The 115,343-nt window shown below is 42.6% G+C and carries 95 protein-coding genes, 5 tRNA genes and 1 pseudogene (1 of these 101 running past the window's edge); 56 read left to right on the forward strand and 45 right to left on the reverse strand.

From position 1 onward, the window contains the following. The 12 genes and pseudogenes from FTV41_RS06745 to FTV41_RS06800 form a co-directional block, all read left to right on the forward strand. Nucleotides 1–155: pseudogene (locus FTV41_RS06745) on the forward strand (elongation factor Tu); the annotation flags it as partial. Nucleotides 156–206: 51 nt separating this feature from the next. Then, nucleotides 207–282, forward strand: a tRNA-Trp gene (locus FTV41_RS06750). A 73-nt stretch (nt 283–355) separates the two neighbouring features. Next, nucleotides 356–796, forward strand: a complete 441-nt coding sequence (gene secE / locus FTV41_RS06755) for a preprotein translocase subunit SecE (RefSeq protein WP_179996315.1) — start codon at nt 356–358, stop codon at nt 794–796. A 7-nt stretch (nt 797–803) separates the two neighbouring features. After that, complete coding sequence (nusG, locus tag FTV41_RS06760) at nt 804–1,337, forward strand: transcription termination/antitermination protein NusG (protein WP_004975770.1); 534 nt, start codon at nt 804–806, stop codon at nt 1,335–1,337. Between the two features lie 116 nt (nt 1,338–1,453). After that, nucleotides 1,454–1,882 (forward strand): 50S ribosomal protein L11, encoded by a 429-nt coding sequence (gene rplK / locus FTV41_RS06765; RefSeq protein ID WP_004975771.1) that lies wholly within the window; start codon nt 1,454–1,456, stop codon nt 1,880–1,882. Between the two features lie 3 nt (nt 1,883–1,885). Then, nucleotides 1,886–2,581 carry a 50S ribosomal protein L1 gene (gene rplA, locus FTV41_RS06770; protein ID WP_004975774.1) on the forward strand — a complete coding sequence of 232 codons (696 nt, stop codon included), beginning with the start codon at nt 1,886–1,888 and terminating at the stop codon, nt 2,579–2,581. Between the two features lie 321 nt (nt 2,582–2,902). Beyond that, nucleotides 2,903–3,409: a 50S ribosomal protein L10 gene (gene rplJ, locus FTV41_RS06775; protein WP_004975777.1), complete on the forward strand. Its 507-nt coding sequence runs from the start codon at nt 2,903–2,905 to the stop codon at nt 3,407–3,409. Between the two features lie 48 nt (nt 3,410–3,457). Continuing rightward, nucleotides 3,458–3,829 carry a 50S ribosomal protein L7/L12 gene (gene rplL, locus FTV41_RS06780; protein WP_004975779.1) on the forward strand — a complete coding sequence of 124 codons (372 nt, stop codon included), beginning with the start codon at nt 3,458–3,460 and terminating at the stop codon, nt 3,827–3,829. Nucleotides 3,830–4,136: 307 nt separating this feature from the next. Continuing rightward, nucleotides 4,137–8,225 (forward strand): DNA-directed RNA polymerase subunit beta, encoded by a 4,089-nt coding sequence (gene rpoB, locus FTV41_RS06785; RefSeq protein WP_131260966.1) that lies wholly within the window; start codon nt 4,137–4,139, stop codon nt 8,223–8,225. A gap of 157 nt (nt 8,226–8,382) precedes the next feature. Continuing rightward, on the forward strand, nt 8,383–12,582 hold the full coding sequence (gene rpoC, locus FTV41_RS06790; protein WP_096902331.1) for a DNA-directed RNA polymerase subunit beta': 4,200 nt from the start codon (nt 8,383–8,385) through the stop codon (nt 12,580–12,582). 151 nt (nt 12,583–12,733) lie between these two features. After that, nucleotides 12,734–13,294: a hypothetical protein gene (locus tag FTV41_RS06795; protein ID WP_179996316.1), complete on the forward strand. Its 561-nt coding sequence runs from the start codon at nt 12,734–12,736 to the stop codon at nt 13,292–13,294. A 111-nt stretch (nt 13,295–13,405) separates the two neighbouring features. After that, entirely contained in the window at nt 13,406–13,762 is a 357-nt protein-coding gene (locus tag FTV41_RS06800; protein ID WP_167845717.1) for a DNA transfer protein p32, read from the forward strand. Nucleotides 13,763–13,864: 102 nt separating this feature from the next. On the opposite strand, the gene FTV41_RS06805 is transcribed toward FTV41_RS06800, so the two are convergent. Together FTV41_RS06805 and FTV41_RS06810 are read right to left on the reverse strand one after the other, a co-directional pair. Next, nucleotides 13,865–14,716, reverse strand: coding sequence for an alpha/beta hydrolase (locus FTV41_RS06805; protein ID WP_096902328.1), 852 nt, complete (start codon nt 14,714–14,716; stop codon nt 13,865–13,867). A 208-nt stretch (nt 14,717–14,924) separates the two neighbouring features. Then, the gene (locus tag FTV41_RS06810; protein ID WP_131260963.1) at nt 14,925–15,410 is read right to left on the reverse strand and encodes a DUF4442 domain-containing protein; all 486 of its coding nucleotides are present in this window, start codon (nt 15,408–15,410) and stop codon (nt 14,925–14,927) included. Nucleotides 15,411–15,530: 120 nt separating this feature from the next. Between FTV41_RS06810 and FTV41_RS06815 the strand changes: the two genes are divergently transcribed. From FTV41_RS06815 to htpG, 5 genes are all read left to right on the forward strand, one after another. Further along, nucleotides 15,531–16,421 (forward strand): alpha/beta fold hydrolase, encoded by an 891-nt coding sequence (locus FTV41_RS06815; RefSeq protein ID WP_154321287.1) that lies wholly within the window; start codon nt 15,531–15,533, stop codon nt 16,419–16,421. A 91-nt stretch (nt 16,422–16,512) separates the two neighbouring features. Beyond that, on the forward strand, nt 16,513–17,889 hold the full coding sequence (locus tag FTV41_RS06820) for a Na+/H+ antiporter family protein (protein ID WP_179996317.1): 1,377 nt from the start codon (nt 16,513–16,515) through the stop codon (nt 17,887–17,889). 572 nt (nt 17,890–18,461) lie between these two features. Continuing rightward, a complete protein-coding gene (locus FTV41_RS06825) occupies nt 18,462–19,073 on the forward strand; it encodes an OmpW family protein (RefSeq protein WP_179996318.1) in 612 nt (203 codons plus the stop codon). A 167-nt stretch (nt 19,074–19,240) separates the two neighbouring features. After that, on the forward strand, nt 19,241–19,585 hold the full coding sequence (locus tag FTV41_RS06830) for a lysozyme inhibitor LprI family protein (RefSeq protein WP_168541299.1): 345 nt from the start codon (nt 19,241–19,243) through the stop codon (nt 19,583–19,585). Between the two features lie 94 nt (nt 19,586–19,679). Further along, the gene (htpG, locus tag FTV41_RS06835; protein WP_179996319.1) at nt 19,680–21,596 is read left to right on the forward strand and encodes a molecular chaperone HtpG; all 1,917 of its coding nucleotides are present in this window, start codon (nt 19,680–19,682) and stop codon (nt 21,594–21,596) included. Nucleotides 21,597–21,723: 127 nt separating this feature from the next. On the opposite strand, the gene FTV41_RS06840 is transcribed toward htpG, so the two are convergent. From FTV41_RS06840 to FTV41_RS06855, 4 genes are all read right to left on the reverse strand, one after another. Continuing rightward, nucleotides 21,724–22,869 carry a hypothetical protein gene (locus FTV41_RS06840; RefSeq protein ID WP_104852938.1) on the reverse strand — a complete coding sequence of 382 codons (1,146 nt, stop codon included), beginning with the start codon at nt 22,867–22,869 and terminating at the stop codon, nt 21,724–21,726. A 94-nt stretch (nt 22,870–22,963) separates the two neighbouring features. Next, complete coding sequence (locus FTV41_RS06845; RefSeq protein WP_179996320.1) at nt 22,964–24,484, reverse strand: hypothetical protein; 1,521 nt, start codon at nt 24,482–24,484, stop codon at nt 22,964–22,966. Nucleotides 24,485–24,494: 10 nt separating this feature from the next. Continuing rightward, complete coding sequence (locus FTV41_RS06850) at nt 24,495–24,674, reverse strand: hypothetical protein (protein ID WP_104852940.1); 180 nt, start codon at nt 24,672–24,674, stop codon at nt 24,495–24,497. Between the two features lie 327 nt (nt 24,675–25,001). After that, nucleotides 25,002–25,166: a hypothetical protein gene (locus FTV41_RS06855; protein ID WP_019836107.1), complete on the reverse strand. Its 165-nt coding sequence runs from the start codon at nt 25,164–25,166 to the stop codon at nt 25,002–25,004. Nucleotides 25,167–25,540: 374 nt separating this feature from the next. Between FTV41_RS06855 and FTV41_RS06860 the strand changes: the two genes are divergently transcribed. Then, nucleotides 25,541–25,741 carry a dodecin family protein gene (locus FTV41_RS06860; protein WP_004975809.1) on the forward strand — a complete coding sequence of 67 codons (201 nt, stop codon included), beginning with the start codon at nt 25,541–25,543 and terminating at the stop codon, nt 25,739–25,741. A gap of 172 nt (nt 25,742–25,913) precedes the next feature. Here FTV41_RS06860 and FTV41_RS06865 read toward each other — a convergent pair whose 3' ends face one another. Continuing rightward, nucleotides 25,914–26,642, reverse strand: a complete 729-nt coding sequence (locus FTV41_RS06865; protein ID WP_179993494.1) for a DsbA family protein — start codon at nt 26,640–26,642, stop codon at nt 25,914–25,916. Between the two features lie 253 nt (nt 26,643–26,895). On the opposite strand from FTV41_RS06865, the gene FTV41_RS06870 reads away from it, so the two are divergent. Next, on the forward strand, nt 26,896–27,645 hold the full coding sequence (locus FTV41_RS06870) for a hypothetical protein (protein ID WP_179996321.1): 750 nt from the start codon (nt 26,896–26,898) through the stop codon (nt 27,643–27,645). Nucleotides 27,646–27,753: 108 nt separating this feature from the next. Continuing rightward, nucleotides 27,754–28,026 (forward strand): hypothetical protein, encoded by a 273-nt coding sequence (locus FTV41_RS06875; RefSeq protein WP_004975814.1) that lies wholly within the window; start codon nt 27,754–27,756, stop codon nt 28,024–28,026. Between the two features lie 145 nt (nt 28,027–28,171). Here FTV41_RS06875 and fadA read toward each other — a convergent pair whose 3' ends face one another. Both fadA and fadB read right to left on the reverse strand, forming a co-directional pair. Beyond that, nucleotides 28,172–29,344 (reverse strand): acetyl-CoA C-acyltransferase FadA, encoded by a 1,173-nt coding sequence (fadA, locus tag FTV41_RS06880; protein ID WP_004975824.1) that lies wholly within the window; start codon nt 29,342–29,344, stop codon nt 28,172–28,174. A 12-nt stretch (nt 29,345–29,356) separates the two neighbouring features. Next, nucleotides 29,357–31,510, reverse strand: a complete 2,154-nt coding sequence (gene fadB, locus FTV41_RS06885) for a fatty acid oxidation complex subunit alpha FadB (protein WP_179993495.1) — start codon at nt 31,508–31,510, stop codon at nt 29,357–29,359. 484 nt (nt 31,511–31,994) lie between these two features. On the opposite strand from fadB, the gene lpxO reads away from it, so the two are divergent. Then, nucleotides 31,995–32,909, forward strand: a complete 915-nt coding sequence (gene lpxO, locus FTV41_RS06890) for a lipid A hydroxylase LpxO (RefSeq protein ID WP_179996322.1) — start codon at nt 31,995–31,997, stop codon at nt 32,907–32,909. Nucleotides 32,910–33,023: 114 nt separating this feature from the next. Beyond that, complete coding sequence (locus tag FTV41_RS06895; RefSeq protein ID WP_004975829.1) at nt 33,024–33,440, forward strand: PH domain-containing protein; 417 nt, start codon at nt 33,024–33,026, stop codon at nt 33,438–33,440. Between the two features lie 90 nt (nt 33,441–33,530). Here the strand turns inward: FTV41_RS06895 and FTV41_RS06900 are convergent, their stop codons facing one another. Continuing rightward, entirely contained in the window at nt 33,531–34,595 is a 1,065-nt protein-coding gene (locus tag FTV41_RS06900) for an AAA family ATPase (protein ID WP_167845727.1), read from the reverse strand. Between the two features lie 185 nt (nt 34,596–34,780). Here FTV41_RS06900 and uvrC point away from each other — a divergent pair, with 185 nt between their 5' ends. The 3 genes from uvrC (at nt 34,781) to pgsA (ending at nt 38,292) form a co-directional block, all read left to right on the forward strand. Beyond that, on the forward strand, nt 34,781–36,580 hold the full coding sequence (gene uvrC / locus FTV41_RS06905) for an excinuclease ABC subunit UvrC (protein WP_179989517.1): 1,800 nt from the start codon (nt 34,781–34,783) through the stop codon (nt 36,578–36,580). Between the two features lie 224 nt (nt 36,581–36,804). Next, entirely contained in the window at nt 36,805–37,599 is a 795-nt protein-coding gene (locus tag FTV41_RS06910) for a thioesterase family protein (RefSeq protein ID WP_179996323.1), read from the forward strand. 105 nt (nt 37,600–37,704) lie between these two features. Beyond that, nucleotides 37,705–38,292, forward strand: a complete 588-nt coding sequence (gene pgsA / locus FTV41_RS06915) for a CDP-diacylglycerol--glycerol-3-phosphate 3-phosphatidyltransferase (RefSeq protein WP_179996324.1) — start codon at nt 37,705–37,707, stop codon at nt 38,290–38,292. Between the two features lie 49 nt (nt 38,293–38,341). Here the strand turns inward: pgsA and FTV41_RS06920 are convergent, their stop codons facing one another. Then, nucleotides 38,342–40,144: an ABC transporter ATP-binding protein gene (locus tag FTV41_RS06920; protein ID WP_154321120.1), complete on the reverse strand. Its 1,803-nt coding sequence runs from the start codon at nt 40,142–40,144 to the stop codon at nt 38,342–38,344. Nucleotides 40,145–40,286: 142 nt separating this feature from the next. On the opposite strand from FTV41_RS06920, the gene FTV41_RS06925 reads away from it, so the two are divergent. Further along, nucleotides 40,287–40,904, forward strand: a complete 618-nt coding sequence (locus FTV41_RS06925; RefSeq protein ID WP_179996325.1) for an alpha-ketoglutarate-dependent dioxygenase AlkB — start codon at nt 40,287–40,289, stop codon at nt 40,902–40,904. Nucleotides 40,905–40,993: 89 nt separating this feature from the next. Here FTV41_RS06925 and FTV41_RS06930 read toward each other — a convergent pair whose 3' ends face one another. From FTV41_RS06930 to recN, 4 genes are all read right to left on the reverse strand, one after another. Then, nucleotides 40,994–41,776, reverse strand: coding sequence for an IclR family transcriptional regulator (locus tag FTV41_RS06930; protein WP_167845729.1), 783 nt, complete (start codon nt 41,774–41,776; stop codon nt 40,994–40,996). A gap of 150 nt (nt 41,777–41,926) precedes the next feature. Next, nucleotides 41,927–42,370, reverse strand: coding sequence for a Holliday junction resolvase RuvX (gene ruvX, locus FTV41_RS06935; protein ID WP_104852952.1), 444 nt, complete (start codon nt 42,368–42,370; stop codon nt 41,927–41,929). Further along, the gene (locus FTV41_RS06940) at nt 42,363–42,917 is read right to left on the reverse strand and encodes a YqgE/AlgH family protein (protein ID WP_004975844.1); all 555 of its coding nucleotides are present in this window, start codon (nt 42,915–42,917) and stop codon (nt 42,363–42,365) included. The genes ruvX and FTV41_RS06940 overlap by 8 nt, the downstream gene beginning before the upstream one ends. A gap of 111 nt (nt 42,918–43,028) precedes the next feature. Beyond that, a complete protein-coding gene (gene recN / locus FTV41_RS06945; protein WP_004975853.1) occupies nt 43,029–44,690 on the reverse strand; it encodes a DNA repair protein RecN in 1,662 nt (553 codons plus the stop codon). Nucleotides 44,691–45,182: 492 nt separating this feature from the next. On the opposite strand from recN, the gene FTV41_RS06950 reads away from it, so the two are divergent. The 3 genes from FTV41_RS06950 (at nt 45,183) to FTV41_RS06960 (ending at nt 47,417) form a co-directional block, all read left to right on the forward strand. After that, nucleotides 45,183–45,506 (forward strand): pyrimidine/purine nucleoside phosphorylase, encoded by a 324-nt coding sequence (locus FTV41_RS06950; RefSeq protein WP_004975854.1) that lies wholly within the window; start codon nt 45,183–45,185, stop codon nt 45,504–45,506. A gap of 188 nt (nt 45,507–45,694) precedes the next feature. Further along, nucleotides 45,695–46,444, forward strand: a complete 750-nt coding sequence (gene rlmB, locus FTV41_RS06955; protein WP_004975856.1) for a 23S rRNA (guanosine(2251)-2'-O)-methyltransferase RlmB — start codon at nt 45,695–45,697, stop codon at nt 46,442–46,444. 43 nt (nt 46,445–46,487) lie between these two features. Further along, the gene (locus FTV41_RS06960; protein ID WP_004975858.1) at nt 46,488–47,417 is read left to right on the forward strand and encodes a DMT family transporter; all 930 of its coding nucleotides are present in this window, start codon (nt 46,488–46,490) and stop codon (nt 47,415–47,417) included. A gap of 5 nt (nt 47,418–47,422) precedes the next feature. Here the strand turns inward: FTV41_RS06960 and coaE are convergent, their stop codons facing one another. Genes coaE through pilB form a run of 4 tightly spaced genes read right to left on the reverse strand, consistent with a single transcriptional unit; the run spans nt 47,423 to nt 51,861 of the window. Continuing rightward, nucleotides 47,423–48,022, reverse strand: a complete 600-nt coding sequence (gene coaE / locus FTV41_RS06965; RefSeq protein ID WP_004975860.1) for a dephospho-CoA kinase — start codon at nt 48,020–48,022, stop codon at nt 47,423–47,425. Nucleotides 48,023–48,031: 9 nt separating this feature from the next. Continuing rightward, nucleotides 48,032–48,892 carry an A24 family peptidase gene (locus tag FTV41_RS06970; RefSeq protein WP_096901344.1) on the reverse strand — a complete coding sequence of 287 codons (861 nt, stop codon included), beginning with the start codon at nt 48,890–48,892 and terminating at the stop codon, nt 48,032–48,034. Then, a complete protein-coding gene (locus FTV41_RS06975) occupies nt 48,892–50,118 on the reverse strand; it encodes a type II secretion system F family protein (RefSeq protein WP_004975864.1) in 1,227 nt (408 codons plus the stop codon). Before FTV41_RS06975 ends, FTV41_RS06970 begins: the two co-directional genes overlap by 1 nt. Nucleotides 50,119–50,148: 30 nt before the next feature. Next, entirely contained in the window at nt 50,149–51,861 is a 1,713-nt protein-coding gene (gene pilB / locus FTV41_RS06980; RefSeq protein ID WP_179996326.1) for a type IV-A pilus assembly ATPase PilB, read from the reverse strand. A gap of 277 nt (nt 51,862–52,138) precedes the next feature. Here pilB and tpiA point away from each other — a divergent pair, with 277 nt between their 5' ends. From tpiA to FTV41_RS07030, 10 genes are all read left to right on the forward strand, one after another. Then, nucleotides 52,139–52,930 (forward strand): triose-phosphate isomerase, encoded by a 792-nt coding sequence (tpiA, locus tag FTV41_RS06985; protein ID WP_019836081.1) that lies wholly within the window; start codon nt 52,139–52,141, stop codon nt 52,928–52,930. Between the two features lie 13 nt (nt 52,931–52,943). Next, nucleotides 52,944–53,273: a preprotein translocase subunit SecG gene (gene secG / locus FTV41_RS06990; RefSeq protein WP_004975868.1), complete on the forward strand. Its 330-nt coding sequence runs from the start codon at nt 52,944–52,946 to the stop codon at nt 53,271–53,273. A 53-nt stretch (nt 53,274–53,326) separates the two neighbouring features. Further along, nucleotides 53,327–53,411: transfer RNA gene (locus tag FTV41_RS06995), tRNA-Leu, on the forward strand. A 49-nt stretch (nt 53,412–53,460) separates the two neighbouring features. Next, nucleotides 53,461–53,537: transfer RNA gene (locus tag FTV41_RS07000), tRNA-Met, on the forward strand. Between the two features lie 77 nt (nt 53,538–53,614). After that, nucleotides 53,615–53,691: transfer RNA gene (locus FTV41_RS07005), tRNA-Met, on the forward strand. 134 nt (nt 53,692–53,825) lie between these two features. Next, nucleotides 53,826–53,902 (forward strand) — tRNA-Met (locus FTV41_RS07010). A 322-nt stretch (nt 53,903–54,224) separates the two neighbouring features. Continuing rightward, nucleotides 54,225–54,749: a ribosome maturation factor RimP gene (rimP, locus tag FTV41_RS07015; protein ID WP_004975871.1), complete on the forward strand. Its 525-nt coding sequence runs from the start codon at nt 54,225–54,227 to the stop codon at nt 54,747–54,749. A gap of 35 nt (nt 54,750–54,784) precedes the next feature. Then, entirely contained in the window at nt 54,785–56,269 is a 1,485-nt protein-coding gene (gene nusA / locus FTV41_RS07020; RefSeq protein ID WP_179996327.1) for a transcription termination factor NusA, read from the forward strand. A 10-nt stretch (nt 56,270–56,279) separates the two neighbouring features. After that, complete coding sequence (gene infB / locus FTV41_RS07025; RefSeq protein ID WP_178866000.1) at nt 56,280–59,006, forward strand: translation initiation factor IF-2; 2,727 nt, start codon at nt 56,280–56,282, stop codon at nt 59,004–59,006. Continuing rightward, entirely contained in the window at nt 59,006–59,410 is a 405-nt protein-coding gene (locus tag FTV41_RS07030; RefSeq protein WP_004975876.1) for a ribosome-binding factor A, read from the forward strand. Before infB ends, FTV41_RS07030 begins: the two co-directional genes overlap by 1 nt. 121 nt (nt 59,411–59,531) lie before the next feature. Here the strand turns inward: FTV41_RS07030 and FTV41_RS07035 are convergent, their stop codons facing one another. The 14 genes from FTV41_RS07035 to FTV41_RS07100 form a co-directional block, all read right to left on the reverse strand. Then, nucleotides 59,532–59,930 carry a Na+/H+ antiporter subunit G gene (locus FTV41_RS07035; protein WP_004975877.1) on the reverse strand — a complete coding sequence of 133 codons (399 nt, stop codon included), beginning with the start codon at nt 59,928–59,930 and terminating at the stop codon, nt 59,532–59,534. Nucleotides 59,931–59,941: 11 nt separating this feature from the next. Further along, on the reverse strand, nt 59,942–60,217 hold the full coding sequence (locus tag FTV41_RS07040; RefSeq protein WP_004975880.1) for a monovalent cation/H+ antiporter subunit F: 276 nt from the start codon (nt 60,215–60,217) through the stop codon (nt 59,942–59,944). Continuing rightward, the gene (locus tag FTV41_RS07045; protein WP_004975882.1) at nt 60,214–60,747 is read right to left on the reverse strand and encodes a Na+/H+ antiporter subunit E; all 534 of its coding nucleotides are present in this window, start codon (nt 60,745–60,747) and stop codon (nt 60,214–60,216) included. The genes FTV41_RS07040 and FTV41_RS07045 overlap by 4 nt, the downstream gene beginning before the upstream one ends. A gap of 2 nt (nt 60,748–60,749) precedes the next feature. Further along, entirely contained in the window at nt 60,750–62,558 is a 1,809-nt protein-coding gene (locus FTV41_RS07050) for a monovalent cation/H+ antiporter subunit D (RefSeq protein WP_179989699.1), read from the reverse strand. Further along, nucleotides 62,558–62,923: a Na+/H+ antiporter subunit C gene (locus tag FTV41_RS07055; protein ID WP_004975886.1), complete on the reverse strand. Its 366-nt coding sequence runs from the start codon at nt 62,921–62,923 to the stop codon at nt 62,558–62,560. The genes FTV41_RS07050 and FTV41_RS07055 overlap by 1 nt, the downstream gene beginning before the upstream one ends. A gap of 4 nt (nt 62,924–62,927) precedes the next feature. Then, nucleotides 62,928–65,765 carry a monovalent cation/H+ antiporter subunit A gene (locus tag FTV41_RS07060; RefSeq protein ID WP_179996328.1) on the reverse strand — a complete coding sequence of 946 codons (2,838 nt, stop codon included), beginning with the start codon at nt 65,763–65,765 and terminating at the stop codon, nt 62,928–62,930. A gap of 607 nt (nt 65,766–66,372) precedes the next feature. Next, on the reverse strand, nt 66,373–67,746 hold the full coding sequence (locus tag FTV41_RS07065) for an AAA family ATPase (RefSeq protein ID WP_154321107.1): 1,374 nt from the start codon (nt 67,744–67,746) through the stop codon (nt 66,373–66,375). Between the two features lie 16 nt (nt 67,747–67,762). After that, complete coding sequence (locus tag FTV41_RS07070; protein ID WP_004975892.1) at nt 67,763–69,265, reverse strand: UvrD-helicase domain-containing protein; 1,503 nt, start codon at nt 69,263–69,265, stop codon at nt 67,763–67,765. A gap of 22 nt (nt 69,266–69,287) precedes the next feature. Next, nucleotides 69,288–70,070: a bifunctional phosphoribosyl-AMP cyclohydrolase/phosphoribosyl-ATP diphosphatase HisIE gene (hisIE, locus tag FTV41_RS07075; RefSeq protein ID WP_004975893.1), complete on the reverse strand. Its 783-nt coding sequence runs from the start codon at nt 70,068–70,070 to the stop codon at nt 69,288–69,290. 126 nt (nt 70,071–70,196) lie between these two features. Continuing rightward, nucleotides 70,197–71,276 carry a patatin-like phospholipase family protein gene (locus tag FTV41_RS07080; RefSeq protein ID WP_179996329.1) on the reverse strand — a complete coding sequence of 360 codons (1,080 nt, stop codon included), beginning with the start codon at nt 71,274–71,276 and terminating at the stop codon, nt 70,197–70,199. 207 nt (nt 71,277–71,483) lie between these two features. After that, a complete protein-coding gene (locus FTV41_RS07085; protein WP_179988492.1) occupies nt 71,484–73,103 on the reverse strand; it encodes an AarF/ABC1/UbiB kinase family protein in 1,620 nt (539 codons plus the stop codon). A gap of 13 nt (nt 73,104–73,116) precedes the next feature. After that, nucleotides 73,117–73,812, reverse strand: coding sequence for an SCP2 domain-containing protein (locus FTV41_RS07090; RefSeq protein WP_004975904.1), 696 nt, complete (start codon nt 73,810–73,812; stop codon nt 73,117–73,119). An 11-nt stretch (nt 73,813–73,823) separates the two neighbouring features. Next, complete coding sequence (ubiE, locus tag FTV41_RS07095) at nt 73,824–74,768, reverse strand: bifunctional demethylmenaquinone methyltransferase/2-methoxy-6-polyprenyl-1,4-benzoquinol methylase UbiE (RefSeq protein WP_004975907.1); 945 nt, start codon at nt 74,766–74,768, stop codon at nt 73,824–73,826. A 168-nt stretch (nt 74,769–74,936) separates the two neighbouring features. Continuing rightward, nucleotides 74,937–75,641: a hypothetical protein gene (locus FTV41_RS07100; protein ID WP_004975910.1), complete on the reverse strand. Its 705-nt coding sequence runs from the start codon at nt 75,639–75,641 to the stop codon at nt 74,937–74,939. Between the two features lie 246 nt (nt 75,642–75,887). Between FTV41_RS07100 and FTV41_RS07105 the strand changes: the two genes are divergently transcribed. After that, nucleotides 75,888–77,306 (forward strand): phosphate--AMP phosphotransferase, encoded by a 1,419-nt coding sequence (locus tag FTV41_RS07105; RefSeq protein ID WP_179996330.1) that lies wholly within the window; start codon nt 75,888–75,890, stop codon nt 77,304–77,306. Nucleotides 77,307–77,371: 65 nt separating this feature from the next. Here FTV41_RS07105 and FTV41_RS07110 read toward each other — a convergent pair whose 3' ends face one another. Further along, nucleotides 77,372–77,881, reverse strand: a complete 510-nt coding sequence (locus FTV41_RS07110; RefSeq protein WP_004975913.1) for a hypothetical protein — start codon at nt 77,879–77,881, stop codon at nt 77,372–77,374. A 236-nt stretch (nt 77,882–78,117) separates the two neighbouring features. Between FTV41_RS07110 and FTV41_RS07115 the strand changes: the two genes are divergently transcribed. From FTV41_RS07115 to FTV41_RS07140, 6 genes are all read left to right on the forward strand, one after another. After that, the gene (locus FTV41_RS07115) at nt 78,118–81,858 is read left to right on the forward strand and encodes an exodeoxyribonuclease V subunit gamma (RefSeq protein ID WP_179996331.1); all 3,741 of its coding nucleotides are present in this window, start codon (nt 78,118–78,120) and stop codon (nt 81,856–81,858) included. A 44-nt stretch (nt 81,859–81,902) separates the two neighbouring features. Continuing rightward, complete coding sequence (locus FTV41_RS07120) at nt 81,903–85,622, forward strand: UvrD-helicase domain-containing protein (protein WP_179996356.1); 3,720 nt, start codon at nt 81,903–81,905, stop codon at nt 85,620–85,622. Nucleotides 85,623–85,731: 109 nt separating this feature from the next. Next, complete coding sequence (gene recD / locus FTV41_RS07125) at nt 85,732–87,474, forward strand: exodeoxyribonuclease V subunit alpha (protein WP_218945162.1); 1,743 nt, start codon at nt 85,732–85,734, stop codon at nt 87,472–87,474. Nucleotides 87,475–88,295: 821 nt separating this feature from the next. Continuing rightward, the gene (rpsO, locus tag FTV41_RS07130) at nt 88,296–88,565 is read left to right on the forward strand and encodes a 30S ribosomal protein S15 (RefSeq protein ID WP_004975922.1); all 270 of its coding nucleotides are present in this window, start codon (nt 88,296–88,298) and stop codon (nt 88,563–88,565) included. 261 nt (nt 88,566–88,826) lie between these two features. After that, nucleotides 88,827–90,914 (forward strand): polyribonucleotide nucleotidyltransferase, encoded by a 2,088-nt coding sequence (gene pnp / locus FTV41_RS07135; protein ID WP_171257431.1) that lies wholly within the window; start codon nt 88,827–88,829, stop codon nt 90,912–90,914. 223 nt (nt 90,915–91,137) lie between these two features. Continuing rightward, nucleotides 91,138–92,376, forward strand: a complete 1,239-nt coding sequence (locus tag FTV41_RS07140; RefSeq protein ID WP_179996333.1) for a magnesium transporter CorA family protein — start codon at nt 91,138–91,140, stop codon at nt 92,374–92,376. Nucleotides 92,377–92,662: 286 nt separating this feature from the next. Here the strand turns inward: FTV41_RS07140 and FTV41_RS07145 are convergent, their stop codons facing one another. The 7 genes from FTV41_RS07145 to FTV41_RS07175 form a co-directional block, all read right to left on the reverse strand. Further along, nucleotides 92,663–92,926, reverse strand: a complete 264-nt coding sequence (locus tag FTV41_RS07145) for a YdcH family protein (protein ID WP_179996334.1) — start codon at nt 92,924–92,926, stop codon at nt 92,663–92,665. Between the two features lie 90 nt (nt 92,927–93,016). Then, a complete protein-coding gene (locus FTV41_RS07150) occupies nt 93,017–93,352 on the reverse strand; it encodes a chaperone modulator CbpM (RefSeq protein WP_096901332.1) in 336 nt (111 codons plus the stop codon). 382 nt (nt 93,353–93,734) lie between these two features. Next, nucleotides 93,735–94,196, reverse strand: a complete 462-nt coding sequence (locus FTV41_RS07155; protein ID WP_004975935.1) for a DUF2147 domain-containing protein — start codon at nt 94,194–94,196, stop codon at nt 93,735–93,737. Between the two features lie 209 nt (nt 94,197–94,405). After that, complete coding sequence (locus FTV41_RS07160) at nt 94,406–94,870, reverse strand: DUF2147 domain-containing protein (protein ID WP_179996335.1); 465 nt, start codon at nt 94,868–94,870, stop codon at nt 94,406–94,408. Nucleotides 94,871–95,128: 258 nt separating this feature from the next. Continuing rightward, nucleotides 95,129–96,004 carry an Hsp33 family molecular chaperone HslO gene (hslO, locus tag FTV41_RS07165; protein WP_004975941.1) on the reverse strand — a complete coding sequence of 292 codons (876 nt, stop codon included), beginning with the start codon at nt 96,002–96,004 and terminating at the stop codon, nt 95,129–95,131. Nucleotides 96,005–96,054: 50 nt separating this feature from the next. Further along, nucleotides 96,055–97,896, reverse strand: coding sequence for a monovalent cation:proton antiporter-2 (CPA2) family protein (locus FTV41_RS07170; RefSeq protein WP_154321101.1), 1,842 nt, complete (start codon nt 97,894–97,896; stop codon nt 96,055–96,057). A gap of 72 nt (nt 97,897–97,968) precedes the next feature. Further along, nucleotides 97,969–100,191: a primosomal protein N' gene (locus FTV41_RS07175; RefSeq protein ID WP_179996336.1), complete on the reverse strand. Its 2,223-nt coding sequence runs from the start codon at nt 100,189–100,191 to the stop codon at nt 97,969–97,971. Between the two features lie 152 nt (nt 100,192–100,343). On the opposite strand from FTV41_RS07175, the gene gspF reads away from it, so the two are divergent. After that, nucleotides 100,344–101,549 carry a type II secretion system inner membrane protein GspF gene (gene gspF, locus FTV41_RS07180; protein ID WP_004975948.1) on the forward strand — a complete coding sequence of 402 codons (1,206 nt, stop codon included), beginning with the start codon at nt 100,344–100,346 and terminating at the stop codon, nt 101,547–101,549. 76 nt (nt 101,550–101,625) lie between these two features. Then, nucleotides 101,626–102,060, forward strand: coding sequence for a type II secretion system major pseudopilin GspG (gspG, locus tag FTV41_RS07185; RefSeq protein ID WP_179996337.1), 435 nt, complete (start codon nt 101,626–101,628; stop codon nt 102,058–102,060). 111 nt (nt 102,061–102,171) lie between these two features. Here gspG and lnt read toward each other — a convergent pair whose 3' ends face one another. Both lnt and FTV41_RS07195 read right to left on the reverse strand, forming a co-directional pair. Then, nucleotides 102,172–103,728: an apolipoprotein N-acyltransferase gene (gene lnt, locus FTV41_RS07190; RefSeq protein WP_179996338.1), complete on the reverse strand. Its 1,557-nt coding sequence runs from the start codon at nt 103,726–103,728 to the stop codon at nt 102,172–102,174. Then, nucleotides 103,725–104,564: a CBS domain-containing protein gene (locus tag FTV41_RS07195; RefSeq protein ID WP_154321100.1), complete on the reverse strand. Its 840-nt coding sequence runs from the start codon at nt 104,562–104,564 to the stop codon at nt 103,725–103,727. Before FTV41_RS07195 ends, lnt begins: the two co-directional genes overlap by 4 nt. 197 nt (nt 104,565–104,761) lie before the next feature. Here FTV41_RS07195 and tusA point away from each other — a divergent pair, with 197 nt between their 5' ends. The 3 genes from tusA (at nt 104,762) to FTV41_RS07210 (ending at nt 107,883) form a co-directional block, all read left to right on the forward strand. Beyond that, nucleotides 104,762–105,019, forward strand: a complete 258-nt coding sequence (gene tusA, locus FTV41_RS07200; protein ID WP_004975955.1) for a sulfurtransferase TusA — start codon at nt 104,762–104,764, stop codon at nt 105,017–105,019. Nucleotides 105,020–105,745: 726 nt separating this feature from the next. Next, nucleotides 105,746–106,402 (forward strand): hypothetical protein, encoded by a 657-nt coding sequence (locus FTV41_RS07205; protein WP_154321099.1) that lies wholly within the window; start codon nt 105,746–105,748, stop codon nt 106,400–106,402. 20 nt (nt 106,403–106,422) lie between these two features. Further along, nucleotides 106,423–107,883: an autotransporter outer membrane beta-barrel domain-containing protein gene (locus FTV41_RS07210; RefSeq protein WP_131261087.1), complete on the forward strand. Its 1,461-nt coding sequence runs from the start codon at nt 106,423–106,425 to the stop codon at nt 107,881–107,883. Nucleotides 107,884–108,020: 137 nt separating this feature from the next. Here the strand turns inward: FTV41_RS07210 and FTV41_RS07215 are convergent, their stop codons facing one another. Both FTV41_RS07215 and FTV41_RS07220 read right to left on the reverse strand, forming a co-directional pair. Beyond that, nucleotides 108,021–109,154 carry a hypothetical protein gene (locus FTV41_RS07215; protein WP_179996339.1) on the reverse strand — a complete coding sequence of 378 codons (1,134 nt, stop codon included), beginning with the start codon at nt 109,152–109,154 and terminating at the stop codon, nt 108,021–108,023. Nucleotides 109,155–109,563: 409 nt separating this feature from the next. Further along, nucleotides 109,564–111,276: an electron transfer flavoprotein-ubiquinone oxidoreductase gene (locus FTV41_RS07220; RefSeq protein WP_004975965.1), complete on the reverse strand. Its 1,713-nt coding sequence runs from the start codon at nt 111,274–111,276 to the stop codon at nt 109,564–109,566. Between the two features lie 195 nt (nt 111,277–111,471). Between FTV41_RS07220 and FTV41_RS07225 the strand changes: the two genes are divergently transcribed. From FTV41_RS07225 to FTV41_RS07245, 5 genes are all read left to right on the forward strand, one after another. Continuing rightward, complete coding sequence (locus tag FTV41_RS07225) at nt 111,472–112,083, forward strand: DUF1285 domain-containing protein (protein ID WP_179996340.1); 612 nt, start codon at nt 111,472–111,474, stop codon at nt 112,081–112,083. A gap of 46 nt (nt 112,084–112,129) precedes the next feature. Beyond that, entirely contained in the window at nt 112,130–113,005 is an 876-nt protein-coding gene (gene murI, locus FTV41_RS07230) for a glutamate racemase (RefSeq protein ID WP_004975969.1), read from the forward strand. A gap of 85 nt (nt 113,006–113,090) precedes the next feature. Continuing rightward, on the forward strand, nt 113,091–114,119 hold the full coding sequence (locus FTV41_RS07235; RefSeq protein WP_096901324.1) for a DUF4062 domain-containing protein: 1,029 nt from the start codon (nt 113,091–113,093) through the stop codon (nt 114,117–114,119). Nucleotides 114,120–114,184: 65 nt separating this feature from the next. Then, nucleotides 114,185–115,198 (forward strand): ferrochelatase, encoded by a 1,014-nt coding sequence (gene hemH, locus FTV41_RS07240; RefSeq protein WP_104852985.1) that lies wholly within the window; start codon nt 114,185–114,187, stop codon nt 115,196–115,198. 18 nt (nt 115,199–115,216) lie between these two features. Next, nucleotides 115,217–115,343 carry the 5' end (the start) of an MBL fold metallo-hydrolase gene (locus FTV41_RS07245; RefSeq protein ID WP_131261085.1) on the forward strand. 518 nt of this gene lie beyond the right edge of the window, so only the first 127 of its 645 coding nucleotides appear in the window; the start codon lies at nt 115,217–115,219; its stop codon lies beyond the right edge, outside the window.

Here is a 115,343-nt window from a genome sequence, read left to right on the forward strand (position 1 = left end):
TGAAAGAAGGCGTTGAAATGGTAATGCCAGGTGACAACGTTGAAATGTCAGTAGAATTAATCCACCCAATCGCAATGGACCCAGGTCTACGTTTTGCGATCCGTGAAGGTGGTCGTACTGTAGGTGCGGGTGTTGTTGCTAAAGTAACAGCATAATTATAGAATGTGTTAAACAGGTCGAGAGCTTTGGCTCTCGTTCTGTTTTGTAGGTCAGTAGTTCAATTGGTAGAGCGTCGGTCTCCAAAACCGAATGTTGGGGGTTCGAGTCCCTCCTGGCCTGCCACTTTTTTTAAAAAAGCTTGATGTCGGCTAATCTAGTCATATAATAAGTCGCGAATTCTACGACGAGTACAAAAATGTCGAATGATAAATCGCGTGACGCATTAAGCGACGCGCCAATCCCTCAAAGAAATAATTCTGCTGAAGTTGTTCAATCGAGTTCTCCATTAGACTACGTGTTGTGGGGTATCGCTTTGATTTTATTCATCTCTTCGATGATGGTGAATCAGCATCTTCCTGCGTATTGGGCACCAGCCAATGATATTTGGGTGCGTGTTGGGGTAATTTTGGCTTGTATCGTTGTGGCTTTAGGTTTATTATACGCCACCCATCAAGGCAAAGGCTTTGTTCGTTTGCTTAAAGATTCACGTATTGAGTTACGTCGAGTCACTTGGCCTACTAAACAGGAAACTGTAACAACGTCATGGCATGTATTGATTGTTGTTGTAGTCACTTCAATTGTATTGTGGTGTTTTGACTATTTGTTAGGCTGGGCAATCAAGTTAATTATCGGGTAAAAGAGCTATGAAACGTTGGTACATTATTCATGCCTACTCAGGTTATGAAAAACAAGTGATGCGTTCGCTTAATGATCGAATCCAGCGTAGCGCTGTTGCCGATAGCTTTGGTGAAGTCCTTGTTCCTACCGAAGAAGTGGTAGAAATGAAGGATGGTAAGAAACGTAAGTCAGAGCGTAAGTTCTTTCCAGGCTATGTATTGGTTGAAATGGAAATGAACGATGAAACTTGGCACATTGTTAAAGAGTGTCCAAAAGTTTTAGGTTTTATTGGTGGTACAGCAGAAAAGCCTGCCCCAATTACGCAAAAAGAAGCTGACGCGATTCTTGCACGTGTACGCAATACTGGTGAAGCACCTCGTCCGAAGACGATGTTTGAACCAGGCGAAGAATTACTTGTGATTGATGGTCCATTCACCGACTTTAAAGGCGTGGTGGAAGAAGTTCAATACGAGAAGTCACGTTTAACGTTGACAATTAATGTATTTAATCGACCTACTCAGGTTGAGCTGGAATTTCGTCAAGTCGAAAAATCCGTTTAAGTTTGAGTGGTTGGAAAACGCCCGATTTATGATGAATCGGGCATTGTTGTTGTAACGGTATCGTTACTTAAAATATTGGGGAGCCTAGCGGCGTTTGTACCCAGAGGTAATTTGAAATGGCTAAGAAGATTGACGGCTATATCAAGCTGCAAGTTCCAGCTGGTAAAGCGAATCCATCTCCACCAATTGGTCCTGCATTAGGTCAACGTGGTGTTAACATCATGGCATTCTGTAAAGAATTCAATGCTGCTACACAAAAAGTTGAACCAGGTTTGCCAATTCCTGTAGTGATCACTGTGTACAACGACAAGTCGTTCACATTCATCATGAAAACTCCTCCTGCTGCAATTCTTCTTAAGAAAGCTGCAGGCATTCAAAAGGGTTCAGCTGTACCTAACAAAAACAAAGTTGGTAAGTTGACTCGTGCTCAATTAGAAGAAATCGCGACTACTAAAGAACCAGATTTAACTGGTGCTGATTTAGAAGCACGTGTGCGTACCATTGCTGGTTCTGCACGTTCTATGGGCTTGGATGTGGAGCTATAAGACATGGCAAAGTTAACTAAACGTCAAAAAGCCATTGCTGCTGCTGTAGAAGCAAACAAAGTTTACACTTTGGAAGAAGCAGTTGAAGTTCTAAACAACCTTCCTGCTGCTAAATTCAAAGAATCTTTGGATGTTGCGGTAAACCTAGGTGTTGACCCACGTAAATCTGATCAGGTTGTTCGTGGTGCGACTACACTTCCTGCAGGTACTGGTAAAACTGTACGTGTAGCTGTTTTCGCTCAAGGTGCTGCTGCAGAAGCTGCTAAAGCTGAAGGCGCAGACGTAGTTGGTTTCGACGACTTAGCTGAAAGCATTCAAGCGGGTAACCTTGACTTTGACGTTGTGATTGCAGCTCCGGATGCAATGCGCGTAGTAGGTAAGTTGGGTACGATTCTTGGTCCACGTGGCTTAATGCCAAACCCTAAAGTGGGTACTGTAACTCCTGACGTTGCGACTGCAGTTAAAAATGCAAAAGCAGGTCAAGCGCGTTACCGTGTAGACAAAGCGGGTATTATCCACGCTGCGATTGGTCAAGTTGGCTTTACTGCTGAAGCAGTTCGTTCAAACGTTGAAACCTTAGTTGCTGACTTGAAAAAGTTAAAGCCTGCAACTTCTAAAGGCGTATACATCAAAAAGATCACTTTGAGCTCTACTATGGGTCCTGGTCTTGTTATTGATGTACAGAACGTTTCTAACTAAGTCTGACTTAGAAAGAATTTTAAAGTCCTGAAAAGTCTCCTTCTCACTCTGGGAGAAGGTCGGGATGAGGGTTAAACCTCTCCCTAACCCTCTCCTAGCAGGAGAGGGGGACATTCAGGCGGACTTTGAATTGGTAAATGAGAATTTATCAGCGTCAAAGACCTCAGGCGAGAGTAGTTTTATGCTGCTTTCTTAATCTTCCAGCCTGGGTAGACGCGGTGGTGTGATTTATTCCTCCTCCGCGTGTAAGTTCAGCAATGAATTTACGAATTGGGAGTGTGCTTCACGTAAGCACATAAATCACCGTTAGGAGGTTTTACAATGGCTCTTCTTATCGAAGACAAAAAACAGATCGTAGCAGAAGTTAACGAAGTTGCTTCTAAAGCGTTCTCTGCTGTTGTTGCTGACTATCAAGGTATGAGCGTTGAGCAATTAACGGCTCTACGTGTTGAAGCGCGTAAATTAGGTGTTACTACACGTGTTGTACGTAATACTTTGGCTAAACGTGCTTTTCAAGATACGCAATTCACGATCTTGAACGACAACCTTGTTGGCCCAACAATTTTAGCTTTCTCAACTTCTGAAGACGACATGGGTGCAGCTGCACGCTTGTTCGAAGAATTCGCTAAAACGAATAAAGCATTTGAACTTAAAGCTGCTGCATTTGACGGCAAACTTTATAAAGGTGCTGAAGTTAGCGTAATTGCGAATCTTCCGAACCAAGAAAAAGCGCTTACTATGCTTGCAAACGTTCTTCAAGCTCCTATTTCGAAATTGGGTCGCCTTATTACTGCGCTCAAAGAGAAAAACGAGTCAGAAGCTGCATAAGCTTAAATTTATTTCCACACCATTCAATTTCCATTTGGAGTTATTCTCATGGCTTTAACTAACGAAGAAATCTTAAACGCAGTTGCTGAAAAAACTGTTCTTGAACTTGTTGAACTTATCTCTGCTTTTGAAGAGAAATTCAATGTATCAGCTGCTGCTGTTGCTGTTGCTGCTGCTCCAGGCGCTGGCGCTGCTGCTGCAGAAGAGCAATCTGAATTCAACGTTGAGTTGACTTCTTTCGGTGCGAACAAAGTTGCTGTAATTAAAGCAGTTCGTGAAGCTACTGGCCTTGGTCTTAAAGAAGCTAAAGACATCGTTGAAGGCGCTCCTTCAGTGATCAAAGAAGCTGTTTCTAAAGAAGAAGGTGAAGAGCTTAAGAAGAAACTTGAAGAAGCTGGTGCTACAGTTACACTTAAGTAATCTTAAGGGGAGTCGATTTTTTTATAATCGACTCCAAAAAATGGCTGATGGCTCTTGGGTCATCAGCCTTTTTGCGTTACAATTATCGGCTCGATTTTTGTTTGAATGATGGGAAAACCATCGAAAACAATATAAATCAATAAAATCAAACGCTTACCAATATTTTTCCACATTTAAAAATATTGTTAAGCGTTTTAATACCACTAAAAATTGCAGCATTTGTAAAGAGTGGTGGCCATATCGGCCTGCGTAATTCCTTCTAAACCCGTTCTGCAGGCGGGTTTAGTTTACTTTCCGAGGACTCCAGATGGCATACTCATATACCGAAAAGAAACGGATCCGTAAGAATTTTGGTAAATTGCCCCAAGTAATGGATGCACCGTACTTGCTTTCGATTCAAGTCGACTCGTACCGTACTTTCCTTCAAGATGGCAAAACTCCAAAAAGCCGCGAAGATATCGGTCTCCAAGCCGCATTTCGTTCAGTTTTTCCTATAGAAAGTTATTCTGGCAATGCTGCTTTAGAATTTGTTGAGTATAGTCTTGGTAAGCCTGAGTTTGATGTACGTGAGTGTATTCTTCGCGGCTCAACTTATGCGGCACCAATGCGCGTAAAAATTCGTTTGATCATTAAAGATCGTGAAACGAAATCAATCAAAGATGTGCGTGAGCAAGAAGTCTACATGGGCGAAATGCCATTGATGACGGATAACGGTACCTTTGTGATTAACGGTACTGAGCGTGTAATTGTTTCTCAATTACACCGTTCACCAGGCGTGTTCTTTGACCACGATAAAGGTAAGACCCACTCGAGCGGTAAAGTGTTGTATTCAGCACGCATTATTCCTTACCGTGGCTCATGGTTAGACTTTGAATTCGATGCCAAAGACCTCGTTTATGTGCGTATTGACCGTCGTCGTAAATTGCTTGCGACTGTAGTGTTGCGTGCATTGGGCTATAGCAATGAACAAATCCTAGACTTGTTCTTTGAGAAAGTACCTGTCTATTTAGACATGGGTAGCTACCAAATTGACCTTGTCCCAGAACGCTTACGTGGCGAAATGGCACAATTTGACATCACTGATACTGACGGCAAAGTGATTGTTGAGCAAGGTAAACGCATTAATGCGCGTCACGTACGTCAAATGGAAGCAGCTGGTCTTGAGAAGCTTTCAGTTCCTGATGAGTACTTGTACGAACGTATTACTGCAGAAGACATCCAGCTAAAAGATGGCGATGTGATTGCTGCAAACACCTTGTTAAGCCATGAAATCATGGTGAAACTTGCAGAAGGTGGTGTTAAACAATTTAACATCCTATTCACCAATGACATCGACCGTGGTTCGTTCATTGCGGACACCTTACGTGCAGATACAACTGTTGGTCGTGAAGATGCTTTGGTAGAAATCTACAAAGTGATGCGTCCAGGTGAGCCACCGACGAAAGAAGCCGCTGAAAATCTGTTCAATAACTTGTTCTTCTCTTCTGAGCGTTATGATTTATCGCCAGTAGGTCGTATGAAGTTCAACCGTCGTTTGGGTCGTCCTTACGAAGTGGGTACAGATCAGAAATCACGTGAAGTTGAAGGTATTTTGTCTAACGAAGACATTACCGATGTACTTAAAACATTGATCGAAATCCGTAACGGTAAAGGTGAAGTCGACGATATCGACCACTTGGGTAACCGTCGCGTACGTTCAGTGGGCGAGATGACTGAAAACCAATTCCGTGTTGGTTTGGTACGTGTTGAGCGTGCTGTAAAAGAGCGTTTGTCACAAGCTGAAACAGACAACCTGTCTCCGCAAGATTTAATCAATGCGAAGCCAGTGGCTGCTGCAATCAAAGAATTCTTTGGTTCAAGCCAATTGTCTCAGTTCATGGACCAAAACAACCCGTTGTCTGAAATTACCCACAAGCGTCGCGTATCTGCACTTGGTCCAGGTGGTTTGACACGTGAACGTGCAGGCTTTGAGGTACGTGACGTACACCAAACTCACTATGGTCGTGTGTGTCCAATTGAAACGCCTGAAGGTCCAAACATTGGTTTGATCAACTCGCTTTCTGTTTATGCAAAATGTAATAATTTTGGCTTCTTGGAAACGCCATACCGTAAAGTGGTTGATGGTCGTGTAACCGATGAGGTTGAGTATTTATCTGCAATTGAAGAAGTGGGCACGATCATTGCGCAAGCGGATTCAAGCGTAGACCAAGATGGCAATTTAACAGAAGAATTCGTATCTGTACGTCACCAAGGTGACTTCGTGCGTATGCCGCCAGAGCGCGTGACGCACATGGACGTTTCTGCACAGCAGGTTGTATCTGTAGCAGCATCACTGATTCCATTCCTTGAGCACGATGACGCCAACCGTGCCTTGATGGGATCGAACATGCAACGTCAGGCTGTTCCGACGCTTATCGCTGATAAACCACTTGTGGGTACAGGGATGGAAGCGAACGTAGCACATGACTCAGGTGTGTGTGTAATTGCAAACCGTGGTGGTCGAATTGAATATGTCGATGCTTCACGTGTAGTCATTCGTGTGAACGAAGAAGAAATGATCGCGGGTGAAGCAGGTGTAGATATCTACAACCTGATCAAATACACACGTTCAAACCAAAACACTTGTATTAACCAAAAAGTTTTGGTGAAGATGGGTGATAAAGTAGGTCGTGGTGATGTATTAGCTGACGGTCCATCTACAGATGGTGGTGAGCTTGCACTCGGTCAGAACATGCGCGTCGCGTTCATGACTTGGAATGGTTATAACTACGAAGACTCTATCTTGCTTTCTGAGCGTGTACTTCAAGAAGATCGCTTAACTTCGATTCACATTCAAGAGTTGTCATGTGTTGCACGTGATACCAAATTGGGTGCGGAAGAAATCACGGCTGATATTCCAAACGTGGGCGAAGCTGCACTGTCTAAACTAGACGAGTCTGGTATCGTTTACATTGGTGCTGAAGTTACTGCAGGCGACATCCTTGTTGGTAAAGTAACGCCTAAGGGTGAAACTCAGTTAACCCCTGAAGAAAAATTGCTTCGCGCAATCTTCGGTGAAAAAGCCGCAGATGTGAAAGATTCATCATTGCGCGTTCCATCGGGTACTAAAGGTACTGTGATTGACGTTCAAGTCTTTACTCGTGATGGTTTAGAAAAAGACGAACGTGCGCAAGCGATTGAAAAAGCACAACTTGATGCATACCGCAAAGACTTGAAAGAAGAATACAAAATCTTTGAAGAAGCAGCGCGTGAACGTATTATCCGCTTATTGAAAGGTCAAGAATCTAACGGTGGCGGTACAACTAAACGTGGTGACAAACTTTCTGAAGATGTGTTGTCTGGTTTAGAGTTAGTTGATCTACTTGAAATTCAACCAAGTGATGAAGCAATCGCTGAGCGTTTAACTCAAATTCAAACTTTCTTGAAAGAAAAGAGCTTTGAAATTGATGAGAAATTCGCTGAGAAGAAACGTAAGCTTTCTACAGGCGATGAACTCACTACGGGCGTATTGAAAGTTGTTAAAGTTTACCTTGCTGTTAAACGTCGCATCCAACCGGGTGACAAGATGGCGGGTCGTCACGGTAACAAAGGTGTTGTATCAAACATCTTGCCTGTAGAAGACATGCCACACGATGCTAACGGTGTACCAGTAGATATCGTATTGAACCCACTAGGCGTACCATCGCGTATGAACGTGGGTCAGATTCTTGAAACACACTTGGGTATGGCAGCCAAAGGTTTGGGTGAGCAAATTGATAAAATGCTCAAACAACAACGTGAAATTGCTGAACTACGTGAGTTCCTAGACAAGATTTATAACAAAGTTGGTGGCGAGCAAGAAGATCTTGACAGCTTAACTGATGATGAAATCTTGGTATTGGCTGGCAACTTACGTGCAGGTGTTCCGTTGGCTACTCCTGTATTTGATGGTGCAGAAGAAGGTCAAATTAAAGAATTACTTGAACTGGCTGAATTACCACGTTCTGGTCAAACCGTGTTGTACGATGGTCGTACAGGCGAGAAATTTGACCGTCCAGTGACTGTAGGTTATATGTACATGCTCAAACTCAACCACTTGGTGGATGACAAGATGCACGCACGTTCTACAGGTTCTTACTCACTTGTAACGCAACAGCCGTTGGGTGGTAAGGCACAATTCGGTGGTCAGCGTTTCGGTGAGATGGAAGTCTGGGCACTTGAAGCATACGGTGCTGCATACACACTTCAAGAAATGCTCACTGTGAAGTCGGATGACGTTGAAGGTCGTACCCGTATCTATAAGAACATTGTAGATGGTAACCATTATATGGACCCAGGTATGCCTGAATCGTTTAACGTATTGACCAAAGAGATCCGTTCTTTAGGTATCAACATTGAACTGAAAAATGGTGACTAAGCATCTCCATTAAATCTCCCTAAATCCCTCTTTATAAAAGAGGGACTTTTCCCCCTTTGAAAAAGGGGGATTAAGGGGGATTAAAACTCAGTTAAAAAACAATATTTGTGACCCAGTTGGGATGTGAAAACAGCCTCCCAGCACACGGAGAAAAAAATTGAAAGACTTGCTCGATATCATGCGCAAAAAGACGGATTCAGACGGTCATGCTCCAGTAGAGTTTGACCGCATCCGTATTGGTCTTGCGTCACCAGAAATGATTAAGTCATGGTCTCACGGTGAAGTTAAAAAGCCAGAAACCATTAACTATCGTACGTTTAAGCCTGAACGTGATGGTTTATTCTGTGCCAAAATTTTTGGTCCAGTAAAAGATTACGAATGCTTGTGTGGTAAATACAAGCGTATGAAATACAAAGGCGTCATTTGTGAAAAATGTGGCGTTGAAGTAACGACTGCAAAAGTTCGTCGTGAGCGTATGGGTCACATCGAACTTGCTTCTCCAGTTGCACACATTTGGTTCTTGAAATCATTACCAAGCCGTATTGGTTTATTACTTGATATGACTTTACGTGATATCGAGCGCGTATTGTATTTCGAATCTTATGTGGTTACTGACCCAGGTATGACGCCATTTGAGAAATATCAACTTCTCAATGACGAAGAATACTTCAATGCTCTAGAAGAGCATGGTGATGAATTCACTGCGAAAATGGGTGCTGAAGCAGTTCAAGACTTGTTAAAAGACATCGATCTTGAAGCTGAAATTGCTCGTTTACGTGAAGAAATTCCACAAACAACTTCAGAAACTAAGCTGAAAAAAGCCTCTAAGCGTTTGAAGTTGATGGAAGCGTTCAAAGAGTCGAACAACAAGCCTGAATGGATGGTGATGAATGTACTGCCTGTACTTCCACCAGATCTTCGTCCGTTGGTTCCACTTGAAGGTGGTCGTTTTGCGACTTCTGACTTGAACGATCTTTATCGTCGTGTGATTAACCGTAACAACCGTTTGAAGCGTCTTCTTGACCTTGCAGCGCCAGACATCATCGTACGTAACGAAAAACGTATGTTACAAGAGTCTGTTGATGCCTTGTTAGATAACGGTCGTCGTGGTCGTGCAATCACAGGTTCAAACAAGCGTCCGCTTAAATCTTTGGCAGATATGATCAAAGGTAAGCAAGGTCGTTTCCGTCAAAACTTACTTGGTAAGCGTGTTGACTATTCAGGTCGTTCGGTGATTACCGTTGGTCCAAACCTACGTTTACACCAGTGTGGTCTTCCGAAGAAAATGGCACTTGAACTGTTCAAGCCATTCATCTTTGCAAAATTACAAGCTTCAGGTCAAGCAACCACCATTAAAGCTGCGAAGAAAATGGTTGAGCGCGAAACCCCAGAAGTTTGGGATGTACTTGCCTCTGTGATTCGTCAACACCCAGTGATGTTGAACCGTGCGCCTACACTTCACCGTTTAGGTCTTCAAGCATTTGAACCGATCCTGATTGAAGGTAAAGCCATCCGTTTACACCCACTCGTTTGTGCTGCGTTCAACGCTGACTTCGACGGTGACCAAATGGCGGTACACGTACCATTAACACTTGAAGCGCAATTAGAAGCGCGTGCGTTAATGATGTCGACCAACAACATCTTGTCTCCTGCGAACGGTGAGCCAATCATCGTACCATCTCAGGACGTTGTCTTGGGCTTGTATTACATCACGCGTGATGCAATCAATGCCAAAGGTGAAGGCATGGTGTTTGCAGATACGCACGAAGTAAACCGTGCACTTGCAACGGGTCAAGTTGACTTACACGCTCGCGTAAAAGCACGTGTACACCAAACCGTAATCAATGAAAATGGTGAGCGTGAGCAACAAACTATTGTTGTAGATACGACACCAGGTCGCTGCTTGCTTTGGGAAGTTGTGCCTGAAGGTTTAAGCTTCGAGCAAATTAACCTAGAGATGAACAAAAAGAACATCTCAAAATTAATCAACTCTTGCTACCGTAAATTAGGTCTAAAAGACACGGTTATTTTTGCAGACCAATTGATGTACTTGGGCTTCCGTCAAGCGACACGTTCAGGTGTTTCTGTGGGTATGGAAGACATGGTTATTCCACCACAAAAACAAGCAATTATTGAAAAAGCAGAAACTGAAGTTCGTGAAATTGAACAACAGTTCGAGCAAGGCTTCGTAACTGCGGGTGAGCGTTATAACAAAGTGGTCGATATTTGGGCACGTACCAACGACCAAGTTGCTAAAGCGATGATGGACAACTTGTCATTCACAACTGTGAAAAACAAACAGGGTGAAGACGAGAAGCAAAAATCATTCAACTCGATCTACATGATGTCGGATTCAGGTGCGCGTGGTAGTGCGGCACAGATTCGTCAGTTGGCGGGTATGCGTGGTTTGATGGCGAAACCAGATGGTTCGATCATTGAAACGCCAATTAAAGCGAACTTCCGTGAAGGTTTGACGGTACTTCAGTACTTCATTTCAACTCACGGTGCGCGTAAAGGTTTGGCCGATACCGCATTGAAAACAGCGAACTCAGGTTACTTGACACGTCGTTTGGTTGACGTTGCACAAGACTTGGTAATTACTGAGCCAGATTGCGGTACTTATGGCGGTTTAGTGATGACACCATTCATTCAAGGTGGTGATGTCATTGAAAACCTTGGTACGCGTGTATTAGGTCGTGTAACTGCAGAAGATGTGAAGAAAGCGGGTTCAGACGAAGTTATTCTGCCACGTAACACACTCATTGATGAAAAACTTGCTAACTTCTTAGAAGAGCAAGGTGTCGATGAAGTAAAAGTACGTTCAGTGGTATCTTGTGAATCGACCTTTGGTGTATGTGCGAAGTGTTATGGTCGTGACCTAGCACGTGGTCACTTGGTGAATCCAGGTGAATCTGTGGGTGTAATGGCTGCTCAATCGATTGGTGAGCCAGGTACACAGTTAACCATGCGTACATTCCACGTGGGTGGTGCGGCAAGCCGAACTTCTGCAGCCAATAGCGTACAAGTGCGTAACAAAGGTTCAGTACGTTTCCATAACGTGAAAACTGTACAACACGCTAAAGGTCACTTGGTATCTGTTTCACGTTCAGGTGAAATTGGTATTGCCGATGAGTTAGGTCGTGAGCGTGAGCGTTATAAACTGCCATACGGTGCGTCAATCTTGCTCAAAGATGGCGAAGCGGTAGAAGCTGGCGGTATTGTGGCGACTTGGGATCCACACACGCATCCACTTGTGACCGAAGTTGCGGGTAAAATCCGTTTCAGCCAAATTGCTGATGGCGTGACTGCAACCTCGAAAACTGATGATGCAACAGGTATGACCACAGTTGAAATCTTGCCAGTGACTTCACGTCCTGCGTCAGGTAAAGACTTACGTCCTGCTGTGGTATTAGACACTGTGGATGGTGGCGAACAGTTCTACTTCTTGCCACAGAACACGATTCTTTCTGTCCGTGATGGCGAAAATATCGGTGTGGGTGACGTTATTGGTCGTGTACCACAAGAATCTTCACGTACTCGTGATATTACCGGTGGTTTACCACGCGTTGCAGACTTATTTGAAGCACGTAAACCAAAAGAGCATGCGATTCTTGCAGAAGTGTCAGGTATCGTGAGCTTTGGTAAAGAAACCAAAGGTAAGAACCGTTTAGTGATTACACCAGATGATGGCTCTGAGATTTACGAAGAGTTGATTCCAAAATGGCGTAACATCAACGTGTTTGAAGGTGAGCATGTGAACCGTGGTGAAACCATTTCTGATGGTCCACAAAACCCACATGACATCTTACGCTTGAAAGGTGAAGTGGCATTAACCAACTACATCGTGAACGAAGTTCAAGACGTTTACCGCTTACAAGGTGTAAAAATTAACGATAAGCACATTGAAGTCATCGTGCGTCAAATGTTGCGTAAAGTTGAAATCACCGATGGTGGCGATACGAGCTTCATCAAAGGCGAACAAGTGGATTACATTCGCGTGGTACAAGAAAACCAAGCTGTACTTGCACAAAACAAGTTCCCAGCGAAGTTTGAACGTCAATTGATGGGTATCACCAAAGCATCGCTTTCAACAGACTCGTTCATTTCTGCTGCATCGTTCCAGGAAACTACACGTGTGTTAACTGAAGCGGCTGTAACAGGTAAAGAAGATGATTTACGTGGCTTGAAAGAGAACGTTGTTGTGGGGCGTTTGATCCCAGCAGGTACGGGTCTTGCTTACCACTTAGAGCGTCGTCGTCAAGAAGCTGAAGCTGCTGAATTGGCATTAGTGAATGATTTCTCTGATGTAGATCAAGCATTAAGCCAAGCATTTAGCGATGAATTTAACGATCTCTAATTCGTTTTAAAGCATCATTTAAAGACGCCTTTCGAGGCGTCTTTTTTTTGCCAACGTTTTAGTTGCATATTTTGCTTTAATAAAGCCGCAATATTGCATATAGTGAATTAAGAACAATTTAAAAATATCAAGAAAACTAAGGGGATAGCTTATGCAATTTAGAGGACTGACACTGTGTTTATCGGCAATGCTACTGAGTGTGTCTGTTTCGGCTGCACCAATGCCAAACAGCATTGTGGTGAAAGACAAAGCCATTGTGCCTATTCTAAAAACTGAAGTGATTCGTACAGTGACAGGTGAAAAGCCTATACGCCATGTAGAAGCCACGATTTTTGAAGTGAGCAATCAGGGTAAAGATATTGTGGCAAAGGAAGTTGTTTTTGATGATGATCAAGCACAGTTTTCAGAGAAACAATTGGGTATTCCTGTGATTCAAAAAGGTGGGGTGATTGTACCAACCTCAAAAATTGAGTTGAATAAAACCCTAAAGCAGGATGGTAAAGTCATTTCTGAAGTGAAAACGATTGATGCAGAAGGCATGGAATATAAGCAGGGGCAGGCGCCAATTCATCGCACATTAAAACTGGATCGGGTCAAAACGCCTGAAAGCAATGAAACAGTTTCTCATGCTGTGTTTACTGAAGATGGACAAACCACAAGAGATGTCGTGCTTTTGGAAGAAGATGTTGCTGAATCATCTATTCAGCCTTAAGTCTTTTACAGAAATACCTTCATCTTGCTGTGCTTGGTAACAGTTTTTTCAAAGTTGTTACCGCAATATGCACTAAGCTGAGAGCGAATAGACCGAGGGGGAGTGATTACCATGAAAAAAGTATTGAGTGTATTGGCAGTTGCAACTGTATCGACCATGTTAATGGCGGGTTGTGAGAGCATGAGTTCAAATGACCAACGTATTGGTGCAGCAGCATTAGGCGGTGCCGTTGGTGGCGCAGCGGGTAACAGCGTAGGTGGTAGTGTTGGTGCAGCAGCAGGCGCAGGTGCAGGTGCAGCAGTTGGAAGTAAAACCCAAGATGGTTCTAACCGTAACGCAACCTATAGTGGAATTGGCGGTGCGATTGGTTCAATTTTAGGTAAAGAAGTGATAGGTGGTAATGCAGGCGCTGCAATCGGTGGTGCTGTTGGTGGTGGTGCTGGTGCAGCCATCGAGCAAAAGCGTTAATCTGAATACGAACAGCCATGCCATCCTACTGAAGTATTTATATTTCAGTACATCCAACGCAGAGTCTTATGATTCTGCGTTTTTTATGCGCTAGCTGAAAAATTAATGCGTTTGGATAAATTGATTGACTGCTTGAGTATAAGCATTATTTTGTCCCAATGACTTGTTGATTTCAGCATGTGAAAGTCGGACAGGCAATAACTGGGTTTGAGTTCCGAATTTCTGTGCTTGTTGAATAAATTGTCGAGCTTGAGTACAGGGTTGATCTGCACGGATGGTTGAGCACACCGCGAGAAATGCAGGTAAAGCTTGATGTAGCTGAGCTATCGGAGAAAGGGCTTTCCAGTTGGAAGGTTGATCACCAAAGGCTTGATCATAAAAACGTGCATGACGTGTTTGCATTATCTTTTCTATATCATAAGCCGCGCTATCTAAAGCAACTGTAGCACGCCAAGGCTGTGGCTGGGGTGCCAGCCAATGGGGGCGAACGGTTAATAGACTGACCAGGTGTGCGCCCGCAGAATGTCCCATCAGCACCAAGCGTTTTGAGTCAGCATGCCAATGCGGTGCCTGATTTTGGATATAAATAAGCGCTTGGGCGATATCCTGAGTTTGCTGCTGTACGGTCACATCTGGAACTAATCTATAGTTGATAGACACAAAAATCCAGTTTTGCTTGGTCCAGTAACTCAGCTTATTTTTGACCACAGCAGCATGATTTTTATCACCCATTTTCCAAGCACCGCCATGGACCATCATCATGAGCGGGGCTGGTGTTTGATCTGTGAGTACTTTGGCAGGGAAATAGACATCCATCACTTGTTGAGGATGAGATCCATAAGCCACATTTTTCAAAGTCTGGACTTTGGTAAATGTATTCGGCACCAAAGCATGGAGGGATGTCGATGAATAGAAACAAAGTAGGGAAAAGATTGGCACAAGATTTTTTTTCATTTTAATGATCCTTTAATTTTAAATACTATCAATGTTTATAATTTTTATGATCCACTGATGTATCAACAGTAATACGTTAATTAATTCATACCTGCTCAAAAAGAGTAGAGAAGTTTGTCGGTGACATTGATCTTTTTGTCTTTTGATTAAAATAATATTACCAACAACGCAGAATCATTAGATTCTGCGTTTTTATGTGAGCTAAAAATTACGTTGCTACGGCTTTGGGCTTTTTACGTCGGATATATAACGTTTTATGCACTTCTGCAATTCGTACACCTGATTCATCGATAATATTGAGCGTATATTGACGTGTCAGAGGAGCATAGTCTTCTGCGATCTGTTTGATTTCCTCGACTTCAGCGGCACTCAGGCGAATATCGGCATACACCGTACTGCGTCCTGGGGCGAGGAAATGAATCGTTGCCGCTTTATCCCAAACAATATATGTTGAACCCAAGTGATGCATCAGAATTAACATATAAAATGGATCTACCATGGAATAGAGGCTGCCGCCAAAATGTACGCCGACAATATTTTGATTTTTGCGAGTGAGTGGCATTTTGACACGGACATGGTGGTTGGCTAAATCGATTTGATCAATTTCAATACCTGCACCCCGATAGGGTGGGTACCGATTTAAAAAGTATTTAGAAACGATAGGAAGTTGCTGCAATTTTTTGATGAGGTTCATGGGAAATTTTATAGAGCCTTAAGTAGATTTTTCTTATATTAGTATGAAATTTGAGCAAGCCAATGGCATATTTTGTTATTCTCAAGAGCAATCATGTCAACAATAAACAACAGGATGTTTATGCAAGCACAAACGCAATGGATTGAAACCTCAGATTATCAACAGCTCTATGTCAAAACTTGGGGCGAAAAAAAAGCACCTGCACTGATTTTGGTGCATGGCTATCCAGATAACCAAGAAGTCTGGGAACGGGTGATTGCCGTGTTGGTGCAAGATTTTTATGTGGTGAGTTATGATGTGCGCGGTGCGGGACAATCCTCCATTCCTAAATCCATTCGTGCCTATAGCTTGGCTCAATTGGCTGCAGATTTAATGGCTGTTGCTAATGCCGTTTTGGGGCAGCGTGCATTTCACTTGGCAGCTCATGACTGGGGTTCAATTCAGTCTTGGGAAGCAGTGACGGATCCAGAATTAAAGGGACGAATTTTATCGTACAGCAGTATTTCAGGCCCATGTTTGGATCATGCAGCGTTCTGGATGCGTAAGCAGTTTTCTGAAAATAAAATTAAATTTTTCAAACAAATGCGTAAATCTTGGTATATTGCTGCCTTTCAACTTCCTGCACTTGCGCCTACAGTTTGGCAGTTCTTTCAACCTGAACAATGGCGTCAGGTAGTGATGCGCTTAGAACGCGATCAAGATATTGCGATCAATCCTAATATCCGCAAAGATGGGCGCTATGGCGTCAATTTATATCGTGCCAATTTTATCCCACGTTTATTAAAGCCGCGTCAACGTTATGCAATTTGTCCTGTGCAAGCTATTGTCTTGAAATATGATCAATTTGTGGGTGCTGAATTGATTGATGAAATGTCGCTTTGGGTAGATGATTTTCAACGTGTGGAATTGGCAGCTAATCACTGGGCGATTCTTAGTCAGCCGCAAGCAGTTGCTACTGCCATCCGTGATTTTGCTTTAGGTCATGCAAATTCACATGCTGCAGCAATTTAAATCAGAAACGCTTGTCGGAGTTGAATGTTTGGTCAACTCCAATCTGCATAATCTCTGATAAAATAGCTTCTTTTTTGAATTTTCATCTCTTATGTTCGCAATTCTTGCTGCCATTGCAATCATGTTCGGATTGTCGTTGGCTCGTGTGCCTGTGGTTTTTGCCTTGGTTATTGGTGCAGTCTCAGGTGGTTTACTGGCTGGTTTAGGCTTACAAGGCACTTTAGATGCGTTTAATAATGGTTTAGGTGGTGGCGCTAAAATTGCTCTTGCTTACGGTATTTTAGGTGCATTTGCTTTGGCTTTGGCACGTTCAGGTTTGCCAGACTTATTGGCGTATAAGCTGATTCGCACTTTAACAGGTGGCAGTAATACTAAGGTACAGAACCGCGTTAAATATCTGATTTATTTTACTGTGGCTTTGGCAGCGGTATTTTCACAAAACTTAATCCCTGTACATATTGCATTTATTCCTGTATTGATTCCACCTTTATTAAGTGTTTTCAATCATTTAAACCTAGACCGTCGTGCAGTGGTTTGTTTGCTGACTTTTGGTTTGGTTGCCACCTATATGTTTGTTCCTGTGGGTTTCGGTGCAATCTTTCTGAATGATATTTTGGCGCACAATATCAACACCTTTGGTGCTCCGTATGGTTTTGCCATTCAAAATGAAGATATTCCTGCTGCCATGTTTATTCCTGTGTTTGGGATGTTTATTGGGCTATTGATCGCGTTGTTTGTGAGCTATCGTAAGCCTCGACATTATCAAGATGTGCAGGTAGAGCGTACCCAAAGCATTTCGAGTGAGCTCAATGCAAATACCGCCGCGCCAACCCTACAAGCGCCTCAGATTGCAAAATTTACCTTGTGGATGGCAGTGTTTGCGATTATTGCAACCTTGGCGGTGCAATTGTATTCAGATTCGATGATTCTGGCAGGTTTGGTGGGTGTTGCCATTTTAAGCTGTGCGGGAATTTTCAAATGGAAAGAAGCAGATGATGTGATCATTACAGGTATGCGTATGATGGCACTCATCGGCTTTATTATGATTGCTGCACAAGGTTTCGCTTCAGTGATTGAAGCTACTAATCAAGTGCCTGCTTTGGTAGAAGCGTCGGTGGAATGGATTGGCAATAGCAAAGCTTTGGCTGCATTTTTAATGTTATTGATTGGTTTGTTAATCACCTTGGGGATTGGCTCATCTTTCTCTACCGTGCCTATTTTAGCGATTATTTATGTGCCTTTATGTTTGCAGTTCGGTTTTAGCCCTGCAGCAACCATTGCGATTATTGGTACAGCAGCAGCCTTAGGAGATGCGGGTTCTCCAGCATCGGATTCAACCTTGGGGCCAACTTCGGGTTTAAATATGGATGGGCAGCACGACCACATGAAAGACAGTGTGGTACCGACTTTTATTCACTTTAATATTCCACTGATTATTTTTGGCTGGATTGCAGCGATGGTGCTGTAAATCATCACCAAAATTTGTAAGCACACGTGTTCAGAATAGGTTGGGCACGTTGCAGCATCGTGCTAAAACGACAAGAAGAATCTTTCTCAAATTCATCCTTGCATCTGCCGATTGAATCTCAATACACGATTTAAAATCTTCAAACAGAATGATTCATTTTCGTTGTAATTAACTTCTAATATTAGAATGAAGATGATTTTAATTCTCTTTATTTAATTTTAATAATTTTTATTGATTTTCTATGATTTAAAAATAGAAAATTCTGAGTGAATTAATCAATTTAAAATAAATTTGTTTAATTTTTAAATAAATATAAGATGTATTTTAAATAGATATTTTAATTTAATTTTAAATAAAATTGAGTAATATAGTCGGGAAATAATAATATAAACTTTATTAATTAACTAGGGTTTTAAAACCAAGTAATTTGGTCTATTTAAAGTAAATTTATATAATAATGAATGAGTTGTAAAATAATTTAAAATATATGTTTAATATATGTTGCATATTAACAGTGATCATGTTTAATATTAATTAAGCGTTAAGATTTTTATTCTAAAGGTGGTTTTAAAATGTTAAAGCAAGTTGCTCTAATTGCATTAATGGGTATGTCTGCTTCTGCAATGGCAGGTCAATGGCAAGTTAAAGTTGGTGGTTCTGTCATTTCTCCAACACAAGAATCTAATGTGAATTCAGCAGTTGGGCCTATTACAGTTGAAGCAGATCATGAATATGCGTTTACACCATCTGTAGAATATTTCTTTAATGACAATATCTCTGCAGAATTATTGCTTGCAACTCCAATTAGTCATGATGTGCATGTAACAGGTGCTGCAACTGCTGGTGTTAAAGTAAAACACTTGCCACCAACACTAACTGCAAAATATCACTTTAAAAATTCGACAGGTTTTACCCCGTACATTGGTGTGGGTGGTACAGCATTTGTTGCATGGGATGAAGAGGCTTCGGGTGCACTTACTGGAACTGATGTTAAAGTGAAAGAAGACTTTGGTTATGCAGCTCAAGTTGGTTTTAACTTCCAGCCTGCTGATGCAAAAAACTGGGGTGTGTTCTTTGATGCACGTTATGCAGATTTGAGTCCTAAAGTTGAAACAGCTGTAGGCAACTTTGATTTGGATATTGACCCAATGGTATACACCATCGGTTATAGCTACAAATTCTAATAATTGCTAGCTCTTTATAATAATAAAAATCAGCGCAACCCCATCTTTATGATGGGGTTTTTTATTGCAAAAAATAACAAATGTGTAAAATGAAAAGATTGAGCGTATAGGCAATGTTCATTTAAATTTTGAATAATAAAGTAGAGTATGAAGAATAAGGAAATATGATGTTTATAAAATATAGTTGGATTTTTTGTGCCTGTTTCATGCTCAGTTCATTTAGTCATGCGGCCAGTTTTTCTTGTGAAAAAGCCAAAACACAAACCGAACATGCCATTTGTGAGCACCGCGCTGTCAATGATGCCGATGTGAAAATGGCCACCACCTATCGTATAGTCAGTCGTTTAGTCGCAATGGGTACACGCTCACAAATTCGTGATGAGCAATTTCGTTGGTTAGAATTACGTGATCGTTGCGGCAGTTCACTGTCATGTTTAACTCAGGTGTATGATCTACGTCAGCAAAAATTGGATGAGCATCTGAATCGTCTCTATCAACGTGCACCTTTTTAAATTTTTCTAGATTTAGGCTTGAAAAATCAGGACATCACTCCAATTCATTAACACATCCAACAATAACCATGTTTATGAATTTAAGGAGTGATGAATGAGCGAACATAGCCAAAAACATAGTTTCCAAGCCGAAGTGGCGCAATTATTACATTTGGTGACCCATTCTCTTTATTCCAACCCTGAAATCTTCTTGCGTGAACTTATTTCTAACGCATCAGATGCCTGTGACAAATTACGTTTTGAGGGCATCAATCATCCTGAATATTATGAAAATGATCCTGATTTACGTGTGCGTATTCGTCTAGATCAAGAAAACAAAACCCTAACCATTTCAGATAACGGCATTGGGCTAAGCCAACAGGAAGCGATTGATCATTTAGGCACGATTGCAAAATCGGGTACCAAAGACTTTATGTCTAAATTAACGGGTGATCAAAAAGCCGATGCACAATTGATTGGTCAATTTGGTGTAGGTTTCTATTCAGGTTTTATCGTGGCAGATAAAATTACTGTGGAATCACGCCGTGCAGGATTGGCTGCAGATGAAGCCGTGCGTTGGAGCAGTGCGGGTACTGGCGAGTTTGATGTCGAGCAAATTCACAAAGCAGAACGGGGTACCGATATTATTCTGCACTTGCGTGAAGATGCGCTGGATTATTTAGAAAGCTACAAAGTTAAGCAGATCATCAATAAATACTCTGATCACATCAGTTTGCCAATTCAAATGCAGAAAGAAGTGTGGCAGCAAGAAGAAGCCGCTGAAGGTGAAACACCGAAAGCAGGTCAGTATGTGAAAACTGATGAATGGGAAACGATTAATTCGGCCAGTGCGTTGTGGACGCGCAATAAAAACGAAATTAGTGCAGAACAGTACATCGAGTTTTATAAAAACCTCAGTCACGATTTTGACGCACCATTGGCATGGGCGCATAACCGCGTTGAAGGCAGCACTGAATACACTCAGTTGTTGTATGTACCAAGTAAAGCACCGCACAACATTTTTACTCGTGAAGCCAAAGCGGGAATTAAATTGTATGTGAAGCGCGTATTTATTATGGATGAGGCAGACAACTTGATTCCTAATTATCTGCGCTTTGTGCAAGGTGTGGTGGATAGCGCCGATTTGCCGTTGAACGTGAGCCGTGAATTATTGCAAGAAAGCCGTGATGTGAAAACCATCCGCGAAGGCAATACCCGTCGTGTGTTGACCATGTTGGACAATCTGGCCAAGTCTGAAGATGAAAAAGAGCAAGAAAAATTTAAGCAATTTTATCAAGAATTTGGTTCAGTCTTAAAAGAAGGCTTAGGCGAAGACTTTGGTAACCGTGAGCGTATCCTGAAATTATTACGCTATGCCACTTCAAGCAATGATGACATCAGTACCTCATTGGCGGACTATAAAGCGCGAATGAAAGAAGGTCAGAAAGCGATTTACTACGTTACTGCAGATAACCTGAACGCAGCAAAGCATTCTCCACAGTTGGAGTTGTTTAAGAAAAAAGGCATTGAAGTGTTGTTGATGGCAGAACGCGTAGACGAGTGGGCGATGAACTTTGTGCAGGAGTTTGATGGCACGCCAATGCAAAACGTATCTAAAGGTGCGGTTGATTTAGGCGATCTACAAGATGCTGAAGAGAAGAAAGCTTTAGACGCGGCTGCAGAACAATTTAAACCTGTGGTTGAGCAATTGTCTGCATCTTTAAGCGGTAAAACCAAAGAAGTGCGTGTGACTACACGTTTGGTTGATTCCCCTGCTTGTTTGGTAACAGGTGAAGGTGAACTGTCACCACAATTGATTCGTATGTTGAAGGATGCAGGGCAAGCTGTACCTGATATGAAGCCAATTTTGGAAATCAACCCAGAGCATCCTTTGGTGAAAAAATTACAGGACTCCAATCAATTTGATGATTTGGCGCATGTGATTTTTGATCAAGCTGTGATTGCTGAAGGTGGCTTGCCTGAAGACCCAGCGGAATATGTGAAACGTATTAATAGCTTACTGTTAAAGTAAGTCTGCTTTCGCATGAACATGATCGATGATGCGTTGTACAAATAATGCATCGTCATCTTGCAAAAAAACCAAGTCCTGTTCGCAAGACTTGGTTTTTTAATTTGGCTTGATTGTAGATGTTACCTGTTTAGAAAATGGCTTCTAAACGCACTAAAGCACCGAGATAATGATTACGATCTGCGCGATCATCATTTAAATAATTGACATCGCCCTGAATAAAGAACCATTCACGTAAAAATGGTTGACGCCAAGAGACAAATGGCCCCCAACGATTTAAACGTAGGTCATCATCGTGATAATAACCGCCTGTATAAATGCCATAGTTAAAGCGGTTGCCTGCAAAGAATTGATGTTGTCTAAAGGTGTAGTTGTCCCAAACCAAATCATCATCTTGTTCATCGGCATAGGTCAGGCTAAATTGATTGGACAAGAAAGCCTGATTGGGGCGTGCGTGCGTGAGCTCCAAGTTGGTTCTGAGATAATTTTCACTGTCGATGCCATAACGATAAATTTGTTCGGCATGAAAAGAGAAATCATTTTCCAAAGTCCAGTCTTTAGAGGCTTTTAAACGCAGATAAATATCATCGCCAGAACGTACCCCTAAATCGACATCTGTTTCAAAAGGTAGACGCTCGGCAAAGTTCGACCAACGTAATGCCAGAGAACTGTTGTCTTCACGGCTACGTTTGCTGTCTACAGTTTTGTCTGCATCATGCGCTGGGTTTTCGTTGGTAATGGCGACGTTATTTTGCAATTCGTTATCGAGCGAGTCATCACCAAAGACCACACTGAGTTTATTTTCAAGCGTAGGCAGTTTGATTTTCCCGCGAATACGAGGTTTGACTTCATATTCATTATGCTTATCCCAACTGCTATCGACCAAAACCCGCAAAGTGGCTGAGGCAGGCTGTTCAGGACTTGGTTCACCAAACCAGTTATCCAGTTTATGTGCTGTTTTATCTGCCCAGTTGCGAATATTTTTTTGACGTTGATCGAACCAAGTTAAATGTTCCGTTTCTGCGGTGGCAGGTACAATGGGTTCATTGGATTGTTCGGGTAACACCGTCGGTGTAGCATCAATCCAACGTGGAATCGTGTAATAAAAACTGCTTTTATCTACTGCACTTGGCGGAGCGACAGGCAATTCATAAGGTGGCAGTGACGTATGGGCTTGATCCACTGCTTGAGTTGATTCTTGTGCAAAAGTGATGCCTGCGACCCCACTTAAGAGACAGCTTAATATAAAAGGCGATGTGTGCTTTATTCTTGACATTATTTACTGATCTTTAAGCCATTTTTGTTAGTGTTGAAAATCTATGAGATAAAAGCAAGACTTGGCTACAAAATCATAATATAAACGGCAGTTTTTAGGCAGAAACCTCTTTTTCTTGATACATTTGAAGTGCTTGGCATAACTGCAAAGCATCAATCGGTTGCTGTAATTGGGAGATGACTTTTTGAATCATTTGCCAACTAATACCTTGTTGTCGATCTAATAAAATGTGCGGTATAGCTTGTTCAGTACGGGACAGTTGTAAGCGCTTTTGACCATGAATCACACGAATTTTTTGTCGTTCTTTCAGTAAAATCAAAGGGGTATGACTCTGTGCTTCACTTTCTTCAAACTGAATAAACTTAGTAGTTTGAATGTGCTGTATCGGAATGAAAGGAAAATAATGCTCTTGCTGCCACACGATTTGAGCATCATGACTATAGCATTGAAAAAGCTGATCGAAATCAAATAAATGTTCTTGTAATTTTTCCCAAGAAATTTCACGTATTGCTGCAATTTCATGTTCAAACTGTTGGCAAAAGTTTTGAGTCAAACGAATCGCTTGCATTTGATCTAATGCGCCAAGCAGTACCACATATTTAATAAAGCGTCCTTGCGTATTGGTTTGTTCTGCCAAATATACCGTACGCGCCAACACCTGTTGCTGATCTTCTTCGGGATCAGACAAATGCACCAATACATCGGCATATTGCGTGACTTCTGGCGCTTCAGGCAAAAAGACCCGATACAACTGTGCTGACTCATTTTGGCTAAGATTGAGCGCAGAAATGGGGCAACTATATTGGCTTAACAATAGATTATAAGCTGGGTTGACGCTTGGTTTTTGCGTGCCAGCCGTCATCTGGGCAGTATCTATTGTCGTTGCATCAGGCTGAGTTATATCCAATGTTGCATTGGAAATGATCGTTTGGTCTGCTGTCGGTTCAATTGTAAGTTCATCTTTAGCCACGTCCAAAACTTGAGTATCAGACGAGGCAACTTCTTCTGTAGCGATGTGGTCTCTAATAAAGTCAAATTGAATTGGCGGATCTGCAGCTTTATTTTCTTCTGGGTCTACAGTGGCAAAAATTGGTTGAGTTTGTGCTGCTTCTATCGTTACAGTTTGAGCAGCTTCTAGCACAGCAGCTTGCTTGAGTTCTGCATCGGTTTGAAGGCAGTGATATTGTTGCTGCTGTTCCAACATCCAGCGATAGACCTGCTCTAAATCTTGAAACTCACTTAGTAAAGCAGTGCGGTCAGCAGCAGGAATTAACCAAATTTGCCAACCTGCTCTCGGTTGATACAAAATCGCCCAACCTGCTTCAGGCTGTTGATAAAGTACTGTTTCAAGTGCTTCAAGTTGTGTAAATACGCCACGAAAAGATTGTGCATATAAACTTTGTTCTGCAAAAGTTACCGCAGTTTGAATTGGATTTTGTGAGGCTTTAAATGTGAGCAACTGTTTTTGAAAAATCGGTTTATCGCACAGCATAAAAATTTCTTTAATGCGTGCTTTGGCTTTGGCTGTTTCATACAGACTGAGTCTTTTATGCGTTAAAGCATCAATTAAGTCGCGTAATTCTTTAATCAACAGTGATTTTTCTAGTGTATTCATTGATGCATACTTAAATATGTTGTTGTGCTTTTTCCAAATAATCTGCCAAGACAATATTCAGAGCCAATTCAATCAATTTATATTCTGCCGATTGTGGTTGAGGATAGTGTTTGGCTAATTCTATTAAATGGTTGACCTCAATCGCTTGAGGTGGAATTTTTCTTTGTATAAGTGCTTGAAGTTGTTGCATAGGCATCTGCTATAGCAATGAAAAAAAATCACTTTAATTATATGGATTTAATTAAAAAATACATGCTAAAAATTGTCAGCTTTTGTGCTTTTTTAGACATTATTGACAAAAAATGCGCTTTTTATATGAAAAATAATCAAAAAAATTTAAATCGCAGTGCCAAAAAAGTATTAGCAATTGGGTAGAACACAGTTTTTAGATGTTGCATGGACGATTTAAAGCAAATTTAGCATTAGAAAAACAAACAGCAGCCTGCTTTAGACTGCTGTTTGGGGAGAGAAATGGGAGAGATTAATACAGCTAAAATTAGTGGATAAAACGCGTAACTTAAGCTGCCTTTTGCGAAGTTGGTTCATTTACAACAGCTTCAGATGCAGCCGATTCTGTATTCACTTTTTGAGTTGGAAAATCAGGTACATGCACAATTTGAGCAGATACATTTGCAGCAATTGCTAAAAGTGAAACCATCAAAACAGATTTAAACATATTCATGGGAATATCCATCCAAAGTGTTAATGTCTAGGCAGAAGAATAGACATCGTAGGGAGATCAAACGAAATAAAAAATTCACATGAATCATAACAAAGTTTAAAATTTACAAAATGATCATTTCGGCAATTATTTTAAAAATAGCAATATAAAACAATATATTAGAGTTTTAGCTCTAGTTTTTTGTGTAGGCTTAAATGGTTGAGATGTCTGCAAAATTTGTATTTAGATAAGTCTGAAATGCGGGTGAATGGTGACAGTTTTTGACAGTGTGAAATCATGTAATGTTTTGGCTGTGATTGGTTAAACAGTCTAAAAATGCGGTTTTTTTAATCTATGATGGAATTCCAATAACGATAAAGGACAGTGAGAAAATCATGGCAATTGCAAAAGTAGTTGAAGTTAATTCAAGCAGTACAAAAAGTTTTGAAGACGCGATTCAGACTGGAATCGCTAAAGTGACAGAAACAATTAAAAATGTCCAAGGGGCGTGGATTAACGAACAAAAAGTGGTGGTTAAAGACAATCAAATCACGGAGTATCGGGTCAATTTAAAAATCAGCTTCTTGGTTGAATAACACCTCGCTTCATTAACGAAGCATAGTAAGATGACAACTAACCGAAGCATGGTTGCGGGGCAAAGCTGGAACTTTGACCCATTTTAAAAGCACAAAAAAATCCCGTAATGGGATTTTTTTGTACGTCTAATCAGCCGGAAGAACACTATTCAGCCTTGTCTGTATTTCAATCTTAAGCTTTAGGTTCAGATACATCGCATTGTTCTGCATCGCAGCTTGCTGCATCTTCAAGCTCTAGCTCGCTTGCTGCATCTTCAAGCTCTAGCTCGCTTGCTGTTTCAAGGGCTTTTTGCAGAACTTGCACAAAAACTTCGCGTGGCTGCGCACCTGCTAAAGCAATACGCTGATCAAATACGAAGAACGGTACGCCAGTGACGTTTAATTGTTCACGTGCAACTTCTTGGTCAAATTTTACAAAGTCGGCATATTCGTCAGAATCCAAAACATCATCCACTTCTACAGGGTTCAGCCCAATACGTGATGCAACATCTTCTAGTGTTTCACGCTCGCCAATTGCCAAACCTTGAGTCATATAGCTATAGAAAAAAGCTTCTTTGGCTTCGCTGCCCAAGCCTTTACTTTGCGCCAAATGCACCAAACGATGGGCATTAAAGGTATTGCCTGAATTGGCATTTTCCCATTGAAAGTCAATGCCTTCAGCTTTTGCCATTTCGGCAATATTACGCTGCATGTCTTCTACTTCGGCAAGGCTGCGCCCATATTTTTGTGCCAAACGCTCTGAATTGGACACTTCCTGACGCGGTGGCGCATCTGGATCGAGTTCAAAACTGTGCCAATGCACTTCTAATTCTACACCTGCTTCTTCAGCAGCAGCCTCTAAACGTTTTTTGCCGATATAGCAAAACGGGCAAACAATATCTGACCAAATATCAACGCGCATGAACAATCTCAAATTCTGTTTTTTACTAAGATGGGGATGTTACATAAAATTTAAAGCATAAAGCGATGCTAAACTTATTTTTGAGCATCTGGTCAAATAGCGTCATGGATACAGAATCATATAAAGGCATAAATGAATTGATTTATTTCACTATATTCTAATGGCTGCATTAGAAAATAAGCATAAAATGCTATACAAATGTGACAGGCTTCACGCTAAGATATTGCAAATACTAAAAAATAAGAGGGCACGCATGCGACGTATAGTGCTAATTATAGGATGTGCAACGCTGCTGATTTTTGGCGGGATGTTTTATCAATATCAACAGCAGCAAAAACAAGTCACTCAATTGCATGCTTATCAAAATGTGATTTATGAAAAAGCCGAACAAATTTTTGTACAGGCACAGGATTGGTCTAAGCCGATTCAAATTGACTTAAAAGATAATCGTTTAGATGGCGACTATCAAATTATGGCGAGTTTTGTCTTGAATCACATGGTGCAAAGTGCCGAAGCGCGCAATAGCTATTTACGTGAATTAAAAGCCTTGAATTGGGATCAGTTTTTAGATCCTCAACGACTTGCTGCAGATAAAAAACAAGACTATGCCGATACCGAAGCCATGTTGGTGCAAGTACGTGCCATGGTAGAGCTGTATCAGGAACATTTAGAACAGCATGAAGCGATGGCTTTGGAGCAGATTGAGAATCTTGAAATCAATCATAATTTGCGCCGTCATTTAGCAGAATCTTTGCTAGAAAGCCGCCATAATGACCAAGGACACGCATTATTTGAATTGGAAAAGAAAAATTTGGGTAAGGCGTATGTGTTGTTTGCAATTTTAAAAAACAATAAATGGGAGCTCAAAAACAATACCTTCATGTTCTATGAAGATGCAGCCTTGAAAGAATTTAATGCGGTATATCAAGAGATGGTGCAGCTCAATACGCAAATGCAAGAGATCACTCAGCAGCATCAGCGGGCACTGGAAAGCAAGTTGTAAGGTCTGGCAAATCCTTACATCAAATTGTCAAAAGAATGTCATCTGCCGTTCAAATCTCTTGCCTAAACTGTGCCTGTTGATTTAATTGCTCAGCTAGTCAGGTCCAATATGAACAGCATTCAAGTCTTTGATGATATTCAACAACTGTATTTGCAATTCTTAGAAAATAAAAACTACCCGAAACTCGAAAATTTAAATAATTGGGGCAAGAACCGTTACTTCTTTAATCAGCACTTTCGTTTGGTTGAAGATTGGCATCAGACTGAACAAATTGTGATTGAATTTAATCAACAATATTATTGCTTGGATACAGGCAGCGCCCCAGACTTTATGGATAAAGAACGCTATATGACATGGTTGATGGGGGAGTTGTTGGTTTAAGCCGTGCAGGTAAATCACAACTGATCAGCCATCTAGTCTTCAAGATAACAATGCAAAAGAATAAAATTTAAAAATTAGAACAGCTCAAAACAACAAAATAAAAAATCCCCGCATGATGCGAGGATTTTTTTATTACGAAGACTTTTTACACACGCTCAATAATTGTCGCGATACCTTGACCAAGACCGATACACATGGTCGCAAGACCAATTTGCGTGTCTTGTTGTTCCATCACGTTCAATAACGTGGTGGTGATACGCGCACCTGAACAACCCAATGGGTGACCGAGTGCAATTGCACCACCGTTCAAGTTCACACGATCTTGCTGATCATAAATGCCTAAGCCTTTTAGAACAGATAGACCTTGTGCAGCAAACGCTTCGTTTAATTCAAAGGTTTGAATGTCTGCAATTGACAAGCCCGCACGTTTAAGTGCTTTTTGCGTTGCAGGTACTGGGCCATAACCCATGATTGCTGCATCACAGCCTGCAACGGCCATAGAGCGAATCACCGCACGTGGTTTCAAACCCAATGCTTGTGCACGTTCAGCAGACATAAGCAACATCGCAGAAGCACCATCAGACAATGCTGAAGATGTCGCCGCAGTGACTGTACCGCCTTTCGGATCAAATACAGGACGTAAAGCTTGGAATGCTTCAAGGTTAGCATCTGGACGAATCACTTCGTCGATGTCGCATAGTTGTTTAAAGCCGTTTGCATCATGACCTTCAATGCCAATGATTTCGTTTTTAAAACGGCCTTCTTGCGTTGCAGCCCATGCACGACGGTGTGATTCCACACCAAAGGCATCTTGCTCTTCACGAGAAATACCGTTCATGCGACCCAACATTTCAGCAGTTAAGCCCATCATGTTTGAGGCTTTGGCATAGTGCTTCGATGCAGCAGGGTTGATGTCGATACCGTGCATCATGCCCACATGGCCCATGTGCTCTACACCACCAATGATGAAAATATCACCCTGATTGGTTGCAATTTGTGCCGCAGCGGTGTGGATCGCTTGCATTGAAGAACCACACAGACGGTTTACAGTTTGACCCGCTACTGTTTTTGGAAGATCAGCCAATAAAGCAATATTACGACCAATGTTCATACCTTGTTCTAGGGTTTGGTTAACACAGCCCCAGATCACATCTTCAACTTCGTTGACATCAAACTGGTTACGAGCAACTAAAGCACGAACCAATTCAGCCGATAGACTGTCAGCACGTACATTGCGGAACATACCGTTTTTGGTTTTACCCATTGCAGAACGTACGCCATCAACGATGACAACGTCACGTGGATTTAAAGTAGCCATTCACGTTGCTCCTTAACCGTAGAATTTTTTGTTGTTAGCAGCCATGTCACGCAACATTTGTGGCGCTTCGTAAGCTTTTCCTAAGTGTGCATATTTGTCGCAAAGCGCAACGTATTCAGCAACACCTGTTTGGTCGATATAACGGCATGGGCCACCACGGAATGGAGGGAAACCTACACCCATAATCATCGCCATATCTGCTTCAGATGGTGTCGCCACGATGTTGTCTTCTAAGCAACGTACTGTTTCATTACAGAAAGCCAACATCATACGGTCAATGATTTCTTGTGCATCAAATTCGCGCTTTTCAGATGTTGCGACAGATGCTACAAGCTCATACGCAGTTGGGTCGACCACTTTGGCTTTCTTGCCTTTACGATCCAATTCATATTTGTAGAAACCTACGTCATTCTTTTGACCAAGACGTTTGTTTTCGTACATGACTTGGATTGAGCCTTTATAGTCTGGCTTCATGCGGTCTGGGAAACCTTCTGCCATGACTTCTGCACCGTGAACGCCCGTGTCGATACCAACAACGTCCATCAGGTAAGCAGGGCCCATTGGCCAGCCGAATTTTTCCATGACTTTGTCAACTTGCTGGAAGTCTGCGCCATCTTTAAGTAACAAGTCGAATGCACCAAAGTAAGGGAACAATACGCGGTTCACCAAGAAGCCTGGGCAGTCGTTCACTACGATTGGCGTTTTACCCATTTTCTGAGCAAGCACTACAGTGGTTGCAATCGCTTCAGGTGAAGTTTTTTCACCACGAATCACTTCCACTAACGGCATCATGTGCACTGGGTTAAAGAAGTGCATGCCGACAAAGTTTTCTGGGCGTTGTAGGTTTTCTGCCAAACGTGTAATCGAAATGGTTGATGTGTTTGACGCGATAATGGTGTTTTCACGTACTGATTTTTCAGTTTCAGCCAACACAATGCCTTTGACTTTCGGATTCTCAGTCACGGCTTCAATCACGATATCTACTTCTTTAAACTCGTCATAGCTTAAAGTTGGGCGGATACGTGCCAAAGTTTCACCCATTTTGGCAGGTGTCATTTTTTTACGTTCAACTTGTTTGGTCAGCAATTTGTTTGCTTCAGACATCCCCAATGCCAATTGTGGATTGCCAATGTCTTTCATGATAATTGGTGTGCCTTTGCTTGCCGCTTGGTAAGCAATACCGCCACCCATGATACCTGCGCCGAGTACAGCCGCTTGGTTAACAGGATGCGCACCTTTTTCATATTTTTTCGAGGTCTTCTTCACCACTTGGTCGTTGATGAACAAGCCAATCAACGCGCCTGCTTGTGGCGTTACCGCAGCTTTAGCAAAGCCTTCCGCTTCCGCTTTGAGTGCGTCATTACGTGGCAAGCTTGCACCTGCTTGTAAAGAATCAAGCATGAGTTTTGGTGCAGGGTATTGTGCAGGATTCGCTTTGGCTAATACCGCACCTTTTGCAGTGTTGAACGCCATCATTTGTTCAAGTGGGTTCAATTTCACTGGGTCTAATTTTTCTTGGCGTTTTGCTTTCCAGTCCAAACGACCTGCAATGGCTTGTTTAACCAAATCAAGCGCAGCCGCTTGTAATTGATCTGCAGCAACTACAGCATCTACAGCACCGTCTTTAAGTGCAGCATCAGGACGTTTAGGGTTGGCCATTGCCATCCATTCAACCGCATTGTCGATACCAATAACGCGGCTTAAACGAACCGTACCACCAAAGCCCGGGAAAATACCGAGTTTGATTTCTGGTAAGCCCACTTGTGCTTGGTCTGACATGACACGGTAGTCACATACCAAACACATTTCAAAGCCACCGCCCAATGCCATACCATTGATTGCAGCAACTTTAGGAATCTCTAAATCTTCAAAAGCATTGAAGATGTCGTGAACAGGCAATGCCCAATCCACAATGGCTTGTTCGCCTTGAGCGAAGTTTGCGCCAAATTCGGTGATGTCTGCACCCACGATAAAGGTTGATTTCGCAGAAGTGACGATTAAACCTTTCACTTCATTGTTTGCTTTAACAGCCTCAATCGCAGCTTTAAAGTCTTCAATCGTTGCACGGTTAAATTTGTTGACCGACTCACCTTGTAAGTCAAAGCGGAATTCTGCAATTCCGTCCGAAAGCATTTGGACGGTAATGGCATTGCCAGCGTGGATCATGCCTGATCTCCTTTATTTTGGAGGACTTCTAAGTTGATGTTATGAAGCGTGTGCGATAGTCCTGCACACATATATGCCTCGCTAATCTTACGATAACTATATCGAAAAAAAATATAGCAAGTTGTATCAAGCCGTGACGCAAGGGTCATGATTTTTCTCATAGCGCGGAATTGCTTTTTGACCCGATTTTAAAATCCTATGTTTAAAGCAAGATGAAAGTGATTGTTTTCTCTTTTATTTTTAATCAGGTTGTATTGCATTTTCGATTTAGAAAAGCTTGATAAATAGATGTTATCAGTGGGTTGTTTTGGACAGAAAAGTAAATCCCTTGTTTTGATGATAAGTTTTAAAGCATGAAGTCGATAGGTTTGGACAGCGACTTGCAATGCTGTGTTCTATTTTCTGCTATCACCTTATGCGCTGAAATTGAGTAGAATATGCGACATTTTGAATTTTAGCTGTTTTCAGCAATTTAGGTTGTTCTATGTTGAAGTGGATTATTTTGGCGATTTTTATCGCTTCAGCGCTGTATATTCAACAGCGCGGCAAGGTGCGTCATAGTTTTTATCGTCAGTTTTTTGACCATTCTACCATCCTCGCACCGATCAACTATTTAATGTATTTGTTCTCTAAAGTACCAAATCAACCGTATATCGACACCCAGCACTTTCAAGATTTAAAGGTTTTGGATGACAATTGGGAAATGATTCGTGATGAAGCCAAAGCTTTATATGAACAGGGCGGTATTAAAGCTTCAAGTACTTACGATGATTTGGGTTTTAACTCATTCTTTAAAACAGGCTGGAAGCGTTTTTACTTAAAATGGTATGACTCCGCGCATCCATCTGCCGCAGAATTATGTCCAAAAACCACAGCATTATTAAAAACTTTGCCTAGCATTAAGGCGGCGATGTTTACTGAACTAGCGCCCGACAGTCGTTTAGTGCGTCATCGTGACCCGTATGCAGGTTCATTGCGTTACCACTTGGGATTGATGACACCAAATGATGACCGTTGTTTTATTGATGTCGATGGGGAGCGTTATTCATGGCGTGATGGTGAAAGTGTGGTGTTTGATGAAACCTATATTCACTATGCTGAAAATGGCACTTCTCAAAACCGTATTATTTTCTTTGCCGATGTCGAGCGTCCGTTAAAATCACTCTGGATGCAAAAGTTTAATCACTGGTTTGGCAAAAATGTGATGACCGCAGCAAGCTCTCCGAATGAAGCAGGCGATCAGACGGGTGGCTTAAATAAAGTCTTTGGCTATGTCTATCAAGTGCGTTTAAAAGCCAAGGCTTTAAAAGCTAAAAATAGTCGTGTGTACTATTTCTTAAAATGGTTTTTAATGCTCGGGATTTTCTTCTTAATTTTTATTCGCCCTTATGTGTTTTAAAGTATCGCAACGCCTTTCGGGGCGTTTTTTTATGACATTTTTGAGCAATTTCAGCAACGCACTTTAATTCCCGCCTATTTTTATGTATAGAATGAAGCAAATAGGGGAATTTTTATGCAAACGTTTCGTTCTAAAAAAGATTGGTGGGTTTTGGCTTTTGTGATTTGTATGTCTGGTCTATTGATTCAGTTATTGCTGACCATGTACGCCAAAGGCACGATGCCAGCATTTCCTGTGCACACAGGGGTGTATTTCATTACCATTTTTGTGTTGTGGTGGCCTGTGTTCAATACGCGCTATCAGGTCGATGCAGAACGCTTGCAGATCCGTTGCATGTTTTTAAAATGGGATATTCCGCGCGACAGTATTCAAAAAATATCTAAAACCAATAATTCTGTAGCGTCACCTGCTTTGTCGCTGAAGCGTTTAAAAATTGATTATCTTCAAGCGGGGCAGCCAAAATTTGTATTGGTTTCACCTAAAGATCAGACCAAATTTAGTCAAGCCTTGGGAATGGAAATTACCGACTAATCCCTAGGCTTTTTAAGCAAAAATAAGCATCAAAACTTTGAGGATGAGCAGAGCGGCATTCTCAAGATTCACGCAGCATAAGTCGCGGGCTTATTCTATTTTGAGGTGCAATTGATTTGCACTGCAATCTACACATATTTCCGATTTTTCAGGATACTTTAAAAAATATAAAGCTAAAATGGGTTCAAGTTCAGTACGAATTTTACGCCCCAAATGCCGCGCGCCGTAACGAATATCATGCCCCTGATAAAAATAGGCTTTAGCTGCTGCAGTGAGTTCGACTTGGCGCTGTTGATGCTGCAGGCGATGGTTTAACTTTTCCAATTCAATTTCAACCAATTGCGGCAGGGCATCAGCAGATACCGCTTGATAATGCAAACTACGGTCAATCCGATTTAAAAATTCAGGGTCAAATTTACGCTGCATGACTTTTTCAATGATCCGTTGTGTGGGCATGCGTTTTAAGCACAGTTGTTGTACTTTTTGCGGCAACAGATTCAATTTATCTAAGTATTGTTGTGCGGCTTGAGCACCCACATTGCTGGTCATAAAAATCATGCAATTGCGAAAGTCGATGGTTTTGGTGCCTGCAGTCAGGGTCAGTTTGCCTGTATCTAGCACATTCATTAAGCCACGTATCACTTCGCTTGAGGCTTTTTCCAGTTCATCAAATAACATAATGCCTGGGCGGGTGTGCGAACCTACAATCGCAGTTTCATCAAATAAACTATGGCCTTCTTTAGAGCCGACATAGCCAGGAGGCGCGCCTGTGAGTGCAGCCGCATAGTGTTCCTGCGCCAAGGTATTCATATCAATGCGGCAGAAGGCATCGGGGCGACCATAAATGGCTTCGGCAATCAGGCGCACCGTTTCGGTCTTGCCAACACCTGTCGGGCCAAGCATTAAAGTCACTGAAAGTGGTCGCTCTGTGCTGGAGAAATCGGCCTTGACCACATACAGCATTTTTTCGATTTCATTCAGCGCTGCATCTTGTCCAATAATCCGTTGACGTAACAATTGCATGACTTGTGTAGGTTCAAAATGAAAGCGCGGCTTGCCAATCAAACGGTCTTTGGCGGATACATACTGATGTGTACTGATCGGCTGGGACGTTGCGGATTGAATGGTCGGTATGCCGTGTGGTGCGGTCGTCATCCTGCACTTTCCTTCTGCTGACAAGATGCCTGAGCATAGCAAATCTTGTGTTGCCGACTGATCGTTTTTAGCACTGAGCTGATCGTTTTAGTGGATAGATCATGCGCTATGCCACAGGATAAAGCTTGAAAAAATCAGATAAAGCAGCACATCATGTAAAGAATGTAGCAAGAATAGGATGACTCGTGAGCCCAAACGCAGGTGAGCATATCGAGAAAATTTTGGCAAATATGACCCAATTGCCAGGGGTTTACCGTATGTTGGGTAAAGACGGGGAGTTGTTATATGTCGGCAAAGCCAAAAATTTAAAAAACCGAGTGTCGAGTTATTTTGTCAAAACCATCGAGCATCCTAAAACGCAGGCTTTAGTGGCGCGTATTTATGATATTGAAACTTTGGTGGTGCGTTCCGAAACTGAAGCGTTATTGCTTGAACAAAATCTGATTAAGCTGCATCGTCCACCGTACAATATTATGCTGCGCGATGATAAGTCCTATGTTTATATTTTTGTGTCGGCAGATCAGCCTTATCCGCGTATTGCCAGTGGACGCGGCAAAGGCAAGCATCAGATAGGCAAGTTTTTTGGGCCTTATCCGAGTGCGTACAATGCCCGCGATACTTTGGTGGTGTTACAAAAACTGTTTAATGTGCGGCAGTGTGAAAACAGTTATTTTGCTCAACGGCAGCGTCCGTGTTTGCAATATCAGATCAAACGCTGTTCGGCACCGTGTGTAGGATTGATTTCGCCCGAAGAATATAAAGAAGATGTTAATAATTCGATTCGATTTTTACAGGGCGATAGTAAAGAACTGAATCAGCAATTGATTGCTAAAATGGAAGCTGCAGCCGAAGCGTTGGAATTTGAAAAAGCAGTCTTTTACCGTGACCGTATGGCTTTGTTGCGTGATGTGCAGGCACAGCAAGCCATTTATAAACTCAAAGGCGAAGCCGATATTATCGCAATTGCTTATCAGGCAGGTGTGACCTGTGTGCAAATTATGCATGTGCGCAATGGCAAAATGCTGGGCGGTAAAAGCTATTTTCCTGATATGTTGGGCGATGATTTGGGGCAAATGTTGGCCGATTTTATTGCCAACTTTTACTTTCAGGTGGCCGATGAAATTCCAGCGGAATTGATTGTTAATGTGGAAGTGGCAGATTGCAAAGAGTTGGAACAAGCCTTACAGCAACACTTCGATAAAAAAATTCAAATTAAACATAAAGTGCGTGAAACCCGTGCCGAGTGGCAAGAATTGGCACAAATGAATGTGCAGCATGCCATTAAAGGTAAACTCGCCAATCACTTTGAATTAAATGAGCGTTTTCATCAGTTAGAGCAAGTGGTTGGACGCCCGATTGATCGGATTGAATGTTTTGATATTTCGCACACTATGGGCGAAGACACTGTGGCATCTTGCGTGGTATTTGACAGTGGTGGTATTCGCAAACGTGATTATCGACAATTTTCAATTCAGGATATTCAGGCTGGAGATGACTATGCTGCCATGCGCCAAGCTTTAACGCGCCGTTATAAAAAAGCCATGCTGCCCGATTTATTGCTGATTGATGGCGGTAAAGGGCAGTTGAATATGGCGATGGAGGTCATGCAGGAGTTAGGATTGGATGCCTTTATGATTGGGGTGTCCAAAGGCGAAGGACGCAAACCTGGTCTAGAAACGCTACATTTTACCGATGGCAGCAAAATTCAGCTGCCTGAAGATCATAAGGCGCTGCATTTGATTCAGCAGGTACGTGATGAAGCACACCGATTTGCAATTACCAAGCACCGTGCCAAGCGCGATAAAAAACGTGGCTCATCAATACTTGAAGTGATTCCGGGCTTAGGGCCAAAACGTCGTCGTGATTTACTCACCCATTTTGGTGGCATACAAGGTGTCCTGAAAGCTTCTGAAAAAGAGTTGACTTTAGTACCCGGACTGGGTGAAGTAATGGCGCGTACGATTTATAAAGTGCTGCATGAATGACTAAATTTCCTGCCTCATGCCTTATATTAGCTAAAAATCTTGCGAGATATATCTCTCACGTCGCAAACATAGACGAATTGTCAACAGACCCTATTTACTGCATAAAAAGCAGTATTTTCTACAAAGGTAAATAGCAAAAAAGTGCATTGACTCTGTCGTCATTGAACATTCACATCAGATCGAAACCCTGTAATATCAACCACAACATTGTTTAAGGAAAAGCTATGTCGTTGCTACAGACCTATCAAGCCATTGCCGAGCAAGAATGGATAGACATCCCGTTTGGGTGGTTACAGGGGCGCACTATTTATGGTGGATTGGTGGCAGGTTTGATGATGCAAAAAGCCCAGCTTTGTATTGCCGATCCGAAAAAGCGCTTGCTAAGCAGCAGTGTCACGTTTGTCGGACCTGTGCAACAAGGTCGGGCACGGCTCACGGCGGAAATTCTGCGTGAAGGCAAATCTGTGACCAGTGTCGAAGTTCGTTTATGGCAGGATGATGCAGTACAAAGCATTTTAATTGCTAGTTTTGGTGCGGCACGTGACTCCAGCATTGTGGTGCAACAAGAACGTACTGCGCCCAATTTTCCACCTGCAACGGAATTGCCTGTTACACAGCATCATCCTTTAGCACCTGAATGTTTTCAGCAGATGGATTTGGTTTGGTCTGAAGGACAATATCCGTTTACTGCTAGTCATAAACCTGATTTTGCAGGCTGGATGCGTTTTAACCCAAAACAGCATACGAATCGTGCCATGACCATTGCCGATTTGATGGTGGCTTTTGATATGTGGCCGCCTGGAGTACTGCCGATGTTTGAGCAGCTCGCTCCTGCCAGTTCACTGACTTGGCATGTGACCTATGTCAATCCTTTGCAAAATCAGCTGCAAGATTGGATGAAATATAAAGTTTTTACCGATCATGCTAGCGGTGGTTATGCCACAGAATATGCGCACTTATGGGATGATCAGGATCGGCTAATAGCGATTGCCCGACAGACCATCACCGTGTTTGCCTAGTGACACCTACTAGCATTTCGTATAAAGTGAAGCCTATTCACGATGACAAATCCTCAAAAAACTTGTGAATATGCAGCGTAAAGAGGGGAAACATTGGCGGTGTCTATGACAACAGGTCGTATCCTGAACATTCCAAATATATTAACTTTGGCTCGAATCGCCTTGATTCCTGTTTTTTTGTTGGTGGCGTATTGGCCGCCTGCAATGGGCGTAAAAGGTTATGATGGTGGCATGACGCGTCATATTATTTTGACGTCTATTTTTGTGATTGCTGCTGTGACCGACTGGTTTGATGGCTATTTGGCACGTACTTTGAATCAGACCTCTGCATTTGGGCGCTTTTTAGACCCTGTGGCCGATAAACTTATGGTCGCTGCGGCATTGATTGTTTTAGTGCAATGGCAACCGACTATTTCTATGGCTTTTGCCGCGATTGTAATTATTTCCCGTGAAATTACCGTATCTGCCTTACGAGAGTGGATGGCTGAACTCGGCGCACGTACCAGTGTGGCGGTGTCTACAGTGGGGAAATATAAAACAGCATTCCAAATGATTGCGATTTCAGTGTTCTTATTGAACTGGCAACCATTGGAAATGGTGGCTTATTTGTTGCTCTATACTGCTGTAATTCTAACGCTTTGGTCGATGTTTATTTATTTAAAAGCGGCATGGCCATATTTGAAACAACCTTAAATATCGTGATTCTTCATTAAAAAGTGCTTCTGATTGAAGCACTTTTTGATTAACTATGGGTTTCTTCCTCGGCATCATCCTCATAAGTTTTGGCAATTTTTTCAATATTTAAACTTTTTGCCATCGCATCAAAAATTTCTTTATAAACCCCATTTTGATGATAAAGCGCATCATGTTCGCCATGTTCCGCAATCCTGCCATCTTTCATGACATAGGTGTAATCGGCATCAATAATTTGCGATAAGCTATGTGAAATGATGATGACCGTACGCCCTTGTTTAATTTCATCGAGGCTTTGTTTGATTTGTTCGGTTGCAATGGCATCCAGACTAGCAGTCGGTTCATCTAAAAAAATAATAGGTGGATTTTTCAGGAACATACGTGCAAGGGCAATCCGTTGTTGTTGACCGCCTGAAAGCATGAGGGCATCTGCGTCATAAGCCTGAGGCAATTGCAAAATTTGTTCGTGAATAGAGGCTTTTTGGGCTGCCAGAATCACATCTTCCAAGCTTGCATCAGTTTTGCCATAACGAATATTTTCAAAAATAGAGCCTTGGAAAATATGATTTTTTTGCAAAACCAAGCCGATATGGTCACGCAAATATTGAGTGTCGATGTGGTTAATATCAATCCCATCGAGCTGAATTGTTCCCTGTTGTGGTTCATAGAATTTATCTAATAAACTGATCAGGGTAGATTTTCCTGCTCCCGACAATCCCACCAATGCGGTAATTTTATTGGGCTGAATCTGCATTTGAATGTCTTTGAGTGCATGATGTCCATTCGGATAAAAAAAGTTTACCTGTTGCAGATCAAACTGCCCTCGAATAACTGGTTTAAGCGTACCACTTGGCTCAATTTCATGCTCGGCTTCCAAAATTTGAAAGAAGCTTTCTGAATAGATCATTGCATCATTGACTTCATCATAAATACGATGTAATGAGCGAATTGGGGCAGAAACATTGCCAAACAGCAACACGTGATACATGATCATGCCGATGCTCATTTGTCTATCTAACACAAAATAAGCAGTTAAAATAATAATCAGCACCACGCCAATTTGTTCAATAAAGCTTTTTAAACCATCAAATAAAAAACTGGTTTGGCGGGTCTGCATTTGATTGTGGGTCAGTTTTTTCTGCAGGGTGAGTTGTTTTTCTGCTTCGATGCTTTCTCTGTTAAATGATTTAATCACGGTAATTGAGTTGATGATGCTGAGAATCCCTTGGCTTTTTTTCTCACGTCCATCACGTAAATTACGTCGCCAGCTTCCTAGTTTTTGTGCCTGCTGATAGGTCAGCCAAAAATAAATAGGCACAATGAGTGTCGCGACCAAGCCCACATAAAAATTGGCATAATACATTAAGCCCAAAGCCACAATTGCACTGGTAAAGAGTGGCAAAATATCAATAAAGAAAATTTGCACTAAGCGGGTGAGCGAACCAATGCCACGATCTATACGTGTTTGTAATTTACCTGCTTGGTTGTTGTCCTGATTAAAAAAGGCCAGTCGATAACGCAAAAATTTCTCAATAATGCCCTGTGCCAAATCTTGTGACACAAAAATGCGTAGTTTTTCACCATAAAACTTCTGTCCAAACTGCACAAAGGCATTGATGATTTCTTTACCCAGCAAAATGGCTGAAATGGTGATTAAAATGTGCCAGCCTGCAGACAGACCTTGTCCTGCCTCAATTAAGGCGTTAATACGGTCAACAGCGTATTGTAAAGTTAGTGCATTGACTTGAGCTGTTAATGAGCCGATGAGCGTTAAAACTAAGGTAGCAATCACCAAGAGCTGATAAGGTCGAACGAAGGGACGCAATTTTTGAAATAAATGCCATAAATTCATAAGCTATTATTGTTATAAGAACGATGATTTTAAGTCTAAGGATGAACTTCACGACTCACAAGCCAAAAAGCTGTGTCATTTTGTGAGCAGTCCTGATCCTTGTTTTAGATTAAACAATAAGCTATTCAGCATAGGAATGACCATGAATCTAGAATTGTTTGCACCTGAGCGTTGTGACAACGTACTGCCTTATGACGGCATTGTGCAGGACTATGGTTTGGTGCTGAGTGCGGAGCATAGTGAGCGTTATTTGCAGTATTTTCTGCAACATTTGGCATGGCAGCCTGATGAAGGTCTGCTCTTTGGTCAGTATTATCGGACACAGCGCCAAGTGGTATGGTATGGCGATGAGCAGTATCAATATCGTTATTCGGGAGCAGTTAAGCAGGCACTGCTATGGCAGCCTGCTTTGTGGCGATTGAAACAGCAAATTGAACAATGGGTCGGGCATCCCTTTAATTCATGTTTGGCCAATTTATATCAAGATGGTACGCAGGGCTTGGGTTGGCACAGTGATGATGAGCCGAATTTAGGCAGACACGCTGTCATTGCATCTTTGAGTTTGGGGGCAACCCGTAAATTTTGTTTTCAGCATAAACACCGCGCCAACAAGGTTGAGCTACTGTTGCACAGCGGTCAGTTGTTGGTCATGCGTGGCACGACACAACACTATTGGAAACATGCCTTAATGAAGTCCAATAGAATTATACAACCCAGAATTAATCTGACCTTTCGCTATTTTCACACGGCTATTGAATAAAACTTGATTTAGCACTCTAAATCCTTATTCAGGAATAAATTTTAATTGTATTTAAATTCAGTGCTTTAAGGTATCAATAACCTAAATCTTTAAGTGAGTTCTATACTAAAACTGGTATTCAGTACTTCCACCTGTTTTTCAATTTGTTCTGCATTATCCTGCAAAATTTCAATCAGTTTTTGCAAATTGACAAATTCAAAACGGTTTTTAGATGCCAGCAGCGTCAATGCATAAGGTGCATCTTTAGATGAAAAACGAATCGGTACAGATAAGCCTGCAATTTCTGCATCGAGTTCGCCGTTAGAAAAATAATAGCCTTGTTTTTTGATTTTGCGCATTTGCTGCAAAAAGTCATCTTCATCTTGTGCAAAATTGACTTGTGCCAATTCGGTAGAAAAACGCTGGTAATAGTCTAAAATTTTAGCTTTAGGCAGATGCGCCATAATAATTTTTGGCGATGAGCCGACATAAACAGGACGTGGGCAGCCGCGACCATAAGACAGCAAAGGCGTATCTTTAAAGATTTCGTGATGCACATCAATGCAGGAATCTTGATTGAGTTGGGTCAATAAACAGCAAAATTCTGTACGTTCCGCAATTTTTTTCATAAACGGAATACTGATGGTGACCAAAGGATCGGTCGTGCGAGAGATAAAATCCAATACCGCAATTTTTGGCCCAAGGGTGTAATCTCCCGATGTGCCACTCATGCGCTGCAACAACTCTGCTGAAACCAACTCTTTTAAATAGCGGTAACTGGTAGGCTTAGATAAACCAAGTTCCTCACTAATGGTATCTACATTAATGACAGGACGTGCGGTTGAAAATAAGTCTAAGACTGTGAGAATCTTGCCAAAGCTAGACAGTGCCATGCGGATTTACCCATTCACACCAAAAGGATGGTGTCACTTTATATCAAAAAATCGCCAGACCAATAGACTTTTTAAAGATGATCTTAGGCATTCTAACGATCAATATCCCAATTCTTTCGTTTGTCGTTGTTATCTATTCAGAAACAGGATTTAAGGCTGAATGCCGTGAGGCTCACGATACCAGCTTTCAATCAATAGTGCTGCGGCAAGACTGTCGGCTGCGAGCTTTTTGCCACGCCCTTGGGCTTGATAATGATCAAGCTCATCACGTGCTTCACGTGTGGTTAGGCGTTCATCGACCATTAGGGTGTTGATATTGCTTTGATGGCGTAAGCGTCTGGCAAACTTACGTGCACGGGTAGACAGTTCCGACTCGCTATCATCCATATTTAAAGGTAAGCCCACTAGAAATAATTGTGGCTGATGTTGCTTGATGATTTTCAGCAAGTTTTCCCATTGTGGAATGCCATCTTTCATGGGGAAGAGGGCGAGTGGGGTCGCACTTTCAATTAGTGCCTGCCCCACAGCCATGCCCATTTTTTGCGTACCGAAGTCAAATGCCATGATAGTTTGGGCTTGTGTTGTTTCAGGCATGACCAATCTCTGAAGATAACCATGTTGGATCTACGCCCATTTTACGATAAGCGGCATCCCAACGATCGTCATAAGGTAAATTAAAAATTAAGTCCATGTCGGATTCGCAAATCAGCCAATCGCCCCGAGCAATTTCCTGTTCGAGTTGTTGTTTGCCCCAGCTGGCATAGCCTAAGGCAATTTGGTAGCGTCCAACGCCTTCATTGTGGGCAATTGCATCTAAAATATCTTTAGAGGTGGTGATACAGACATTTTCACCAACAGCGATAGATGAATGCCAAGTTGGCTGCCCTGTGTGTAAAACAAAACCTGCCTCAGGTCGTAATGGACCACCTTGTAGAACTTCGTGAGGATGCACATTATCTGCGTCTATATCTAAATCATTGAGTAATTCTTTGATTTGGATACCCGATGGACGGTTGATAATAATGCCTTGCGCACCGTCTTCATCATGACGTGCCAAATAGATGACGGTGTTTGCAAAAAACTCATCATTCATATCGGGCGGGGCTATGAGACAGCGATGCGTCAGATATTGTTTAGTCACCTAAGCAATTCTCCTTAAAAACAGTTGCTTCTAGAAAAACCTATTCCTTTAGGATACACGTTACTTGAGCTTTGTGATTTCACCAAGCTCTTTTTGTGACAGCGTTGGTTTTTAAGCCTGTTGAAACTTCAATTGGCGTAATTGTTTGGCGTGTTGCAAGGTAGTGTCATTAATTTCAACACCGCCTGTCATGCGTGCCAATTCTAAAATACGCGCATCTTCTTCTAATTCAACAATGGTACTGCTGGCAGGATCGGTCTGACGCTTTTTCACCAAAAGGTGCTGATCAGACTGTGCAGCTACTTGTGCTTGGTGGGTAATACATAAAATTTGAACGTGTTGCGCCAAACCTGCGAGCAAACGCCCCACAATTTCAGCAGTACCACCACTAATCCCGACATCAATTTCATCAAAAACCAAAACTTCAGCTTCGGTTTTTTCGGCATTCATGACTTGCATGACCAAGGCAATCCGCGATAATTCGCCACCAGAAGCCACACGTGCTAATGGCTGAGCAGGAATACCTTTGTTGGCAGTAAACAGTAGTTGAATAAAACTTAACCCCTCCGCAGAAACCTGCTCTAAAGGTTCAAACTTAAATTCAAAATGTGCCTCAGGCAGTGCCAACTGTTTGACTTGCTCGGTCAGTTGTTTGGCAAGTGGTGCGGCTGCTTCACGACGGATGTCATCTAAATGTTGTGCTTTGGCTAAAAAGTCCTGATGTGCCACTTCGACTTGTTCTGCCAAAGTTTCAGGGTCTTCAAGTTCATGTAAAGCAGTGAGCTCAGTTTGCCAAGTATCAAATTCTTGTTTTAATAATTCAGGTTGTGTGCGGTATTTACGCGCTAAACGATGAAAGACTTCTAATTTTTGATTCAGTTCTTCCATGCGTTCAGGGTCAAAGCTTTGACGATCAATAAACTGACGTAAATTGGCTGTCGCATCATCTAATTCACTTTGCGCATTTAACAATGAGTTATAAATTTCTGATAATTGTTCACTTCGTCCCGCATGCGATTCCAAGCGGCGAATAATCGAAGCAATTTCCTGAGTGATGTTTTGCTCGGCTTCGTCTAAGGCATTTAAGCTATAACTGCAATCCTGCATGATATGTTCATGATGGCTTAGGCGATCAAACTCTTGTTCAATCTCCTTATAATCGATTTGTACCAGTTCTTCGAGTTCTTCGAGCTGTAAGTTTAGAGTTTCGATGCGCTGCTTGCGAGTTGCCTGTGCATCCAGCGCCGCCTGATGCTGTCGGATATTTTTTTGCCAGGTACTATAAGCATCACGTACTGCTTGGGCAGGGGCATAAAAATTATAATAACGATCAAGCCAGTGCTTTGGATAAGGCGGTTCCAACAATTGTTGTTGGCTGTGCTGGCTATATAGCTGTACTAGCAAGCGTCCAATTTCTTTCAGCTCTGCCAAACTGCTTGGACGACCATTAATCCATGCTTTGCTGCGCCCTGTGGCAAAAATTACCCGACGTAAATGGATTTCACCAGACTCATCATCTAATTCATGTTCTTTTAGCCATTGTGCTTCAGGGCTATTGTCCTGATAACTGAAACTCGCGGTCACATCGGCTTTATCTGAGCCAAAACGTACATAATTGGTATCGGTACGTTCACCTAAACAGGCAGAGAGCGCATCTAAAAGTAAGGATTTACCTGCACCTGTTTCCCCTGTCAGAACGTTAAAACCTGTTTCAATATCCAGTGCTAAGTGGTCGGCAAGGGCAAAGTTAATCAGTGTTAAATGAGTCAGCATAAACGCATCCAAGCTGCGAAAAGTGTCAGTGAAAGAGAGTCAAGTTTTGGAAATGCCATAACAAGGCTGTTATTTTCTTCTATTTAATTCTAGCTTAAATTGCAGCGCAAACAACAAAAAATGTACCCGATAAGCATCATATATAAAACACATGATCATTTGATCATTTCATTGGATGGTCATTAAATTGCAGTATATTCACTTGGGGAGTTTTCGGTGCTGCTTGATATGGTGGAACTTAAACGATATAGATACTATTCGTGATCTGTTTCACATTCAGATTTAGCACTTTAGTGGGGAAGAATCTAGAGCAGAGTACTTTGCATGCCTCTGGCATTGGCTTAGACTGTGCTGTCAGCGTGTTGCATGCTGCGTATTGAAACATTGTTCAATTTACGCAAAGCCCACTGTAAACACAGATTGATTAGTTCTGAGGACAGAATTAAACTACATCAGTCAAAAATATAAAAACGCGTTACCTGGAGAATACGCATGTCAGCTCAGTTTGATCATGTATCAGTTGTGAAAAAGTCGAATGTCTATTTTGGTGGGCAATGCATCAGTCACACGGTGCAATTTGAAGACGGTACCAAAAAAACCTTAGGGGTAATTTTACCGACTGAACAAGCCTTGACTTTCGAAACGCATGTACCTGAACGTATGGAAATTATTTCAGGTGAATGTCGTGTCAAAATTGCCGATAGCGAAGAAAGTGAATTATTCCGCGCGGGTCAATCGTTCTATGTGCCTGGCAATAGCCGTTTCAGCATCGAAACCGATGAAGTGCTCGATTACGTGTGCCACTTAGAAGGCTAATCAGCCGATAATAGGGTATTGAATTAAGATTTCATTTTTCTCCTGCTTGAGCACCCAATCAAGCGGAATTGAATCAAGAAATTTTCACCCGAATCGGTTAAACTAGATCTTATTGAAATCCTGTAAAGTCAGCTTTGCAGGATTTTTCGTTTTCGCTGGTTTATTGGTGCATTAATTAGAGGTCGTTCATGGCAAAACCTGAATATTATTATGGCGTTCACTCGGTGGAGTCATTATTGGAGCTTGAGCCAGAGCGCGTCTTAACTCTTTTTACCTTAAAAGGGCGTGATGATCAGCGTTTACAAAAGATTTTAGAACTTGCCGAACCATTTGGCATTAGTGTGCAAAAAGCCAGCCGTGACAGCTTGGAAAAACTGGCAGGTTTGCCTTTTCACCAAGGAGTGGTGGCTGCAGTACGCCCACATCCAACTCTGAATGAAAAAGACTTGGATGCCTTGTTGCAGGCTGATAGCAAGCCTTTACTTTTGGCGCTCGACCAAGTCACCGACCCGCATAACTTGGGTGCGTGTATCCGTACTGCCGCTGCGATGGGGGTTACTGCCGTGATTGTGCCGCGTGATCGTTCAGCAAGTTTGACCCCAACTGCACGCAAAGTAGCTGCAGGTGGTGCAGAAAAAGTCAAATTTATCCAAGTGACCAATTTGGCACGTACTTTGGCGCATTTGAAACAAGAGTTTAATGTGCGCGTGGTGGGTACGATGCTGGATGAAAAAGCTTTGCCAATTCAGCAATTTGACTTTACAGGCACAGCAGTATGCGTGGTGATGGGCGCAGAAGATACAGGTTTACGCCCAATTACCCAGTCACAATGTGATCAAACCGTATTTATTCCAATGGCAGGAAATCTGCAAAGTCTGAATGTCAGTGTTGCAACAGGTATGGCCTTGTATGAAGCTTGTCGTCAGCGTCAGGCTTAATTGCTGATTTTGTATTTGCTATTTTATTGATGCTTTCAACACCGTGATTCGTCTATCTCCCCAAAAGCAAGGTTATGCTTTGGTGCTTGTTACCATGTGCATTTGGGGTGGTTTTACCCTAACTGCTCGGCTGAATGCACAATGGCAGATCAGTGCTTGGGATATTACCGCCTTACGCTTTGCTTTGGCTTTTTGTATTTTAATGCCGATTCTTATCTGGAAAAAAGATACGGCATTTTTATGGAAAAAAGAGCCTTTTATTTTGGCAATGATTGGTGGAGTGGGCTATTGCCTGACTGCGTATAGTGCTTTTCATTATGTACCTGCTGCGCATGCTGCCATTTTTTTGAATGGCTGTATTCCTGTTTGTACCGCCATTGCTGCTTGGATGTTATTTCGAGTGCCTTTTGACCGCCATACATGGATCAGTATTGTAATTATGCTGACCGCCATTGCGGGTATGAGTGCGCTGATGTATCAAGAAACAGGTGTTGCCTTTGGACTTGGGGATGGACTGTTTTTTATCAGCGCTATTTGGTGGGGTGTGTTTACGGTTTTATTAAGACAATGGAAGCTTTCCGCTTGGCATGCTATGGCGGGTGTCGCAATTTGGTCGGCAATCGTCTATGTCCCGATTTACGTACTGTTTTTCCCGAAACAACTCAGCACACCTGAACCGATTCATTTATTGCTGCAAACTATTTTTCATGGAGTGTTTGTGGTGATCATCGCAACACTTAGCTATGTCGAGGCAATTAAGCGTTTGGGAGCATTCAAAACTGGCAGTATTGTGACCTTGGCGCCGTTTATCGCTGCGATTCTTGCTGTCCCTTTATTGGGTGAACCTTTGAGTTTAGCAATTTTATGTGGCTTGGTGGGTATGGGGATTGGTGCTTTGCAACCTTGGCGTTGGTGGGCCCGACCTGACAGCTTAAAAGCTCAACTTGAACAGCAAAAACAACAGTCAGATTAATTTGCTTACTGCATCGCTCGCTTTAAATACTGCTGATGCAATACTTCAAGTTTGCTATACAAATGATCTAAATGCCCATCATTTAGCACAATGTCATCGGCTAGGCGTTGTTTTTCAGCACGTGGCATTTGTGCTTGAATAATTTTATGAATTTGCTCAACCGTTTGACCATCACGTTGTGAAGCACGGTGAATTTGTAGGGCTTCAGTAGCATCAATCAATAATGTATGTCGGGTCAATTGATGTTGATTGGTTTCAAACAAGAGTGGTGAAACCAAAACCACATAGGGACTGTCGGCAGTATCTAATTGTTGAATAATCGATTCACGAATTGCAGGGTGGGTGATTTTTTCAAGTGCTTGTCGTGCACTTGGTTCTTTGAAAATGTGTTCACGTAATGCGCGACGATCTAGTTCGCCATTTTCAAGTAAAACCCAATCGCCAAAGTGTTGTTGAATTTGCTTTAAGGTAGGCTGTCCTTTTTCAACCACTTCACGTGCAACAACATCCGCATCGACCACAACAATGCCTTGGGTCTCGAACCACGCACTGGCTGCAGACTTGCCACTGCCAATTCCTCCTGTTAGACCCAAAACAAAACGCATGTGCTGTCCTTATTGTCCCAAATATACTTTCATGATTTGCTCGCCCCATAAAAATGCAATCCAGCCCGCAATGGCGATATACGGACCAAATGCAAAGGGTTGGTTTTCTTTACGCACTTTTAACAGAATAATGCCAATAATAGCCCCAACTAAGGACGATAGCAGCACAATCAGGGGTAACATCATCGGCCCCATCCATGCACCTAAAGCGGCAAGGAGCTTGAAGTCACCATAGCCCATGCCTTCTTTGCCTGTGACGATTTTAAACAGGTAATACACCACCCATAGACATAGGAAGCCAATTACATAACCCCAAATTGCCGATGTCGGTGAGGTATAGATGGCATAGCTGTTGACTGCCAAACCCAGTGCAGCCAAAGGCAGGGTGTAACGGTCTGGCAAGAGTTGTGTATCAAAATCAATGAAGGTGAGTGCAATCAAGGTATAAGTGAGCAGCAAACCAAACAGCATTTGTACAGTTGGGCCAAATACCGCAAGCACAATCAGGGCGCAAACAGCGGTTAATACTTCAATCATTGGATAACGTACGCTGATCAGGTTTTGGCAGTTGCCACATTTACCGCGTAATACCAACCAACTCAGCACAGGAATATTTTGATACCAACGAATTGGGTTGTGACATTTGGGGCAGGTCGATGCAGGTTTGCTCAGGGTGATTTTACTTTCATCAATAATGGCTTGTTCAGGATGTAATAACATTTGGCAGTCATTACGCCACTCCTGTTCCATCATTTTTGGGGTGCGGTAAATCACCACATTCAAAAAACTGCCAATACATAAACTAAAAAGTCCAACTGCGATATAGAGCGCAGTTGGATTTTGGATAAAGTACGCGATTAATTCTTGCATTAAACCACAGAACCCATTTGGAAGATTGGAAGGTACATGGCGACAACTAAACCACCCACTAAAATACCCAAGACAGACATAATCAACGGCTCCATCATTGAGGTTAAGCCATCTACTGCGTTGTCGACTTCGTTTTCATAGTGGGTTGCGACTTTATCTAGCATGGCATCTAGCGCACCTGATTCTTCACCAATGGCTACCATTTGCACCGCCATAGAAGGGAATTTATTGGTGACACGCATGGCGAATTGTAGCTGCTGTCCTGTCGCGACATCATCACGGATTTTCATCACCGCTTCTTCATAGACCACGTTATTGGTTGCCCCAGCGGTCGATTCCAAAGCATCAATTAAGGGTACACCAGCAGCAAAAGTAGTGGCTAAAGTACGGCTATAACGCGCGATAATGGCTTTATAGACCAAGTCACCAAAAATAGGCGCTTTCAGTGCCGCTTTGTCTAAGAAGTCACGGAATTTTTTACTGCGTTTTTTAGTTTCCAAGAAACCTGCAATGATGACCCCAATCACAATAATCAGAATAAACCAGTATTTCTGCATCCATTGTGACATGTTCACCACCATTTTAGTGAAGGCAGGCAAGTCTGCACCAAAAGAGCTAAACAACTCTTCAAACACAGGTACGACTTTCACCATCAAAATAATGGTCACAATCACGGCCACCACAATGACCGTTGCAGGGTATTTCATGGCTTTTTTAATTTTTTGTTTGAGTAACTCACTCTTTTCTTTATAGATCGCGACACGATCTAGCATGGTTTCTAGGGCACCCGATTGTTCACCAGATTCGACCAAAGAACAAAATAGGTTGTCAAAATATTGAGGATATTTACGCAATGCGCCAGCAAAGGTATTCCCGCCTTCCACTTCACCTTTAATGCCTAAAACCACTTCACGCATGGCGGGGTTTTCAAGACCTTCGGCAACAATCTCAAAGCTTTGTACCAAAGGCACACCTGCTTTCATCATAGTGGCAAGCTGACGCGTGAAAATAGTGATGTCTAAGGTCGACACCCGTTTTTTCATTAAGCCTTCAAGAATATTCTTTTTCTTTTGGCGAATCGTCTTGATGGTAATCCCTTGTTTACGCAATGTGACCTTTGCCAAGGCCATATTACGCGCTGGAATTTCCCCTTTTAACTTAGCCCCTTTGCGGTCAATCCCTTCATAAACGAAGGTGGGCATCATCTGTGCTTTTTTGACAGCCATGCGTATTTATCCTTATTTTAAATTTTACAACTATTCACTGGTCACACGATTGACTTCTTGCAATGAAGTCACCCCCTGCATGACCTTAAGTAACCCCGAACGACGCAGATTGTTAAACCCCGATTTTGCTGACGCATCAGCAATTTGGATGGCATTACCATCCTCCATAATAATTCTAGAAATTTCTGGTGTGACTTTCATCACTTCATAAACACCAACACGTCCTTTATAACCTTCACGGCATTCAGAACAGCCTACAGGTTGATAGACCTGAAATTCTGGATTGCTCAAATCGGCTTCAGTAAAGCCCATTTCCAATAAGCTTTGTTTTGGAATATCGGAAGGAGCTTTGCAATGCGGGCATAGGCGTCGTGCCAAACGCTGTGCAATGACGAGGTTTACCGAAGTTGCGATGTTAAAGGAAGGAACGCCCATATTGCGTAAACGCGTTAAAGTTTCTGGCGCACTGTTGGTGTGGAGGGTAGATAAAACCATGTGACCTGTTTGGGCTGCTTTAATTGCAATTTCTGCAGTTTCAAGGTCACGAATCTCACCCACCATGACAATATCAGGGTCTTGACGTAAGAAAGATTTCAGAGCGGCAGCGAAGGTTAAGCCCACTTTATTGTTGACGTTAACCTGGTTGATGCCTTCTAAGTTAATTTCCACAGGGTCTTCGGCAGTGGAAATGTTGGTATCTTCTCTGTTTAAGATATTTAAGCCTGTATATAGCGATACCGTTTTACCCGAACCCGTTGGACCTGTAATCAGTAACATGCCTTGCGGTTTTTCTAAGGCTTCCATGAACAATTCTTTTTGTTCTGGTTCATAGCCCAAAGCGTCAATCCCAAGCATCGCGCTAGATGGGTCAAGAATACGCAGTACGATTTTTTCACCGAACAATGTTGGCAACGAGTTCACACGGAAGTCGATGGATTTATTTTTAGATAGTTTTAATTTAATACGACCATCTTGCGGGACACGCTTTTCAGAAATGTCCATTTGGGACATCACTTTTAAACGTGATGCCAAGCGGTTAGCTAACTGTAAGGGTGGGGTGGCAATTTGACGTAATACACCATCGACACGGTAACGCACTCGATAGGTTTTTTCATACGGTTCAAAGTGTAAGTCCGAAGCACCCATGCGAATTGCATCAATCAGTAATTTGTTGATGTATTTAACAATTGGGGATTCATCACCCTGCGGTTCATCTTCTGCAGCTTGTTCTGGTTCGCTGTTACCATCTTCAAAGTTGAGATCGAAGTCATCATCTTCAAATTCAAAAGCAGACTCACTCGCAAAGTTTTGTTCAATCAGTTTTACCAATTTATCGTGTTCGACCACAATGGCTTCAATATTCATTTTACTGTTGAAACGAATGGCATCCATTGCTTCGATATTGGTCGGGTTACTGGTCGCAACGTAAAGCAGGTGATTGCGCTTAAAAATAGGTAAAAGGTTATATTTGCTGAAAAGCTTTTCATCAATGCCTTCACGCACGATGAGCGCAGAGTCATACACGCTTAAATCAAAAATAGGTTCGCCAAACTCATTAGAAATTTTTTCAGCAATGATTAAAGGCGCGATATTTAGGTTTTGAATGAGATAGGGAACAATATCAACATTATCTTTTTGTGCGGCTTTAATGGCAGTTTGCATATTTTCAGCAGAAACGAGCCCATCTTCGACCAAACGTCGAATAAAACCTGTAAATCTAGGTGTAGCTTGTTGTACTGACATTCCCCAACGTCCTCAAAATCAAGATTGTTTATAATTGGTATCTTAAAATTATACTTTTGTTGCACAAAAATACCATATCTGAAAGTGCTGTCACCACCTAAGTATCGCCTAAAAGCATGAACCAGTTACATTAATCTGCTAAAAAAATTGTAAGTCCTGCCATGAAAAGATACTTCATGCAGCAGTTTGATGCAAAGCTTGTACAAAAAACTCAGCAGAAATGTGATTTGCGTGTAGAATGTGCGCGATTAAATGAATTGTTTTTGCAGGTTATTCTATGTCGGCTACGACGATTAAGCCTTGGGTGGTTGGCAATTGGAAGATGAATCCGATACATGCCGATGCTCAGCAACTTATTTCTGAATTTAAAACATTATTACAAGACAGCCCTGTAGAGGCTGAAAAGTGTCATTTGGGGATTGCACCTGTCACTTTGGCTTTAACTCAAATTCAAGCTGCATTGAGCGAAGCAGTACGTCCTGTCTATACCGTTGCACAAGACCTTTCCCGTATTGCGGGTTTGGGTGCATATACAGGCGAAGTCAGTGCAGAATTGCTAAAAGACAGTCAAATTGATTATGTATTGGTTGGGCATTCAGAACGTCGTGAACTTTTTGCAGACACACCAAGCATTTTGAATGAAAAAGTTAAAAATGCCTTGCAGGCAGGTTTGACAGTTATTTATTGTGTGGGTGAAAGTCTGCAACAACGTGAAAGCGGTCAGGCAGAGCAAGTTGTTTTGCAACAAATTTGTGATATTGCTGCTGTGGTTGACGCTGAGCAATGGCAACAGATAGTGATTGCGTATGAACCTATTTGGGCAATTGGTACAGGCAAGACCGCATCACCTGAAGATGCGCAAACCATGCATGCAAAAATCCGTGAAGGTTTAAGCCAAATCACCGCTTATGCGGTGACTCTACCGATTTTATATGGTGGTAGTGTAAAACCAGAAAATGCCGTAGAGTTAGCAGCCTGCCCAGACATTAATGGTGCTTTGGTCGGTGGTGCATCCTTAAATGCGGCATCGTTCCATCAAATTGCGCAAGCCTTTGCAAATACACAATAATGAGGAGTTCAGCATGCAAACATTTGTGCTGGTAGTACATATTATCTTAGCCATTTTAATGATTGGACTAATTTTGGTTCAGCATGGTAAAGGTGCAGATGCAGGTGCTTCTTTTGGTGGCGGTGGTGCGGCAACCGTATTTGGTGCGTCAGGCTCAGGTAACTTTTTAACCCGTTTAACGGCAATTTTAACAGCATTGTTTTTTGCAACCAGTTTAACTTTAGCGGTGTTTGCCAAGAAACAAACCACAGGTGCATATAGTTTGCAGACTGTACAAACGACTGCACCTGCACAGCCAGTATCGCCTGAAACTTCACCAACTGCGCCTAAAAGCGCTGAATAATTTTATTTAGCACTTTCTTTTTTCGCATGATGCGACTAGAATGCGTCACAGCTGCGGTGGTGGTGGAATTGGTAGACACGCTACCTTGAGGTGGTAGTGCTTTCGGGCGTGGGGGTTCAAGTCCCCCCTTCCGCACCAACTTATAATCCAGAAAACATAAGTTGGTGTTAAGCAGCAAATCTGTTGATGCGGGATGGAGCAGTCTGGTAGCTCGTCGGGCTCATAACCCGAAGGTCGTTGGTTCAAATCCAGCTCCCGCTACCAATCAATCCTAAGCTTATCGTGAATTAAGCGTAGGCAACTTAAATTATTTTAGGTTGAGATAAGTATTTACATGTTGTTGCGGGATGGAGCAGTCTGGTAGCTCGTCGGGCTCATAACCCGAAGGTCGTTGGTTCAAATCCAGCTCCCGCTACCAATATTTTAAAAGTGTGATTATGCTCTAATATGAGTTTTACGCTTTATACTGACTAAGGTGCAACTTAAGTCAGGCAAAAATGCTAAGTTTGATTGAAAACTTATTCATATTTGTATATAATTTTTGCACGTTGATGCGGGATGGAGCAGTCTGGTAGCTCGTCGGGCTCATAACCCGAAGGTCGTTGGTTCAAATCCAGCTCCCGCTACCAAGTTTCTAATGGTGTGGTACGTTAGTTTTAGTTGATTGAATTCAGCATAATAAACTAGCAAAGATGGTTAGATTTAGTCTAATCCCCGCAACCAAGTTTCTAAAGAGGCTCACAACTAGGTGGGCCTTTTTGCACAGTGGATATTGGTTTTACTGTGCAAGAATAGGGGCGATTACGCCCTTTTTTATTGGCTATCGTGTAGTGTCGATACAAGCCGTGCGCGGCCTAAAGTCAAAGTGTCATGTTTCACTACTACTATAGTTTGTATGAATGTGTAGTGGTCAAATAAGACCATTGAACCGCAGCAGAATGACGAGAGTAAATGAAGCTATCAAATAAAACTCAAGCACTTCAGGACTTAATTGCGCCAGCAGTGCAAGCATGTGATGTGGATCTTTGGGGAATCGAGTTTATTCCACAAGGTAAGCGTTCTTTGTTACGTATTTATATCGACAAAGCTGTCGATGAAAATGCAGAACCTGTCTTAAATGAAGATGGCGAATTAGAGCAAGGTCGTGGTATTGGTGTGCAAGATTGTGTACGTGTAACCCAGCAAGTTGGTGCAATGCTTGATGTGCATGATCCAATTTCAGGTGAATATGCACTTGAAGTATCCTCTCCGGGTTGGGATCGTCCATTTTTCCAATTAGAGCAATTGCCTGCATATATTGGGCAAACCATTGCGTTACGTTTAATCAGTGCTGTAGAAAACCGTCGTAAATTTCAAGCGAAATTGGTTGCTGTAGATCTGGAAAATGAAACCATTCAGGTCGAAGTGGAAAAACAGCAAGTATTGGAGATTGACAGTCACAATATTGATAAAGCAAACCTGATTTACCAAGATTAATCAAATTAATAAGAATCTGAACGAATAGGTGACTTATGGCACGTGAAATTCTTACCGTCGTTGAAACGGTTAGTAACGAAAAAGGTGTAAGTCGTGAGGCAATTTTTGAGGCGCTTGAACAGGCTCTTGTTGCTGCGACGAAAAAGAAATTCTACGAAGGCACAAACTCAGAAGAAGCACGTTTACGTGTGGAAATTGATCGTAAAACAGGTGACTACAGCACTTTCCGTCAGTGGGAAGTGGTGGCAGATGAAGATCATGAAATGCCTGCATGCCAAGATGCAATTTCTGATGTAGACCCTGCAAAGTGGTCAATTGGCGATATTCGCGAACTTGAAGTTGAGTCAATTGACTTCGGTCGTATTGCTGCGCAAATTGCCAAGCAAGTGATTGTGCAAAAAATTCGTGAAGCAGAACGCGCATTGGTTGCAGATGCTTATGAAGCCAAAGTAGGCGAGCTGATTTACGGTGAAGTGAAAAAGCAAACCAAAGATGGCTTTATTATTGATTTGGGCGACAATGCAGAAGCATATTTGGCGCGTGAAGAAATGATCACCAAAGAAATTTTGCGTCCTAAGCAGCGTGTGAATGCAATTTTGTACAGCGTGAACCGTGAAGGTCGTGGTGCACAATTGTTGTTGTCACGTGCCAAGCCTGAAATGCTGATTGCATTGATGAAAAAAGAAATTCCAGAAATTTCTGAAGAAATCATCGAAATTAAAGCAGCAGCGCGTCAGCCAGGTGTACGTGCAAAAATTGCAGTAAAAACCAACGACCATCGTATTGACCCTGTAGGTGCATGTATTGGTATGCGTGGTACACGTATCCAAGCGGTACAGCAAGAGTTAAATGGTGAGCGTATTGATGTTGTGGTGTGGTCTGATGATCCAGCACAATATATCGCCAGTGCTTTAGAGCCAGCCGATGTATCGGGTATTGTGATTGATGAAGAAGAACGTACTGCAGACATTATTTTCGCAACCAGCGATCAGTTGGCACGTGCAATTGGTTCACAAGGTCAAAACGTACGTTTAGCCTCTGAACTCACAGGTTACAAGCTGAACATGATGCTTGAAGAAGAGTATCACGCACGTCAGCAAAATGAAGCGCAACAATACTTGGACTTGTTTGTTTCACGTCTAGACATTGCTGAAGATTTGGCGATGGCATTGGTAGAAATGGGCTTCACTTCATTAGAAGAAATTGCGTATGTTCCTGCGGAAACATTTGACGAAATTGATTTAGATGAAGAACTTGTTGAAATGTTACAAGGCCGTGCCAAAGAAGTGGCTTTGGCAGAAGCATTGCAACAGCAAGAAAATATCCAAGATCCGAGTGAAGAACTTCTAGCAATGGAAGGCATGACACAAGAGATCGCTTATGCGCTTGCCGCTCGTGGTGTCATTACAGTTGATGATTTAGCTGACCAAGCGACTGACGATATCGAAGATATAGAAGGTTTAGGTACAGAAAAAGCGGGTCAATTGATTATGAAAGCGCGCGAATCATGGTTTAACTAGGAGGTAATATATGACGGACAAGTCGATTAAAGAGTTAGCGCTCAGTGTAGGTCGTCCAGTTGAGAAACTCCTGGAACAGGTTCGTGACGCAGGTTTACCACAGCGTAACGCTGACGATATTATTTCCACGGAACAACAAAGTACCCTAGTGAACCATTTAAAAAAGGTTCACGGTCAAGAGGGTAAAGCAGGACAAATCACGTTGAAACGTAAAACCACCAGTACCGCTAAAGTGGCAAGTACTTCGGGCAAAGCGAAAACGATTAATGTAGAAGTTCGCAAGAAGCATACATTTGTAAAGCCAGATCCTGAACAGATTAAAGCGGAAGCACTGGCAAAAGCACAGGCGGAAGCAGCTGAAAAAGCGCAAGCAGAACAGCAAGCACGTGACGTGGCAGAAAAGAGCAAAGCGAAAGCAGACGCGCCTCAAGCAGGTGCCGCAAAAGCGAAACAAGCTTTAGATGCAATGCGTGCAGCAGCCAAGCAAGAAACAGCCAAGCAAGAAGTTGCAAAAGCTGCGGTTGTGGTGAAACGTAAGTCAACCAACAAGCCAATTGTGAAGCAAGCAGTGAAAGTCACTGAAACACCTGAGCAAAAGAAAGCGCGTGAAGCGCAAGCAGCTCAGTTGAAAGCGACTGAAGAAGCAGCACGTCGTAAAGCTGCTGAAGAAGCGCAGCAACGTACGCTTGAGCAAATGCGTCAGATGGCATCTAAATACTCAAATGAAGATGCAACCGCTACCATTCGTGTGGTAGATGATTCTCCATTGGCGGCTGGTCTTGTGGGTCAGGCTTATGAAGATTCATTTGCCAAAGAAGACCGTGAAATCAAGCGTGGTACCAGCACCACCAATACACGTTCACCGAAAAAAGGTGGTCGTCGTGGTCAGGAAGAACAGTCTTTCAGCCAAAACTCACATAAACGCGGTTTGAAAACGAGCCAAGCCAACAAGCACGGCTTTGAAAAACCAGTTAAAAAACAAGTTTATGATGTTGAAATTGGTGCAACGATTGTGGTTGCGGACTTGGCTGCAAAAATGGCAGTTAAAGTACGCGAAGTTATTAAATCACTCATGAAAATGGGTGAGTTAGTTACGCAAAACCAAGCGATTGAGCAAGAAGTTGCAGCACTTGTAGTTGAGGAAATGGGCCACAACCCAGTTCTAGTATCTGATACGCAAGCTGAAGATAACTTACTTGAAGCTGCTGAAGAGGCACGTGGTGTTCAAACGACACGTCCACCAGTGGTGACCATCATGGGTCACGTTGACCATGGTAAGACATCATTACTTGACCGTATTCGTCGTGCCAAAGTGGCTGCAGGCGAAGCGGGTGGTATTACCCAGCACATTGGTGCATACCACGTACAAACCGATAAAGGCATTATCACCTTCTTAGATACACCGGGACACGCAGCGTTTACTGCAATGCGTTCACGTGGTGCGAAAGCGACAGATATCGTGGTATTGGTCGTTGCGGCAGATGATGGTGTGATGCCACAAACTGCAGAAGCCATTGACCATGCGCGTGCAGCGGGTACGCCAATTATTGTTGCCATTAACAAAATGGACAAAGAATCGGCTGATCCAGACCGCGTATTGAATGAATTGACCACCAAAGAAATCGTACCTGAACAATGGGGCGGTGACGTACCTGTTGCAATGGTTTCGGCGCATTCAGGTCAAGGTATTGATGAACTTCTTGACTTAATTTCAATTCAAGCAGAAATGATGGAATTGAAAGCATCTGAAGAAGGTGCAGCGCAAGGTGTGGTGATTGAAGCGCGTGTAGATAAAGGTCGCGGTGCAGTGACGTCAATTCTGGTACAAAACGGTACTTTGAATGTAGGTGACTTGGTACTTGCAGGTTCATCTTATGGTCGCGTACGTGCCATGACTGATGAAAACGGTAAGCGTATTAAATCTGCAGGTCCTTCAATTCCAGTTGAAATTTTAGGTTTACCTGAAGCGCCAATGGCAGGTGACGAAGTTCTTGTTGTAAATGACGAGAAGAAAGCACGTGAAGTTGCCGATGCGCGTATGGATCGTGAGCGTCAAAAACGTCTTGAGCGTCAAAGCGCAATGCGTCTTGAAAACATCATGGCATCAATGGGCAAAAAAGACGTTCCATTTGTCAATGTGGTATTGAAGACCGATGTACGAGGTACTTTGGAAGCCTTGATTGTTGCATTGGGCGAGTTGTCTACCGATGAAGTACGTGTACGTGTGATTGGTTCAGGCGTAGGTGCGATCACTGAGTCTGACGTTACGCTTGCAGAATCTTCAGAAGCTGTATTACTGGGCTTTAACGTACGTGCTGACAATACTGCGCGTCAAAAAGCCGATGCCGATGGTATTGACATTCGTTACTACAGCATCATCTATCAATTAATTGATGATGTGAAAGATGCGATGAGCGGTAAGCTTGCACCTGAACACCGTGAAACTATTTTGGGTGTTGCAGAAGTGCGTGAAGTGTTCCACTCAAGTAAGTTCGGTGCAGCTGCAGGTTGTATGGTACTTGAAGGCGTACTTCACCGTAACAAACCAATTCGCGTATTACGTGATGATGTGGTGGTATTCCAAGGTGAGCTTGAGTCACTTCGTCGTTATAAAGACGTGGTGGAAGAAGTTCGCGCAGGTATGGAATGTGGTCTTGCAGTAAAAGGCTATAAAGACATCAAACCACTTGATAAGATTGAAGTGTACGATGTTCAATTGATTAAACGGAGTCTTTAATGGCGGGTAGTCAACGTCTGAAGCGTATGGCGGATACAGTACAGCGTGAGCTGTCAGAACTGATTCGCCAAGAGCTGAAAGATCCACGCTTAGGTGGTCTTGTGACCATCTCTGCAGTGAAGGTGAGCCCAGACTTAGGATATGCGGAAGTGTACGTGACCGTCATGGGACGTGAATTAGGCGATGAGCAAAGCGAAACGGCAAATAAAGAAACCTTGGATGTGTTGAATAAAGCATCAGGCTTCTTGCGCCATGAGTTAAGCCGTCGTATTAAGACACGTATTACCCCGCGTTTGCGTTTTCACTACGATAAAACCAATGCCTATGGTAACTATATGTTTGGTTTGATTGCAGAAGCGGTAAAAGATTTACCTCCTGCAGCACCTAAGCAAGATGAAGAATAAATCAGTGATGATAAAAAATGCCACCTTCGGGTGGCATTTTTTTGTCTATCATGTTTGAGCTTTTGCAATGTAAGCAAGGTTATATCGGATACGATGCTTTTTTTAATGCCTGACTAATATTCTAGACCAAATCATCATGGGACTTTTTTTCATAACGACGTAAATTACGACGTTGGCGTTGCCACGGTAATGGACGGTCTAAGGTTTCAGGCACATTGCCACTCATCGAACGTAAACGTAAATGCAGTGCTGCCTGTGCCATTAAATTGGCAGAAACAGGCGCGGTAATAAACGCAAATAGGGTGATTAATACTTCTGCAAAGCCAAATCGTCCTTCAAATGCCGCATAAATAATGGCTGCAATTAAGAAACTGCCTAGTCCTAAAGTGCTGGATTTTGTAGGGGCATGCAGTCGCATAAATAAGTCGGGTAGGCGAACCATGCCAATGCCGCCCACCAACATGAAAAATGCGCCAATAATTAAAAAGAATGACACTAAAATTTCCATGAGTAATTGCATGTTCATTCTCCTTAATCAATCACATGACCACTGGTGAAGTAACGCGCCAGTGCTGCAGTAGACACAAAGCCTAGCATCGCCACCAATAACGCACCTTCAAATAATGAGGTACTGGTCCAATAGATACCCAGAACCACCACCAAGCAGGTCGCATTTAAAAACAAGGTATCCAAGGCCAACAGGCGGTCTACAATTGAAGGGCCAATAATCAGGCGATATAGGCACATAAACATGGACAGCGTAATCGCAACCATGCAGATTCCAAGTGCATAAGGCAGAATCATCATTGCTTTTCTCCTGACTGTGCACCAAAAATTTCAATCAGCGGTTTTTCATAACGATTTTTGATGTCTTGAATATCTACACTTTCATCTGCAGTGTTTAAGGCATGCACCAAAATATCGCCACGGTCTTGGTCAATACCTGCTGTAACCGTGCCTGGTGTGGTGGTAATGATCATCGCCAAAATACTGTTGACCTGTTCGTGTTGTGTTTCGAGAGGGACACGGAACCATTTTGGCTGCATACGGTCTGTTGGGCCAAGTACCAGTTTTGCGACACGAATATTACAAATCATAATATCCCAGACCACCACGAAGAATAAGCGAATGGCTGCAGTCCAGTTGATGTCTGGTGTACGCGCAATAAAGGGCTGGATCAGTTTGGGAATCAAGAGCGCCAAGACCAGTGCCATCAACAGATTCCCTGCAGAAACACTATGCGCCAACATCAGCCAACTCAGTGCCACCAAGACAGATACAAACGGGTGTGGCAGCAGGTTATCCCAAAACGAAGTTTTTGGTCTCGTTTTTTGCATGTTTAGGGCTCCGCAGGTTTGAGTTGAGTATCGCTAGGTTGCTGTGCTTCCTCACGATTTTGCTGTTGAATCTGACGTTGTTTATAGTCGGAAATATGCTCGCCTTCCAAGGTGTTTGGATCAATCACATAGGGAATTAAATGTGCATTGGTGTCAATTGCTTCGCCACCGTACTTGGTTTGAGGTAAGTACAATGGATCATAAGGTTGTACGCTAATCACATTTGCAGCACGGTCTTTTTTCAGAATCAGTGCTTCATAGGCCGCATTATGTTGAATCTGCTGTGCAGTATTCAGCATATATTGTTGAATTGGATTGGCAAATACCACGTACAGCACTAAACCCGTTAGGAGAAAATAAATGACACGGTCATTACGGGGCGGTGCAATCGCAGGTAGTGCCTGATATTCATAATAGGCTTCAGTTTGCGCATCATCTTCAGGTTTGGTCGCGCGCCAAAATAAAATAAAGCCGACACGGGTGAATGCAATAATACTCAGCAAGCTGACCAAGAGAATAATGCCAATAATCCAGCCTTGATGTGCCATATTGGCGGTGGCTTGCAAAATAAAGACCTTGCCCAAAAAGCCACTAAACGGTGGCAAACCTGCCATCATTAAGGCAATCATGAAGTATGTGATTGCCAGTACTTTGTGTTGCTTCATTTGCGGGGCAATATTGAAGTGATCTTTAAATGCGCCACGTTGTGAGGTAATCCAGCCACACAGCAAATAGAAAGCCGCTGCAATTAAGGTACTGTGTACTAAGTAATACAGTGCGGCTGACCATGCCTGTGTGTTCAGCATCGAAATGGCGATCAGGATCGTACCAATCGAAGACAGCACCATAAAACCGACAAAACGACGTAAGCGCTCTGCACCAATTGCGCCAATGACCCCATACAGTGAGGTAATTAGACCAATCGGCAGCAACCAGTCTTGTAGGATTTTATGGCTCAGTGCATCATCAAATACGGTTCCATTAACCCGCAAAATGGCATACACACCCACTTTGGTCATGATGGTGAATAAGGCTGCCACAGGGGTTGTCGCCACGGCATAGGTTTTAGGAAGCCAGAAACCGACAGGAAGCATAGCGGCTTTAATACCAAATACCACAAATAGCAGTAAGCCACCTGCCACCGCAATTTTATGTGCATCAGCATCGAGTAGCGGAATAAGACGTGCCACATCGGTCATGTTTAAACTGCCGACACTGCCGTAAATCATCCCCAAACCAATTAGGAACAGGGCAGAGGCCAACAGGTTGATGGTGACGTAATGAATCCCGAGTTGAAAACGTGCTTTGCCTTGACCGTGCAATAACAACACATACGAGGCGAGCAACAAGATTTCAAAAAATACGAACAGGTTAAATAAGTCGCCTGTGAGGAATGCACCGCAAAGTCCCATGAGTAGGAAATGCACCATGGTATGAAAATAGCGACCACGTTCATCCCATTTTTTGCTGGAAAACCACAGTAATGGCAAGGCAAGTGAATAAGTCAGTACCAACATGAGGGCAGACAGTTGATCTAGCACTAAAATAATGCCAAACGGGGCGGCCCATTCGCTCAAATTATAAATAATAATTTGCCCACTGCTGACTTGAATTAAATAGCTAATTGCAGTGACTAAACCGAGTGTGGCAGAAAGATAGCTAATGCCACGACGCCATGGCTGACGCCAGTCATGTGAGAGTGAACCAAAGCCCGGATTGCCTAATAGCACTAAAATAAATGCGGTAAAGGTTGGAATCAGGATGCTAAAAATAGGTGAATGCTGTAGCCAAAATTGGAGGAAATCAGTCATTATGGCTCATCCTCACGTGGGTCAAGCAGTGGATGTTCTTCTTTGGCATCGACGTGGTCTGTCCCTGTTTCATAACGGCTACGCAGCGCCAATTGCACAATAAATGCGGTGGTGGCAAAACCAATCACAATTGCGGTTAATACCAAGGCTTGTGGTAATGGGTCGGTGACTTTTGAAGCTTCAGTCAAAATTGCAGGTGCATTGAGCTGAATACGCCCCATGCTGAATAAGAAAATATTGACGGCATAACCAATCATCGCCAAGCCCAAAACCACAGGAAAGGTACGGGCACGTAAAATTAAATAGATTCCTGTCGCGACTAACATTCCAATGGCAGACGCAATTAAAAACTCAATACTAATCATTGCATTACTCCTTTGGAAGTGGGCCAGACATGCCTGAGTGACGTGAGTCGCCCAAGACAGAAATCATCAACATTACCGCACCAACCACCGTGACATACACGCCTACATCAAATAAGGCAGCCGAAGCGAGGTGCATTTCACCAATAATCGGAGGATTGACATAAATATGTGCGCTGGTGAGGAATGGACGTCCCCAGAACCATGCGGCAAGTCCTGTCAGACCTGCAATACTTAAACCCACGCCAATCCAGATTTCGTATAAACGTCCAGATTTAGCTTTGAGCATTTGTTCGGTGTGGTCTTGACCAAGCGCAATGTATTGGATGATCAACGCCATTGCGGTAATTAAGCCCGCAATAAAGCCACCGCCTGGTAAGTTATGACCGCGCAAGAAAATATACAGGCTGACCACAAGGGCGATAGGTAAAATCCATGAGGCGGTAATCCGCAGCATCAACGGTGAAGGATTAAAGCGATAGGTTAAACCTTGGGTCATGATAGTGCCGTGCGCACGCATACCATCCATTAAACACAGCGTACCAATCGCAGCAATGCCCAAGACGGTAATTTCACCAAAGGTATCGAAACCACGGAAGTCCACCAAAATGACGTTGACCACGTTGGTTCCGCCACCGAGTGGAATGGATTGCTGATTAAAGAACCATGAAATTGAATTGTGGTCGCGAGTCATAACCAGCCACGCAATCCAGCCGATACCAATGCCGCCACCAATCGCAATGAAGGCATCTCGCCAACGACGTGAACGGCTAGATTCATACGGGGTCAATTGTGGGAGCAGCGATAGACTCATCAGCAATAAAACAGTGGTGACGACATCAACCGTGATTTGAGTTTGTGCCAAGTCGGGAGCAGACAGTCCGACAAACATCATGGTGACGACCAAGCCAACTGCACCGCTGATTAAGACAGCTTTGATGCGCTCATGGTGGAACCACAGCATCATCCAGCAGGCAGAGAACAGCAATAACCATAAAACAATGGCAATCATAGGCGCATGTGTGAGTTCACGTGTGCCAGTTGTTAATCCCTGATTGAATAATGGTAGCGCGACCATGAATACCGTAAAAGCAATGATCCACACCAAATAGCTTTGCAGTGAACCATTTTCGGTTTTACGTTTGATTTTGCGTGAAACTTGTAGCAAATGTTTTAAGAATAATTCAAACAGCAGTTTGCCTTGGAATTGACCTAAATGTGGGTCGAGGTCAATTTCACGGATTTTTCCACCTTTGGCGAGCGAGAAATAGAAAATGATCCCGCCAAGCAGTGCAATAACACTCATCAGCAGGGGAAGATTAAAGCCATGCCAAATTGCCAGATGTGTGCCTTCAAACTGCGACAGTTGGGTACTGGCACGAGTCGTGCTATAGACAATATGCTCGACCAATAAGGCAGGCATCAAGCCGACTAAAATACATAAAACAGCCAATAAAGTTGCGGGTGCACGCATGCCAAACGGAGGTTCGTGAGCTTCTTTGTTTGGGACATCTTTACCAATTGGACCATCAAAGAAAACGCCGTGTACCAAACGTATTGAATAGGCCACTGCAAAAATACCCGCCAGTGTCGCAACAATTGCAGAAACCAACAGTACAGGGCCAGATAAGTTTGCTACCAGTTCAGTGAAGAACATTTCTTTGGACAAAAAGCCGTTGGTCAACGGTACGCCAGCCATAGAGGCCGCGGTAATCATAGTGAGGGTGGCGGTAAAGGGTAATAGTTGCCATAAGCCACTAAGTTTGCGTAAATCACGTGTGCCTGATTCGTGGTCGATAATTCCTGCAATCATAAACAGGGCCGCTTTAAAGGTGGCGTGGTTGATGATGTGGAAAATTGCAGCAGCTACTGCTAACGGTGAACCAATGCCGAGTAAGCACATGATCAGACCTAAATGACTGATGGTGGAATACGCCAATAAGCCTTTTAAATCTTCTTTGAAAATGGCAAAGAATGCTGCCATACACAGGGTAAATAGACCAATAAAGGTGACTAGGTTGTGATATAACGCTGCGCCTGCAAAAATTGGCAATAAGCGCGCCAGCAAGAAAATCCCTGCTTTGACCATCGTTGCCGAATGTAGATAGGCAGAAACAGGCGTGGGTGCAGCCATGGCATTGGGTAGCCAGAAGTGAAACGGAAATTGCGCACTTTTGGTAAATGCACCCAATAAAATCAGCAATAAAGTTGGTACAAATAAATGATGACTTTGAATTTGTTCAGTCATCATTAAGATTTGGTCAATTTGATAGGTGCCTGTGATTTGCGCCAATAACACAAAACCACCGAGCATGGCGAGTCCGCCCATGCCTGTAATGGTCAGTGCCATACGTGAGCCGCGTTGTGCTGCCTCGTAATTGCTCCAATAACCCACCAATAAGAAAGAGGAAATACTGGTCAGTTCCCAAAAAGTCAGCAACAAAATCAGGTTATTGGAGAGCGAAATTCCCAACATGGCAGCCATAAACAGCATGAGGAGAACATAGAGTTTACTGAGCGAGTTTTGTGGACTTAAATAATAATAGGCATAAATAAAAATGAGTGTGCCGATCCCCGTGATCAGCAAGGAGAATAATAAACCAAGCGCATCTAGACGAAAGCTTAAATCAATCCCCAACTGTGGCAGCCAAGACCATGTTTGAATGATCGTTTCGCCATTAAAGACTGCTTTTGCTTGAGTCAGGAGCAGAATAAGACTGCTCAGACTGACGCCAATCGCCCCTAAAGCCGTTACCCCGCGTGAAAATTGTTTCAGCCACGAGACAAGGGTTGTGCCCAGTACTAACGGTAACAATATAATAATCGGTAGCACACTCATATCCATTGTCGTGAATAGGTTGAAAACCTAAAGGATGAATCTTATCTTCCAAGGATTACAGGACAGCAACACACCATCCAAAAGATTCAATCTTGAAAGCCAATCAGTCGTGTCAGTAAACACGTAGTCTATTGTTTTGATGAGCGTATTGTCGCAACTTAAACTCAAAACAAGATCATGCAAAAATAATTTTACATGGCTAGGCGGCTCAAGCAGCAAAAAATATGCTGATCTTTCGCTGACGATGCAGCGAATAAGGTTGTGCTTGGTTTGGTTAAAGCTGTGTTAAAAATATTTAGATGCGTCAATCTACAACCTAGTTGAACTATGGATGAAGTTGATCTGCATCTGCTGCATTTTTACAGCATTCACCGTGTTTGAAAGGTCAATAGACACTATTCAAGGTATAAAAAAAGTTGTATTGCGCAACTTTAAAAACTACAGCAAAATCGGATTTTACTATAAAAGTTCAAAATTAATCTGATTTTATTACATGAATAAAACAACATCAATTTATTTTGCATACAGCAAAGTCATTATATACCGTCTGTTATATGCGGGATAAAGTATTTCCTTGCTTTTTGGCCAAGTATGCCTTGAAAGACTTCGGCAATTAAGATTCAGGCAATTGATCAGGTGTTGGCTCACTATCCAATTGCTGTAAGCGTTGCAGCAATTCCTGTTTTTGTTCGGCAGTTAAATGGTTTTGAATCTGCTGCAAAATTTCAGCCGTGCCTAATTGTGTTGGGTTTTGTTCTTGTAGGCTGACGTCTTCTGTCGTGTGAGTGGTTTCTAGCACATCAGCATAAATTTCTGCAAACTGCGGTTGTAAACTTTGCCATGCGATGGGATGCAGCTGTTGATGTTCCAGTTTTAAACATTGAAAGCGTTCCGCTTGTTCCAAAAGTTCGCTGCGGTTGCCTGTGGCAATAATTTGTAAGCGCGGAAAAGCTTGATGTAAACGGGTCAGTATTTGTGCGGCCTGTTGTTGATCGAGCTGATGATCAATCTGGTCAATCAACAAAATACCATCTCCCTCGCGACACGGATACAAACTGTTTGGGTTTAGCAAACAGAGGCGACGTACAATATCGCCTACCAGAGCAATCCAGTTGCGCTGACTGTTCGACAATTGCTGATACAGCATATCTTTGCCCTGACAGCGCACCATGAGTTGTAATTTAGGCAGATGTTGTAGATATAGGTCTTCAATTTCAGGCAGCACGATTTGTAAGGCATCTTTCAGTGCTTGTAAACTCGGTGCATGCATTTGGGTATAGGCATGCAATAAGGACTGATTCAGGGTTTGTGCGAGTTCGCTTTGTTGTTGCTGATATAGCTTGTGTAAAAGCTGCGCACTTTGGGCATTTTCAATATCGGAAATTTCCCGCAACCATTCAAAAAAACGAGTAAATGTCGTGAATGGAATCGCAGCAATTTCGTAGGCATGTCCAGGTTGTAAAATCAGCGGATTATTTTTATTGAGTAAATTAACTTCATTCACGAAGCGTTCTGCAGGGTAGTAGGCAATCAGCGGTAGACCTTGCATCGGGTCATGTTTAATGGCGTGTTGATAGAGCTGCACCATTTTTTCAAGCTTGGCGGTTTCTGCTTTGCTTACTCCTACGCCGCTACTATTCAGGGTTTTATATAATTGCCAGTCACAATGTTGGGTGCTTTCAATTTGCGTGTTGCTTGATTCTGCCAAACTGCCTATTTCTGCTGGAATTTCCACACAAACATCAATTTTAGCTTGCAAGCGGTTGAACAAAATATCTTGATCTTGCATCACCAAACCCGCAGTGCGTAAGTCTTTATAGCGAGCGGCAAACCAAGTCAGTGCTTGATAACTAAATCGTAACAGCGAGGTTTTACCCGCGCTTTGGTCTGCCAAAATAAGCGTAATGGGCAGGTCGTGATAATTGAGTTCGAGTTTTAGGTCTGCAAAATGGGTGATGTGTCTGAAATGAACCGATGTAATTTTCATAGCGCACCTGCTGCAATTACCCCACCGCTTTGCGTAACGATGTCGGCATTTTTATTTTCAGTTGTTGTACCAAATCGTAAATATGATGAATATTTAAACTGACTTTAGCACGTGTGCATGCCACGTACAGTAATCTTAATTCTTCATCGCTAATTTTATGCTCTTTGTCGTTCAGTTTAAATTGGTAGTCGTCTTCAATATGTACCCGATTCCATTCTAAACCTTTGGCTTTATGCGCTGTCGAAATAATATAGTCGGCTTGGTCAATTGGGGTGATTTTTGCCAACGCCCGTTTGAGTGGATTAGTACCATGATCATCCACCAGTTTGACCAAAGGTTTAATGTCGCTGCCATCGTTGGTTTCACAATATTCATGTACATCATGCCAAGAGTTAAACCATGCCAGTTCCGGAACGTCGGTCACACGTTTGCCTTGTTTGAGCATCGCGGCAGCATCCACAAAACGGTTTAAGCGCACATGGTCGGCTTGCAGACTGACTTTATCGCCATGCACTAAACCTGCCAGTAGCAGTTCCATGGCACGGGCGTTGGTACGGCATAAAATCGCATCACGCATTTTGGTATGCGGTTTGTTGACCACTTTGGAATGTAATTCTGGATTGCCCAAGAGTGGCACGGTTTCATTCAGCCCACCTAAAATGGCATTGGCGGTCAGGGCAATTTCTTCACCAAAACGGAACGATGTGGTCAGTCGTGATTCAGGCAAAGGTAATTGCTGCATGGCATTGATTGCACCACGCCAAGCATAGATTTGCTGATGCGCATCGCCCACATAAATCACTTGAGTATTACGTTGCTTGAGTAAAATGCCCAGCATGAGCGGGTCGGCATCTTGAGCTTCGTCAAACAGCACATAATCGGCAGGAATGTTGGGTTCAGACAAGGCCCAAAGTTTCAGATAAATATCGTGTCCAATGCCTGCCTGATGATTCGGGTCAATTGACTCCAACCAGCGTCGTTCTACCGCAGGATAAAGATGCTTTTGTAAGGTGTCGATGTCATCTGGATGCAACCAACTGGGTGCTTGTAAATGTCGTGGGGCAGGGTATTGCGAACTGGTCGAGCAGAAATGACTCACGGCATTGGCCACCAAACTGGCTAAACGACTTGGCATCAACACATATTTTTCATAGCGTCCGCCCATCATACGTCTAAGGGTAATCGGTTCTAAACGATACTCTTTGGCAATAAAACTTGGACTTAAACGGGGTAGGCGTAATTTGTCGGTGACTCCACGTGGAACGCTGCGATATGCAAGCGAGTGAAATGTACGACAATCGACCTGACGATGAAATTTACTTTGTGCTTCTGCGGCAATGGCTTTGTTAAATGCCAAGTACATGCCACGCCGTTCTGGCATGGCATCACTGATCATTTGTAAGGTCGTGGTTTTACCTGTACCTGCATAGGCAATCACTTTAAAAGATTTGCCCAGACGTGCATTATCTATAGCAGTGGCTTGCTCATAGGTCGGGCGAGGCTTGGTGATTACAGACACAGATCAGGGTTGGCTTTTCGCGTTAATGGCTACGGTTGGCTTTTTCAACCAAGCCTGATAAACCTTGACGACGAGCCAATTCATTCAGTACCACTTGCGGTTCAATATCGAAATAACCCAACATGACAATGCTGTGGAACCATAAATCGGCCACTTCATAAATCAGGTCATTTTTGTTGTTGGCATTGGCTTCGGTGTTGAAATCTTTGGCGGCAATAATTGCTTCCACGGTTTCTTCACCGACTTTTTCCAAAATTTTATTCAAGCCTTTATGGTATAGCTTGGCTACATAAGATGAGTCAGGATTAGCGGTTTTGCGCTCGCTCATCATTTGCCCTAAATAAGCCAAAACTTCAACCTGTTCAGCTTGTGCCTTTGATTGGCTCATGGCTAAGGTGTGAGCATTGGCGGCTTGTTCACCATAAATTTGATTCGGGTCTTTCAGCTGTGCATCTACAATTTCCCAACCATTGGCGGTGAGTTTGCGATAGAAACAAGATTCACGCCCTGTGTGGCAAGCAATTCCACCATGTTGTTCAATTTGCAGGATAATCACATCGGCATCGCAGTCCAGACGAATCTCGTGCACAGTTTGAAAGTGTCCAGATTCTTCACCCTTGTGCCACAATTTATTGCGTGAACGTGAAAAATACACCGCCTGATTTTTTTCGGCAGTCAGTGCCAAGGCTTCACGGTTCATCCACGCCACCATCAACACACGTCCTGTTTGATGATGCTGTGCAATGGCAGGCACTAATCCTTGTTCGTTAAATTTTACTTCATCGAGCCATTGCAAGTTATTCATGAGTTGTTCACCAAAATTAATTTAAATTGTATGGACGCTATTTTCTGAGCGCACGATTTTGCATCGTCCCTATAGTGTACGTGATTCAAGACAATTTACCTAAATTATCTTGCCAGATTTGTACTGTCAAAGCGCTTGCATAAATTGAGGGAAGTTTTGTTTTTCTACCATTTCCAGAAATTCATCGCCCAAACGCTGACTTTCTGCCACCGATTGTTTCCATAAGCGAATGCGCTGTGCCTGATCTAAACCTTTTAAGGTGAAGTCTTTACGATCGGGCAAACGGCCTAAAGGCAAGCTGCTTAAATATTCTGCCGAAGGTGATAGCAAGAGTGTCCGGGCCTGATTTTCAGGATTGGCTTTACGATGCTTCAACATTTTATCAAACCAGCCAGGGGTAATGCTGTCGGTAAAGTGTGGGTACAGCACAATGCCCTGACTTTGGTAAGGTAAATCTAGATGGTAGTCAATTAAGCCACCATCCCGATAACTGCCCACGGGCGCATCAGGAATGTCACGAATAGCAGACATCACCCCGGGAATAGACGCTGAGGCGAGCAGCCACGGTGCGACATTCTGCTCATTCAGGGCTTGGTAATGGGTGACAAAATCATCCTCTACCATAAACTGCTGACCTTGCGCAGGTTGGCTGATGACGCGTTGCATAAATAAGCGGTTATGTTTGCGCGCAATGGCATTGCTACCAATAATTCCAGCCACAGATGCTAGCAAAGGCAAGGCTTGGTCACTTTGGAAAATATGTTGAGCTTTGACGGAAATGACCGTGAGGTGATAGTCAGGATGCTGAATCAGTTGTTGTTGCTGTCCCTGAATCAGTTCAAACAGCATATTTTGACAAATCTCAGCGACTTCTTGGCGCGACATTTTTTTATGAAAATACAAGTTGGTATATAAATCGGACAGGCGTTCAGTGCCTTGTTTTGCGCCCCACGCCAAAATACTGGCAAAGCGCCAACTGCCAATTGAAGAACCGACCACAGTACGACGCTTTGGGGCTTGGGCAAAAAACTCGCCAAAAATAGCTTGGTCTAAGCCTTGAATGCCAATACCTTTGGGGCCGCCTGCTGCACCTGGAATAATATCGACGTGTTGGGCATGTAAGCCTTCTTGTTCAATCAGTTGGCGTGCCAGATGTCCTGCGCGAATACTGAGTGCAGGGGCACGTTTATGCAAAAGCTGAGTCATGCTTGATCTATAACGCTACAAATGTGCATTAATTGTAGGCGTGGTGATTTTTGCAACAATGGCGAGAGGCATCATTTGGTGACTGATGAGTCATGCGGTAGTTTTTAGGATGAGTTAGAGAAAATCAGCGTGATAAAAAAGCCTGCTTTAAAACAGGCTTTCTAATTTTTTTATCGTCTAATCAGTTTGTTATCAAGCAATGTGGCTTTATTTAGCTATACGCCAAATCGCCAAGAAACTTGCCAACGCGATTAAAACAATAGAGACATACCACGGTGCAATAATCGCAATGGAGAGGAAAATGGCCATAATGCTGCCAAAAATCCAGCTGCGTTTTTGCTGATGTTCCATTTGCAGACGCATGCTTTGTAATTCATGCAATTGTTTGGAATGCCAAGCCGATTGGTTTTTTAAACCATTTAAACTGTCAATCATTAAACTTGGTAAGTCTTGTGCACCCAGTAACAGGTCAGGAATTTGCTGCCCAATTTCTTTGACATTTTTGACTGGATTCATATTGGCTTTAATCCAATCCGTTAAAATTGGTTTTGCCAGTTTCCAGATATCCAGTTCAGGATATAAGTCTGTGCCCAAGCCTTCAACGTGCACCAATGTTTTCAGGAGTAGCATCAATTGTGGTGGAATTTCCAAATGGAAACGACGTGCAATATCCATGACCTGAATCAGAATGCCAGCAAAGTCCAATTCGTGCATCGGTTTAGACACCATTGGCCCGACAGTACGACGCATTTCGCGGGCGAGGGCATCTTGATCTGTGCCTGGTGGAATCCAGCCAGCTTGATGTACGACTTGAATCAGCTGCATAAAGTTGCTGTTCATCACTGCTAGCAACATACGCGCTACGGTCATTTGGTCATGCTTGGACAGCTCGCCCATAATCGCACAATCTAGCGCAATAAAACGCGGATTATTCGGATTGATGGTTTCCACGAAGACGTTGCCAGGGTGCATATCGGCATGGAAAAAGTTGTCACGGAACACTTGGGTAAAGAAAATTGTGAGGCCTTTTTCTGCCAAATCGGCACGATCCATACCCAAACGATCAAAGGTTGCTGTGTCGGAAATTGGCACGCCTGTAATGCGCTCTGCCACCATTACATCTTTACTGTCCATATAGACTTCAGGCACATACATCATGCTTGAGCCTGTAAAGTAGTGACGCATGCGGCGGGTGTTATCCGCTTCTAAGGTCAAATCCAGTTCGTTGAGAATAATTTGACGATAGTCCTGAATAATTTCAGATAAATGTAGAGCACGTGCCGCTTCCAGACGTTTTTCCAGTGCTGCGCCGAGCCATTCCAAAATTTCAAAATCTTGTAGAATTTGCTGGCGAATATCGGGGCGGGTGACTTTAACCACGACTTCACGACCATCATGCAAGGCAGCGGTATGGACTTGCGCAATAGAGGCTGCTGCCAAAGGCTGTTCATCAAAACGGGCAAACAGGGTGTTGATGTCTGCCTTAAGGGATTGCTGAATTCGCATTTGTGCCACGTCAGAACCGAACGGTTTGACACGGTCTTGTAGCAATACCAATTGCTGTAAAACTTCAGGCGGAATCAGGTCACGACGCGTAGACAGCAATTGCCCAAGTTTAATTGCCAATGGTCCCATTTCTTCTAAAGCTTCTTTGAGCTTCAGCGGGTTTTTACGTTCTTTACTTGACCAAGCCGCAGGGTGCATGCGAATAAAACTGAGCGCATGACGTGCCTTTTCTGGTAGTTCTTCCGCAGGAAACAACGTGTCGAGTCTATAGTGCGCGGCAATGCGCCAAAGTTCGAGTAAACGTGAAACGTGCGGAATCATAAAGACTTATTCCCTAGGGTTGAGTGGAGTTTAAGGTGTCAGAAGCGGTATCTGGCTGTGCATCAAGCTGCGCTTGTAGCTGTTGAATTTTGGCTTCGGCGCGGTCTAAATTTTGTTGAAAAATGCGCGTGTCTTGTTGTAAGTCATCCATTTGCCAGCGTGGGGCAAATAGACCACTGTCTTCTTTTAGGGCATCTTCAGCAAAGAACAAATGGCTGTGTAGACTGCGTTTTAAATGCTTGGGTGCAAGCTGAATTTTGCCAACTTCATGAGCCAAAGCAGGACCAATCCAAGGGCTTAAATGTGCGGCCAAGTCTAGTTCAGCCTGCTGCATAATGCGCTGAATATCTTGTAAAAGATGATAGTCACCTTGTAGGGGAATATTGCCCACTTCATCGGATAGCAACAGTTTGAGCAATTGCACCACATTTTTAACATGCAAAGTGGTCGTTGCGGGGCTGATATTTTGCGCTTGATCAAACGGGCGTTGCTCAAAAATAGAAGGCTGCTCGCTGTGACCTGTTGCAGTAGGTTCTAAACGAACTTTGTTGTCATCAAAAAAGACATCTACAGAAAGCTGTGGCGAATCGAGCACCACACGCAACATTTTGCCGTGTAGTTGGTTGAGCTGGATGCGAGTAATCGCATCCAAATCAATAACATGATGAATCAGTTTCTCAACTGCACCAAGGGCGAGAATTGACCACATTGCGGTACGCCTTAGAGTTTAAAACCACGGTGAACGGCAACAATACCACCAGTCAGGTTGTGGTAATCACAGTTTTGGAAGCCTGCCTGTTCCATCATGCCTTTTAAAGTGCGTTGATCTGGGTGCATACGAATAGATTCAGCCAAGTATTTGTAGCTTTCTGAGTCGTTTGCGACAATTTTACCCATCAATGGCAATGCTGTGAATGAATATAAATCGTAGAGTTTTGAGAACGGTTCAAATACTGGTTTTGAAAATTCTAAAATCAATAAACGACCACCCGGCTTGAGTACGCGGTACATCGCTGCCAAAGCTGCATCTTTATCGGTCACGTTACGTAAACCAAATGAAATAGTCAGTAAGTCAAAGCTGTTGTCTTCAAATGGTTCTAAAGTTTCGGCATTCGCCAACACGAAATCGACATTGGTACAGCCTGCATCAATTAGACGGTCACGGCCAACATTCAGCATAGATTCGTTAATATCTGACAGTACCACATGACCTGTAGGGCCAACTTCACGGCTAAAGACTTTGGCTAAGTCACCCGTACCGCCTGCAATGTCCAGTACGCGCTGACCACGACGTACACCTGACATATTAATCGCAAAGCGTTTCCATAAGCGGTGAATACCAAATGACATTAAGTCGTTCATAATGTCGTATTTGCTTGCAACCGAGTGGAAGACTTCTGCGACTTTCTGGGCTTTATCTTCACTGCTGACGGTTTGGTAGCCGAAGTGTGTGGTTGCACCGACATTGCCTGTGTTGGCACCGCGCGGCAAATTATATTTTGGCACTGAACCCGTAACAGGTGTATCCGTTAATTTTTGTTCTAAAGATTGTTGCTGACCTTGTGGAGCGCCTTGCGGTAGAGGTTCGGTTAAGAATGGACTCACTTTGTCTGTTGGTTGTGCCGACTCGGGAGTAGCGGTAGGCGTTTGATTTTCATTCGACATTGGAGTCACTCCTCAGGATAAAAAGGCTTAAGGCTGCAGTGTATGCATGATGACAGATTCTAAGCACTTGTACAGTAATCATCATGCAATTGTTATGAATAATATACAGAAAAAACCAAAGATAGCGTAAGTGTGCTGAATAAGTGTTGGTTATTTCACACATTGGGATTATGAAAATGGATGTAAATCACCTGCATGTACTTTGGCAATAATTTCCCGTTCTGTGGTAGTAAATTGCTTCACAAATTTCTCTGCGGACTTTAATGGTTTCATGGCTAAAAAGCCATCTTGCATAAACTCATACATAATTTGAAAACTGTATTTTTGCGCCGCGCCTTTACACATTTTAAAAGCGGTATAGACCACAAAAGAGCGCATATATTTATCTAGGTTTTTACCCAGTTCATCCAACATATTTAATTGTTTTAAGCGTGCTTCGCCCTGATCGAGCTTTAAATAAGTCAGACGCATCATCTCATCATTTAAAGGCATATTTTCAGGATAGTCCTGTAGCAATTGTATCGCGACTTGTTCATCTAACTGCACTGCCAAAATCGCCAGACTTACCCCAGAAGTCCCTGTTTTTATTGCATTTTCAGGGATGATTTTTTCAGCTTTGTGTGCATATTTCAGTAGGCGAGCAATTTGACCTGCCAAAGCGTCAAAATCTGGACCGCCATATAAGCGGTTTAAAAAATATTCAGCCATCAAGACATTGTGCTTTTCGGCAAACTGTGTGGCATGGGTGCGTTGCATACGCTGTTTTTGCCATGCTTGAACATCTTGTAAGCGTTGAAAAAGCATAGGATTTTTATGATATTTAAATTGATAATACAGTTCTAACAGCTCATCTAAAGCAGCAAGTTTAGACATAGGGTGTCTCATTATTGAGTTGAATGGGCAAATCTTAATGTGAGTTTGATCTCGTCGCTATGACAAATTACACAGAATTCCAAACGGCAAAGGTCAGTGTGTGAGATTAATCTACAAAAATACGCGAAAAGTTGTTAAAAAATGGGTCGATATTCGTATACTGATCAAAGTCTGTCGCTCATTCTAATATCGTAAATATAGACGAATGATCAGCAGAGCTTAAATAACACAACAATAGGGTAGATGATGTCACAAGCACATACTGAATTTAAACTCATGGAAGAAGAACAACTTTCAGTCGAGCTAATTGAAGCCCAATATGCTTTAAAAAATACCAAAGGTGAAAAAAATGCCAAAAGTTTGCTGATTTTAGTGAGCGGCATTGAATTGGCGGGGAAAGGAGAGTCGGTCAAACAACTTAGGGAATGGGTCGATCCGCGTTATTTAAGGGTAAAAGCCGATGCGCCACACCCGTTTAATCCCAAACAGACACTTTGGCAGCCTTATGCACGTTTTATTCCTGCCGAAGGTCAAATTATGGTGATGTTTGGCAATTGGTATAGTGACTTATTAAGCACAGCCATGCATGTGTCTAAAAAAATTGATGACACCATGTTTGATAACTATGTCGAAAAAATGCGTGCCTATGAAGAAGACTTAAAAAATAACCATGTGGATGTCATTAAAATCTGGTTCGATTTATCGTGGAAATCACTACAAAAACGACTAGATGATATGGAACCGAGCGAAGTGCATTGGCATAAATTGCACGGCTTGGATTGGCGCAATAAAAAGCAATATGACAGCTTGCAAAAGCTGCGCCAACGCTTTACCGATGACTGGATTATGATTGATTGCGAAGATGAAACCATCCGCGATCAACAATTTGCACAGCATATTTTACGTGCTTTAGAGCATTGTCCTGTGCATCCGACCAGTTCAGGCATCACTTGGCAAGCTGCAGAAATTCCAGAAGTTTTGCTTAATCCTGTATCTGAATCGGTCAATGAGGATGACTATAAAGCAGAGTTAAAGAAACTCACGAAAAAAGTGGCAGATGCACTGCGTTTAGATAACCGTAATGTCAGCATTGTTTTTGAAGGAATGGACGCAGCAGGCAAAGGCGGTGCGATTAAACGGATTGTAAAAAAACTGGATCCGCGTGAATACGAAATTTACACCATTAGTGCACCTGAAGCCTTTGAAATCAGTCGTCCTTATTTGTGGCGTTTTTGGACGAAAATTCTGCCTGAAGAAAAAATCAATATTTTTGACCGTTCTTGGTATGGGCGGGTATTGGTAGAACGTGTAGAAGGTTTGATTAGCCCACTGGAATGGCAACGTGCTTATGACGAAATCAACCGCTTTGAAAAAGACTTAAATGACCATCAAACTGTTGTCATTAAATTTTGGTTAGCCATTAGTAAAGATGAGCAGGAGCTGCGTTTTAAAGCACGTCAGGAAACCGCACATAAGCGTTTTAAAATTACAGATGAAGACTGGCGCAACCGTAGCCGTTGGGATGATTATTTGGTGGCAGCGGCAGATATGCTGCAACGTACCAGTACCGAATATGCACCGTGGCACATCATTCCGAGTAATGACAAAAATGCAGCACGTTTGGAAATTTTAAGAACCATCTTGAAACAACTCAAGGCAGAATAATCTGCCTCGAGGAGGCAAAGACTGCGTGTTAAGTTAGCTGAATTTGAGTCTGTTTAGTTTAAAAATTAAGCATTCACAACTTTGGCTTGTTTAAGCTGAATGCTTTTTGCCAGTTTATAGCTTTCTTCAACATGCGTTTCGGCAATTTTTTTCATAATAAAATAACCCAAACCTGCTGCCACCATTTGTCCACCCAATGGAATAAACTTGGTGACTTGTTTGGTGATGTACTTGGCTGCGACATTATTCAGGGATTTTTTTACTGCAGTACGCGCCACGACTAAGCCTGAAAATTCCACACCGCGTTTACGCAATTCGCTCCAGTGGACTTTTCGGGTTTCAGGATCATACACGCTGACTTGCTCAGGAGATAAGCCAAAACGTGCATTAATTTCTGGAATCAGTTGCGACAAGATGCCCACATCAATGACAACGTCTAAGAACGGCACAGGAATGACGGCTGCACCTGCAGAAAAATAGGCACGTTTTTTGACCAGTTCTAGGCATTCTGCACGAATCATTTCCAAGTCTAGGCTTGGATCAATACTGTCTGGAATTGTCTCTCTTTTTATCATAAGTACAACCTTAAAATGGCGGATAATCGTATGCTGTTTGGTAAATTAAACCACTTTATTCAAAGCACTTTTTGAATAAAGTAGGCAATAAAAGTATGCTTGTAAAGTGGCATACACCGTTGTAAGTGTATAGCCAATAATCTTTATTCTTTTGTTGTGCTTGAGGCAAATGATAGATCAACGGCCTTCTAGTACATTTAATACATTCTTATTCAAAATAAATTAAAGGATACCTTATGGCGATTCATGTCATACAAAGCCAACGTATAGAAGTTTTAGTCAATGAAATGCTGAAAACCATACGTCAACCGACATCGAATCCGCTTCAGGTGCTACAAACCCAGCATTTTATTGTGCCTTCAGTGGCAGTAGAAAAGTGGCTGACGGAAAAAATAGCCGAGCAAAAAGGCATTAGTGCCAATACTGAATTTCATCATCGTATTCGTGCCTTTCAATGGGCGGCTTATCAGGCAGTTTTAGACGATAAAGATCGGGTACGTCAGGCAAATATTCCGCGTATTGTGATGCAATGGCGTGTGTTTTATGACTTGCAACCGTGGATACAACACGAACAAAACCCACTTCCTGCCGAGCATGCTTTACATCGTTTGATTCAGCGAATTTATGACAGCGCAGAGCAATTGTCACAGGGTTTAGAAAAGCAGCTCAAAAAGCAAAACATGCTGTATTGGGTGGCAGATAAAGTTTCACGTTTATTTAGCAATTACATGGTTTATCGTGGTTTTTGTCAAAAAGGCTGCGAAGGTGTCTGCCAATGCCAAAGCAATTGGTTGGCGGTTTGGGGACAGCAAAAACGCCTGAATTTAAAGCAGCAAATTTATATCCCTAAAAACTTTGAGAGTGAAGAAGAAAAACAAGCGGCATTGGAAATAGCCGCATTTACTCAAGAGCAGGCCGAAGAGTTAGAGCAATGGCAAAGTTGGTTGTGGTTGCATATTTTTCATGCAGATTTTGAAAAAATGCAGGAGATTGATCTGCAATTTTGGCAAGCTTTGGGCGAGCCTGAAAATCCAAATTCGTGTATTAACAAATTACCCAAACAGTTGGTGATTTTTACCTTATTGGATTTGCCGCCAAGTCAGTTGCTGTTTATCCGCCGTTTGGCGCAGTATATGGATATTTTTATTCTGCATTACAACCCATCGCAAGAATATTGGGCAGACATGGTCGATCCTAAGTGGAAATTAAACATGGATGCGCGAATCAAAAGTCGTTTTATTCGTGAGATGGAAAGTCAAAATAAAACCGTAAGTGATGATGATATTGCTGCATATATCAAAAAATATAATGGCGAATTTAATGCCGATATGCGCGAGTCACATCATCCTTTGCTGACACGCTTTGGTAAACAGGCACGTGATCACTTTTCTTTATTGGCGGCGTTGTCAAGTGGTGATGAAGGCGAGTGGTATGATCTTTTTCCTGAAGAAGAGCCGCAGCATTTACTGGGTAAAATTCAATCGGATGTATTGAATTTGGTTGAGCCAGTCGCGCAGGCGTATGACTTAGATCCTGCCGATGAGTCATTGCAAATTCATGTGTGTCATTCAAGTTTACGTCAGCTTGAGGTACTCAAAGATCGTTTAATTGCATGGCTAGGACAAGATGACAGCCGCCAAGCCAGTGATATTTTGGTATTGAGTCCGAAACTCAAAGAACAAGAGTCTTTAATTCGCAGCGTATTTGCTGCACCGCCAAGTGAGCGTGATCTCTATCAGAAAGGACAACAAAAAGCACAGCAGAATCAAGCTACTTTAGGGCATCAACTCAGTCAAGATAGTGTGTATTTGCCTATTCAAATAGCAGGTATCAGCTCTTTAGATATTCACAATGCTTGGCGTGCGGTGGTTGGGCGTATAGCGTTGGTACAAGGACGTTTTAGCTTTGAGGAGTTTGGTGACTGGTTGAGTTTAGCTGCCACACAACAGCGTTATGCCTTGAATTTAAACAATATTGAGCGCATGAATGAGTTGTTGGCCAATGCAGGTTTTAAACGTGGTTTAGATGCCGAGCATTTAAAACGCAGCCTGAGTGCAGATGATCAAGATTATCGGTTCAGCTTAAAGTTTGCTTTAGATCGTTTGGCTTTGGGCGTTGCAGTGCCAGAGCATTGCGTGGTTCAGCACACTTTAAGTTATGCCGATGTGCAAAGTAGCGATTTTGAATTGATTTTTAAACTGGTTCAAATTTATCAGGATTTTGCACAGCGCCGTGATTGGCTAATTCAGCATGAATTGGGGCAAGCCAAAACGGTGGAATATTGGCTTAAACAACTGATGCAAGACCTGAGTGAGTTTCAGGATGCAGGGGTAGATGTGTTGGCATCGGTGTTTAGTTTGGTGCAAAAACATGACCGTATGCTGACCTTAGCCAGTTATTTTGATGTGCAGTCGGGTCAAGATTTGCGTCATTTAAGCTTACCGCTGGATTATATTCTGCAAGAAATTTCAGCCCAGCTCGAAACCCAACTCGAACAAGCCAGTCCATCGGGCGCCATTACCTTTAGCCAAATTGGTGCAATTCGTCCACTGCCGTATAAGCTGATTGTGATGCTGAATTTGGACAATGGCGTGTTCCCAAGTCGTGACCAGCAATTGGCTTTTGATTTGATGCAATTATTAAAACCACAACTCGGAGATCGTTCACGCATTGAGGATGATCAAGGGGCATTTTTAGATAGTTTATTGTTGGCGCAAGACAGTGTTTGGTTATTTTATAACGGTTTTGATGTCAGCGATGGTGAGGTACGTGATCCATCCGTGCTGGTGCAGGAATTTGTGCAGCATTTGGAGTTGATTGTGAAACATCCCGATGAAGCTAGCGATTCACGCTTAAATTTGAATGGTGTCGAGATTCCCGCACAATTGAAATCTCTTTATCACTTACATAGTTTGCAACCTTTTGATCAACTGCGTTTTGCCGAAAGCCGTGAAGTTCGCTTTAAAGATCAATGGTATCGGGTTGCCAAACAAATGCAGCAAGAAACCACACCACGCGAAGCATGGTTTGGTGAATATCCATTATTGCCACAAGACGTGGTGGTACTCGACAGTATGCAATGGATTCGAGATGTATGTTTCCCTGCACGTGCCTATTTAAAAGCGATTGGAGTCGAAAATTTACAATCCGACACTGCTGCAATGAACCATGAGCCACTGATTTTAAATGGCTTGGAAAAATATAGTGTGCGTGATTTTTTACTCCAACATGGCACGCAAGATGCAGAAAGCTTGTTGCAAGATACTTTACCTGTGGGCAAAACTTTAAATGCCACGTTTAAAACGGGACTGCAAGAACAGCAATATTTACGTGACATACTGCAGCAGTTTGCAGATGAGGCAACCGCAACAACGCAACAGCTTTGGAAAATGAATCCGCATTTGCATATTCGTATTCAAGTGCCTGAACAGCCGACAAAGCTTTGGTGCAGCGTGGTGGCAGCGAGTGCCAGACCAAGAAAATATGCCGAAGTGTGGTTGGAATATCTGTTCTGGGTGGCGTATCAGAACACAGAACAACAAGATTTAGAGCGGATTGTGGTGTGTAAAGATGCGGTGATTCATTTTGCCAATATCAATGCACAGCAAGCACACGAGTATTTAGCCCAGTGGTTTGAGTTCTGGAAACACGCACAGCAATATCCTGTGTTATTGCCTGCGGCTTTGGTTTTAAAAATGAAAGATAAAAAAGAATTTGAAATTCAGTGGGATGAAGCTCAGTCCGATCAGGTTTTGAATATGGAAAGCTTCGTAAAACATTGGCATGACGGTGCTAGGAGGAGCTTTATTGATGAAAGTGAGAAAAATCACCCAGACTGGTCATTTATTTTTCAAGACAGTGAAACTGAACCGTTGTTGATTGAGGCATTTCAGCAATATAGCCATCGACTGTATCAGCCCATCATTGAAAATTATGAATCTGCGAAAAATCTTCAAAAACAAGGGGAATCTGCGTGAACTCATCTAGCCCATTCCCAATTTGTTATGACCCAATTCAAGAGATGCAATTTAAAGGCTTGCATTGGATTGAAGCATCGGCAGGTACAGGAAAAACCTATACTTTATCTAGTTTGATGGTGCGGATTTTCCTGAAAGATTATTTGCCTAATCAGGTGATTGCGACCACATTTACCCGTGCCGCAGCAGCCGAGCTAAAAAGTCGTATTCGTGCACGTTTGCTTGAAACCCAACAATATATCGATCAGTGTTTAAACCAGTCTTTAGATCAGCGTGCCCTTGCAGAGAAAATTACACAACTACAAGACCCTTTACTCAAACATATTTTGCAGAAATATCGTTTAAAACTGGACTATGCCAGTTCACGTTTGAAGTTGGTGATTGCACAACTCGATGAATTATTTGTCGGAACGCTGGATAGCTTTAGCCAAAAATTATTGCGTGAATTTTCCTTTGAAAGTGGCAAAATTGAGCGCGCCAATATTACTGACCAAGCATCGGTCTATACCGAACAATTGGTGCATGATGTGCTGCGTGAATGGATTCAGGCACAGCCTCAGCATGTTGTGGACTATATGCTGTTATGTGGGCGGTTGAAATCGGCAGCCAATTATGAGGGTTTGGTCAATACCAGTTTAAATTTTGCATCGGCAGAGATTCAAGGCATAGATCAGGCACAGTTGGAGGTTCAGGATTTAGCAGAGGCGTTGCAGAATTTAGCCAGTATCACCATGACGCAAATTGAAGAATTAAAAGAATATTATGATGGTGAATATAGCTTTAATTTTTCCCATTATGTCGCGGGGAGTGATAAGAAGGGGTTGCAGCCACTATTTACAGTGACTTTGCCAAAACTGATTGAAAAAATTAAGCACAGCCCTTTAGAACATTATTTTAATTCACATCTTGCCGCATTGTTTAATGCGGTCTTTGCACTATATTTGAACCAAGACGGTAAGCTCAGAAAATCAATTTTTAACAAAGCGAAAGCGCCATGTACGCAAGAGGTGCAAGATGCTTTTTTTGATCATCCTGTAATCCGAAAAATTAAAGCAGTTGTGGATGCCAAACTTAATTTTGAGCGTCAAATTGAATTGGTGGATACCAATTTAAAATTCTATTTGGTACAACACGTCAAGCAGCGTTTACCGCAACTTTTACAGCAAAAAGGGGAAACCACTTTTGCCCAACAAATTCGCAGCTTAGCCGAAGCGTTGCAGGGCGAACGTGGGCAGCGTTTTGCGCAGTTTGTGCATACCCGTTATCCACTGATTTTGGTGGATGAGTTTCAGGATACTAACCAAGATCAAGACGACATGCTGGCGCAAATTTGGCGTAATCCGAAGTGGTATGCGCGCGGTTGCATGATTATGGTGGGCGATCCTAAGCAGGCGATTTATGGTTTTCGCGGTGGCGATATGCTGACCTATAACAATGCCCGTGATGACGTGCTGAAAAAGCAAGGTCGCATTTATTCACTCAGACAAAATCATCGTTCAGTGAAAGAGTTGGTCTGTGTGGTGGACGAGCTATTTCAACGCCAACCCGCTTTTGGTGAAAAAGTGATTTATGAACCTGTCATTGCAGGTTCACGTCCTCATCCTGCTTTAATGGATCGGCAACAGGTCAATCCTGCACCGCTGCGTTGGGTGACGGTGGAACATGATCAGGATGAATCCATTCAAATTGCATGGAAAATTCGCGCGTTATTAAATCAAGGTATCGCAGGCGATTTATATTTTGATCATTCTGAAGGCAAAGTTGCTTTGCAAGCTGATGATATTGCCATTTTATCGACCAGTCATCAAAAGCTAGATCAAGCCCAATACGAGCTTGAGCGGATTGGAATTCAGGTCAATAGAAGTAGCCAGCGCAGTGTTTTTACAGGCTTTTTAGCCAAAGATGTGGCGGCAATTTTAACTGCAATTTTACATCCTTATGATGAAGCCAAGGTCAAGCGTGCCTTACTGACACGTTTATTGGGTTATAACCTGCAACAGTTGATTGAACTTGAGCAACAGGGGTTAGGTCAGTTTATTTATGACTTCGACTGCATTCGGGAAATGTGGGTCAATAAAGGCTTTTTAACCGCATGGAATTACTGCCTGAACTTATTTAAAATTTGGGAAAATTTGGTGGCAAAACGCAGTTTTGACAATGAACGGCATGTGGTGAATTTACGCCATTTAACCGAATTGCTGAGTCGTCAAAGTGAACGCCATCAAGGGGCTTACATGCTGTATTACTGGTATTTACAGCAAGTTGAATCACCTGCCAAACGCGATTGGGAAATTGAACGAAAACTTTCTAATGCGGCAGGCGTGAAATTGATGACCATTCACCAGTCCAAAGGCTTGGAGTTTAAAGTGGTCTTTTTGATGTCGGCAGATCAGCCGCCCAAATCTGACAAGTCTGCTTTGGTGTTTGCAACGCAGGAAGAGCAAGGCATTGAGCAACGTATCATTGCCATTAAACATAAAGACATAGATGCCACAGCAATGCAGCAGCACAGTGAGCGCCGTTTGGCAGAGTTGAATCGGCTTTGGTATGTGGCACTCACCCGTGCCAGTTATCGGGTCTATGCGATGCTAAAACAGCCTACGCCTGCAAAAGAAGGTAAAAAAGAGGCTGCACCAAAATCTGCTGGTTTAAATGTCTGGCGTTTACAAGCGCCAAGTTCAGCAGAAATTGCAGCAGCATGGAGCTGTGATGAAGCACCTCTGACACAATTGGCGGCAGCATTACAACTTGAACAAGTGCAAGAAATTAAGATTGAAGCTGCAGATTTTCCGCAGCGTCGCTTTTATCCACGAACCAAAACCAGTTTTAGTGGCTTGGCACAACATTTACCTGCCGCCATGCGTAGCGATACTTTGGCATTGGCAAGCGAGGAGCAGGCTGCTGCTGCCGACGAAATCAATCAGGAACCTGTCGAAACGGAACAGGAAATCGTACAGGTGGCTCAACCGATTGCATGGATCAAAGCTAATTTTCAGCGTGGTACTCAAGCGGGGAGTTTTTTACATAAACTCTTTGAATATATCGACTTTCAAGCCAGTCATGATGACATTTTTGAAGAAGTCAAACGCCGTTTTCATAACGACAAAGAGTTTAATTCAGATGTGTTATTGGTAGATTTGATTGCAAAACTCGACACTGCCAAAGGCAGCGCGACTGTGCAGGAAGCAGATATTTTTGCGCACATGACCGAGTGGCTGAAGGATGTGTTGAATACTCCTTTGCACGATACTTTCCAGCTTTCCGCCTTATCTACTGCACATTATTTATCAGAGTTTCCATTCTATTTGGCGTTGGCAGATCAGCGCTTATTTATTCAAGCAATTCAGCAATTGTTTGAAGATGCGGGACATCCTATTCAAGATTTAAATGAAGCCGCTACTGCGCGTTATCTGACAGGCTCAATTGACTTGGTTTATTTTGATGGGCAGTGTTATCACATTGCCGACTATAAGAGTAATTATTTGGGTGCCGATCAGCGCGATTATGAAAAAACCAACCTTGAACACAACATGACCCAATCGAGTTATTGGTTACAAGCGGCCTTGTATTTGGTGGCGTTGCACCGTTATTTGAGCAGTCGTTTGCAAGATTATGATATTCGGCAACATTTGGGTGGAGCCAGTTATTTGTATTTGCGTGGTATGCAGGGGCAAGCAGGGCAAGGGGTTTGTCATTGGCGGCCAGATGCGGAATTTATTCTGCAACTAGATCAAATATTGGGTTACTTTGAACTTAAAAAATAACGCTAAGTCAGCTTATCGACTTAATAAAACAATTGCTTATCCTGTGGATAACTTTGAGGATAACTGTGTGGAAAACAAGCATATTCACTTAAATTCAGCTCAAACGCCAATGCAGGCGTGGATGGATTACCTATGTCAGCCGCCATTTAGCAATGTCACTTTTGATGCTTCAGCGCAAATTTTGATGCAACAGGTACTCGATGCTATTCAGCAAGGGGATAGCTGTATTCCTGCAACCGCAGAACAAGTGGCGGCATTGCAACATTTGCACATGAACTTGCAGCGTAGCGCTTTAAATCCTGATCCACAAATTGCACCGTTTGTATTTGATGGGCAGCGTTTGTATTTGTATCGCTACTGGAAACTGGAACATCAGGTTGCTAGCGATATTTTACGGATTCAGGCGCAGCCGCCTTTGTCCTTTGAATTACAAGCCGAACAGCTTAATTTATTGCAAGATCCACAGCAGCAAAAAGCGTTACAGACTGCGGCAACTCAAAGTTTAAGTATTATCACTGGTGGGCCAGGTACAGGAAAAACCTATACTTTGGCGCATATTGTTGCGGTGCTTAATCAAGCTTTGCCAAATATTCGGATTGCGATGGCTGCACCAACAGGCAAAGCGGCACAGCGGATGGATGAAGCTTTGCAAAATGCCTTGAATAGTCAAGCTTTACAAATGTTTAATGTCGATGCTTTACGTCAATTACGACCCGTGACTTTGCATCGTTTATTGGGCTTAGGCAATACAGGCAAGCCACGTTTTCACGCTAAACAACCTCTACCTTATGACGTGATTGTGGTCGATGAAGCGTCGATGCTGGATTTAAGCCTGTCACAGATGTTATTGGCTGCCATTCCTGCGCAGGCACGTTTAATTCTGTTGGGCGATGCTAATCAATTGGCTTCAGTCGATGTCGGTACGGTATTGGCTGATTTACAGCAAGTGCCTGAGTTGGCAAATAACCGTGTCAATTTAGTGACTACACGCCGTTTTGCCGAAGGTGCAAAAATTGGTGCAATGGCGAAGTTTATTCAGCAAGAACATTCTTCTGCACAGGTTTTGGCTGAGTTTGAACAGCAAGTCGTGGCAGCGGGCGAATTAAAGCCAATTCAATTTAAGCAAGTCGAAATAGATGCCCTACAACTGCAATATTTACCTCAGCAAAATGGGCAAATTTCAGCGGAAGATTTAGCACATTATTATGATCAGCTGATGTATGGTTATCAGGCTTATGTAGCGGTATTAAAAGCACATACTTTAGGCTTGGAACAATCCAGTACAGCATTTCAAGCGCATGTTGAGAATGTGGTGAATGTATTTGATGATTACCGTATTTTAACCGCAATTCGTCATGGTCATTTGGGTTTACAACAACTGAATTTGCAGATTGAAAAACGCTTGTTGCAACAGTTAAAACAAACCAAACATGGCGATTGGTATGCAGGACGCCCCGTCATGATGACCTATAACGATTATCAACTGGGGTTGTCGAATGGTGATATTGGCATCTGTTTTATGCGAGAGCAGAATGATCAGCGCCAGTTTGAAGTATATTTTCCAAGTTTAAATAAGTGGGTGCCTGCAACACGCTTACCTAAAAATATTGAAACCGCATTTGTACTTACTATTCATAAATCGCAAGGTTCTGAATTTACTCATACAGCTGTGGTGTTGGATGCTGCGGCAAAAAACTTGCTGAGTAAGGAGCTGATCTACACTGCCATTACCCGTGCTAAAAAAGTCGTAAGTTTGTTGGTGGATACGCAAGCTTTGCAGCAAGCTTTGATGATTCGTACCCGTCGCAGCAGTGGTTTATTAGCCAGAATTAATGACGCTTTGGATTGTTAAGTAAAACTGAATAAGAGATGGTTTTGTACGAAATGGCTTACATTGATTCGAGAAATTTGCGCATAGAGATTTCAAGATCTTTTTGAGAAGATGACTTCACATAAAAAGCTCAATAGGGATAGTTGAGCATAATCGCAGAATAATAACGATAAATGTCGAAAGACAGCGAACTGACAGGACGTGAGTGAGAAGAGGAAACTTACAGCCGCTAAGCCTTGTAGTTTTGGGAGAGACTACAGGGCTTTTTTATGCCTGTAAGTTTGGGTGATTTGCAAAATGCTGACAATGCTTACCTGTTGTAAGAAAAAGCTTACAAACAGATACGAGAAATACGACTTCTTTCACTTTAGTATTGTGGCAAAATCTACCACACAAGGACGTGAAAGCAAGAACAGGAATGTTCAGAGAATAAGACGCGAAAACGCGCAAATAACCACAATAAACAAGACAATAAGAATAATAAGACAAGAAACTACAGCGCAAAAAACAGCCCGAGCTATGCTCGGGCTGTTTTATTTTAACGGCAAAATATTCCAGTGGATGAAAAGCAGTTGGCAAAATATTACATATTATCAATCATATACAATTGTATATTTATTTTCCTTAGACACTTTATACCTAACATGATGTGTATACCCTTAGCATAAATCATACTTTTATTGGTACATCTCAAAATTAAAAGTGCTTGTTTGTCGTTCTGTTTTGCAATCGGCACGTTTTTGCCTTAAAATAATGCCCTTGCTGTAGTGATGCACGGCAGTCAATTGAGCAATCAATTGATCGGTATCAAATCTTTTTATTAAGCATCTCGGAGAAATCGAATGGCTTTAACAAACGCAGATCGCGCAGAGATCATCGCTAAATTTGCTCGTGCTGAAAACGACACTGGTTCACCAGAAGTTCAAGTAGCGCTTTTAACTGCTCAAATCAATGACTTACAAGGTCACTTCAAAGAGCACAAACACGACCACCATAGCCGTCGCGGTCTAATCCGTATGGTTAACCAACGTCGTAAGTTACTTGACTACCTTAAAGGCAAAGATGTGACTCGTTACAGCGCATTGATTGCTGCTTTAGGTTTACGTCGTTAATTCGATTTAAGCTTTTATTTTCGGACTATTGCATGTTGAATGCTGTATTACTGAAAACTAAAGTATATCTAGCCTTGGCTAGATCAGTGGAAGGGGCGAATGATTCGCTCCTTCTTTGTGTTTAAAAATCGTGTTTCATTCGAGTGAGGTCGGCTTCTAAGCTTTGTCATTTACCTAAACAATTGTATTGTGAATGCCAAACCTTAGGGGTCTCCACGAGAATAATTGTTCACAAGAACTAGGAAAAAATAAAACATGTCGATGTTTAATATTATTCGTAAAGAATTCCAATTTGGTCAGCACCAAGTTGTACTTGAAACTGGTCGTGTAGCGCGTCAAGCCAACACGGTAATGATTACTATGGGTGGCGTGACTGTATTGGTTGCAGTGGTTGCTCAACCAACAGCAAAAGCGGGTCAAGATTTCTTCCCACTGACTGTTAACTATCAAGAAAAACAATATGCTGCAGGTCGTATCCCAGGTGGTTATGGTAAGCGTGAAGGCCGTGCTTCTGAAGCAGAAACTTTAATTTCACGTTTAATTGACCGTCCAATTCGTCCGTTGTTCCCAGAAGGTTACTACAACGAAATTCAAGTTACTGCGACTGTTGTATCTTCTGACAAAACCATGGAAGCTGACATTGCTGCAATGTTAGGTACGTCTGCTGCACTTGCAATTGCAGGTACACCGTTCCGTGGCCCAATTGGTGCGGCGCGTGTGGGTTTAATCAACGGCGAATACGTGCTTAACCCGAACTTTGAACAAATGGCGCAATCTGACCTTGACCTTGTGGTTGCAGGTACAGAATCTGCTGTATTGATGGTTGAATCTGAAGCAAAAGAACTTTCAGAAGACCAAATGTTAGGCGCAGTGCTTTACGGTCATGACGAAATGCAAATCGCGATTCAAGCGATCAAAGAATTTGCTGCGGCTGCAGGTGCAACTGAGTCAACTTGGACTGCTCCAGAGAAAAACGAAGACCTTCGTGCAAAACTAAAAGAAGCGTTTGAAGCAAAAATTTCTGAAGCGTACACCATTGCGATCAAACAAGACCGTTATGCTGCATTAGATGCACTTCAAGCAGAAGCAGTTGCGCAATTCGTTCCTGAAAATGACGAAACTGGCATTGCAGATGACTTGAACGAACTCTTTGAAGATCTTAAATACCGTACCGTACGTGACAACATCTTGTCTGGTAAACCACGTATTGATGGTCGTGACACCAAAACCGTTCGTGCGCTTGACGTACAGGTTGGCGTTCTAGACCGTGCGCACGGTTCTGCATTGTTTACCCGTGGTGAAACTCAGGCTTTGGTTACCACCACTTTAGGTAATACACGTGATGCCTTGATGGTTGATACCTTATCGGGTACTAAAACTGACAACTTCATGTTGCACTACAACTTCCCTGCATATTCAGTAGGTGAAACAGGTCGTGAATCTGGCCCTAAACGTCGTGAAATTGGTCATGGTCGTTTGGCACGTCGTGGTGTGCAAGCAGTTCTTCCTGCAGCAGATCGCTTCCCGTATGTGATTCGTATCGTATCGGACATCACTGAATCAAACGGTTCATCTTCTATGGCGTCTGTTTGTGGTGCATCGTTATCACTTATGGATGCAGGTGTTCCATTGAAAGCACCAGTTGCGGGTATCGCAATGGGCTTAGTGAAAGAAGGCGAGCGTTTCGCTGTACTTTCTGACATTTTGGGTGATGAAGACCACCTTGGCGACATGGACTTTAAAGTTGCGGGTTCTGCCAACGGTATTACTGCATTGCAAATGGACATCAAGATTGAAGGCATCACTGAAGAAATCATGGAAGTTGCATTAAACCAAGCTTATGCAGGTCGTATGCATATCTTAAATGCAATGAACCAAGTGATTTCACGTGCGCGTCCAGAAATTTCAATGCATGCGCCAACTTTCCAAGTGATTAACATCAACCCAGACAAAATTCGTGATGTAATTGGTAAAGGTGGTGCTACCATCCGCCAAATTACTGAAGAAACTAAAGCGGCAATTGATATTGAAGACAACGGTACAGTGCGCGTATTTGGTGAAACCAAAGCTGCTGCACAAGCTGCTGTTGCAAAAATTCAGGCTTTAACTGCTGAAATCGAGCCGGGTACAATTTACACAGGTAAAGTAATCCGTATTGTTGAATTCGGTGCGTTCGTAAATATCCTTCCGGGTACTGACGGTTTACTTCACATTTCTCAAATTTCAAATGAGCGTATTGCCAACGTTGCAGACGTGTTGAAAGAAGGTCAGGAAGTGAAAGTACAGGTTGCTGATGTAGACAACCGTGGTCGTATCAAATTAACTATGAAAGATATCGAACAAGCGTAATGCTGTGTTGATGATCTGAAATGGTCAAAAAACCCGTATTCAATCTGAATGCGGGTTTTTTTATGCTAAAAATTTTGTTGCATCGTACAAACCATCTTTGTTGTATGAAAAGCGGCATAAATTACAGCATGTATTTGAAAAGAAGCCTGATCCATGCTTAAACTGAGTACATCTTAAAATCTCAAAAAACCGTACAAAAAAACTGAAATAGAGTGCCCGTTCTATGCAAAGTTATTATTTTTATCTGCATACCAATCATAAAACCAATATTTATGTGCAAAAACAGGCAATTGAAGGGCTTGAGCCTGAATTTATCTGGATTGATTGCACCCGTGATGATGTGCTTAACCGTGCAGAACAGTGGCAACAAGAGATTTTTCAGTACAGTCAATTATCGCTCAATGAATATCATGTGCGCGATATTTTAAATATAGAGCATCCATGTGCGTTTGATACTTTAGATGATTATGACTTATTGATTTTCCGTAAACTGATCACACCCGAAGACCGTATTGCAACAGGGCAACAAGTCGGGGAGAAACATGAACGGATTTTTGGACTGGCCACTACGCCGATGAGCTTTATTATGACACCGCAGATTTTGATTAGTGTGCGGGAACAGGGCAATAAAGTCATGGAAAGCTATTTGTCACGTGTGGAAGCAGCGGTACAACGCCCGATTGAAGAACAGAATAAAGCACGCAAACTGGCAGCAACACCATTAGATTTAACGTTGCGTTTACTGAATTTGGTAGCGGATGATTACTTGGATATTCGCATGCCGCTAACCCGCCGTGTGGAATATTGGCAACAAGAGTTGTTGCAGGGACATCGTCGTTTTACCCGTTGGCATCAATTGCTGCAAGAAAATATGGCGTTTCAGCAAGTTGAAAATTTATGTGAAGAGCAAATAGAAGCCTTGCAGGAATTGCGTGATGAAATTGTCGATAACTACCCACATTTACGTGGCAAAAAACGTAGTGAACGGCAGGATATTATTTTGGTACGTTTGGATGATTTGACCAGTCACATTGAACGAATTCAAAAGCATACCATTCGCTTACGCTCTGCAGTGCAAACCGCAATTGATCTGCATTTTTCTGCTATTGCCAACCAGACCAATGAAAACATGCGGATTTTAGCCATCATTACCGCAGTTTTTGCACCTTTGACTTTATTTACAGGGGTGTATGGTATGAACTTTGAGTTTATGCCGGGGCTGAAACACGCACAGGCCTTTTGGATCATGCTTGGGGTAATGGTGATGACTACTTTGTTGTTGCTGTATTATTTTTATCGTAGGCACCTTGTCGGTCTGGGTGAAAAAAGTGTGATTGATATGTTGGCACAGCAACATAATGACCAACCCATGAATTTATTTTGGTTTTTAGACTATGAACCCATTAAGCAAACCGTGAAAGGCACCATTAAAGAAGTCGAAAAACTGACTAAAATTAAATAATCCAGAAGATAGACTTGCAGATGTGGTGATAAATTGAGTTCCACATCCAATATATGTCACAAGATAATTCGTTGATAAAAGTTGTCCACAGACCTCAAAAGTTATCCATAGGACTGATAAGCTTATCCACAGATTGAGCAGGATAGTCAGACATTTAGCTCAAGATGGCAGATTTTTGAACACTAGCTTCAGATTTGAATATGCCATCTTTTTTGCTTTTTGCCTTTTCTTGCTGTGTCCTGCATATCATTGCATTTAGATGTACGGTTTAGACTTGTATGAGCTTTTAAGCTAATTGATCATTTTGCGCTTTAAGCAGCAAGTGATACATTTCATCTTTCAGTCTTAATTTTTTGCGTTTCAGCGCTTCAATGTCATCATTAATCTGATGCACAGGATCAAGCTCAAGTTGGATAATCTCACGATCAAGCTGTTCATGGTCTTCAAAAATTTTTGAAAAATGTGGATTGCTGTCACGTAATACCTGAATTAAATCACGAAATTCAGGGAACATGTTTTTAATCTTTTTGTTGCAGTCTTTGGTCTTCATTGTGGCAATCATTCTCATCAAAAAAATTTACGGGCATAGAAAGAAAAACGCTCTAGCAAGGTGATGAATCACACAACTAGAGCGTGAGGATTAACTATGTTGAAAATTCAGATGTTTAACTTCTTTACGTAATTTTTGCACTTCATCAATCAGGTCAAGCATCATGGCGACAGCTGAAAAACTGGCATCAAAATCACGTTGCAGCCGATAGGCTTGGCGTGCACGGTTGATATCTTCACCAAAAAATTGGTGGATACGTTCGGCAGGGCGGGAAGGCAGGATGTCATATTCTAAAAGTTGTAAGACCCATTCAGGGCTTTGCCCACACGCTTCGGCAAATTTTTTTAAATCTAACTGGGTAAATTCTTCAATAATTTCTGTGTGCTGTCCGTCTGAAGTGATTTCACGATATAAAATAGTGGTCATGGCATACTCCTTCTGATCGAATTCAAACGAGTTGGCTCGCCTGAAATGAGGGATTGCTTTACATCAATAATTGGTGGATATCCAATAAGTGATTCTCTTTAATTTAGCCTGTGTACGCTGTAATAGAATCTTTTATTTGTATTCCTTTGGTGAAATTCAGCCAACCCTTTGCTGTGCTCACGCCTGTTATATTGATGTGTCAATTTGGCTTGTGCGTATAGATGTCTTATAGATATTAGTCTATTTTTTATTCAATGCCATCCTTTATTTCAATATTTTGGATTGAACGGTCGTACGGTGTTTAAAAGGATTGTTTCAAAATTTGGTAATAAAAAGGGCTCTTTAAAAAGAACCCTGTAAATCAATATCTTAGTTTTTGGAATTAGTATTTTACCCAAGTCACGCTGCGACCAATCACTGAAACACCTACATAGCCACGTAAGGTGAGGCGCTTACCGTTAGCGCTTAAACGAGCTTTGCCTTTATAAACTTTACCGCCAATTGGGTCTAAAACATGACCTTGGTTAAATTCACGTGGGTTTTTAGCATCTTGTTTAAAGCCCCAAATAAATGGCAAGCCAATAAAAGGTTTATTCTTTAAGTTACCTGGACAATTGCTACAAATCACCATTTTTTCTGCACCTGGAATATTACGGGTTTCCACGATAATGCCTTCATAAGTGCCATCTGGCTTTTTGCGAATTTCGACATCGGCACGTGAATAACCTGTGCGGTCATCAATGGTTTTCCATTTACCGACCAGTAGATCGCTTTCTGCAAAGCCAACACTTGAGAGGGTTGTTAAAACGAAACCCGCAAAAATCCCTCTGAAATTTATTTTCATGAACAGCATCCCCAAAATTGTTATTTTAAAAAATAGAGTAAAAATTCTATTTCGGGTTTTATAGCAAGAATGTAATAAACAAGCAAATTGAGCAGTGTGAGATGTCAGGCAGGAAAAGATATAAGTGTTATGGAGTTGGTAATTTAAATCTAATCATTCCGATAAAAGTGTGCAGAACACAGCTTTTATCGCATTGGTGAGGAATAATATCAGTATTTCACCCACGTCATTTTGCGGCTGGCATTGGTGGCAAGGTCTACATTATAAAGGGTTAAATGTTTGCCATTGCTGCTTAAACGTGCACGAGTTTTATATTGTTTACCTGTGCGCGGGTCTAAATAGTCACCTTCATAAAATTCAATTTGATTGCTTGGCGTAGCTTTTAAGTGACTTAATTGCACAAAACCTAACAGTGGCTTATCTTTATTTTTACCCGTACAGAGTGTGCAATTTTCCAAACGCGGTGCGCCAGGAACCGCACGTAGTTCTATAATCGTAGCGGCATACGCACCTTGTTTATCTTTACTCATGACTACGTCAGACAATGAAAAACCTGTGCGGTAGTCTAATGTTTTCCATTTGCCCAAAAGTGGGTCTGCATTGGCTGCATAAGCTAAACTTGAACAGCAAATCGCGCTGATGAATGCTAAACGAGAAAAGAACAGGGTGTTCATAAAATCAATATCCCAGAGAAGAAGCAGCCTAAAATATATAAAGGCATAAAAAAAATATGGGATTATTTATACCTAATTTACGCGGTATTTTCTAGTAATTGCATGAAAGTTTTGTGAAATTAATCACATGAAAAGTAATAAAATAATAGGTTTTGACGATGGTCATCACGTAAATAAAAAATGAGCAGAATGTACTGCTCATTTTTGATGAATTTTCAGCATTACATCACATATTAATCATGGTATTCACCATGCCATTTAACTGAGATGTTCTCCAAATAAACCTAAGGCTTCTTCGGCACTAAAGCTATATTGTGTGCTGCAGAATTGACAATCCATAGTAATAGGGTTCTGATGTTCCAAAGTTTCACGTACCGCAGCAACACCAATTTGCATTAAGGCATTGGCACAGCGCTCTTTGGAGCAAGTGCAACCAAAACGTAAGGCTTCCACTTCAGGCAAACGCACTTGTTCTTCATTGTATAAACGGTACAAAATTTCATTGACGTCTAAATCAGTCAATTCTTCCGCTTTTAAGGTTTCAGTCAGCATGGTCACACGCGGCCATAAATCTTCATCGACCCGTTGTTGTTCTTCTTCACTGTTACGCGGCAACAATTGAATCAGTAAACCGCCCGCACGTTCGGCATTGCTTGCCAACACAATACGAGTTGGAATTTGTGCCGATAAGTCGTAATACTGCATTAAACATTCAGCTAAATTGGCTTTGTCCAAAGGCACAATACCTTGATAACGCTCACCAAATTCAGGCTCGATATTAATAAACAGTACAGGACTGACCAAACTTTTCAGGACGGTACTGCTGTCTTCAGCGCTTAAAAAGCGCGGGTCTTGTTCGTAGTCTGCCAACGCACGCACTTCACCCAAGTGGTTACATTCCGCCATGGCCCATTTAAATGTGCCAGATGCCTGAATTTGTAAGCTAATACGCCCTTTAATTTTTAGGGTACTGGCCAGTAGGGCAGTGGCGCAAAGCATTTCTCCCAACAACACTTGTACCGCAGGCACATAATCACGTTGTTTCAAAATGGTTTGCAAAGCTTCTTCGAGATGAACTACTTCACCACGAACAGGGCTATCTTCAATAAAAAAGCGTTGGCGTAAATCAGACATAAAATTCTCCATAACCCTGTTTTAATGGTGGCAATATTGTAAAACACAAGTCAGTTTGCTGCATCACGTGTTACATCAATATGACTGCTATGCAAGCCGCGTTTTAAATCGACACCCAAGGGCATTTCACGGTTTTGTGCATCACTTTCAAACAGGTGTTCCAGTTCTGCCAAAGCGTTACGATGGGTTTCATATACTTTTTGTTCATCGGTATAAATGTGCTGCTGTTGTGCCAAGAGTTGTTCATCATAATCACGGAACAACTCAATGCTTTTATAGGCATCTTTTTCATTAATGCCCAAATCGCGCAAAGCCTGATAGGCCATGCCTAAAGAGGATAAATACGTTTCACGCCAAATATAGGTAACGCCTAAATCGCGCAATAAGTGCACATGATGACGATCACGAGCGCGTACCAGTAATTTTAGCGCTGGATAATTCAGGCGAATATGCCGTGCCACGTTCATTGAGTCTTCAATATCATCAATGGCTAGAATAAAGATTTTGGCATGCTCGATGCCTGCGGCACGTAAAATTTCAGGTTGAGTGGCATCGCCATAATAGACTTTACCGCCGTAATTCCGCACAAAATCAATTTTATCCATATTGCTGTCGATGGCAGTAAAGTGCAGATGCTGCAAGTACGCCACACGGGCAATAATTTGTCCAAAACGACCAAAACCCGCAATAATCATAGGGTGATGTGTATCGGGAATTTCGTCATATTCAGGCGATTTTTCACGTTCTAAGCGAGGAATAATTTGACTGCTCATCAACCAATATAAAATTGGGGTCAACACCATCGACAAAGTCACAATTAAGGTCAGTGGTTGCAGCATGGCCTGGCTGAGCACACTTTCACTTTGTGCGACACTGAGCACCACAAAGGCAAACTCACCGCCTTGTGCCAAGCAAGTCGCCAACAACAAACTATTGCGCCAAGAATATTGGAAATAACGGGCAATGGCCGTGAGGCTAATCAGTTTGATGAGCAGGAGCAGCAATGCACCGCCTACAATCAGCCAAGGGGTATTCATTAAGATTGCCAGTTCGGTGCTCATCCCGACGGTCATAAAAAATAAGCCTAGCAATAAGCCTTTGAATGGGGCAATACTGGCTTCTAACTCATGTCTAAATTCGGAATCTGCCAACAATACGCCTGTTAAAAATGCACCTAAGGTGGTGCTAATGCCCAGCACATCCATAATGCTGACCACGCCAAGTACAATGAATAAACCGACAGCAGTGATCAGTTCATGTGCGCCACTTTTAGCCACAAAACGAAAAAATGGACGCATGAGATAACGGCTAAATAAGAACAAACCGCTAAAGGTCGCCATGATTGCAGCAAAATAAGCAATGCCATGATGAGTCGATTCTGCACCTGCTAACATGGGAATGATGGCAATTAAAGGAATGGCGGCAATATCTTGAAACAGCAGAATGGAAAAGGATTGTTGTCCATAACTGCTGTTGAGTTGCTGCTTTTCTTGCAACATTTGTAGCACAAAGGCTGTAGAGGAAAGTGCCAGTGCAAAACCTATCACCACACTTGAGGCAATGCCTTGCTGTAAGGCAAAAAAAGCCAAGATTGCAAGTAGAATACCCGTGATGCCGACCTGTAAACTACCCAAAACAAAAATGGGCTTGCGCATTTCCCACAGCCGTTGTGGACGCAGTTCTAAGCCAATAATAAACATCAGGAACACCACACCATATTCTGCCAGTTCCTGAATATCATCGGGGTCGCTGGCAATATTGAATACGCTAGGCCCTAGCAAAATGCCTGTAAACAAATAGCCCAATACGGTCGCAATACCAAAGCGTTTTAGTAAGGGAACCAAAACCAATGAAGCGCCTAGAAAAATGGTTATTTGTAACAATAAGGACATGTGGTCATCCAAAGTTTAAAGCGGTGGATTATTGAAATAAGTGCTGATACAGCTAAGTTTCAATTTACAGTATTAGCTAAATTCTTGCGGATCTATATCTAAACTTAGTTTCATGCTGGATGGCTTTTCATGCAACATATTTTGCCACCAGTTCCTGATATAAAAATGTAAGCGTGCCCGATCTTTAGACAACAACACCATGTGTGCATGGAAACGTCCTGCTTTACGTTCCATTGGCGCAGGAATCGGCCCCCAAATTTCAATTAATTGTTCTGAATGTTCTCTAAGCCATTGTGCATGTTGTTGTAAAAATTGCTGGTTTAATTCCTGACTTTTAGATTCACAGCGAATCAAAGCACTGTAACGATAAGGCGGTAATTGTGCAGCTTTGCGTTCTTTTAAACTTTGTTTGGCGAACTTGCGGTAATCTCCCTCGACCAATGTGGTGAGAAGTGGATGATCAGGACGCACACTTTGCAAATAAACATCACCTTTATGCTCACCACGCCCTGCACGTCCCGCCACTTGCACAATCAGTTGAGCCGTGCGTTCAGGTGCGCGAATATCCACACTAAGTAAGCCTGAATCAATATCTAAAATTGCCACCAAGGTCACATACGGAAAATGATGCCCTTTGGCCAGCATTTGCGTGCCCAATAAAATCAGTGGTTCGCTGCGTTGAATACGGTCATAAATTTTTTGCCAACTGCCAACACGACTGGTTGAGTCACGATCTACCCGAATCACATCTACATTGGGAAACAGCTCGTTTAAACTGTCTTCGACTTTGGCAGTGCCCATGCCAATTGGTTTGAGTTCTGTATGCTTACAGGCAGGGCATTGCTCAGGTTTACGATGAATCGTACCGCAGTGGTGGCAATGTAAATGCGTATAAGGTTGATGATGCAAGGTAAAGTTGGCATCACAATTCGGGCATTTGGCTTGCCATGCACAGCTCTCACAAATCAATACGGGTGCATAGCCGCGTCGGTTTAAAAACACCAAAACTTGTTCTTTTTTAGCCAAGCGTTTTTTGATTTCATCAATCAATTGTTGGCTAATACCGTGCTGTTTTTTGGCAATTTTTAAATCAATCAGGTGGATTTTGGGCATGAGTGCCGTGCCCGCGCGTTGATTTAATTCCAGACATTGCATTTTGCCTTGATCGACTAGTGCATAGCTGTCAATGCTTGGAGTCGCCGAACCTAAAATAACAGGGCAATTTTCCAGATGGGCACGATAGAGCGCAACATCACGGGCATGGTAGCGAAAACCTTCCTGCTGTTTAAAAGACAGGTCGTGTTCTTCATCTAAAATAATCAAGCCTAAATTTGGCAATGGGGTATAAATCGCAGAACGTGTACCTAAAATAATCGAGGCTTTGCCCGTTTGTGCGGCTTGCCACGCCTGCAAACGCTTGGAATCATTTAAACCTGAATGTAAGAGGGCGATGTGGCAGTGAAAACGCGATTGGAAACGGCTAATGGTTTGTGGCGTTAGACCAATTTCAGGTACTAACACCAACACTTGTTTGCCCTGTTTTAGTACCTCATGCATGATGTGTAAGTACACTTCAGTTTTACCGCTACCCGTTAAACCATCCAGTAAAAATGCCTTATATTGCTGCCGTACTTTAAGTACGCTGTCGATGGCTTTTTTCTGATCTGGATTAGGGGTTAAAGGCATTTGCGCCAAAGTCACTGGCATTGGGCTAAAATCTTGGGCTTCCAAAACACATGCGCAAATTTCTTTATTCGCCAAGGCTTTTAGGGTTGCTGTTTCAATGCCTGCCAAATTTAAAATATTTTCAGAAGTTCCCGAAGGATGCAGCTTTAAAATTTTATAGGCTTCTTGTTGTTTTTCTGAGCGTGTAATTTTAGCTTCGGCATGTGCATCCAACAATTTCCAAGTACGTGCCAATAAATTATAGGGTTTGGCTTGGCGCAATAAGCTAGGTAAGGCACTTTGCATCACTTCACCAATCGGGAATTGATAATATTGTGCCGACCATGTCAACAAAGTTAAAACTTTAGGGTCTAAAATCGCTTGCTCATCTAACAGTTCGCTAATGGCTTTGAGTTTAAAACGTGGATCAATTGGGGTGTCGAGTGCCAGTTTTTCGACAATAATTCCGACCAAGTTTTGCCGACCAAAAGAAACCAAGACCCGCGCGCCCACTTCTGCTTGCTGATATTGTGCTGCACTGAGCATATAATCGAAGCAGTCGTAAAGATATACGGGTACAGCCACTCGAATACGATAAACAGGCTGTGGGTCTAAAGTGGAATCTGGCATAGAAAAAGTCGTATCGTCCTGTGAAAAATGGCTTCGTGCTCGACTTTGGCATGTGTTAGAGTGAGCACAGAATTTATATCTAAGAATATGAATGATTTTAGTGGTCAGACGCAACTGCGTTGCAAGAAATTTTGGAAAATTAGAGCATTACAATGCCAGCATATCAATTTACTGCCATTGACGCTTCAGGGAAGCAGCAAAAAGGTGTTTTAGAGGGTGATTCTGCACGACAAATCCGTCAGCAATTACGTGACAAAGAATGGATTCCTGTCAGTGTCGATACCGTTGAACAAAAAGATAAACACAGTGGCAAACAATGGTTTCAGAAAAAAATCACCGCCTATGATTTAGCTTTGCTGACCCGTCAGTTATCGGTTTTGGTGGCTGCTGCGATTCCTTTGGAAGAAGCCGTTCGCGCTGTGGGTAAACAAAGTGAAAAAGCCCATGTGCAAAATTTGCTGATGTCGGTGCGTTCCAAAGTTTTGGAAGGTTATTCACTGGCCAATGCTTTACAACAATCGGGGCGTTTTCCAGACTTATATATTGCCACCATTGCCGCAGGCGAGCGTTCGGGGCATTTGGATTTAATTCTGGAACAATTGGCAGATTACACCGAAAACCGCTTTGCCATGCAGAAAAAAATTCAAGGGGCGATGATTTATCCCATCATTTTAATGCTGATGTCTTTTGCGATTGTGATGGGTTTAATGACTTATGTCGTACCCGATATTGTTAAAACCTTTGATCAGAGCAAAGATGCCTTGCCGTGGATCACCGTGGCATTAATGAAAGCCAGTGATTTTATTCGTGTTGCATGGCCGTTTTTACTGGTGGCTTCTGTGGTGGGGGTATTGTTGTTGGTGCGTTTTTTACGCACCACCGCAGGGCATTATGCCTTTGACCGTTTAACCTTAAAGTTGCCGTTATTTGCAAAATTATCACGTGGGATTAATGCCGCGCGTTTTGCCAGTACCTTGTCTATTTTGACTCAGTCGGGTGTGCCTTTGGTGGATGCGCTAAATATTGGTGCTGCGGTCAGTAACAACTGGGTCATTCGTGATGCGGTCAATTTGGCGGCAGAAAAAGTCACTGAAGGTGGTAACTTGGCGACGCAATTAGAGCGCAGTGGTTATTTCCCACCGATGATGGTACAAATGATCAAAAGTGGTGAAGCCTCGGGCGAGTTAGACCGTATGCTGTCACGTGCTTCAGACATGCAAGACCGTGAAGTGACCACACTGATTTCTACCCTGTTGGCATTATTAGAACCGTTGATGTTGGTACTGATGGCGAGTATTGTACTGGTGATTGTGATTGCGGTAATGCTGCCAATTGTGAATATGAACAATATGATTTAAATCGTTTTGAAGCATCGTTCTTCAAACAGAATCTAAAATAAATGTCGAATTGATATAAATAAATGAGAGAGATTGAATGAAACAGAAGCAACCGAGTAAACAGTCTGGTTTTACCCTGATTGAAGTGATGGTGGTGATTGTCATTTTAGGGGTGTTGGCGGCTTTAATCGTACCGAACGTAATGGGACGTGGTGAAAAAGCCAAAGTGGATACCACTGCCATTACTTTAAAAGGAGTAGCAGGGGCGCTGGATCAATATAAACTCGACAATGGTAAATATCCATCTATGCAAGATGGCGGTTTAGATGCTTTGGTGAATCAGCCTGCATCGGCTAAAAACTGGTTGCCTGGCGGTTATGTGAAAGGGGGCTATCCGAAAGACAGTTGGGATAATGACATTCAATATGTGATTCCAGGTGCGGAAGGACGTACGTTTGATTTGTATTCATTTGGTGCAGATGGTCAGCAAGGTGGTGAAGGTACCGATGCCGACATTTATTATCAGCCTTAATAGAAGATGAGTTGAGTCTATATATTGATTCAGTGAACTCCAAAAAAACCGAGCGCTTAATGCTCGGTTTTTTTATGAATGGTTATTTCTAGCCGCTATTGAACAGTACTATTAACGACGTGATTTAAACGACACATCCACCTGACGTGGTCGATAAATCCACCCCATAATTAACAACAGCAATGAGAAAATCAGCATAGGCCAATCGCTGAGTTGGGTATACAGTGTTTGACCTTGCATGGCAGGCAGATCACCACGCAGCACAAATTCCTGATCCATTGGCGCTTGTTTGACAATATGCCCATGATGGTCAATAAATGCGGTCACACCTGTATTGGTGGCACGAACAAACCAGCGTCCATTTTCTTTGGCGCGCATTTGTACCATTTGTAAATGTTGCAATGGCCCTGCAGTACCCGTAAACCAAGCATCATTGGATACTGTTACCAAAAAGTCACTTTGGCTAGCATTGCGGCGGGTCAGGTTCGGATAAGCCACCTCATAACAAATGGCTGCCCCCAAATGATGCTGTTTAATTGCAAGCGGTTTTTGCTCAGACGCTCCACGTGAAAAACCACTCATGGATGGGTCATTTTGCATCGCAGGTAGTACCCAACTCAGTAAGCCTGAAAGCGGAATATATTCACCAAAAGGCACCAGACGCTGCTTTTTATACAAGCCTTCAGCCGCATCTCCCGTTGCCATAATGCTGTTGTAATACATTGGATGTTGCTGCACTTGTGATTCAGGCAAGTCCCAATACGGAATACCTGTCACCCACGAACTGCCCGTTTTTTCAGCCTGTGTTTTCATGGCATCCAAAAACGGTTCAATATCGGTCTGGAACATTGGAATGGATGATTCAGGCCAAACAATAATGTCGCGTCCCCATTCAGTTCGGGTCAAGCGGGTATAAATTTCCAAGGTCTTAATTTGGTATTCGGTTAGCCACTTTAAGTCTTGAGGAATGTTGCCTTGAATCAGAGAAACCGAGAGTGGCTTTTCAGATTTTGCAGTTACAAAACTGAGTTGTGCTGCACCCCATGCACCCAAAAGTAAAATTGCCGATGGAATCAGCCAGAAGATACGCTTTTTAAGGACTTCAACCAACGCACAGGCCAGCAAGATGACCACAAAAGACACCCCGAAAATACCAAACAACGGTGCATAGCTATCCAAAAAGCGTTCGGTGAAGGCATAACCTGCAAACAGCCATGGAAAACCTGTAAAGACCCAAGTTTTCGCCCATTCAAAAAATACCCATAGCGGTGCAAAAGTCAGTGGTGTTTCAGGGAAAAACCAACGATATAACCACGTTTGTACGGCAGTAAACAAACCCATCAACAGCGCCATAATGACAATCATCAGCACGCTTAAAAAGGCATTGGTGTCGCCATAGACGTGAATGGATGTATAGAGCCAAAATGCTCCGACAAACCACAACCCAATCCCGTAAGACCAACCAATCAAGAAGGCCTGTTTCGGGGTGCGTTTGCTTAAAGTCGCATACAGCAAAGCAGGTGAAAGTAAGGCAATCCACCAGTAATGATAGGGAGCAAGTGCCAAACTAAACACTGCACCTGCCAATAGGGCAATGATTAATGGATAAATTAAGGGCAGTTGTTGATGTTCTGCAGGATTAGACAGCTTGGAAAAAAAAGTCCTCATTGACGTACGGCTCGAATCAGATGAATAGTGCGGGCATCTGCTTCAAGAATGGTAAATTCCCAGTTGCCAATCGCAATCACTTGTCCTTGCAAATCACTCACCAAACCAATTTCCTGAAGCAATAAACCGCCCACAGTTTCTACTTCATCGTCAGAAAAATCTGCATCTAAAACATTATTAAAATGTTCGATTGGTGTAAGTGCTTGTACTAACCAAGTATTTGCCGTTTTTGGGTCGTGATCGGGGATGATGTATTCTGCTTCTTCGTCAATATTGTCGTGTTCATCTTCAATTTCACCGACAATTTCTTCTAAAATATCTTCTAAAGTAACCAAGCCCGAAGTGGTGCCATACTCATCAATCACCACTGCAATATGGGTTTGGGTGTTTTTGAGCATACGCAATACTTGGTCTGAACGAGCACTTTCAGGCACAAATAACGGCTGACGCATTAAGGCGCGAATATCGACTTTGGTTCTTTGTTCGGTCAGTAAAGGCAATAAATCTTTTGCCAATAAAATCCCCACCACGTTGTCGGGTTGGTCAGATGAGAACACAGGAAAACGTGAATGTGCCGATTCGACCAGTACATGCAAAATGTCGAGTAGCTCATCATCTTCTTGTAAGCTAATCATGGCGGTACGTGGGGTCATGACTTCACGGATTTTGGTGGCAGGTAAATCCAGAACACCTTCGAGCATTGCCACCGTATCGGGTTCTAAAAAACGACGTGAATCTTGTACTAATTTTAGCAATTCATCGCGGGTTTCTGGTGCAGTGCCTAACCATTTTCTTAGGCCACGCATACCCCACGATGGGCCTGATTCCTCGTGCATGATCTTTCCTAAAGACTCTTTATATCTAAAAAACTTAGCTTAATCATACCTTAGAAAATACAGTTGTCTATTGCTAATCTTGGGAGAAAATGACGGCAATTACGTCACGAGATGTGTTGCTGTGCGTAGCGGGAACACATAAAACAAGGCTGCGCTTTATGCTAAACTAGCCCGATGTTTTAATATCGAGTCTGTGCATGTCTGAACTTCCTGTCACACCTAGTATTCAACTGAATACCCGCGGTTTGCGTTGCCCTGAACCTGTGATGATGCTGCATCAAGCCATTCGCAAATCTAAGTCTGGCGATGTGGTTGAAGTGTTTGCAACTGACAATTCGACGTCTTGGGATATTCCAAAATTTTGCATGCATTTGGGGCATGAGTTGTTATTGCAAGAAGAACGCTTAGATGAGCAAGGCAATAAAGAATTTCATTATTTGGTGAAAAAAGGCTAATAGGCAAAAATTAGCCTCAGCACTTTTAGAACACTATAATTTAAACACGATAAAATAGTCATGTGATCCATATAGGCATATTTCATTTGCAATTCATGCAAGTTGAAATATGCCTTTTGTGTTTTTAGCCATGACGTTCAACTTTATTTTTAATTTTTCATCAATTTTGCATCAATCCAACCTGCTTCACAGTTTGAGTTAAAAAATGGCGAAACGATCCACGAGTTGCGTTATCTGCTACACATTTTTTAAGGGACTTTTCAACTTTTCTGCATTTATAGGGCAAGTTGTGTGCTTGTGCAAAATCTAACAAAGCTCTGTGTGTTGTATAAGAAATAATTTTTAGAGTGTGAGTTTAGTCTATTGTTTAATTATTGATTTTTAACAAAATTATTTTAAATATTTTTTAATATATGGAAAAATTAGCCTATAATGCGATCAGTTTATTGAGTTCGATTGCAGAACATTTGGGGATAAAATTAAGCAGATTTGGGGTTTTGCTTGGTTTGAATGTTATATGGCAGTGTTTATGTTTTATAAGGCTGAAAAAGCTGATTAAGCTGTCGCATTAAAGTAGTCAAGTTAAGAAAAATAATTTTGGGGGGCTTAACTGATTGTCTTTATCTTAAAAAAATATGCCATTTAGACTGAGCAAAATCTGCTTAATTTTTTACGTGATCAATCATCAATAAATCTTGCGTTATCATCATTTTGATTGAGTACGGTATGATTTTAGATAAAAAGCAAAACTTTTCTTTAAAGCCACTGAGTGTGGCGTGTTTATTGGCCATGAGTATCTCAGGCTGTTCATCGGGTTCAGGCTCTCAGTCAAGCACGGTTCAAGTCACTGATGTGTTGGGGGCAGAAAATGTCAGCCAAGAAGATCAACCGACTACAAATGAAGGCATTGGCAGCGGAGTAGAGCAACCTGTCGCACCATCTGCCCCCATTACCGATCAACCTCCTGTGAATTTAGAGCTAGATCATGGCGATGTATCATCCAATGGTGGTGGTTTGAGTGGTGGCAGTACAGATCATGGCAATACATCACCAACTGAAGATTCACTTTTAGACAGCAATGATGCTGTACCTAGCGATGATGCTACCGTTTTAGAAAATAATGATGTCAATCAGCCTGATACGATACCTACACTTGAATCACCTCCGTCAGAAGCAGAGCAACCTGTCGATGTGGTAGCTCCACCTGCAGTAGAGCCTGCTTTAACCGACACCGTTTTGGTCGATAGTGCAATTCAAGATATTGAAGTACCACAAGATACATCTGAAGTTGAGATGGGTAGTACGATTCAAGAACTTGAACCCTCACAAAACACTTTAGAAGTCGAAACAGGCAGTGCATTTCTTGAAAGGAAGGCAATTTAACCATCACAGGCAACTATTCGATGCAGATTGCTGCAGATCAGCAGCAACATGCGGGTTTTAAAGCACGTTTTGGCAATTTGCTGACGGTAACGGGAACCGCCAATTTGGCAGGGACTTTGAACCTGTTTGATGAAGTGCCACTTGATCAGCCACTTATTACTGCACAAGGTTCACAAACTACCGTATTACGTGCGCAACAAGGCGTACAGCGTGAGTTCGATGCTTATCGCTCAAGCAATCCATTATTTGAGTTGACACAAGTTAGTTATCGTCCTGAACTGAATGCAACGGGCGAGCCTGTACGTGCGGCAGATACAATCAATACCGATGTGGTGATTACGGCAAAGCGTAAATCGACTGAAACGGTGGCGGCTCTTGCTGCTGAACTTGAAGGACGTACTCAGGTTGCCCGTAATTTAGATGTAGTTTTAGCAAGTCTTGATCAGAAACAACAGTTAGAAACGCTGGAAGATGCTGAAAAAGTTTTTGCCAATCGCTTATTTAACAATTTTGCTCAAACTATACGTTATAGCAATGCTGCTGAAAGTACAGTTTCTACGCAGGCATTGAATCAACTGTTTCATCAACTTGATCCAAGTTTTTATGCCAATACCGTTTTAAATGTCGCAGAAGAAAGCAGCAAGCAAGAACGTCAGTTTGCACAGCGTTTGGCAACCGCACAACCCAAACAGCTTTGGTTTTCGGGTGATTACCAAAGTTATGATATGGATTATGTCGGCTTAAATAGTGAGCGCCGTAGTCATCATCAAGGTGTTGGTGTGGCAACAAAACTGGCAGGGATGACCTTGGCAGCGCAGGCCGATTTCAGTCAACTGAACTTAGATGATGCCGTACAAACAGGCTCAAAAAATAGCAGTCAGAGCAAAGCCTATGCACTAACTATGGGGACAGCACAGCAGCTTAATCGTGATTTAAGTGTCGCGGCATGGTTAAAAGGCATGCAGGTGGATGTTGACGCGCAGCGTGGTCATGCTCAAGCACAAAAAATACAGTTTGATGGACAAATGTATGCCGCAGGTTTGCGTCTAGATTATAGCTATCCACTCAGTCAAAAAATGCAGATTCAACCGTATTTAGACGCTTCGTTCCAACATTATGTTCATGCCGAACAAACTCAGCAGGATGGTGTCAACAGCTTAGATGATTTGGTGATGCAGCGCTGGAATTTTGGTGCAGGTTTGCAAGCCAATTACCAGTTGAATCCAGCATGGCAATTGCAAGGCAGCTTGTATTACAGCCAACCGATTCAGGAAAAAGCATATTTAGATACCCATTATGTAGGCACAGCGGAGAAACTGAAGTTTGATGCATGGCATGCCGATCAAGGTCAATATCATGCTGCCTTAGGTTCACAACTTCACTTTGGACAACATAGTTTTCTCAATTTGAATTATGAATATAGCGGGCGATCACATAGCGACAGTCATCGGGTACAGTTGGCGGTAACGACTCGATTCTAATTGATCGTTTTATTCATGAGAAAGTCATGAAAAAGCGTAGATTTGCGTATGAATGAGAAGTTTGAATCTTGATTGAAACAGCCATGTAGATAAATCTGCATGGCTGTTTTTTAGATCACAGTCAAATGGACTGAGTTTTAGACCGCATAGCGACTCATTAAAGTCAGTGGTGCTTTGGACTGTAAATAATCGGCAGGAATAAATACGATATTGGCAGCGTGTTGCTGTGCTGCATCAATAATATGGTTGATCACATCGTCTGTGGCTTGTGCGCTGTCAGGTGCGTGCGCTTGATCTAGATAAATTCGTTGCTGGTCGGTATCGACCCAACCCGCCTGCATGTAGCCTTGTTGAACATATAAAGTATCGACATTATTTTGAAACACTGCCTGATAAATTTGCTGCAGATCGGTCACAACACGGTCACTGGCATAGAGTTCATCCAGTTGCTGCGCATGTTGCTGATGCAATTGTTGTTGATGGCTTTTTAGCTCGGTCTGAATACTGTCAATAATGTGTTGTGCGCTGCCTTGTTCTAGCTGAGTGACGTTATCTACACTGAAAATAATGGCATTGGGTTGGTCGCAAATAGATTCATAAAAACTGATATTGCGTCGATCACCCACAATGACCAAGCCCAATGGCTCACTGGCACGTACAGTTTGCACATTTTTATCGACACGGTTTAAAAACTCTTTGAGTAAACGGTCTTCATTGGCGGCTGTGGCACGTTCTGCACCGCTGGTGCTATATAAGTTATCATTTTGAACAGGAAATGCACCATGTGGCAGTCGTTCATTCAAGTCGCTGTCATCTACAGAAAACTCATGGATTACACGATCATTGGAGGCCTTAATCAGACGTCCAACTTCACGACTGATCACTACCACATAGTATTGCACTGCATAAGATAGCTCACGAATAAAATCACGCACTGAAAATTGTTGATCAATCACAATACGTTCTTGGGTAGGGAATGGCAGACGCAGTACTTGTGCACTGTCGGCTGTGGCAAAAATAGCCAGACTGTCTAAATGGTAGTTGGGATTCAAATCTTTGGTTTGATGATGAATCTGTTCTAAAATTTGTGCCACCAGACGTTTGTCATAGTCTGCCAACAGGCGTTCTTCGAGTTGTTTAAGTTGGTTTTTAAGAGCAATCACATCTTGCTGATTGTCTGGAAAGGTACGATGTGTGGGTAGAAATAAGCTGACTGCAGGTTGTGCCTGCACATTTTTAAGTTGGTTGAGGGTGTCTGTTAAATTAAGCATGTTGGAATTCCTCTTCTAATGAAAATAAGAAGAACAACCAAATGCTTGAGCAAGATAAAACTCAAAGTACTGCTTTATACTCCACTCAAATCAGTTTTAGTCAGCATCTACAACATTTTGCTACCGTGCTAAGTGCTGCATAAAATGCCGAATAGCATTGTATAAAAGCTGACAAAACAACATTTTCGGTTGTTCAAGTCTGAAAAAAACGAAATAAAAAACTAAAAATAGAAAAGATAAAAAATAAGCAAAAACAGCATAACAAGGAAAGTTATTCAATCGCCTGCTTTTGAATAGAGAAATACCTGAAAAATGTAAGGGATTATGAGACCTTGGTAATTTTGTAAACTGTGTATAAAAAAAGCAGTGCCGAGGCACTGCTTTTGGGTTTCTCAATTGCGATTCGCAATTACATATTCGGGTAATTCGGACCACCGCCACCTTCAGGTGTTACCCAAGTGATGTTCTGTGATGGGTCTTTAATGTCACAAGTCTTACAGTGAACACAGTTGGCTGCGTTAATCTGGAAGCGTTTTGAACCATCATCATTTTCCATGATTTCATAAACACCCGCAGGGCAGTAGCGCTGTGCAGGCTCATCCCATTTAGGTAAGTTTACGTTCACTGGAATAGAGGTATCTGTCAACTTTAAGTGTGCTGGCTGATTTTCTTCATGTACGGTATTCGATACGAACACTGAAGATAAACGGTCAAAAGTCAGCTTGCCATCTGGTTTTGGATAGTTCGGTTTAAAGCTGGTTGCATCTACAGTTTTGAGTGCGCTGAAATCAGGCACTAAATCATGCAAAGTAAATGGTACTTTAAACACGTTCTGGTCGATAAAGTTAAACGCACCACCCATCCATTGACCAAACTTATGCATTGCAGGGCCAAAGTTACGTGCGCTATAAAGTTCTTCTTTCAGCCAGCTGTTGTTGAATTTTTCAGTGTAAGCCGTTAGCTCTTTCACAAAGAAATCTTCGCCTTCAGTTACGCGAGCAATCGCCAAGTCACCGCCTTTTGCGACACCTGCAGCAATCGCTTCAAATACTGCTTCACCGCAAAGCATGCCAGACTTCATGGCGGTATGAGAGCCTTTGATTTTGGCAAAGTTTAAGAAGCCTGCATCATCACCAATTAAAGAACCACCTGGGAAGGTGAATTTTGGCAATGAGTTAAAGCCACCTTTGGTCACAGCACGTGCACCATAAGAAATACGCTTGCCGCCTTCTAGATACTGTTTAATTAGAGGGTGAGTTTTCCAGCGCTGCATTTCCATAAATGGATACATGTGTGGGTTGGTATACGACAAGTCCACAATCATACCCAAAGTCACTTGGTTGTTTTCTGCGTGGTATAACCACCAACCGCCTGACGAACCTGTTTCACTTAATGGCCAGCCTGCACCGTGCATGACTAAACCTGGTTTGTGTTTTGCAGGGTCAATTTCCCAAAGTTCTTTAATACCAATCCCGTAGTGTTGCGGATCGGCATCTTTATCCAAATTGAATTGCTGGATTAAACGCTTACCTAAATGACCACGACAGCCTTCTGCGAAAATGGTGTATTTGGCATGTAGTTCATAACCCGGTGTGAAGTTATGCGTTGGCTCGCCATCTTTACCAATGCCCATGTCACCAGTTTGGATGCCTTTAACCGTACCATCGGCATGGTAAAGAATTTCAGATGCCGCAAAGCCAGGGAAAATAGAAACTTCTAATTCTTCGGCTTTTTGACCTAACCAACGCACCACGTTGCCTAACGAGATCACGTAGTTACCATCGTTATGCATGGTTTTAGGCACCATCCAATGCGGTGCTTGCTGAGCTTTTTCAGGTGACATCAAGAAGAAAGTTTTATCTTCAGTCACAGGCACATTTAAAGGCGCACCTTCTTCTTTCCAGTTAGGAAATAACTCGTTGATGGCGCGAGGCTCAAGAATTGCACCCGAAAGGATATGCGCACCAACTTCAGAGCCTTTTTCGACCACACAAACGGACAGATCATTTAAATTGTTTTCAATTGCAAGTTGACGAATTTTGATCGCAGCAGAAAGACCCGCAGGGCCTGCGCCTACGATGACTACGTCAAACTCCATCGATTCACGTTCGATGTGTTCCATGTAGGACTCCTCATATAATTGAAGGTGGCAACCGCATCAAGCAACGGTGCTGCCATGAGTATTTTTAGTTGCCAGACACAAATTTAATCGTGTCTTTTACAGTATGGGTAAGTATTGTGAGCTAGTATAGTTTTAAACCGAGTCTTAGCCAATTGGCTGAATCGTATTATTTTTCCGTCAGTAAGGTACTGCAGCATGAAGCATGACGATAATTCAATCAAACCGACAGAAAATGTAGCTACGGCTGATAATAAAAATTTAATGCACATTGCACAATATATAAAAACTGGACAGTCAGGTCACAAAAGATCAATCCCTCCTTTGGAGCAATGGCATCCAAAGCATTGTGGAGCAATGGATTTGCTGGTCAAAGCCAATGGAGAATGGTGGCACGAAGGTCAATTGATCAAGCGTCAGGCCCTGATAGATTTGTTTTCTAGCGTGCTGTGGAAAGAGCAAGACAAGTTTTATTTAAAAACCCCAGTGGAACAAATTGAAATTCAGGTCGAAGACGAACCTTTATTTATTAATCAGGTTGATGTGGTCGAAATCGGACAGCAAAATTATATTCAACTTATCACTACACATCAGGATATTGTGATTGTTGATGCCGAGCATCCTATTTTTATGCGTGAATATGCAGGTGAGCTGCGTCCTTATGTGCATGTGCGTTTTGGTATTAATGCCCTGATTCAGCGTGCGGCTTTTTTACATTTGGTGGAATTGGGCGAGCTGAGTGAAAATGCGCAGGGCGAAACGATTTTATCGTTGAAAAGTGGTGATTTGCACTTGCATTTAAGCAGCTGAGGTTTAAGCTTTATTCATCCCATTTTGTATTGCTGAATCTCTTGCTATGACAGCCATTCATCCTGTTTCTCCCTTAAATCAAGCCATGCCAAAAGCACAAGCCAGTGCGCCAATTGGTATTTTTGATTCGGGCATAGGAGGCTTGTCAGTTGCCATTGAAATTGCAGAATATTTGCCCAATGAGCGCATCCTTTATTATGCCGATACTGCACATGTGCCGTATGGCCCACGTGATGATCAAAATATTCGAGAACTCACTGCAGCTGCAATCGAATGGTTATATCGACAAGGTTGTAAAGTTGCGGTCGTGGCGTGTAATACTGCTTCTGCTTTTAGTCTAGATTATCTGCGCGATCATTACGGCGAAGATTTTCCCATTATTGGTTTAGTGCCTGCTTTAAAGCCTGCCGTATTAAATAGCCAAAGCAAAACTGTGGCTGTACTTGCGACGCCTGCGACTTTTCGCGGACAACTTATTAAAGATGTGATGCAGCGTTTTGCGATTCCTGCTCAAGTGCAAGTCTTGAATGTCACCAATCTAGATTTAGTGCCTTTTGTTGAGCAAGGGGCGCAAATGAGTGAGGCATGTTTAAGTTCCTTACAGCAGAGTTTGCAACCTGTGGTCGATCAGGGCGCGGACTATTTGGTGCTCGGTTGTACCCATTATCCTTTCCTAAAACCTGCGATTGAGTCCATTTTTGGTCAGAAACTGACATTAATTGACTCAGGAATTGCCGTTGCGCGTCAAACTTCCCGCATTTTAATTAAAAATGAGTTATTATTTGAACAAAGTTTGGCAGATACTTTACAAATTGCGTGTTATGTCAGCGGGAACAATGCAGAACAATTAAAGCCCGTGTTGCAGCATCTTATTCCAGGCAATATTTCTTGGAGTATCGCAAATGTGAGTACTGTGGACTGACTTTAAGATAATTTTTTATGATTGGGGAAAGGCATTACAAGTAGACGGTGACCGACTTGTAATGGCAATAGGAGAGGGGAAACCAATGCTCGATAAGCGCTATCAGGTCTTTATCTCGACGTCTGGGGCAGATATGCAGCCAGAACGAGTGATCTTGGCACAAACATTGGTGGGAATGGGTTTTTTTTCGTGGGGTTTAGAACAACGTACCCCACTCAGCACTGCATTTGCACGCCGTCAAATTGATGATTGTGATTATGTGGTGATTCTATTGGGCAGCCAGTACGGTGAGCAATCGGTGTCGGGCGTGGGGTATATGCATTTAGAGTATATTTATGCAGTCACCAAGCAAAAGCCGATCATTGTATTTATGCACGAAGACCCAGATTCACGTGATTCATCTTTACATGATGAAAAACCTGAATTGCGTGAAAAATTCAAAGAGTTCCGTAAATTATTACAACAAGAAGTCGATCAGGTGTTTAGCTACCGCACTCTGCGTGATTTAGAGCTTGCTGTCCGCTTTAATATGTCGCAAATGCTAGAACGTTATCCGACTTCTGGTTGGGTGCGCCCGCAAAATACACAAGCTTTGCATGATGAAATTGAACGTTTAAAAAGTAAGTTACGTCAGCTGGAAACCGATGTGGGACAGCGCGAAGCAGACCCGTTTCTAAGCGTATCTAAAGTGTCGATGAATGAATCATATCGTTTTGAATATCGCATGCATGCCTATCAGGATGGTAACTTTAGAGAGCTGAAAGTTGAGCGAAGTTTAAGTTGGGCGCAGTTGTTGGCAATTTTAGGCAATACTTTTATTCATCCAACCCCTGAAGAATATTTTTCGAAACGCATGAATGAATATTTGAATGAAACTGGTTTGGAGGATGCACGTCGGATCATGCCACGTGCGCATGCAGTTGCACGTGCCCAAATCAATATTCGGGCCTTGCATCAGATTAAAATGCAAATGCGTCAAAATGACTGGATTGTGCAGGCGGGGCGTGATGATCGTCAGCGGATGTTGTGGCAAACCACGGCAAAAGCGCAAAAACTTTTAGAGAGCAATTTGCTAGATACCGATCGGGTTTATTCATTTAAAACACCGTATTAATCTCTCAATACAGAGTGAAAAAACTGTTAAAGTAGTCGGGCTCAATCATCAGACACGAGGGCTGAATGTTGTCTACAGCAAAACCCAAAGTAACCGTTCTTTTAGCCAATTTAGGTACGCCTGATGAACCGACTGCAGCAGCGGTTCGCCGTTTTTTAAAGCAGTTTTTATCCGATCAACGGGTGATTGAAATTCCAAAACCGATTTGGCAAATCATTTTGAACTTATTCATTTTGCCATTTCGTCCTAAGCGTGTTGCACATGCTTATGCCATGGTCTGGCAGCAAGATTCACCGATGCGGGAAATTTTGTTGCAACAGGTTGATGCTTTAAAACAGCAGTTATTGCCGCTATATCCTGAGTTTGAATTGAATATTCTACCGGTAATGACCTATGGCAATCCGGGTATTCAACAGGCTTTGGCAGCTTTGAGTCAAAATCCTCAAGATCACGTGATTTTGTTCCCTTTATTTCCACAATATTCGGCAACTTCGACTGCACCTTTATATGATGCCGTTGCCAAATGGGTGCCACAGCAGCGTAATTTGCCGGGCTTATCCATCATTCGTGATTATTATCAGCATCCTTTATACATTCAGGCGTTGGCGCAAAGTGTGCGTGAATTTCAAGCCGAGCATGGTGTGGCAGAAAAATTATTGATGTCGTTTCATGGCATTCCACAGCCGTATGCCGATAAGGGTGATCCGTATGCAGAGCGTTGTCGGATCACGGCCAAATTGCTTGCCGATGCTTTAAATTTAAATGATGATCAGTGGGCAATTAGCTTCCAGTCACGTTTTGGCAAACAAGAATGGGTCAAACCCTATACCGATGTCTTACTTGAAGAATGGGGACAGCAGGGCGTGAAGTCGGTGCAAATTATGAGTCCTGCTTTTTCTGCAGATTGTTTGGAAACGCTAGAAGAATTGGCGATTCAAAACGCAGAATTGTTTTTACAAGCAGGTGGCAAAGAATATGCCTATATTCCTGCACTGAATACCCGTGCCGATCATTTGGATTTGCTCAAACATTTACTTCAAGCTAATCTTGATGCTGTAAAGCTTAACCTAAGCCATTAATTTTTGAGGTTCGCCACCATGTTGCAAGTCAAAATTGTTCCCGTCACCGCTTTTCAGCAAAACTGCTCGATTGTGTGGGATGCAGAAAGCAAAGAAGCAATTTTGATTGATGCAGGCGGTGAGCCTGAAAAGCTGAAAGCCGAAG

Origin of the sequence: Acinetobacter sp. YH16051, from assembly GCF_013417135.1 — a bacterium.
In the GTDB taxonomy this organism is placed as follows: domain Bacteria; phylum Pseudomonadota; class Gammaproteobacteria; order Pseudomonadales; family Moraxellaceae; genus Acinetobacter; species Acinetobacter towneri.

What these genes read in the sequence shown, in the direction of transcription:
- FTV41_RS07155 (WP_004975935.1), bottom strand. Translation starts at nt 94,196, where the DNA reads ATGAAAATAAATTTCAGAGGGATTTTTGCGGGTTTCGTTTTAACAACC.
- FTV41_RS07080 (WP_179996329.1), bottom strand. Translation starts at nt 71,276, where the DNA reads ATGACTCAGCTTTTGCATAAACGTGCCCCTGCACTCAGTATTCGCGCA.
- secG (WP_004975868.1), top strand. Translation starts at nt 52,944, where the DNA reads ATGCAAACATTTGTGCTGGTAGTACATATTATCTTAGCCATTTTAATG.
- lnt (WP_179996338.1), bottom strand. Translation starts at nt 103,728, where the DNA reads ATGAGGACTTTTTTTTCCAAGCTGTCTAATCCTGCAGAACATCAACAA.
- FTV41_RS06825 (WP_179996318.1), top strand. Translation starts at nt 18,462, where the DNA reads ATGTTAAAGCAAGTTGCTCTAATTGCATTAATGGGTATGTCTGCTTCT.
- pilB (WP_179996326.1), bottom strand. Translation starts at nt 51,861, where the DNA reads ATGTCAGTACAACAAGCTACACCTAGATTTACAGGTTTTATTCGACGT.
- FTV41_RS07210 (WP_131261087.1), top strand. Translation starts at nt 106,423, where the DNA reads ATGCAGATTGCTGCAGATCAGCAGCAACATGCGGGTTTTAAAGCACGT.
- FTV41_RS06830 (WP_168541299.1), top strand. Translation starts at nt 19,241, where the DNA reads ATGTTTATAAAATATAGTTGGATTTTTTGTGCCTGTTTCATGCTCAGT.
- FTV41_RS07105 (WP_179996330.1), top strand. Translation starts at nt 75,888, where the DNA reads ATGTCACAAGCACATACTGAATTTAAACTCATGGAAGAAGAACAACTT.
- FTV41_RS07035 (WP_004975877.1), bottom strand. Translation starts at nt 59,930, where the DNA reads ATGCAATTACTCATGGAAATTTTAGTGTCATTCTTTTTAATTATTGGC.
- FTV41_RS07160 (WP_179996335.1), bottom strand. Translation starts at nt 94,870, where the DNA reads ATGAACACCCTGTTCTTTTCTCGTTTAGCATTCATCAGCGCGATTTGC.
- FTV41_RS07115 (WP_179996331.1), top strand. Translation starts at nt 78,118, where the DNA reads ATGGCGATTCATGTCATACAAAGCCAACGTATAGAAGTTTTAGTCAAT.
- FTV41_RS07100 (WP_004975910.1), bottom strand. Translation starts at nt 75,641, where the DNA reads ATGTCTAAACTTGCTGCTTTAGATGAGCTGTTAGAACTGTATTATCAA.
- rplA (WP_004975774.1), top strand. Translation starts at nt 1,886, where the DNA reads ATGGCAAAGTTAACTAAACGTCAAAAAGCCATTGCTGCTGCTGTAGAA.
- FTV41_RS06910 (WP_179996323.1), top strand. Translation starts at nt 36,805, where the DNA reads ATGTCGTTGCTACAGACCTATCAAGCCATTGCCGAGCAAGAATGGATA.
- fadB (WP_179993495.1), bottom strand. Translation starts at nt 31,510, where the DNA reads ATGATCCACGCTGGCAATGCCATTACCGTCCAAATGCTTTCGGACGGA.
- pnp (WP_171257431.1), top strand. Translation starts at nt 88,827, where the DNA reads ATGTTTAATATTATTCGTAAAGAATTCCAATTTGGTCAGCACCAAGTT.
- FTV41_RS06845 (WP_179996320.1), bottom strand. Translation starts at nt 24,484, where the DNA reads ATGAATACACTAGAAAAATCACTGTTGATTAAAGAATTACGCGACTTA.
- rplL (WP_004975779.1), top strand. Translation starts at nt 3,458, where the DNA reads ATGGCTTTAACTAACGAAGAAATCTTAAACGCAGTTGCTGAAAAAACT.
- FTV41_RS06805 (WP_096902328.1), bottom strand. Translation starts at nt 14,716, where the DNA reads ATGAAAAAAAATCTTGTGCCAATCTTTTCCCTACTTTGTTTCTATTCA.
- secE (WP_179996315.1), top strand. Translation starts at nt 356, where the DNA reads ATGTCGAATGATAAATCGCGTGACGCATTAAGCGACGCGCCAATCCCT.
- FTV41_RS06800 (WP_167845717.1), top strand. Translation starts at nt 13,406, where the DNA reads ATGAAAAAAGTATTGAGTGTATTGGCAGTTGCAACTGTATCGACCATG.
- FTV41_RS06930 (WP_167845729.1), bottom strand. Translation starts at nt 41,776, where the DNA reads ATGGCACTGTCTAGCTTTGGCAAGATTCTCACAGTCTTAGACTTATTT.
- FTV41_RS07065 (WP_154321107.1), bottom strand. Translation starts at nt 67,746, where the DNA reads ATGAAAATTACATCGGTTCATTTCAGACACATCACCCATTTTGCAGAC.
- FTV41_RS07045 (WP_004975882.1), bottom strand. Translation starts at nt 60,747, where the DNA reads ATGCAAAAAACGAGACCAAAAACTTCGTTTTGGGATAACCTGCTGCCA.
- FTV41_RS06870 (WP_179996321.1), top strand. Translation starts at nt 26,896, where the DNA reads ATGCGACGTATAGTGCTAATTATAGGATGTGCAACGCTGCTGATTTTT.
- ubiE (WP_004975907.1), bottom strand. Translation starts at nt 74,768, where the DNA reads ATGTCGAATGAAAATCAAACGCCTACCGCTACTCCCGAGTCGGCACAA.
- FTV41_RS07170 (WP_154321101.1), bottom strand. Translation starts at nt 97,896, where the DNA reads ATGTCCTTATTGTTACAAATAACCATTTTTCTAGGCGCTTCATTGGTT.
- hisIE (WP_004975893.1), bottom strand. Translation starts at nt 70,070, where the DNA reads ATGAATAACTTGCAATGGCTCGATGAAGTAAAATTTAACGAACAAGGA.
- FTV41_RS07110 (WP_004975913.1), bottom strand. Translation starts at nt 77,881, where the DNA reads ATGATAAAAAGAGAGACAATTCCAGACAGTATTGATCCAAGCCTAGAC.
- FTV41_RS06850 (WP_104852940.1), bottom strand. Translation starts at nt 24,674, where the DNA reads ATGCAACAACTTCAAGCACTTATACAAAGAAAAATTCCACCTCAAGCG.
- FTV41_RS07050 (WP_179989699.1), bottom strand. Translation starts at nt 62,558, where the DNA reads ATGACTGATTTCCTCCAATTTTGGCTACAGCATTCACCTATTTTTAGC.
- FTV41_RS07215 (WP_179996339.1), bottom strand. Translation starts at nt 109,154, where the DNA reads ATGCTTAATTTAACAGACACCCTCAACCAACTTAAAAATGTGCAGGCA.
- tpiA (WP_019836081.1), top strand. Translation starts at nt 52,139, where the DNA reads ATGTCGGCTACGACGATTAAGCCTTGGGTGGTTGGCAATTGGAAGATG.
- FTV41_RS06855 (WP_019836107.1), bottom strand. Translation starts at nt 25,166, where the DNA reads ATGAATATGTTTAAATCTGTTTTGATGGTTTCACTTTTAGCAATTGCT.
- FTV41_RS06865 (WP_179993494.1), bottom strand. Translation starts at nt 26,642, where the DNA reads ATGCGCGTTGATATTTGGTCAGATATTGTTTGCCCGTTTTGCTATATC.
- FTV41_RS06925 (WP_179996325.1), top strand. Translation starts at nt 40,287, where the DNA reads ATGAATCTAGAATTGTTTGCACCTGAGCGTTGTGACAACGTACTGCCT.
- FTV41_RS07175 (WP_179996336.1), bottom strand. Translation starts at nt 100,191, where the DNA reads ATGCCAGATTCCACTTTAGACCCACAGCCTGTTTATCGTATTCGAGTG.
- ruvX (WP_104852952.1), bottom strand. Translation starts at nt 42,370, where the DNA reads ATGCCTGAAACAACACAAGCCCAAACTATCATGGCATTTGACTTCGGT.
- lpxO (WP_179996322.1), top strand. Translation starts at nt 31,995, where the DNA reads ATGTTGAAGTGGATTATTTTGGCGATTTTTATCGCTTCAGCGCTGTAT.
- FTV41_RS06950 (WP_004975854.1), top strand. Translation starts at nt 45,183, where the DNA reads ATGTCAGCTCAGTTTGATCATGTATCAGTTGTGAAAAAGTCGAATGTC.
- tusA (WP_004975955.1), top strand. Translation starts at nt 104,762, where the DNA reads ATGTCTGAACTTCCTGTCACACCTAGTATTCAACTGAATACCCGCGGT.
- nusG (WP_004975770.1), top strand. Translation starts at nt 804, where the DNA reads ATGAAACGTTGGTACATTATTCATGCCTACTCAGGTTATGAAAAACAA.
- rimP (WP_004975871.1), top strand. Translation starts at nt 54,225, where the DNA reads ATGAAGCTATCAAATAAAACTCAAGCACTTCAGGACTTAATTGCGCCA.
- infB (WP_178866000.1), top strand. Translation starts at nt 56,280, where the DNA reads ATGACGGACAAGTCGATTAAAGAGTTAGCGCTCAGTGTAGGTCGTCCA.
- rpoB (WP_131260966.1), top strand. Translation starts at nt 4,137, where the DNA reads ATGGCATACTCATATACCGAAAAGAAACGGATCCGTAAGAATTTTGGT.
- rplK (WP_004975771.1), top strand. Translation starts at nt 1,454, where the DNA reads ATGGCTAAGAAGATTGACGGCTATATCAAGCTGCAAGTTCCAGCTGGT.
- FTV41_RS07040 (WP_004975880.1), bottom strand. Translation starts at nt 60,217, where the DNA reads ATGATGATTCTGCCTTATGCACTTGGAATCTGCATGGTTGCGATTACG.
- FTV41_RS07060 (WP_179996328.1), bottom strand. Translation starts at nt 65,765, where the DNA reads ATGGATATGAGTGTGCTACCGATTATTATATTGTTACCGTTAGTACTG.
- FTV41_RS07225 (WP_179996340.1), top strand. Translation starts at nt 111,472, where the DNA reads ATGAAGCATGACGATAATTCAATCAAACCGACAGAAAATGTAGCTACG.
- FTV41_RS07090 (WP_004975904.1), bottom strand. Translation starts at nt 73,812, where the DNA reads ATGTGGTCAATTCTCGCCCTTGGTGCAGTTGAGAAACTGATTCATCAT.
- FTV41_RS07120 (WP_179996356.1), top strand. Translation starts at nt 81,903, where the DNA reads ATGCAATTTAAAGGCTTGCATTGGATTGAAGCATCGGCAGGTACAGGA.
- gspF (WP_004975948.1), top strand. Translation starts at nt 100,344, where the DNA reads ATGCCAGCATATCAATTTACTGCCATTGACGCTTCAGGGAAGCAGCAA.
- FTV41_RS07055 (WP_004975886.1), bottom strand. Translation starts at nt 62,923, where the DNA reads ATGATTAGTATTGAGTTTTTAATTGCGTCTGCCATTGGAATGTTAGTC.
- coaE (WP_004975860.1), bottom strand. Translation starts at nt 48,022, where the DNA reads ATGCGTTTTGTTTTGGGTCTAACAGGAGGAATTGGCAGTGGCAAGTCT.
- recN (WP_004975853.1), bottom strand. Translation starts at nt 44,690, where the DNA reads ATGCTGACTCATTTAACACTGATTAACTTTGCCCTTGCCGACCACTTA.
- FTV41_RS07140 (WP_179996333.1), top strand. Translation starts at nt 91,138, where the DNA reads ATGCAAAGTTATTATTTTTATCTGCATACCAATCATAAAACCAATATT.
- rpsO (WP_004975922.1), top strand. Translation starts at nt 88,296, where the DNA reads ATGGCTTTAACAAACGCAGATCGCGCAGAGATCATCGCTAAATTTGCT.
- pgsA (WP_179996324.1), top strand. Translation starts at nt 37,705, where the DNA reads ATGACAACAGGTCGTATCCTGAACATTCCAAATATATTAACTTTGGCT.
- nusA (WP_179996327.1), top strand. Translation starts at nt 54,785, where the DNA reads ATGGCACGTGAAATTCTTACCGTCGTTGAAACGGTTAGTAACGAAAAA.
- FTV41_RS06795 (WP_179996316.1), top strand. Translation starts at nt 12,734, where the DNA reads ATGCAATTTAGAGGACTGACACTGTGTTTATCGGCAATGCTACTGAGT.
- FTV41_RS06920 (WP_154321120.1), bottom strand. Translation starts at nt 40,144, where the DNA reads ATGAATTTATGGCATTTATTTCAAAAATTGCGTCCCTTCGTTCGACCT.
- FTV41_RS07235 (WP_096901324.1), top strand. Translation starts at nt 113,091, where the DNA reads ATGCTCGATAAGCGCTATCAGGTCTTTATCTCGACGTCTGGGGCAGAT.
- FTV41_RS06895 (WP_004975829.1), top strand. Translation starts at nt 33,024, where the DNA reads ATGCAAACGTTTCGTTCTAAAAAAGATTGGTGGGTTTTGGCTTTTGTG.
- hemH (WP_104852985.1), top strand. Translation starts at nt 114,185, where the DNA reads ATGTTGTCTACAGCAAAACCCAAAGTAACCGTTCTTTTAGCCAATTTA.
- FTV41_RS07220 (WP_004975965.1), bottom strand. Translation starts at nt 111,276, where the DNA reads ATGGAACACATCGAACGTGAATCGATGGAGTTTGACGTAGTCATCGTA.
- FTV41_RS06900 (WP_167845727.1), bottom strand. Translation starts at nt 34,595, where the DNA reads ATGACGACCGCACCACACGGCATACCGACCATTCAATCCGCAACGTCC.
- recD (WP_218945162.1), top strand. Translation starts at nt 85,732, where the DNA reads ATGCAGGCGTGGATGGATTACCTATGTCAGCCGCCATTTAGCAATGTC.
- FTV41_RS06970 (WP_096901344.1), bottom strand. Translation starts at nt 48,892, where the DNA reads ATGCAAGAATTAATCGCGTACTTTATCCAAAATCCAACTGCGCTCTAT.
- rlmB (WP_004975856.1), top strand. Translation starts at nt 45,695, where the DNA reads ATGGCAAAACCTGAATATTATTATGGCGTTCACTCGGTGGAGTCATTA.
- FTV41_RS06810 (WP_131260963.1), bottom strand. Translation starts at nt 15,410, where the DNA reads ATGAACCTCATCAAAAAATTGCAGCAACTTCCTATCGTTTCTAAATAC.
- FTV41_RS06860 (WP_004975809.1), top strand. Translation starts at nt 25,541, where the DNA reads ATGGCAATTGCAAAAGTAGTTGAAGTTAATTCAAGCAGTACAAAAAGT.
- FTV41_RS07205 (WP_154321099.1), top strand. Translation starts at nt 105,746, where the DNA reads ATGATTTTAGATAAAAAGCAAAACTTTTCTTTAAAGCCACTGAGTGTG.
- FTV41_RS07195 (WP_154321100.1), bottom strand. Translation starts at nt 104,564, where the DNA reads ATGCACGAGGAATCAGGCCCATCGTGGGGTATGCGTGGCCTAAGAAAA.
- FTV41_RS06875 (WP_004975814.1), top strand. Translation starts at nt 27,754, where the DNA reads ATGAACAGCATTCAAGTCTTTGATGATATTCAACAACTGTATTTGCAA.
- fadA (WP_004975824.1), bottom strand. Translation starts at nt 29,344, where the DNA reads ATGGCTACTTTAAATCCACGTGACGTTGTCATCGTTGATGGCGTACGT.
- htpG (WP_179996319.1), top strand. Translation starts at nt 19,680, where the DNA reads ATGAGCGAACATAGCCAAAAACATAGTTTCCAAGCCGAAGTGGCGCAA.
- FTV41_RS07150 (WP_096901332.1), bottom strand. Translation starts at nt 93,352, where the DNA reads ATGACCACTATTTTATATCGTGAAATCACTTCAGACGGACAGCACACA.
- FTV41_RS06840 (WP_104852938.1), bottom strand. Translation starts at nt 22,869, where the DNA reads ATGTCAAGAATAAAGCACACATCGCCTTTTATATTAAGCTGTCTCTTA.
- FTV41_RS06820 (WP_179996317.1), top strand. Translation starts at nt 16,513, where the DNA reads ATGTTCGCAATTCTTGCTGCCATTGCAATCATGTTCGGATTGTCGTTG.
- murI (WP_004975969.1), top strand. Translation starts at nt 112,130, where the DNA reads ATGACAGCCATTCATCCTGTTTCTCCCTTAAATCAAGCCATGCCAAAA.
- FTV41_RS07085 (WP_179988492.1), bottom strand. Translation starts at nt 73,103, where the DNA reads ATGATTCCGCACGTTTCACGTTTACTCGAACTTTGGCGCATTGCCGCG.
- rplJ (WP_004975777.1), top strand. Translation starts at nt 2,903, where the DNA reads ATGGCTCTTCTTATCGAAGACAAAAAACAGATCGTAGCAGAAGTTAAC.
- FTV41_RS06815 (WP_154321287.1), top strand. Translation starts at nt 15,531, where the DNA reads ATGCAAGCACAAACGCAATGGATTGAAACCTCAGATTATCAACAGCTC.
- FTV41_RS07030 (WP_004975876.1), top strand. Translation starts at nt 59,006, where the DNA reads ATGGCGGGTAGTCAACGTCTGAAGCGTATGGCGGATACAGTACAGCGT.
- FTV41_RS06975 (WP_004975864.1), bottom strand. Translation starts at nt 50,118, where the DNA reads ATGGCTGTCAAAAAAGCACAGATGATGCCCACCTTCGTTTATGAAGGG.
- FTV41_RS07145 (WP_179996334.1), bottom strand. Translation starts at nt 92,926, where the DNA reads ATGAAGACCAAAGACTGCAACAAAAAGATTAAAAACATGTTCCCTGAA.
- hslO (WP_004975941.1), bottom strand. Translation starts at nt 96,004, where the DNA reads ATGTCTGATTTACGCCAACGCTTTTTTATTGAAGATAGCCCTGTTCGT.
- gspG (WP_179996337.1), top strand. Translation starts at nt 101,626, where the DNA reads ATGAAACAGAAGCAACCGAGTAAACAGTCTGGTTTTACCCTGATTGAA.